Source organism: Streptococcus timonensis, from assembly GCF_047463455.1.
GTDB classification, from domain to species: domain Bacteria; phylum Bacillota; class Bacilli; order Lactobacillales; family Streptococcaceae; genus Streptococcus; species Streptococcus timonensis_B.
The window spans coordinates 1-115,343 of record NZ_JASHDV010000001.1 but is presented as its reverse complement, the minus strand read 5'-3'; the positions used below and the strand labels follow the sequence as shown (position 1 = coordinate 115,343).

Here is a 115,343-nt window from a genome sequence, read left to right as displayed (position 1 = left end):
ATGTAACATTAAATAGATTACTCTATTGGAAATAAATCGTAAATATAAGACTAAAATAAGAGCAACCCACATTAATGATATAAATATTATCGCCCACATTTTTGTATCATTTTTAGTATTTAAGCATAATGCTAACACTCCTAAAACTAATCCTATAATTGAAGTAAGTTGACTAATAGTCTCTATTTGTAACAGAGTGTTTTCTGTCGTCCTACTAACTATTTTTTCAATCAATTTCATATGTTACTTCCCTAAGTTTTCTCCTTCTAAATATTTCTGCGCTTCCTGAACATAGAAAAGCTCTGGATTTTCATGAGCTATGCTTTCAAACAAACTACGGGCACGATCTTCGTCTCCTTTTAACTGAGCATTGAGGGCTCCGTAATAAGAGAACATGATTCGAGCTAGCTTATTTTCGGCTTCTGTGGTATCGAAATAGTCGTTTGATATTTTATTACAATAGATATCAACAATAGCCTTTAAACTCAAAATATCTTCCTGATATTTTAGAATTTGAGATTGAACATTACTTGTTAGTCCTTCAATTTCTACCATCAATTCTTTTAATTCTAAACAATCATTCAAATTAAGCAAGTTTAGGATGCTATAATACTTGATATTAAATACATAGTACAGATTTTTGGATTTCTTTAGATTACTATTTTTTATGTTATTCAGCAATTCTAAACTATCTTGGAAGTGTCCTCTATAAAAGGATACTCTTGCATTTGCCAAATATTTTGGAAGAACTTGAACATTTCTATTTAAAGAATTTGCATCAGCTCTAGCCACTATATTCTGATACTTTGTTAAATTGATATCTTCAAATAAAATATCAATTAAAGTCTTATCTAGTAATATTTTAGATAGAAGAATAAACAATATAAGAAGGACAAGAAGTATTGTTAATACCTTTGTGTAAATGGTCGATGAATGGTTAAAAATATATATATACACAATTACTGTTGAAAACACTAAGAAATACAGCAAATATTTAAATATAATTTTAATAAAAATTAATTCTATTTTATCAGCTGACCATGTTCTAATAATTTCTATAGCTCTTTTCATATAAATTCCTATTTTCTCCAGGAAATTTTATTCCCCCTTCAACGCCTCAAACTTTGCCTTCATGGTTGGATTCTTCCGAGTCAATTTTTTGACAGAAACATCATCTAGCTTGTTGTTAGCGAGACGAAGTTGATTTTCTGATGTGGTCAAGAATTTCTTGACTTCTTCCATACGTTTGATGGCCTTGTCAATTTCATCGATGGCCTTACCGAAGTTCACAGAAGCTGAATTGTAGTTCTTAGCAAAGGCGATCTTAAAGGCATCCAAGTCTTCTTCAAAATGAGTAATATCAATATTTTGTTCACGAATAAGCGCTAACTCCTGCTTGTATTTTAGAGAGTTAAGAGCCGCATTACGCAAGAGTCCGATCAGTTGGATAAAGAATTGAGGACGCACGACGTACATCTTCTCATACTCATGACTAACATCCACAATCCCTGTGTTAAAGTAGTCATTATCAGCTTCTAACATCGATACTAATACAGCATATTCACAGTTTTTCTCACGGCGGTCCTTGTCCAACTCCTTGTAAAAATCGGCATTCTTGTGCTTCTTCTCAGTTCCGTCTGCTTCATTTTTCATCTCAAACATGATGGAAATGAATTCCAGCCCATTTTCATCAAAATCACGGAAGATGAAGTCTCCTTTAGAACCACTCGCAGAAATCTTATTGTCTTTTTCGAAATAGGCATTAGGAAATGCGAAACTACGAACCTTATTAAACTCGCTTTCTGCATACTGTTCTAGACTTTCACCAATAGCTTTTGTAGATTGTTGTGCCTTGAAATTCTTGTAAAACTCAACTTGCTCACTAGCTGCCTTGAGCTGGGCTTCATAGTTTTGCTTAACTGAAATCAGAGAAAGCTCGTTTTCTTTTTCTTGTATAAGGAGCTGATTTTTGACCTGGTCGCGTTCTTTTTCAAGCTCAGAAAGAGTTTTTTGTAGTTGATTTTCATGCTCCAAGCGCAAGGTAGCCAATTGATTCTCAAGAGCTTGGACCTCTTTTTCTTTTTCTAATAGACTTTGGCTAGCACTTTGCTCTACTTCCTTCTTAGCCAATTCTTTTTCAGTTTCGAAATTTTGGATTTGACTTTGTAGCTGGGCAATTTCTTGGTCTTTTTGAGCGAGTTTTGCCTGTTGTTCATTCAAGGCCTTTTGTTCCACCAACGTCAATTCTTGCTGGATTCGCTCATGTAATTCTTTGTCAAACTCTACAGTTCGAACTTGAGAAATCAATTCTGCATATTGACTTTCATTGACTGTAAATACTTCGCCACAATTGGGACATTTAATCTCGTTCATGTTATTCCTCTATATTTATCTATTCTACATTCATTATAGCATGGAAAAACAAAAAGAAAAAGTTGGAATGAATCCAACTTTTAATCTACATATGTATCTTCGTTTTTGTTTAAGAAGGCGTAAGGTAATCCCATCAGTAGACCACCACCAATAAAGTTACCGATAAAGGTTACACCCCAGTGACGAAGAATATTAACAATACCAAAGTTTGCGATTGAATCAGCAGCAACACTGAACTTCACAATAGCAAATGATGCAAAGTTTGCGGCGATGTGCTCATTTGTTAAGAATACAAACATGTAAATGGCTGATAGAACCAACCAAAGTTTCGCTCCACCATCTTTAACCAAAACGAATGAAAGGATGGCAATGTTTACAAAGATATTCGCTAAAATACCTTCAAGTAATACCAATTCATTCGAACGTGCTAACTTCATTTCTACAACGCCAGAAATAAAGCTATCATGTGTTAAGTTTGCGTAAGCTGCTGAGTGTGCGAATCCCCAACCAGCAATAAGCGCACCGATTAAGTTAAAGAAAGTACAATATAGAAGAATTTCAGCTGTTTTTCTCCAGCTAATTTTTTTTAAAAAACTACCCGCTGTTAAGAACATCATGTTTGACGTTACCAATTCAGCATTCAAGAAGACAATGTAAGCCAATCCCCAAGCAAAAACAAACGGGAAAAGGAAGCGTCCACTACCTGGTGCAATCTTATTGATCAAGTCAGCACCAACAGCTCCTGCTGCTGTACTGAAGGTAAGGAAAGCACCTGCAAACATTGAACGGATAGCATACTTGAATTTGCTATTTGAATAAAGACTTTCTTTCTTTTTACAAGCAAATTCAATTTTTGAAATAAATTCTGATGAGACCATATAAACTCCTAAAACTTTATTTGTGAATATTATAACATAAAACCGATACAATGGGAAGGCTTTCCTAAATCAATTCCTAATATTTTTTAAAAATATCAGAATCGTTTACAACCTTGTAGTATTAAGTTTTTACACTTCAAATATCTCTGAAAACTATTCCTGAACTTCTAGAGCTATTTATTATAATTAATATAATTTTTAACTAAAATAAAAAGAGAGAAACCTAGCATTTCTCCCCACTTCAATTGATAAATTTTAGTCTACATAAGTCTCTTCATTTTTATTTAAAAAGGCATATGGTAATCCAATCAAGAAACCACCACCTATTAAGTTAGCAACAAAGGTAACTCCCCAATGACGTATGATATTAGAAATATCAAAATTGGCAATCTGATCAGCTACAATACTAAATTTAATAATGCTAAAGGATGAAAAGTTAGCTGCAATGTGCTCATTTGACAAGAAAACAAACATAGAAATAGCTGATAAGATAATCCACAGCTTAGCACCGCTATCCTTAACCAAAATAGATGATAGAATGGCAATGTTTACAAACATATTTGCCAGAATCCCCTCCAACAAGACTAAATCACTAGGTCTTGCTAACTTCTTAGCTACAATTTTGGGTAGGTAACTGTCGTGTGTTAGATGTGAAAAAGCAGATGAATTAGCAAAGCACCAACCTGCTAAGATAGCTCCAACTAAGTTGAAAAAAGCACAATAGAGTAGGATAATAAAGGCTTTCTTCCAATCGATCTTCTTCAAGAATGTTCCAGCTGTCAAGTACATCATGTTTGATGTGACCAATTCAGCATTTAAAAATACAATGTAAACCAGTCCCCAAGCAAACACAAAGGGAAAAAGAAAATAGCCAGCACTAGGAATAATGCTATTTAGTAGATCAGCACCGATAGCACCAGCGGCTGTACTAAAGGTTAAGAAAGCACCTGCAAACATGGAACGAATGGCATATTTGAACTTACTATTGTCAAATAGATTTTCTTTCTTATGACAATAATAATCTATCTTTGAAATAAATTCTGAAGAACTCATATAAACTCCTAAAAATTTTTCTGTTACTATTATAACATAAAAAACTTTAAGAGAATAAAGAATTTTCCAGACCTTATTTTCCCATCATCTTTTTTAGAAATTCTTACCCAAGCTACAGCGAAAAATCATTACCATCTAGCTATTAGTTGCCAAAGTTCATAATTTATTCCCTACTCATTCCAATAAGTTCTGAAACCCACAAGCCGATAATATCGGACAAAATAGAATCACAAACATATTCATCCTCAGCATGACCATATTTACAAGTGAAAAAAGGGTTCTTATGGCTGATTGATAAAATTTTAAGGCTAACATTTGCAGTTTTTCTGGATCAAATTCAAGTCCCAACTCTTGTGCAAGTCTAGTTCTCACTTTATCCCAATCTTCACCTTTTGACTGATAGTTTTCTCGTGTTTTGTCGATAAATCCTTTACAGAATTGTGACAGCAAATGCTTGTTTTGATAGAGCAAACAACAGGAAAAATCTGAGATAAATTCAGCATGAAGTAAGAAGGCAAGCAGGTCCCTAAGGCTTTCTGCCACCCTCCCAACTTGGCGTTCACTCCCTATAAATCCGATACTCTCATCCTCAGTGAATAACATATTCTCCCCCACTTCCATCTTTAGCAAAGGCTATGGGCGAAAGAGAATAAACTTCATTGTTCTGAGAAAATTCGACCTCTCGAAACTCCTCATAAAATAAAATATCACTTTGCTTTGACAACCTTCACAAGTGACAACAATCCAATTTTAGCAACTGACTCTTAATAATGATGGATTTTAATATGGCACTTCTTGGCCACATTGGCAAGATTTTTCACTAACTCCTCGTTTCTTTTGCTTTTCCCAAAATGAAAAGTAAAAGATTTTCCATTTTTCCTTGTAAAATACAGATGATACCTGTCCCCATTCATTCTTCTCCCTCGAAGGTAATCAATATCTATCTGTCTAATTTCAGCTAAAGGAACAATCCTTTTTCTAAAAAGAATAGTAGCATGAATGTATAACCTTCCCTTTGCGATATGAAAAGGATCAAACATACTCCCACCACTTTTTAAGGCTGTTGAAACTCTTTGGAAAAAAAGATAGAAATAAAATAGTGCTAAGAAAATTAACAAAAATCTAATAATCTGGTGTTCCCAAATGGTTTCAAAAACTGAAAAACTACAACTATACATACTAGAAAATCCCTTATATTTTTCTTTATTATACCACTTTATCTACTAAAGAACCTCAAATATAAAGAAAAACAGTTGAACCAGGTTCAACTGCTTAATTGTTTAAAAATTATCTAGTCAAATCAATTCGTTGACCAATTTTTCCAATGATAATAGATCCGATGATTAAGGAAGCAAATTCTCCGATACCTGTAGTGAACCATGTCAAGAAAAATGGAGCTTCAGCAACAAGATACAATTCAGCCGCAATTGTTACCATAGATATTGAGAATAGAATTGAAAAGAAGAAATGATCTTTTCGAATCAATCCATTAAATAGATAGTCTTTGCTGTATTTGCTAAACAACAATACTCCTAGACTTAGGAAAACAAGTGTCGAGCCTCCACCAACAGCAACATCGATAACTCCAAAACTAAAGAAATTAGCAATCATACATCCAATCGTAACACCAATGATATACTTAGGATTGTAAAAAGCTAGGAAATTCATCATTTCAGAGATACGGAACTGGTAGGCACCGTAACTGATAGCATTAAGCGGTGGCGTGATTGTTAAGACCACATAGATAGCAGCGACAATGGCAATATCTGCCATATCACGAACGGTAAGTTTTTTCATGTTTTCTCCTTTAGCGGCTATGCCGCGTGTAATATGCTTGGTGAAAGAAGCTAAGCACCAAGGGTTGAATAAGTCAACTTTACAAGTATAGCACATTTATCAGCTTTATGCTATACTAATCTTATGAAAACATATATAAAAAAATTCTTTGATAACGAGATTTTATCCTATCTATTTTTCGGAGTTGCGACTACCGTAGTATCGATATTTGTCCGCATCGTCATCTTTTATCTAACACAGCAAGAGCTAGTTGCGACTGCTCTAGGGAATATTGCTGGAATTCTATTTGCCTTTTTTACAAATGACACATTTGTATTTAAGCAAGAAAGAAAAAACTGGTTTAATAGATTAATTAAATTCACCTCTGCAAGACTTATCACCTTTTTATTAGATCTTCTACTAACTTTTATTTTTGTGACAAGCTTCCCACAAATTATTGGTTACTTTGTTGGAAATGATATTAATACAATTAATACAGTTGAAATCTTCATTGCACAAGTTACGATGGTTGTTCTCAACTACGTTTTTAGTAAGCTTTTTGTATTTAAGAAGAAATAATCACTTTTCTTGCAATTAATATAAATTTACGATATAATGTAGTCTGTAAAAATTTGATAAAATTTCGAAAGGAAAAAGAAAATGTTAAAAGATCTTAAAGCATTTTTGCTCCGCGGTAATGTCGTAGACCTTGCTGTCGGTGTGATCATCGCTACTGCATTTGGTGCTATCGTAACTTCATTCGTTAACGATATCATCACTCCACTTCTATTAAACCCAGCTTTGAAAGCTGCGAACGTTGATCGTATCGCTGAACTTTCATGGAATGGTGTTGCTTACGGAAGTTTCTTGAGTGCTGTTATTAACTTCGTAGTTATTGGTACTGTTCTTTTCTTTGTTGTTAAAGGAATTGAAAAAGCTCAAAGCCTTGGTAAGAAAGAAGAAGCTGAAGAAGCTCCAGCAGGTCCAACTGAATTGGAAGTTCTTCAAGAAATCAAAGCACTTCTTGAAAAAAAATAAACATTTAAAAGGATTTAGATCTTGTCTAAATCCTTTTTTATTGTTATATTTCATCTTTTAGATGACTCTTGAGTTACACCATATTTTTTGATATAATGAGGGAAGTTTCCACTCTTAGTGTAATGGATATCACGTAAGATTCCGGTTCTTGAGATGGGGGTTCGATTCCCTCAGGGTGGATTATAGATAGAATATTATTAATAATTGAAAAAGCAGTGAATGATGACTGCTTTTTTATTTATATCTACACCTGCTCCGATAATTCTTCCCACTCTAGCATGGCTTCTTCCTGACGCTGGCTAATTTTATCAAGTTCTGCTTGTAATTGTATGAGCTCGTCTGCATCATTGGTAGTGTGCATTTGTTCAGCAATAACCTGGGCTTGAGTTTCAAGCTCTTCGATTTCTGTCTCCAAGTTCTCAATTTGTCGCATCAATTTCCGAAGTTCTTTTTGACTCTCTTTTTGAGCTTGATAATCATTAAGAGAAGAACTTTCCTTCTCTTGATTGATAGCCCCTAATTGCACCTCTTGAGTAGCTGCTAGCTCTGCTTTCTTTTGGATATAGTAATCATAATCTCCAAGATATAGGGTTGAGCCATTTTCGGACAATTCTAGAACATGAGTAGCTACTCGATTGATAAAGTAACGGTCATGGCTGACAAATAGAAGAGTCCCATCAAAGTCAATCAGTGCATTTTCTAAAACTTCCTTACTATCTATATCCAAGTGGTTTGTCGGCTCGTCCAATATCAAAAAGTTATTATTTTCCATAGAGAGTTTAGCCAGCAATAAGCGAGCTTTCTCTCCACCTGAAAGCATACCGACTGATTTCTTAACATCATCACCTGAGAAAAGGAAGGCGCCTAAACGGTTTCGAATTTCCACTTCTGGCGTCAATTTAAAATCATTCCAGAGTTCGTCTAGTACACTATTACTTGGTGTTAGTTCGCTTTGAGTTTGATCATAGTAACCAACCTCAACATTGGCACCAAAACGCTTCTCTCCTTTGATAAATGGAATCTGATCCACAATAGACTTAATAAAGGTTGTCTTCCCAATACCATTCGGACCTACAATTGCCATGGCATTCAACTTACGAAGATCGAGATTGATTGGCTCAGATAGTATTTCCCCATCATAACCTATAGCAGCATTTTCAACCGTCAAAACTACATTTCCTGAAACTTTATCAGAGCGAAATGTCATATTAGCTGATTTCTTAGCAGTTTCAGGCTTGTCCAAACGCTCCATTTTCTCAAGTTGTTTACGTCTTGATTGTGCACGCTTAGTTGTCGATGCTCGAACGAGATTGCGATTGACAAAGTCTTCTAGGGCAGCTATTTCTTTTTGCTGCTTTTCGTAATTTTTAGCTTCTGTTGCTAATTTTTGTTCTTTCTGCTCAACAAAAGAGGAGTAATTTCCCACATACTTATCTAGAGAATGCTTAGTTAAGTCCAAAGTGATGGTAGCCACTTTATCAAGGAAATAACGGTCATGGCTGACGATAATTAAAGCACCACTGTAATTTACCAAATAGTTTTCTAACCAAGCAATGGTTTCAATATCAAGGTGGTTAGTTGGCTCATCTAAAACTAAGAGATTGGGTTTTTCTAGGAGCATTTTTGCTAGTGCCAGACGTGTATTTTGACCACCTGATAATTCCTCAATTTTCATCTGCCACATAGATTCATCGAACTTGAAACCATTTAAAATAGCACGAATGTCCGCTTCATAAGTAAAGCCCCCAGCCTGACGGAAACTCTCAGACAAGCGGTCATAATTAGACATCAAATTTTCTAAATCTGCACCTGTCTTTTCACCCATCTCTAGTTCCATTTGTCGAAGCTGTTTTTCGGTACTACGTAAATCATCAAAGACATGTAACATTTCGTCATAGATAGTATTTTCTGATTCAAAGCGACTATCTTGTGCTAAGTAGGATAGAGAAATGTCTTTTTTCTTATTTATTTCTCCACTAGTCGGTTCTTCTTCTCCAACCAATATTTTTAATAATGTAGACTTTCCTGATCCATTTTTTCCAACGAGAGCGATACGATCTCTTTCATCTACTTGAAGATTGATATTATCAAATAAAACTTCTCCTGCAAATGAGCGTTCAATTTTATTAGCTTGTAAAATAATCATACAGTTAGTATAGCATGTTTCTCCTAGCCGTTCAAGACTTGAAATTAAGCTATATTTCATAACTTTTCAGAAACTCATGCTATCGTTTTACTATCACTTTAAATCATGATATAATGAGAACGATTAATACATTAGAAATAAGGAGTTGTACTATGACTTATCAAGAAAACTTCCAAAAATGGGCTGATTTCGCTGACCTACCAGATTACCTTCGTCGTGATTTGGAAAACATGGATGAAAAAACCAAAGAAGATGCCTTCTACACAAACCTTGAATTTGGTACTGCAGGTATGCGCGGACTAATTGGTGCGGGTACAAACCGTATTAATATCTATGTAGTCCGTCAAGCAACTGAAGGTTTGGCTCGTTTGATTGAGTCAAAAGGGGGGAATGAAAAAGAACGTGGTGTAGCCATCGCCTACGATAGCCGTCACTTCTCTCCAGAATTTGCCTTTGAATCTGCAGCTGTTCTTGCTAAACACGGTATTAAGTCGTATGTTTTTGAAAGTCTCCGTCCAACTCCAGAGCTTTCATTTGCCGTTCGTCACCTCAACTGCTTTGCGGGTATCATGATTACTGCTAGCCACAACCCAGCTCCGTTTAACGGATACAAGGTTTATGGTGAAGATGGTGGACAAATGCCTCCACACGACGCAGACGCTTTGACAACTTACATCCGTGCCATCGAAAATCCATTTGCAGTTGAAGTTGCTGATGTTGAAGCTGAAAAAGCTTCTGGTTTGATTGAAGTCATCGGTAAAGCTATTGATGCTGAATACCTTAAAGAGGTAAAAGACGTTAACATCAACCCTGCCTTGATTGAAGAATTTGGTAAAGACATGAAGATTGTCTACACTCCTCTTCACGGTACTGGTGAAATGTTGGCTCGTCGTGCTCTTGCTCAAGCAGGATTTGATTCTGTACAAGTCGTAGAAGCACAAGCAACTCCAGATCCAGACTTCTCAACGGTTAAATCTCCAAACCCAGAAAGTCAAGCAGCCTTTGCACTTGCTGAAGAACTTGGTCGTCAAGTTGGTGCTGATGTTCTTGTTGCAACAGACCCTGACGCTGACCGTGTCGGTGTTGAAGTCCTTCAAAAAGATGGTAGCTACCTTAACCTTTCAGGTAACCAAATCGGTGCTATCATGGCTAAGTACATCTTGGAAGCCCATAAAAACGCTGGAACTCTTCCTGAAAATGCGGCCCTCTGCAAATCGATTGTTTCAACTGACTTGGTAACTAAGATTGCTGAAAGCTACGGCGCAACTATGTTCAACGTCTTGACTGGTTTCAAATTTATCGCGGAAAAAATTCAAGAATTTGAAGAAAAACACAATCACACTTACATGATGGGATTTGAAGAGAGTTTTGGTTACTTGATCAAACCATTCGTACGTGATAAAGATGCTATCCAAGCTGTTCTTGTCGTTGCTGAACTTGCTGCCTACTACCGTTCACGCGGTTTGACACTTGCTGACGGTATCGAAGAAATCTACAAAGAATACGGCTACTACGCGGAAAAGACAATCTCTGTTACCCTTTCAGGTGTCGATGGTGCTGAACAAATCAAAGCGATTATGGCTAAATTCCGCAACAATGCTCCAAAAAAATTTAATGAAACTGCAGTTTCAATTACTGAAGACTTCAAAGCACAAACTTCTACTGCTGCTGATGGCACTGTAACAGCCTTAACTACTCCTCCAAGTGATGTCTTGAAATACACACTTGCTGATGGTTCATGGATTGCAGTTCGTCCTTCCGGTACTGAACCAAAAATCAAGTTCTACATCGCAGTTGTTGGTGAAAGTAATGAAGATGCGCAAGCAAAAATTGCTAATATCGAAGCTGAAATTAATGCCTTTGTAAAATAAGCAAGATAAAAGATGAGATAAAGCTATCTCATCTTTTTTTCGTATCAAATCTAAGCATTTTTAAAGACTTTATGGCATACTAGTTTTATCAAATTAAATGAGGTATTCTTATGGAACAATTCTTAGAAAATATTAAAGATCTTGAAGTGACAACAGTTGCGCGTGCTCAAGAAGCCATCGACAAAAAAGAAACAGCGACTTTCTTTATTGGACGCAAGACTTGTCCATACTGCCGGAAGTTCGCTGCTAAATTAGCAGCTGTCGTAGCTGAAACAAAAGCTCATATCTACTTCATTAATAGTGAAGAACCAAGTCAACTTGATGCTTTGCAAGCCTTCCGTTCTACCTATGTTATTCCAACAGTACCTGGATTTGTTCATGTTGCAAATGGTCAAATCAAGGTTCGTTGTGATTCATCTATGACAGAAGAAGAAATTAAAGAATTTGCTGGATTATAATAATCAAAATTATAAAAGGAAGGTTTGAACCTTCCTTTTTATATATCCGTTAAAGGTGTTGCAGTATCTGGTGAAGTGTCATAAACTTGAAAGTCTACTCCTACTCCTAAATCTGCCTGAGCCAACTGATTGACCATGGTCATGTGTGCTAGCTCTTTAATGTTATTCTCTTTTGACAAATGTCCGAGATAGATCTTTTTGGTACGATTACCAAGTGTACGAATCATGGCATCTGCTCCATCTTCATTTGAGAGGTGGCCAAGGTCAGACAGAATCCGTTGCTTGAGTCGCCAAGCATAAGATCCAGCTCGCAGGATTTCAACATCATGATTTGACTCGATTAGATAGCCATCTGCATTCTCGACTATGCCAGCCATACGGTCACTAACATAGCCTGTATCCGTCAGCATGACAAAACTCTTATCATCCTTCATAAAGCGGTAAAACTGTGGAGCAACAGCATCATGGCTAACACCAAAACTTTCAATGTCAATATCACCAAAGGTCTTAGTTTTTCCCATCTCAAAAATATGTTTTTGTGATGAATTCACTTTTCCTAGGTACTTACTATTTTCCATTGCTTGCCAGGTCTTTTCATTGGCGTAAAGATCCATTCCATACTTACGAGCCAGAACACCAATGCCGTGGATATGATCCGCGTGTTCATGTGTTATCAGAATGGCATCTAAATCTTCCGGTTTACGATTAATTTCACCCAATAAGCTTGTAATTTTTTTACCAGATAAACCTGCATCTACTAAAATTTTTTTCTTGGGGGTTTCTAGATAAAAGGAATTTCCACTAGAACCCGATGCTAAAATACTATATTTAAATCCTTTTTCATTCATTCTAGTCTTCTAGTTCATCCTCCCAAATCTCGTCTTTTACAGCATCCTTATCATATGGAAGCACGATAGTAAAGGTTGAACCCTTACCATACTCACTTTTGGCCCAGATAAATCCGTTATGTTGCTTAATGATTTCCTTAGCAATGGCTAATCCTAAACCAGTTCCACCTTGTGCGCGACTTCTAGCTCGATCCACACGATAGAAACGGTCAAAGATTTTTGGTAAATCTTGTTTTGGAATTCCCAATCCTTGATCGGAAATAGATAGAATCATTTGATCGTCAGTTGTTTTCATAGAAACAGTGATTTTCCCACCGTCTGGGGAATACTTGATAGCATTGTTTAAAATATTATCTATCACCTGGGTCATCTTATCTGTATCTATCTCAATCCATACGGAGGTAATTGGATAATCTCTGATTAATTCATACTTCAGATTCTCATCCTGGCTTTTGATTTTATCAAAACGATTGAGGATAAAGGTAATGAAAGCAGTAAAATTAATTAATTCTACATCTAAGTTGCTAGTAGCATTATCAATACGTGATAGATGCAGGAGATCTGTTACCATTCGCATCATTCGATTGGTTTCGTCCAATGATACTTTTATGAAATCAGGCGCAACTGGTTCTGACAAAGCACCTTCATCCAAGGCCTCTAGATAAGATTTTACACTGGTCAAAGGAGTTCGCAGTTCATGGCTAACATTCGATACAAAAAGTCTTCTCTCTCGTTCTTCCTTCTCTTGTTCAGTTGTATCGTGTAATACAGCAACAAGACCTGAAATAAAGCCAGATTCTCTACGAACAAGAGCAAAACGTACACGAATACTTATGTATTCTCCATTCACATCCTGAGAATCTATCATCAATTCCGGACTTTGAGTAATTAGGTCTCTCAACTCATACTCGTCATCAATCCTAAGCAATTCTAAAATATTCTGATTCAGAGCCTCGTCTTTATCAACACCAAGTTGTTTTTTAGCCATATCATTAATCATAATGATCTGACCACGACGATTGGTTGCAAGGACTCCATCCGTCATGTAGGAGAGAATACTATTCAATCTTTTAGTCTCTTGCTCAAGATTTTCTTGTGTTAGGCGGATAACTTCAGATAAGTCATTGAGATTATTTGTAATATTAGTTATCTCTGAACTTCCTTGCATATCCAAAACTTGAGAATAATCTCCCGCAATCAAATCTTTGACCTTTTGATTCAGTTGTTTGAGACGGATATTATCTCTGCGGTTTTCTAATAAAAGAAAGGTAACAAGCATGATAAATCCGATTAAAATGAGTCCAAAGACGAAATCTCTGGTTAAAATTGTTTGTCTAATTATTTCAATCATTATTTCTCATGTAATATCCAACACCACGACGAGTTAGAATGTAATCTGGTCTACTTGGTGTATCTTCGATTTTTTCACGCAAACGTCTAATGGTCACATCAACAGTACGAACATCGCCAAAATAGTCATAGCCCCAAACAGTCTCAAGCAGATGTTCACGAGTGATGACCTGTCCAATATGCGTCGCCAAGTGATATAAAAGTTCAAATTCACGGTGTGTCAATTCCAATTCTTCTCCATATTTTTTCGCAACATAAGCGTCTGGAAGAATTTCTAAATCACCAATTTGAATACTCTGTAGTTTTGCTTCTAGTTCTTGGTTGTCAACTGCTACTAAATCCGTACGACGAAGAAGAGCCTTAACACGCGCTTGTAGCTCACGGTTTGAAAATGGCTTGGTCACATAGTCATCAGCTCCAAGCTCTAGTCCAATAACCTTATCAAACTCGCTGTCTTTTGCTGAAAGCATGATTATTGGCACACTACTTGTTTTACGAATTGTTTTGGCAACTTCAAGTCCATCAATCTCAGGTAACATTAAGTCTAAAATAATAATATCTGGTTTTTCAGCTTCAAATAATTCAATAGCTTCACGACCATTAAAGGCAGTTACTACCTCGTAGCCTTCTTTAGTCATATTAAACTTAATAATGTCCGAGATTGGTTTTTCATCATCTACAATCAATATTTTTTTCATTTTGTTCACCTTTTCCTTATCTCATTATACCAAAAAATCAAAAAGAAGACACGATACACTAATGTTAATGGTCTCTTTTTAAATACTCTTGCCAAATCTTTTGTTGGGGTTTAGCAATGGGATAATGTACAAACTCTTCTGGACTTAGCCAAAGAACTTCTCTATCGGAATAATCTTCAGACTTTTCTACCTTACCTGTTATAATCTGAATATGCCATTTACGATGACTGAAGACATGCTTAACCTCTTCAAATTTGTAGTCATCCCAATTAACAACAAGATTATAATCTTGTTCAAAACTTGCTTTAGGAGATGGTCCAAACTGTGTGGTTGGTTCCGATACCTGACTAAAAAGGTTAAGTTCATCTTCCTCTTTTGAAAATTCATCAACTTCTATCAATGGAAAATGCCAAAAACCTGCGAGCAATTTTTCACTTTCATTCTTTTCTAGCAAAAACTGGCCTTTATCATTTTGCACAACTAATGCATTTAGATATATTGGAATTGGTTTTTTCTTTGGCGCTTTAATAGGATAGCGGTCCATAGTCCCGTGCTGATAAGCTGCGCTAAATTCCTTAATTGGACTAGCTTGAGGCCTAGGATTGACAGGCGCTTCAATATCAGAACCTAAATCCATCAAAGCCTGGTTAAAATCACCTGGACGATCTGGATCAATTAAAATTTCCATCATAGCTTGAAAAATTTTACGATTGCTGGGATTTCCTATATCGTGATTTACTTCAAAGAGTCGGGCCAAGACTCGCATGACATTTCCATCAACCGCAGGTTGGGGAAGATTAAAAGCAATACTAGAAATAGCCCCTGCTGTATAGGGACCAATCCCCTTCAAACTTGAAATACTCTCATAAGTTGAAGGAAAATCTCCACCAAATTCATTCATAATCTGTTGAGCGGCTGCTTGCATATTACGAACACGCGAATAATATCCAAGACCTTCCCATGCCTTTAATAAGCGTTCTTCAGGTGCATTTGCCAAACTCTCTACAGTCGGAAACCATTCTAAAAAACGTTCGTAATATGGAATAACAGTATCAACTCTTGTCTGTTGTAACATAATTTCAGATACCCAAATATGGTATGGATTTTTACTTCTTCTCCAAGGTAAATCACGCTTATTTTCATCATACCAGGCTAAAAGTTTTTGACGGAAAGAGAGAATTTTCTCCTCTTCCCACATGGACACGCCGTATTTCTCCAAATCTAACATATATCTAGTATAGCATAACCTTAAGGGATACTCAAAAGCTAGTTAACCAAGCTATCTATTCATTGGGTTTTTTGATATAATATTTTTAACCTCATTCTCAAAGGAGATTATTATGCGTTATAACCAATTTAGCTACTTTCCTGTTTCAAAGGAAGATGCTTTAAAAGAATTATCTGAACTTGGTTTTAGTCTTGACCCTGCTAGTTCTGAAAAAGACCAGTTTGAGTCATTTGTCAGAACTTGTTTTTTTAATTACAAAAATACGGATTATCCACTTTCAACTTTGGCAGTAGATAAGAAAACAGACCTACTTACTTTCTTTAACTCTGAGCTAGAGTTAACTGCTGAAATCTTCTACACTGTAGTTTTTCAATTACTTGGATTTAGCTATCTAACAGACTTCGAAGACGCTCTTGCTTTCCATAAAGAAACAGCTTTTCCTATCGTCTATGGTGATTTGATTGATAATCTTTATCAACTTCTTAATACACGTACTAAAAAAGGAAACACCCTTATTGATCAATTGGTTAGTGATGGTCTTATTCCTGAGGACAATAACTACCACTACTTCAATGGAAAGAGTTTAGCTACTTTTTCAACTTGCAATGTCATTCGTGAGGTTGTTTATGTAGAAAGCCGTATTGATTCAGATAAGGATGGCTTACCTGACCTGGTCAAGGTTAATATTATCCGTCCAACTTTCTCAGGAAGAATCCCTGCAGTCATGACAGCTAGTCCTTATCATCAAGGAACTAATGACAAGGCAAGTGATAAAGCCCTCTACAAAATGGAGGAGGAATTAGCAGTTAAAGAACCTCACAAGATTAGCTTGGAGGAGCCTACATTGGATTTAGTTGATCCTGTCGGCCAAGCTCAACTTGTCACTGAAGCGGAAGAAAAACTTACTCATATCAATAGCAGTTATACTTTAAATGACTACCTCCTTCCTAGAGGATTTGCTAATATTTATGTATCAGGACTTGGCACCAAGGATTCTCAGGGAATCATGCCTAATGGTGATTACCGACAAATCGAAGCCTATAAAAATGTCATTGATTGGCTCAATGGGCGCTGTCGTGCTTTTACTGACCATAGTCGTGAGCGCCAAGTAAAGGCTGATTGGTCAAATGGTAAAGTTGCTACTACAGGTCTATCATACCTCGGTACAATGTCCAACGGTCTTGCGACTACTGCAGTTGATGGCTTAGAAGTCATTATTGCTGAAGCAGGAATTTCTTCTTGGTACAACTACTATCGTGAAAATGGTCTTGTCACAAGTCCTGGAGGTTATCCAGGTGAGGACTTGGACTCACTCGATGAATTGACCTATTCACGTAATCTCTTAGCTGGTGACTATATTCGTGGAAACGATGCTCATAAAGCTTCCATAGAAGAACTTAAGAAAAATTTAGACCGCAAAACTGGTGATTACAATCAATTCTGGCATGAACGTAACTATCTGCTCAACGCCCACAAGGTCAAAGCTGAGGTAGTTTTTACACACGGTTCACAAGATTGGAATGTGAAACCACTCCATGTCTATCAAATGTTTAATGCACTTCCAAGTAGCATTAAGAAACATCTCTTCTATCATAATGGTGCCCATGTATACATCAATAACTGGCAGTCTGTAGACTTCCGTGAATCCATGAATGCCCTTTTGACACAAAGATTATTAGGACAAAAAACAGAATATCAACTACCTACAGTAATCTGGCAAGACAATACTGCCGAGCAAACCTGGTTGGCTCTTAAAGATTTTGGAAATCAAAATGAGCATAAAACTTTCTCTTTAGGTACTGAAGAAGCTGTCATTCAAAACCGTTATCAAGATTCTGATTTTGAACGTTTTGGTAAAAGCTATCCAACCTTTAATAATGAACTCTATCAAGGTAAGGTCAATCAAATTACTATCGACCTACCTATAACTGAAAATATCCATCTTAATGGACGTGTTAAACTTAATCTACGACTTAAGTCAAGTATCAATAAAGGTCTTCTCTCTGCTCAACTCCTTGAACTGGGGGAAAAGAAATACCTCCAGCCTTATCCAGGAATCCTATCAGTGCGTACTCTTGATAATGGTCGATACCACATGTTAGATAATCTCTTTGAGTTACCACATAGTCAAAGTGCTCAACGAGTTATCACAAAAGGATATCTCAATCTTCAAAACCGTGATGACTTATTGGAAATCAAAGAAGTTACACCTAATGAATGGATGGAATTCCAGTTTGAACTTCAACCAACAATCTACAAACTTCAAGAAGGTGATACTCTACGGCTAGTTCTATATACAACAGACTTTGAAATTACGGTTCGTGATAATTCTGACTATCAACTCACTGTCGATTTATCACAATCTTCAATGGAAGTACCAGTACAGTAAAACTCTAGTATTGGTCTATAAGCTGACTACCTAATGAATATATGAAAACCCGTGATTTTTATATCACGGGTTTCTTTATTATTTTGATTTATTACTTTCGATTTGTTTCTTCATTCTCGCAATTCTCAATGCACGATTTGGATTAAGGCGATTAAATAGTTCTTCTAATTTTTTTTCATTCCAGACGTCTGCTGCAGAAACAAAATTTCCGTCAGCATCACGGAAAGATATAGGTTTATCTCCCATAATTTTCTCCTAGTCCACAAATTCAAACTCAAACTTACCGATTCTTACTAGATCACCATCTTTAGCACCACGAGTACGGAGAGCCTCATCAACTCCCATTCCACGTAACTGACGTGCAAACTTCATAACAGATTCATCGCGGTCAAAATTGGTCATATTAAAGAGTTTCATCAGTTTGTCACCAGAAAGTATCCAAGTAGCATCGTCATCACGACTGATTTCAAAGGCTTTTTCTTTCTCATCAAATCCATAGTATACTTCTTCTTCCATCTCTGACTCATCATAAAGAAGGAATTCTGGAGTCTTATCAAGAAGTTCTGCTGTTGCATCCAATAAAGGTGCTAAACCTTGCTTAGTTAGACCTGAAATTGGGAAGATTGCAGGTAAATCTTCAAACTCATCATAATTTTCAGCCAATTTTTTCTTGAATTCTTCTAGATTTTCTTGACTATCTGGTATATCCATCTTGTTAGCAACAATAATCTGTGGACGCTCCATCAAACCAAGATTATATGATTCTAACTCTTTATTGATAGCTAAATAATCTTCATAAGGATCACGTCCTTCACTAGCGGACATATCAATGATATGCAGAATCACGCGTGTACGCTCAATATGACGTAAGAACTGTGTTCCCAAGCCGACGCCTTGACTTGCTCCCTCAATCAAACCAGGAAGGTCAGCTACTGCGAATGAATCCCCTGATTGAGTACGAACCATTCCAAGGTTTGGTACGATTGTTGTAAAGTGGTAGGCACCGATTTTAGGTTTTGCAGATGTGATGACACTTAGTAAAGTTGATTTTCCAACAGAAGGGAAGCCAACTAAACCAACGTCAGCTAGTATTTTTAGTTCTAGCTGTAATTCACGTTCCTGACCTGGTTCCCCGTTTTCAGAGATTTCAGGAGCAGGATTTTTAGGTGTTGCAAAACGAATATTTCCTCGACCGCCACGACCACCGTGGGCAACGATAAACTCTTGACCATTCTCAATCAAATCTGTGATAACTTTTCCAGTTTCTGCATCACGAACAGTTGTTCCTTGAGGAACACGGACAATCAAATCTTCAGCTCCTCTACCATGCATTCCTTTAGTCATCCCTTTTTCTCCAGAATGGGCTTTAAAGTGACGATTATAACGGAAATCCATAAGGGTACGTAAGCCTTCATCTACGACAAAAACAACGTTACCACCACGGCCACCGTCTCCTCCCCATGGTCCTCCATTAGGGACGTATTTTTCACGACGAAAGGCAACCATTCCATCGCCACCATTACCAGCCTTGACCTTTATCTTAGCTGTATCTAAAAACATACTCATATTCTTCTCTCGCTTCAAAAAGGGCTGGGATAACCCAGGCACTAACTATAGTTTATAAATCCTAATTTAGCTTTTAGAATCTGCTCAAGACACCTAATGCTGTCGCAAAGATTCCTGCTAAGGTAACAAACAACATGATCATAACAATAAAAAGTGTCAATTTTTCAAAAAAAGTTTTTTTACGTTGACCGTTATCTCCGAATGCCATCTTATTCTCCTTCTTTAAATAAATTTAAATTTTTTAAAAATCATCTGAAACTGGAGCTACTGCCCATAAAATTAAGTAGGCTAAAACCCCTGCTCCATAACAGAAAGCTAATACTCCCCAAATAACACGTACAAGTGTTGGATCGATATTAAAGTATTGGGCCGCACCAGCACAAACTCCACCAATTTTTTGGTCTCTACTACTTCTCATAAATTGTTTCTTCATTTTGTATCATCCTTTATTTTTCTATTCTTTCAAAAAGTCCCTAAAATTGTTCAATTGTTTTTTAGAAGCTTTTAACATACGCTTCGAACCTTTAACTGGCATCGTTACAGCCTGTTGCGGAATATAGAAGACTGTCTTTAAAATACGTTTTGTAACAGGTTCGTCAGCTCCTGTTTCTTTGGCAAAATTATTTGAAATAATGACGTCTAGATAAAATTCATGGACTCTTCTACCAAAATTCTCAGCAGAAATTTCATATAATTTTTCAGCCAAGTGTTTTTCATCCATTGACGGTGTAGCAAGTAAGGCTTCGAGAATCGCTCCTGCCAAGTCCCTTTCCTCATAATAAAGAGTTCCGAACATTTTATCATTGATGAGATTATCCAAATAAGGATTACCATGGGCAATAACAGGTGTCTTACTAGCTAAACTTTCCAGATAAGTCAATCCCTGAGTTTCACTTGTAGAAGCCGATATGAAGAAATCAGCTGCCTTATAATAGAGTGCCGTCTCATTTGGCGGTATCATACCTGTAAAGATAACAGAATCTTGAATTTTTAAATCTTCTGCTTGCTCCTTAAGGTTGTCTAAATAAGGTCCATCTCCAGCTACAACCAGTTTAACATTTGGTTCTTCTTTTAAAACATCTGGTAAAGCTGCAAGAACTGCTTGAATATTCTTCTCGTAAGAGACTCGAGAAAGACTTAGAAGCATCTTTTCGTCTTTCTTGATACCTAGTTTATCCCTTAAGTCACTAATGTGTTCAGGACCAATCTCAGGGCGTTCAAATTTTGCAAGTTCAATTCCAGTAGGAATGACACGCTTTTCAACTTTTACCTTATAGTCAGATAGAAGGTTGCGCACAATTTCACTCGGACAAATAACTCCATCAACGTCATGAAGAAATCCTCTCACAAGATACTTGACCATACCTGGACGAATCAACATCCCCTTAGCAATATAGTGAACATAGTCCTCGTACTGGGTATGATATGTATGAATGACTGGGATTTTCAGTTCACGAGCAATCCAAATTCCCAATAAACCAAGAGAAAACTCAGTCTGGGTATGAATAATATCGAGTTTGTATTGCTTAGCAATTTCAAGAGCTTTGGTAAATCCACGGTAAGCGAAACGACGGTCTTTAAAGGCAAAGAAAGGAACACTAGGAATACGGATAATTTGCCAGTCTTCATAACGATTAACGTCCTTATCAGTTGTCGTGAAGATAAAGACTGCATGCCCTTGCTTTTCAAGTTCTGTTTTTAAGGTTCGAATACTAGTCGCAACACCTGAAACCTGTGGGAAATAAGTATCTGTAAATAATCCAATTCGCATATACTACCTCATTTTTTTCCTAAAGCTGCTTGCTCCCGATAGAATTTAAGCCAGATTTCTAAGAGATGCTCTTCTGAATATTCTCTAGAAATAGCCTTAGCTTTCTCTTTTAATTCTTTTAGTGATTCTGGATGCGCTCGATATTCCAAAATGGCTTCTTTCATTTCTTCTACATCGGTGGTTGGTCTGTAATTTCCTTCTAGAATCACCTTATAAAGATCTAAGTCCCGAAGCATAATCGGAGCTTCACAACTGGCTGCTTCCAAAATTGTCATCGGAAATAGTTCATTATAACTAGGAAGCAAGAACAGATCTGCCAAAGCATAAAGTTCTCTCATACGCTCAGGTGAAACAATTCCTGGGAAGATCAAGTTCTTTGGAGGATTGTCCATAATCTTTTTATAGCGTTCGTAGCCATCAGTAATTCCACCAAATGAGAAACCACCGGCCCAAATAAAAGTAACTTGAGGTAATTCTTCAGCTAAGGTGATAAAATCATCAATGCCTTTTCGTTTCTGAACTTGACCGGCACCTACGACTACAAACTCTTCCTTATCTATTCCCATATCTTGACGAAGCTGAAAAATTTGATCAACTGGCAATGGGTGCCATTTTTCTTTGTTAACAAAGTTAGGAATATAGGTCACTTTTTCACGTGGAATTCCAGCCGCAACCAAATCTTCGATGAAAGTAGGATTGACTACAACCAGATGTTCCATACGGTCATAAAAAGAAAATACATAGCGTTTGACAATTCCCTTTAAGAAAAATGGAATCTTCAAACTACCTTCTAAGGTGTCAGGCAAGAAGTGGACATAACCAATCCTACGACCTGAACGCTTCTTTTGAAAAGTTGACAGATAATAAGGAAGGTCGATTGTATGAAAATGAGTAACATCAGCTTCTACAGGAAGATTCTCCGTTACAATTAGTTGGTCTTTCGCATCACGTTTCAAAAGTTGCACAAGTTCACGGTAAGCTCCAGAAACTCCTTGTCCTGCTACCTTTTCACTCGAACTTAGCATATTGATGCGTAATTTCTCTTTTTCCATACTTTCCATTATACCATTTTCTTCAAATAAAATCAGCAAATTAAAAGAGAGATAGTATAAAAGCAAAGAATTTCAACAATTATACTACTTCTCTTTTTATTATAATTACTTAATACCTAAAGCGATACGTGCATAACGACTCATTTTTTCAACCGTCCAAGCTGGATACCAAACTAATTTTACTTCAGTATTGGTAACCTCTGGTACATCTGTCATAGCATCATAAATCTGATCAGTTAAAAGATCAGCCAAAGGACAACCCATTGTTGTCAAGGTCATATCAATCTCAGTATCACCGGTATCACCATCAAATCGAATCTCATAAATCAGACCTAGGTTGACGATATCAATACCCAACTCAGGGTCTATTACTTCTTCTAATGCAGATAAGATTTTCGTTTTGATAGTTTCAATTTGCTCTTCTGTATAAGCCATGTGTAATCCTCCAATTTTAATCTTCGATAAAGTCACGAAGTGGTTTACTACGACTAGGCTGGCGAAGTTTTCTCAAGGCCTTAGCCTCAATTTGACGGATACGCTCACGAGTGACATTAAAGACTTTCCCAACATCCTCAAGAGTACGCATTTTACCATCATCTAGACCAAAACGAAGACGCAAAACATTTTCTTCACGGTCAGTCAAAGTATCCAGAACTTCATCCAACTGCTCACGCAAGACGATGCGAGTGGTGTAGTCCACTGGATTTTCAATCACTTCGTCCTCGATAAAGTCACCAAGATGACTATCGTCCTCTTCACCAATAGGTGTTTCAAGAGAAACAGGTTCCTGAGCAATTTTCAAAATTTCACGAACCTTGTCAGGAGTCATATCCATACGTTCAGCGATTTGCTCAGGTGTAGGATCTTGTCCCAACTCTTGAAGAAGGTTACGCTGCTCACGAACAAGCTTGTTGATTGTTTCTACCATGTGAACTGGAATGCGGATGGTACGAGCTTGATCAGCAATAGCACGTGTAATAGCCTGACGAATCCACCAAGTTGCATAAGTTGAGAACTTGAATCCTTTTGAATAATCAAACTTATCAACGGCCTTCATCAAGCCCATGTTACCTTCTTGGATTAGATCAAGGAATTGCATACCTCGTCCAACATAGCGTTTAGCAATAGATACTACCAAACGAAGGTTGGCTTCTGCTAGACGTTGTTTAGCTTCAACATCTCCTGCTTCAACAGCAAGGGCCAACTCTTTTTCTTCTTCGTTTGTAAGCAGAGGTACAACCCCAATTTCTTTCAAATACATGCGGACAGGATCGTTAACCTTTGCAGATGTAGAACCAATTAAATCCTCATCACTAAGCTCTGGTTCTTCCTCTGTACTTAAGACACGTTCACTTGGATTTCCTTCGTTATCCGTGATTGCAATCCCAGCATCTTGAATACGTTGCAACAGATTTTCAATTCCTTCAACATCAAGAGCAAAAGGGATTACAAGGACATTGTTAATTTCATCATCCGTCGCAGTACCAGTTTTCTTATGGTTACGAATAAATTCTGCAACTTGGACATCAAAAGTTGTTACTTCTTTTTGTTTTTTTGCCATTCTTACTCCATTCTTCTTTTTTGGGCAATTAAGCGTTCAAGCTCTTCTAAAGCAGTATCAGTATCACCTACATGACTAGCTTCCTGAACCTTCTTTTTGATTTGCAAGTTTTGTTGATTCAACAGAGCACGATTACGAGACTCTTCCACTTCTTTTAGTTCTTCTGGAGACATTTCAGAAGGTAGATCCAAGGCTAACACTTGGTACCAAGCATTTTCCACTTCTCTAGTCTGATTTGCTAAATCTTCAGAAGATATCGAACCATTATCAATCAAGAGTCCATACAAGGTCTGAAACTCTGGAGTTTCAAATACAAAATCATCTCTCAAACGATAATCATTGAGCACCAAAGGATGTTCCATCATACGATAAAGAATATGTGCTTCAGCTCTCATGACTGCCGTCAACTGTTTAGAAACCGACATAGTAATTGGTGTCGGATTAACGACCTGTTTCACTTTTTCTTGTCTTTGTCTGACACGACTTTCGTTGATAATGTGCTCAACTTGTTGATAATCAAAAGATGGTAAATGATCCGTCAACAAATGAATATAGGTGTTCTGAGCTGTGATAGAAGGTTCTTTAACGATAAGAGGTGCAATTTTCTCGATAAAATCAATCTGTGCTTGGAGATTTTCACTATTAGTTGGTTTGTAATGATGAATATAAAACTCAATCGGACTGATTCGAGTATTGGATAAAAGATATGCCAGATCCTCTGGGGAATTCTTTTGCAAGTATTCATCAGGGTCCATAGCATCAGGAATCTGAACGATCTGAACAGGTAAATCACCAAGCTCTTCGAGGGCTTTTGCTGTCGCAGCTTGACCTGCCCTATCTCCATCATAAGTAATGATAACCTTTTTGGTAAATCGTTTTAGATGATTGACATGCTCACTTGTTAGAGCAGTTCCCATGGAAGCTACTGCATTTTCAATACCAGCACGGTATGCAGCAATAACGTCCATAAATCCTTCCATCAGGTAGATTTCAGGAGCTTTTCCAGAACCTTTTTTTACACTATCCAAATGATATAATTCATAACTCTTATTAAAAATTGCTGTTGCACGACTATTTTTATACTTTCCTGTTTGAGAATCTACTTCTTGCCAAACACGACCAGAAAAAGCAATAACCTTACCTTGGTCATTTGACAGTGGAAACATAATACGATTATGGAAAGTATCAAAGAATTGATTAGTCTCAGACAGGTAAAATAGACCTGAATCCAGTATATCTTTTTCACTATAATCATCAGACAAACGCTGATAAAGATAAGACCGTTCTGCTGGAGCTAGACCAATCATAAAGTGTTTAATGACATCATCAGTCAAGCCACGTTTATAGAGATAATTCCTAGCTTCCTCACCCATCTTAGTTGTCATGAGAATAGCATGATAGAATCTAGCTGCTTTTTCATGCATCTCATAGAGATTTTGATGAGGCGAAGTATGCTGTACTTGATTTTGGATAGGTCTAACAATCTCAATTCCGAGACGTTCACCTAGAATTCTTACTGCATCAGAAAAATTAACTTGTTGGTATTCCTCGATGAACTTGAAAACATCTCCAGAACGACCACATCCAAAACAATGATAAAATTGCTTATCTTCAACTACGTTAAAGGAAGGGGTCTTTTCACCATGAAAAGGACAGAGCCCCAAAAAGTTCCGTCCAGATTTTTGTAAAGAAATCACTTCTCCTATGATTTCGACAATATTGGTATTGTTCTTGATCTCTTCGATGACTCTCTTGTCAACCATAGACAATACCTCCATTTTATCACAGTTTACTTTATATAGTATAGCCTATTTCAGAAAAAAAGTAAACCATTTCATACTCCTTACATGCTTCTATTTCATTGATAAATGTTACTTTCTTAATAAAATTTTCAGAAAAACACAAAAATCTATAAAAATAATCAAATATAGAGGATTCTTTGCTACCTAAAACTATTAAAAAACTTAGAAGCAGAGAACTTACTTCTAAGTTTGTAATAATCAATCTTTTACTCAAATAGTTGATAGTAATCAGAAATTTTCATCTTAGCTTTTTCATCCTTGTTTAAATCTTGGATGATTCGTCCTTCTTTCATGACAATGAGACGATTTCCATACTTGAGAGCATCCTCCATATGATGTGTAATCATCAATGCTGTTAGATGGTCCTTGATGACAAAGTCATCTGTCAATTCCATCAAGGCCACACTTGTTTTAGGGTCAAGGGCTGCCGTATGTTCATCCAACAAAAGGAGTTCTGGACGTTTTAAGGTTGCCATTAAGAGACTCAAAGCCTGTCTTTGTCCACCAGATAAGAACTCAATCGGTGTATCCAGGTGTTTTTCTAGACCATTTCCAACCTTCTCAATGGTTGCTTGAAATTCTTCCTTGTAAGCTGAGAGCCTTCTCGGAAAAAGTCCACGTTTTTCACCACGAAACTTAGCAATCAAGAGGTTTTCTGCAACCGTCATACGAGGGGCTGTTCCCATCTTGGGATCCTGGAAGACACGTGAAAGGTACTTGGCACGTTTTTCAGGACTAAAATTTGTGACATCCTCTCCCATAATACGGATAGTCCCACTAGTCAAGGGCAAAGTTCCTGCAATGCTGTTAAAGAGAGTTGATTTCCCCGCTCCATTTCCACCCAGGATTGTGATGAAGTCATGTTCGTAAATATCAAGAGAAACATCGTTTAGGATAATTTTCTCCTCGTCAAAGCCATTTTTAACAATTTTTGTGGCATTTTTTAATTCTACAATTGCTGTCATTTGCTTAACTTGACTCCTTTCAAGTATTTATCCTTAAGTGTTGGAATGACTAGACAAGTTGCTAGGATAAGAGCACTATATAGTCGAAGGTAGCTTGTGTTAAAGCCTAGAGCAATGACTCCCCATACTAGGAATTGGTAGCTAATAGAACCAACGACAATAGTAACCAAACGTTCTGCTAGGGTCAAACTCTTAAAGAGTACTTCTCCGATAATCAAGCTAGCAAGCCCAACTACGATAACTCCGATACCACGAGAAACATCCGCATAGCCTTCTTGTTGCGCAATTAAGGCACCTGCGAGAGCAATAACCCCATTTGATAAAATCAGACCCATAAGCTCCATACGTCCTGTATTGATACCAAAACTACGAGCCATATCTGGATTATCTCCTGTTGCGATATAAGCTTGTCCCAATTTAGTGTCTAGGAAGAAAAGCATAAGAAGGATAACCAAAGTCACAAAAATCAAACCTGTAAATAATTGATTAACCTCAGATGAGAAAGGAAGAACGTCCTGGATTTGTTTGGTTCCCAAGAGCCCAAGGTTAGCCCTTCCCATAATCATGAGCATGATAGAATGGCAAGAAGTCATCACCAAAATACCAGACAAGAGTGTTGGAATCTTTCCTTTCGTGTAAAGAAGACCAGTCGCTAAACCTGCAAGACATCCTGCTCCAACAGCTACTAAGGTAGCAAGAAAAGGATTAAACCCTTGTGTAATTAGTGTTACTGCTACAGCTCCACCTAGAGGGAAGGAACCCTCTGTTGTCATATCTGGAAAGTTGAGGATTCTAAAAGTCATAAAGATTCCCAAACCTAGAATAGCCCAGACAAATCCTTGTGAAATAATCGATACTATCATGTTACATTCATTTCCTTCTTTTAAAAATTGGAGGAGATGTCTCCAACTCCTCCCGTTTTCTTATTCAATCACTTGACCAGCTTCTTTTAAGACTGATTCAGGAATTGTAATTCCAAGTTCTTGAGCCAATTTCTTATTGATAACTGATTTACCAGTTGAGAAGACATTGACTGGAGTATCAGCAGGTTTTTCACCCTTCAAGACTTTAGCGATCATCTTTCCAGTAGCCACACCAAGATCGTGTTGATCCACAACGACTGATGCCAAACCACCCGCTTCTACCATTGCAGTTGCACTTGGATAGATTGGTTTTTTAGCTGTTTGGTTACTTGATACTACAGTTGAGAATGCTGACGCAATAGTGTTATCGATTGGAACCCAAATTGCATCAACTTTACCAGTCATAACGTTTACTGTTGAAGCAATTTCGTTTGTTGAAGGAACTGCAAATGTTTCTACTTTCAACCCTGCTTTTTCAGCGTAAGCTTTGAACTCTTCGACTTGTGATTTTGAGTTATCTTCGCTACTTGAATAAAGAGCTCCAACAGTCTTAACATCAGGAGTCAAAGCCTTAATTAATTCAACTTGTTGTTCAGCTGGGTTATGGTCTGACACCCCTGTAATATTACCACCTGGTTTTTCCAAGTTTTGTACAAGGTTAGCTCCAACTGGGTCTGTAATAGCTGCCATGATAACAGGCAGGTCTTTTGTTGCACTTGCTAGACCTTGAGCTGCAGGTGTCGCAATTCCGACAACAACATCATTTCCATTTGACACCAATTGTTTACTCATTGTCGCAACCTTACTTTGGTCACCTTCTGAATTCATAAAGTCGATTTTAACTTGGTCGCCTTTATAGCCTTCTTCAGCAAGTCCATCTTGAATTCCTTGGTAAATCAGGTCAAGCGACGGATGGCTGACGAATTGTAGGACACCAACTTTAGCTGTATTATTAGCCGTTTCAGTTTTAGTTTCTTGTTTCGTTAAGTTAGAGTAGATCAAGCTTCCTCCAACTACAAGTGCTAGTGCTGCAATAATACCAATTAAACGTTTATTCATATTTATTTCTCCTTATTTCACTTAAACTTCGTAATGTTCATTTCACTTTCAATATAACTTTACCAAGCGTCGCCATCGTTTAGATTCCATCATATACCTCCAAAACAAAAGAAAAAGTCCTCACACAAAAAACTAGTGTGAGGACGTCGATGCGCGGTGCCACCTCAATTATAGGGAATCCTCCCTATCTCTCAATCTCGCTTCACGAGTTGCACTGTAAGGTGTGCACACCGAATTCTTATGATTTCAAATTCTTTATAACATTCAGCCCAATTTTCATCATCTCTATCTATCTGTTTCCACCAACCACAGACTCTCTAAAAAATTTTAATGATTACTTTCTGAATGATTCGATTATATCATTTTAAGAATGCTTGTCAAGTGATTTTATGAATTATTTTTTTTAAAAAGTAAAATTCTTACGGATTTTATAAAAAAATATCTTTAAATTAACCTGAATTACGTAGTCCTGTAGCGATTCCGTTAATAGTCGTATGAATTAATCTTTCTTCATGCGAAGATAACTGTCCATGACGTTGACGTTTGATCAGCTCTAACTGAATATAGTTTAAAATATTGAAGTAAGGCATACGATAGTTTAAACTGGCTTTCAAATATGGGTTTTCAGCCAAGAGCTCATCATGTCCTTCGATTGCTAAAATCACATTCTTAGTTAATTGCCATTCGTCTAAAATAGTATAATAGATTGCTTGTACTTCTTCGCTTTCACATAGCTTAGCGTACTCAAAGGCAATATTCATATTTGATTTTGACAAGACCATATCTACGTTAGATAGGAGTGACTGGAAGAATGGCCAGTTTTGATACATATCTCGAAGGTATTCGATATTTTGTGGATCTTGGTCGATAAATTCTTTAAAGCTAGAACCTACACCATACCAACCTGGGAACATAACACGACTTTGTGACCAGGAGAATACCCATGGAATAGCACGCAATCCACCAATTTCAGTGATGGTTTTACGAGCAGCTGGACGAGAACCAATATTAAAGCTTGAAATATTTTTGATTGGACTTGACTCAAAGAAGTAGTCATAGAAATATTCATTTCCAAATACCAAATCACGATAGATATCATAAGAACGGTTAACTACCTGGTCCATAATGGCTTCATAGCGATTTGAAGTATTAGTGTCGCTCTTCTTCTGCGTAATCATACGGTTGATGGCCGCAGATACTAACATTTCTAAATTATAATATGCTGCATCTTTATTACCATATTTATTGCCAATTACTTCACCTTGTTCAGTCAATCGAATACGATCTTTGATTGATTTGAGTGGTTGAGAAGCAATGGCATCATAAGTTGGTCCACCACCACGGCCAACGGTACCACCACGACCATGGAAGAAGGTTACTTTGACTCCGTATTCATCACCAATAGCGGTCAATTGTTTTTGAGCCTTATAGAGTGTCCAACAAGATGAGAGATATCCACCATCTTTGTTACTATCAGAGTAGCCAAGCATGATTTCCTGGTAATTATCTCTAGAAGCAATCCATTTCTTAGCAAGTGGTAAAGAGAAATACTTTCTCATTGTTTCTTCAGAATGATCTAAGTCCTCAATTGTTTCAAACAGAGGAACAATTTGAACACGCGCTTTTTCAGCATCTACAAGACCTACTTCTTTAAGCATGATAGCTAATTCGAGCATATCAGACACGCTTGTAGCATGAGAAATAATGGTTTGTCGAATGACATCTTCTCCCAAACGATCTTTCAACTCACGTGCAGTTTGGAAGATAGCCAATTCTTTTTCAAGTAATTCTGATTTTTGCGCATGTGTAGCAGATAAAATTCGAGGGTCCTCTATCAACTCATGTAAGAGCACGTCACATTTCTCTTCTTCAGATAAATCACTGTAGTGGTCATTAATTCCTGCAGATGCAAGTAATTCAGCCACACAAGCTTCATGTACACTAGAATCTTGACGCATATCAATAGAAGCCAAGTAGAAACCAAAGACTTCTACCGCTTCTAAAAGCTCTGCAAATTCTCCCGTAATTAAGGCTTCTGCCTTATTTTCAATCAATGAATCATGAATGATATATAGGTCATTTTTAAACTCTTCGACTGTTTGGTAATAAGGAGGTCGATCCTCGGCCAATTCCTGAATAGCCCCAGTAATTCGATTTCCAATATAATCAGAAACCACACCTTGTTGGTGAGTATTAGCTCTAAGAAGAGCTTCAACAGGATGGTGTTCATCAACCGATGAACCAACAAGTGCCCACTCTTTTAAATTCAATAAAGTTTGAATTAATTTTGATTGAATCAAATGGAAAGCTCTACGATAAGGCTCTTTTTCACGAAAAACTGATGTATCACCTGATTGTGCCGCCATTTCTTCAACAGCTTTACTAGTTTTAGATAAATTAGTTGATAGTGAGAAATTCAAATAGAGAGTAGAAATTTTACTGATATAGTAGTTAAGGATTACTTCACTTTGAATTGTAGCTGAACGTTTGAGAGTCTCAGCTGTTACAAATGGATTCCCATCTCGGTCTCCACCAATCCACATACCCATAGTAATAGGCTTGGCCTGTTTCAAATCAATTCCTTGCTCTTTTGCAAGACGTTTATACTCTAGCATTAGATTAGGAACAGCTTGTAAGAAGGAGCTATTGTAGTATTCCATGACATTGGTAATCTCATTAGTTACCTTTAATTTCTTCTCACGTATCATGTCAGTCTGCATGATGATTTCAATGTAGCGACGGAGATCGTTATGCCATTTGTCCTTGTTAATTAATCCCCTTCTTACATCACGGTATTTACGTAATAGTGTATGGATATGATTCGTTAAGTCCAACATACTTTTACGTTGTACTTGAGTTGGATGAGCAGTTAGAACTGGCACAACATTTAATTGCTCAAGAATCTCTGATGCATTATCTTTTTCAGCGACCATTTTAATGGTTGTAGAAAGTTTACCTAGATAATCTTGATCAACATTATTTAAGTGGTTAATCTCATACGCCAAGTCAACATCTTCTGAGATATTGATTAGTAGGGGTAAAATTGAAAAATAACGAGAAATGTAGACCATCTCCTCATTTGAGAGTGTGGTGACAATTTTATTGAGTCCTTGATAATCTTCTGAAGATGATAATTCTTTCAACTGCATAATTTTATCAAAAGTCTCAGATGAAAGCATATTCCTTGTGATATCTTCAAGTAAGTTAGTCAAAATTTGTACTTCTTCTTGAACAACAGTTTTATTACTATAATTTTCTAATTTTTGAAGAGACATTTATTTTCTCCTTGTTACCTATGTCTTCTTAGAATTGAGATTCTAATTCGTTATAAAGGCCCGCACGTTTCTCACTGGCATCAATATTCAGAACAAAAGCAATTGCTACTGACAGAACTAAGAGACTATTTCCTCCCTGTGATAGGAATGGGAAGGTCACTCCTGTAGAAGGAATCAAACCTGAAATTCCACCAATATTGACAAATACCTGTATCAGAATCATGCCGCCAATACCAATGGCCATCATAGAGTTAAACGGATTCTTAGCACGAATACCTACTAAGATAATGCGCAAGATTAAAAAGAATACTAATGCTAGGATAAGACTAGCTCCAACAAATCCAAATTCTTCGATTACAATCGAAAAGACGAAATCCGTATGGGCTTCTGGTAGATAACCTCGTTTCTCAATAGAATTTCCTAAACCTAAACCAAACCATCCACCATTAACCATGGCATAATAGGAATTGGCCAATTGGTGCCCAGCTCCAGCAACATCATCAAAGGGATTGAAAAAGGCACTAAAACGTTTTGCTACATAACCAAATACAGGGATTTTAGAAAATTTCTCTACACCAATAACCTTAATAGCCGTCAATGATAGGGTAGACGCTCCTATTAGTAAACCTATGATAGTTCCAAACCAGCGATGGGCAATACCACTAATTGTATACATTAGTATAGATACCAATAGTAAAATGGTTGCATTTCCCAGGTCTGGGAAAATAGCCAAACTACCAATCATTACCAAAAGAACAAAACGCCAATCGTTAAAAGCTCTGGGAAACCACTGATTTTGTGTCAAAACTTGGAAATCATATACGCCAATTTCATCTTGTTGTTTGGAGAAACGTTGAGCAAGATACCAAATAATAATAATCTTTAGATACTCAGCAGGTTGAATCGTGACTGGTCCAACCTTAATCCAACCATAAGCTCCATTGACAGGAACACCGACTAAGCGAGCTAAAGCCAATAAGACCAACTCAACAAACATAACAATGAAGAGCAAGCGTTCATTTTTTAAGAATCCTAATTTTAATTTATAAATTAGAGCAATTAAGAATAAACTAACAATCCAGAACAGACCTTGATTTCGAACTAATTGAAAGGCACTCTTCCCTTCTTCGATTAAAGATGCACTAGTTGTTGAATAAACTACTATCAAGCCCAATACAGATAAAAGAAGATAAGGGACTAAGATGGAATAATTCAACAGGTGCCGTTTACTAATTTTCATACTTCACCATCTATCAGAAAATTCATTTTTCTATTATTTATAGTTTTACTTGCTATTATACCATTTTTTAGACCAGAAAAAAACTCTTACCCATTAAACTACCTTTTTGACCAAAATATATAAAATCAGATAGTCTATTTCAATTTGTAGTCAACAATACTTTAAACAAAAAACTATCTTTCATAAATTGAAAGATAGTTTTATTTAAATTAGTTAGATGATGTAGTTGTGTTATTTTCGCCTTTAGATTCACCTTGAATATATTGTGTAAAGATATTTTGGAAGGCTTGATCTTTAACTTTAATATTTGCCGCTTGGAGTTCTTTTCCAATCACTCCTTGAACAAAAGTAGCATCATTTTGTTTTTGAGTTAAAATGATTGTTTGAAGTTTGTCTTTATAGTCTTCCCAGTTAGCTGATTTTTCGGATTTCTTCGTTAATTTAACAATATAGAAGTTGCTTGTGTATGCTTGGGTTCCTGGAGCAGTAATAACATCTGATACTCCATCAACATCTAGTGCAAAAGCAGCTTTCTTAACAGCTGCTGGCAATTCTGTAGACGCAGAGTCAAATGTGATTTCGCCCCCGTTTTCTTTTGCCTTCTCGTCTGTTGTATTGTCTTTTACAAGTTGAGTAAAGTCAGCTCCTGATTCTTTTGCTTTTGCAAGTACTTCCTTAGCCTTTTCTTCACTATCAAGACGGATGATTTGAGCAGTTACTTCTGGAGTATACTCTTCATATGCTTTTTTGTAGTTTTCATCAGTTAATTCTGCTTCAGCAGCCTTTTTCACAGCATATTCTACCAACTTACTTGTACGAATTTGTTGTTTACGGCTTTCAGCAGTCATACCTGCACGAGCAAGAACAGTTTGATAACTGTCTCCATATTTTTTTTGTTCTTCAGCTACTGCATCATCAACGTCTTTATCACTAACTTCTGAACCATATTGTTTTTCAAAAACCTTTTGAATCGTCATGTTAAGCAAGACTTGTTGAGCAGTTGGATTATTCTTAACTTCTTCAAAGAATTGATGTTCAGTGATAACATCACCTTTCATACTGATTAAGTCAGCTCCTTGAGAACTAGTTGAACATGCAGCTAAAGTAGCTACTGACAATAATGTAATGGCACCAGCCAAAAATTTTTTCTTCATGTTTACTCCTTTATGTTAGAAAAACGATTACCTTATCTATTTTACTAAATTGTCTTAAAAATATCTAAAAATTACTCAAAATCTGGTAATTCAACATCAGCCTTATTTTTTCTCAGCATCAATATCCCATCACCTAGAGGAACTAGGCTTGCTGTCAAACCCGGATTGTCCAAAGTTGCTTCAAAAAGCCTTTGTAATCCTCGATAGATGGTTCGTTGACCACGTCTAACTTCCATAATATCTTTTGCCACATCTCCACCTTGAAAGATATCATCCAAAACTACTACTCCACCAACTTCTAAATGTTTTAGAATTTCAGGAAGGAAGACGATGTACTTAGATTTTGCAGAATCCATAAATACAAAATCATAAGATTCTGTCAGAGTAGATAAAACGTCTACTGCGTCACCTTCAAGCAATGTGATTTGCTGGCGACTATCAAACTTGGCAAAATTAGCCTTAGCAAAGCCAATCATCTCAGAATTACGATCAATCGTGGTAATCTTTGACTCTGGCGAATGGTGAGCCATCAAGAGAGCAGAAAAGCCGATCGCAGTCCCAATTTCTAAGATATTCTTAGGCTGCATAGTCTCCATCAAAAAACGAAAATATGCAACTGTTTCATGAGGAATAATTGGAATATTTTCTTTGCGAGCAAAGTCCTCAAGTTCTTTCAGTGGTCCCGTCACCTGCATTTGACGATTTCTCATAAAATCGACGATTTCTTGTTTGACAACAGGTCTACGCATGTTGTGATTGGCGTTTTTACTGTAAGATTCTACCATGGATCTTATGCCAATCCTAATTTTTCTACAAGTGCTTCAAACTCATTTAAGCGACGTTCAAAGACTGCAAAAGCATCATTGAGGTAATCTTCCTTCTCCATATCAACGCCTGCTTTTCTCATAACATTGAGTGGGTAATCAGACTTACCTGCCTTGAGGTAGTCAATATAGCGATCTCGATCTTCTTGACTACCATGAACAATCTTTTCAGCTAAGGCTGAAGCTGCTGCAAAACCTGTTGAATATTGATAAACATAATAGTTATAGTAGAAATGAGGAATACGAGCCCATTCATATTGAATTTCAGGATTATCTTCTTTTTTCAAACCATAATATGTTTCATTCAAGTCAGCATAAAGTTCATTTAAGAACTCACTAGTCAAGACTTCTCCATTTTGGTCAGCTTGGTGAATGGCGTGCTCAAATTCCGCAAATTGAGTTTGACGAAAGACCGTTCCTCGGAAGCCGTCCAAGAAGTTATTGAGAATTGCAAAGCGAGTTGCATCATCTTCAACTTCCTCTAACAGTTTTTCCGTTAGGATATTCTCATTAGTTGTTGAAGCAATCTCAGCTAAGAAAATTGAATAGTCTCCATAAACGTATGGTTGAGTTTCACGAGTATAGCTAGAGTGCATACTGTGTCCAGTCTCATGTACAAGAGTAAAGAGATTGTCTAAGTTATCCTGCCAGTTAAGAAGCATAAAGGCGTTAGTATCGTATGATCCACCAGAGTATGCACCTGAACGCTTGCCTTGGTTTTCATAAACATCAATCCAACGTTCGCTAAAGGCACATTTTACACGAGTCAAATAATCATCACCAAGAACAGCCAAAGCTTCTTCGGCTTTCTTCAAGGCTTCTGGATAAGTAAAACTATATTCAACTGATGAAAGTGGTGTGTAAACATCGTACATCTTGAGATCTGGTATACCCAAGATTTTTGAACGAAGGTCAAGATAACGTTGCAAAAGTGGCAAATGCTTACGAACAGCTGACACCAAATTATCATATACACTTTCAGGGACAAAGTTAGATGCAAGAGCTGCCTGACGTGCACTTTTGTAATTGCGCACTTTAGCACGATAGTTTTGTACCTTTACATTTGTTTGAAGTGTTTTAGCATATGTATGTTGGAACTGCTTATAAGTTGAATAAAGGGCTTCATAAGCTCCACGACGTACATCACGATTTTTTGATTCCATTAAACGTGAGTAGGTACCGTGTGATAGTTGCACTTCATTTCCTTCATCATCTAGAACATAAGGGAAGGTAATATCAGCATTGTCCAAGATTGCAAAAGTTTCACTAGCCGAACCAAAAATTTCTCCAGCTCCAGCAAGTAGTTCTTCTTCACGTTGAGAAAGAACATGATCCTTATTTTGCAATAATGTATTAAAAAAGTGTTTATATATCTGAAGCTTTGGCTCTGCCTCTAAGAAAGCATGATACTGTTCTTCAGTAATCTTCATAAACTCAGGCTCATAGAAAGAAAAGACTTGATCTAGTTGACTGTATAGAGTCATTGCCTTTGCATAGTATTCTTGATATTTAGCAACTCGTGTATCCTGGTCGTTTTTCATATGAGCGTAGACATAGAGTTTTTCAAGACGACGACTCAAATCCAAATAACGATCTGTAATATTAAGAAGACTTTCTGCGCTATCCAAAAGATGTCCCTCAAGACTAGCTGCTTGTTTTGTATCCTCGGTTAATAGGGCTAATTCTTCTTCCCATTTTTGGTCTGTTTCAAAGATCGTTGATAGATCCCAAGTATATTTTTCATTGATTTCATTTCTTTGTAATACCATAAATTTCCTCCATCCTTTCTATTTTACCACATTTTTCAGAAAATACTGTTGATAAAAGGCTGGCGGATAAAGCTTTTGATGTTTCAATTGAGGATTTTTTTCATAGTAAGATTTAAAATGTAGATAATAATCACTGATGTCTTTGTCAACTTGATAAAAATTCCCATTTTCAATAGGACTTACTTGAGGGCACCAATCTTGAAACTTTAGATTAAGTAAATTTTTCCCCACTAGATATGCTTGTGATTGCTTTTTCATCCAGTAAGAATTTTGATAGTAGAGTTGCTGTCGAATGTAAGAACAGATATATCTATCTTGCTCAACAGTAAAGCACTGTAGTCTTTGTTTCTGATAAGGGATACGCAATATTTCTAAGAGATTACCTTTCCCATAGGGAAACTCTTTGGTCTGATAATGTAATTTCCCCCGTAAGTCTTGATGAAGCAAGTATTTAAGTCGCAGCAATTCGTTCTTCAGATCCAATTCCCATACATAGAACCCCATATTATTACTAAAGTAAAGGAATCCTCTTTGTAGTTGCGTCAAACGTTCTTTTAACCACAGTTTTTCTCCTAATAGCCAAAGAACTTTAAAACCATGACTACGGTAGCCCCTACTTCTTTCAGCCAAAATACTTTGTCTTATGGGACTGCATTGAATTTCAAGAGCCAAGTTTCCTCTTACTAAAATGTCTGCGATTTGTTGACATTGAGATATAGGAAATTCCAAAGACACCTCATCATCCTTTTTAGCCCAATAAAAAAGAGCCTGCTTGTTTCCTAAATGTTCAGGGCTTTCGTTTTCATGAAACTGCTGACAGTTCTTTAGAGATTGATGGGCAAAATGTGCTCTCTTATTCTGTCCTCTTCTTAGTTGTACTATGAATCCACATGCTGGACAAGTGTAATCTTGTTTAACTAAATCATCTTCTAAAGAATTCACTAAATTCCCTTTTTCATCTCTTGCTAAAAACATTTAGTCCTCCTATATTTTTCTATTCGAAAAAAATTAAAAAAGACTGGACACACCAGCCTTTATACAACTATAAACTGTTTTGGGATTTACTTCCTCTTATCTTATTTTTCTTTTTATTCTCTTTTCTAACATTGGAATGAGATTAGAAATCTGATTATTCTTTATAACTATGACACCATACTCATGACAGCGATTCGCATAGACAGGATTAATTTTTCCCGAACACACGATTAATTTCAGGCAAGTTTCTCCAGCAAAATGGTTGGCATAAACTTCCAGTTCATTGATGGCTTCAACTGATAAGTCTGTCATTTTACATGATATAAAAATAATAGATCTTCCTTTGCGAAGCACGACATCAATCTCATTTTGAACATTATCAGCTTCTGGAAAAATTCCATTCCAATCTATTTCAGCTCCTATCATACATTCATCGAAAAAACCTGATTCTCTTGCTAAAAGGTAAAGATATAATTCTAAGATATGGCCCTTGTTTCGGCAAATTTGTTGAGCTTCTGGGCTAGGAAAAGAATAGATAACTTTATCAGTCTTTTCTTCATCAATATGAATCATACCAGCTTCGGTTAATAGGGAAATCAATGCTGCTGGATAGGGATAACGCTTCCCGTTATTCATTAAAACCTTACCTGTTTCAGCATGAAAATCTCCAGTTTTTGCTAAAGCGAAAAATTGAGTAACTTGATACCATTGTTCTGGGTTTGAAATCGCATAGTTTGCTAGTTTTTTGATGGCAGCAATTTGTTTCTGACTACATCTATGTTGTTTCGATTTAATGAGTTTACCACCACGCAATTCTATCAATTGCTGGATCGATAAAGAAGGAATATTTAAATTACTTTCGACTAATCTCCCAGCATCCCAGGAATATTGTTTCTCTCCCTCAACATCTATGGCATGAATAGAAAGTTTTCTTTCCATTCCGTACTCATATAGCTTGATAGCAAGTAAAGAATCGTTACCGAAAACATCTAAGGCAACCCCTTTATAATTTGTTAAGACAGGATCCAATTCTTCGGAAAATTTTTCAAGGCTTATTTGACGAAAAGTCACTTGTTTAATGTGAGGCACCTGCTCCATCAAAAAATGTTTTAAGGATATTTTCTCTTCCTCCTTGATTTTACTTAAGGATAAAAAAAGAATCGCATCACTTTCAGTTAAGAAGGCTGGATAAACATTTTTCTCAATGGTGTGATGGTTAAAAATTTTAACTAAAAGACGGGACATTTTTTCCTCCTGAACGAGAACATATTACTAATTGTAGTAAATTTAAAATAAAAGAGCTGAAATTCCATTAGCTATTTATATCTAATTTAATTGAAAGCGTTATCTACACCCTAGTATAGCATAAATAGGATTATAAAAGCTCAAACTTTACAAAAAATGAGTAGATAATGGAAATTATCTACTCACTTAATGTTTATTTTACCTTTTTAGCCAACATAGTCGCAAAGCGTAGTTGGATACGATTGCCATTCTCATCACGACGGTGGAGATACCCAGGATTTTCATTGTACTTGATTAATTCCCAATCCTTGTAGTAATTTGCCAACTCACCCTCTTTGAAGGTAAATGGGAAATTAACTGAACATGGATAATCTTCTGTATCCATAGCACACACAATCAAATTGTAACCCCCAATTGAGGTTTGCTCCTGCATGTTTTGGATAATAGCCGGAATACGATCTGCTTGTAAAAACATGAGCACAACTGTCGATACGATAAAATCGTAAGTTTGTTCGATGCTTGCTGAATTGATATCGTATAGACCAACAGGCATTTCCAAATCTTCTTGCTCCACGATACTTTGCAAGATTTCAAGGGAAAGTTCATTTTGGTCAACCGCTGTAACATCAAAGCCATGTTGAGCGAGAAAGAGTGCATTTCTTCCTTGACCACATCCTAGGTCTAGTGCTTTACATGGTTTCACGGTCTGTATAGCTTCTAAAACCTCCGAATGAACTGGATTGCTATTGTATTTCTTTGGGAAATAATCCTCTGGTTTACAATAAAATTCCAAATACCACTCCACATCATCTGTGGCAGCTTCTACTCTGTGCCAAGCTTGAGGTTGTGCCATAGGATTATCAGCACCTGCTTCAAAGAGGTGCTCAGCTATAACTTCTCCCTCTTCAGTCAATTCAATAAACTTAAGAGTTCCTTTTAATACGGTAATCTTGCCCCAGGTTCCGACCTTAGTATTGTGTTTTCTTTGAACAGCCTCTGGCATAGTGTCTTTATTCCAGACAGGCATGCGTTTGTAGGCAACTAGTTTATCCATTCTCTTTTCTCTTTCTATCGGTGGTTAACAGCTTTCATAACACGCGCAATATCACGATCTTGCTCACGACGTTTGATAGACTCACGTTTATCGTAATCGTGTTTCCCTTTTGCAAGTCCTAAAAGGAGCTTGGCATAGCCATCTTTGATATAAACTTTAAGAGGAACCAAGGTCATCCCTGTCCCTTTAGTTTCTTGCTCCAATTTCTGGATTTGTTTTTTATGAAGAAGAAGTTTACGACGACGCTCTGGCTCCTGGTTCCAGATATTGCCCTCTTCATAAGGAGCGATATGGACATTACTCAGCCAAACTTCCCCATTCTTAACCTGGGCAAACCCATCTTTCAGATTGATGCGGGCTGCTCGAACACTCTTGATCTCAGTTCCTGTCAGGACCATTCCTGCTTCTAGCGTATCTACGATTGTATAGTCGTGGTGCGCCTTTTTATTTTGCGCGACGACCTTTCCCTCGCCCTTTGCCATGCTTGGCTCCTTTCTTTGCTACTTCCTTATAAAAAGATTTCTTGCTTTTTTTCTTCTTGTCTTTTGGAGAATGCTTGCGCTTATCACCTAAGCGACCAGATTTTCTCTTGTCTTCTTTCTTATCCAAACGACGACCTCTATCCTCACGACCAGAGCCTTTCAAACCTTTTTCAATGACATCAAATTCACTTGGAATAAAAGAGAAATCAATCTCACCAGTCATCTTATCGGCTCTTTCGACACGAATACGTATCTGTTGTCCTACACGGAAGGTTATTCCTGATTTCTCCCCACGGAGGGTTAAATCACGTTCGTTAAAATGGTAAAATTCAGGTAGATTGGTAATGTGAATCAATCCCTCAACTGTATTTGGTAATTCAACAAAAAGACCAAATTTAACAATACTTGAAACGACTGCATCATACTCTTCACCAACGTACTCTTCCATGTATTCTGCTTTTTTCATAGCTTCGACTTCACGCTCTGCCTCGATGGCGCGACGCTCACGATTAGAAGACTGGGTAGCAATCTCAGGAATAACCTGTTCAAAATGCTCGGCTACGTCCTTGGAACGTCCATAGTCACGAATCATCCGATGAACAAGAAGGTCAGGATAACGACGAATTGGGCTGGTAAAGTGAGTGTAATAGTCCGCAGCTAGTCCATAGTGACCATGATTATGCTCAGAATAACGAGCCTGCTGCATAGAACGCAAAAGCATCATGGACAATACATCTGCATAAGGCTCACCTTCAACAGCACTCATGATCTCTTGAAGGGCTCCCTGGCTTATCTCACTGGCAGTCCCATAGATTCGTAATCCAAAACTTGAAGCATAATCAATAAACTTTTGAACTTTCTCAGCTTTAGGTTCCTCATGAATACGATAGATAAAAGGTAAGTCCAACTTGCTAAAGTGCTCGGCAACCGTTTCGTTAGCAATCAACATAAAGGACTCAATCATACGTTCAGCAACACCACGATGTCGAAGAACAATGTCAACTGGCTTGCCTTTTTTATCTACCAAAATCTTAGCTTCATTGGTATCAAAATTGAGAGCACCACGCTTGATTCGCATACTTTCCAAAGTTTCATGGAGCTTAGCCATTAACTCGATACTAGGAACGATTTTCTTATAGTCTTGTCTCTTCTCCTCATCGCCTGCTAGGATGTCATTTACATCACTATAGGTCATACGGTAACTTGTCTTGATAACAGTTTGAGTAATAGTGTAATTACGAACACGACCATGCTTATCAATCTCCATAATAGCAGACTGAGTCAAGCGGTCCACTTGAGGGTTAAGAGAACAGATTCCGTTTGAGAGGCGCTCTGGCAGCATTGGAACTACACGGTCTGTCACATAGACAGAGGTCGCACGATTGAGAGCTTCCTTGTCAAGAGCAGAACCCTCTGTCACATAGTAGGAGACATCGGCAATGTGAACACCGAGTTCAATATTGCCATTCTTTAAAGCCTTAATATGTACAGCATCATCCAAGTCTTTTGCGTCAGCTCCATCAATGGTAAAGGTAATTTCATCTCTTAAGTCTAGACGGCCTTCCATATCCGCTTCAGATGGTGCATTTGGAACGCTATCTGCTTCCTTAAGAACAGCCTCTGGAAACTCAGATACAATGTCCATTGATTCCAAGACCTCGAGGACGTCAATCCCTGCATCTGTAGAATGTCCAACCACATCTAAGACACTAGCAACAAAGAAATCGTGTTTCTTACTTGGGTACTTATCGATAAAGACCTTGAGAACTTCTGTACCGTCTAACTGAATAGCTGGCTTCTTAACGTAGATTGGTTGACTAATCTTTTGATTTTTTGAACGGATATAGCCCGCATACTTGGGTTTTTCTTCATCAAGAACGATTTGCCCAACGGCAGTCGTTAGACTGTGTTCTAAAATATCGATAATCTTAGCTTCAGCTGCAGTTCCTTTTTGACGATCTGCAACCTTCTTGATCACAATTTCAACAGTATCGCCATCAATGGCATAGTTAACATCATTTTTTCCTACAAAAAGATCGTCTTCCTCCCCTTCAAGACTAACAAAACCGAAGCCATTTTTATGGGCATGAAAAGTTCCTTTAAGGGTAATTTCCTGTTTCTTCTTTTGATTGATGGTCAAACTTCCATCTTCTTCAAAACGGATCTGGTGTTTTCTTTCCATGAGGGACAAGTTTTTTATCAACTCACGAAAATCCTTGGATCCATCCTTTCCAAGAGCTTGGGCTAGGTCATTAACTGTGACTCGTCCCTTCTCTTTTAAATATTCTTTTATTTTATCTTTCATGTTTTCTTTCTAGATTTATAAATTTTTCCTTTGGTGTAAAACCTTATGTCTTTAAAAACAAAAATAGGCTAAGACCTAGTCTCGCCCATTATTTTCTTATCTACTTGATAATACCGTCAATGCTAAGGCAATGGCTAACCAGAAAAAGACTAAGATTCCTGTCAAACGCTGCATCACGGCTTCAAAACCACGAGCCTTGCTACGTTCGAATAAGTCACCTGCACTGGCATCAAATACATTACTAGATTGATTCTTAGTTGGTTGCATGAAGATTGCAATCACAATCACAACGGATAATACTAATAAAATGGTTAATAATAGGTTATACATATCAAACTCCTTAAAATCCTTATTATTTTATCATAATTTCTACTTAGATTCAAGATGTAAAGTAACTTTTCTTTCCTTTGGACAATATTTTAGAACTTCAATCTTATCTGGATGAGTTTTTGAGTTCTTACTGGTTAGATAATTCATGCTTCCACAAGAGGAACATTTCAGATTAATTTTGACACGCACTAGATTTCCTTCACTTTTAATAATGTTCTAAATTGGATTAGGTTAAAAATACAACTCAGAGCAACACAGGCTGCTGTTGCATAAAATACAGACTTATAACCAAATTGATTTGCGACTAAAGAACCTGCTAGAGGACCAATCACCCCTCCTAGGTAAAAAAATACTTGGTTGAAAGCAAACACCCTCGAAATAGCTGATTTTGGAGCCATTTTACTAAGAATAGCATTGATACCGGGAACTAAGGCCCCTGTTCCTAGACCGAATAGAAAGCGATAAACTCCTAATTCAAATGGACTTGTAGCATTGGCACAAAGTACGTATATTACAGCTGAATAGACTTGAGCTAAGATCAGAAGTCGATGATTGCCAACTTTATCTCCCAATCGTCCCATAATACCTGCACTCATCATACTCGATAAACCCATGCTAGAAACTATTACACCAGAGACAAAGAGAAGATTCTCCTTCTGCCCTAGTTCTCGAACATAGAGAGCGAGAATTGGCCCGATAGATTGAGCTGCAAATTGAATGACAAAACTTGTTGCAAATAAGTTAAATAAAAGGTATGGATACTTCAGACTAGCATATAAATATTTTGTTGGAATTGCAGTTTCTTTGGTTACAGGCTGAAAATCTTCCTTGATAAAGAATATAGTCAAGATAGCAGCTAAAGATACTAGAGCCCCAACCATTAAAAAGGCATTTCGAATCCCAAATAATTCTGCGATCAAACCTCCAACAAAAGGGCCTGAAAGTGTTCCTGCTAAAACTCCAGATGTTATTGTTCCCAGAGCATAACCCGACTTATCCTTTGGAACTTGACTGGCTATTAAGGCAGTTGCATTTGGTACGTATCCAGTAAATACTCCATTCAAAAAACGTAAGACTAAAAGCCAAAAGATATTTGGTACAAAGGCCAAGCCTCCCATTGTAATAGTCATAGCAATCCCTGCTCTAATCATCATAGGTTTACGGCCATATTTGTCTGCTAAAATCCCCCAAATAGGCGATATAAAAGCAGCCGAAACAGCAGAGATTGAAATAGCTATCCCTGAATAGAATGTGACCTGACTTGGTTCAACTCCTAATTCTTCAACAAAAATTGGCATAAAAGGGAGAACCAAGGATACACAAGCTCCTGTCAAGAAACAACCAATCCAAGCTATACAAAGATTATTTTTCCAATTAATCTCTTTCATAGAACTCACCTCTCTCTAGTAGAGAAATGATTTGACTCAATAGTTGATCAAGACTTCCACTGTTATCAATAATGTGAGTCGCAAGTTTTTTCTTTTTGTCTAAAGGCCACTGTGAAGCAAGTCGAGATTCAGCAGCTTCTAGAGATAGTTTGTCTCTATTCATCAATCTTTCTATCTGAGTTTCTCTGTCGAGATAGATTAACCATACTTCATCAAACCAAGATTCATAACCTTGTTCAAACAAGAGAGGAATATCCATAAAAAAGAGAGCTTCAGTCTGAGCCAACTGATTTTTTAAAGCAGCTAACTCTTCTAAAATGACTTGACCTTGAGTTTCTTTAGACCATTCTTGTTCTTCAGGATTAGAAAAAATCAAACTAGCTAGTAGAGGGCGGTTTAGTTCTCCATTCTTTAAAACAACCTGTTTACCAAAATGCTCAACTAAAATATTATAGAGTCGACCTCCTGGAGCTTGAAGCTGATGTACAAGTGAATCAGCATCAACTACTTGAAAACCTCTCTGACGTAAAAAATTTGTTACTGTTGATTTACCAGAAGAAATGCCTCCCGTGATACCAATAATTTTTCCCATCAACTTCTCCTTTGACACCTAGGACAAAAATGAGTTCCACGTCCACCTAGTTGAATTTTTTCTATAATAGAACCACAGCGTGAACAAGTTAATCCCGCTTTATCATATACTTGGTGTAGTTCTTGCATAGTCCCATCCTCACCAAAGGCATTGGTGTAGCTTCTAATAGTAGAACCACCCTTGTTAACAGCTTGCTCTAAAACGCTTATAGTTTGTTCGTGAATAGCTTTTGCTTCCTTTTTTGTTACTTTTTGTGAAGATTTAACGGGGTGAACCTTAGCCCTCCAGAGAACTTCATCCACATAAATATTTCCCAAGCCAGCAACCAAAGTCTGATCTAACAAGTGAGTTTTAATTGGTTTTTCCGATTTCTTCAATGCCTTTTGAAAGGTTAGGAGATCAAAATCCTGTTCTGTAGGTTCTGGACCTAATTTTTTTGAAAGAAAGTAGGATTCCAGAAGCTCAGGTACTAACAGTTCCATGGTTCCAAACTTTCTGACATCCTCGTACACCAAAGTACCACCATCTTCAAAGCGAATCAAAACATGGGCGTGTTTGCGTTCTGGAACTTGGTCTTGGTAGTAAAAATACTTGCCTTCCATTCGCAAATGTGAAATCAAAATCTTGTCTGACAGATGAAATAGCAAGTACTTTCCACGACGTCCCATCGACTCGATAATCTGACCAGGTAATTCCTTTTGAAATTCTTCCAAGTCGGTCTTGATCATTTTGGGATAAAGGACCTCTATACTAGAAATCTTTTTTCCAAGAATCAATTTTTCTAGACCACGGCGAACTGTTTCAACCTCAGGTAATTCAGGCATACATCCTCCTTCTGTAAAAACAAGAAGCAGGCATGAGCCCACCTCTACTTAATATTCTTTCTCATTATAGCCAAAGTCAGCAAGATCTAGCTTTTTATCACGCCAGTTTTTCTTGACCTTTACCCAAGTTTCTAAGAAGACTTTATCCCCTAGCATGAGCTCGATATCCTTACGCGCAAGGGTTCCGATCTTCTTGAGCATGGCGCCACCTTTTCCGATGACGATACCCTTTTGACTGTCACGTTCAACCATGATGGTTGCTCGAATATGAACCTTGTCCGTCTCCTCATCACGCTTCATAGAGTCCACCACAACTGCAACAGAATGAGGGATTTCCTCACGAGTTAAGTGAAGAACTTTCTCACGAATCATTTCTGAAACCAAGAAGCGCTCTGGGTGGTCTGTAATTTGATCAGCTGGGAAATATTGAAAACCTTCTTCTAAATTCTCACTTAAGATATCTACTAAATGTGATACATTATTTCCCTGAAGAGCCGAGATGGGTACAATCTCTTTGAAGTCCATTTGATTACGGAAATCATCGATTTGTGCCAAAAGTTGATCCGGATGAACCTTATCAATTTTATTAACTACTAAAATTACGGGAACTTTTGCAGCTTTAAGACGTTCGATAATCATATCGTCACCCATACCACGTGGCTCATCTGCAGGAACCATAAAAAGCACGGTATCCACTTCACGAAGGGTGCTATATGCTGACTCTACCATAAAATCTCCGAGCGCAGTTTTAGGTTTGTGAATCCCTGGAGTATCGATAAAGACAATTTGTTCTTTATCAGTGGTATAAATTCCCATGATTTTATTACGCGTTGTTTGCGCCTTATCACTCATGATGGCAATTTTTTGCCCCATTACGTGATTCAAAAATGTTGACTTCCCAACGTTAGGACGTCCTAAAATAGCTACAAAGCCTGATTTAAATGTCATTATTTCCTCATTATCATAAATAGTGTATCCCAAATTCTAGGGATAAAGATTAGTAAACCGATCAAAGCTGCTAAAACAGAAACAACAAGGACTGCACCTGCAGCCATATCTTTAGCCTTCTTTGCAAGCATATCGAAGTGATAATGGCTTGCTAAATCCACAACATTTTCAATAGCTGAGTTAAGAATCTCAAATGCTATTACCAAGAAAATGCTTAAAAGAAGAAAAAGCCATTCGATTCGTGATACCCGAAAAACAAAACCTGCAAGAATAACAATTATGGCTGTCACCACATGTTTTCTCATATTTCGTTCTTCCTTAATCGCAGTCAAAATTCCTGTAAAAGCAAATTCCAAACTTGTGATTAGGTCACGATTTTTCCATTTTCTTTTATTGTCTTGTGAGTCCATAGGCAGTCAAAATTTCTTCCTGTAAACCGAACATCTCCGCTTCTTCTTCGGGAGTGTAGTGATCATAACCGTTAATATGTAAAAAGCCGTGCACTGCCAAGAAGCCCATCTCACGTTCAAAACTATGACCGTACTCTTGAGCTTGCTCATGCGCTTTATCAATAGAGATGAATAGTTCGCCAATATAGGCATCAAATTCTGACAACATATCTGCCAAGTCAGGATCATTTGCTAAATCTTCTTCATCAAAAGAAATCTCTATCTCTGGCTTGTATTCAAGACTGATGACATCAGTTGGACGATCTGTATCTCGATACTCTAAATTGAGTTCATGACTCCGCTCATTCGTCACAAAAGTAACTGCCATCTCCTTGTCTTCTTTTCCTAACTTTTTGGCAGCAAACTCTAAAATTTCTTGAGTTTGTTGTAGAATTTCGTTTGAAACTTTTCCAGTTTCATCTACTATTTCAATAAACATGTGTTTCTCGATTCTCTTTACTTGGCTTTATTATACCATATTTCTATGATTTTATTCTACCTTTTTGATATAATACTATGTAATACAATCACGAGGAGAGAACCATGTCATTTGACGGATTTTTTTTACACCACATGGTTGAGGAATTACGAACAGAATTAGTAAATGGTCGTATCCAGAAAATTAATCAACCTTTTGAGCAAGAATTAGTCTTGCAAATTCGAAGCAATCGTAAAAGTCATCGTTTGCTACTTTCTGCCCATCCAGTTTTTGGTCGTATTCAATTAACTGAATCAACTTTTGAAAACCCTGCACAGCCATCAACCTTTATTATGGTTTTAAGAAAGTATCTTCAAGGTGCTGTCATTGAATCTATCCAACAAATTGATAATGATCGTATCGTGGAAATCACAGTTTCTAACAAAAATGAAATTGGAGATCATATCCAGGCGACTCTTATCATTGAGATCATGGGAAAACATAGTAATATTCTCTTGGTAGACAAAACTGAACAAAAAATCCTCGAAGTGATCAAACATATTGGTTTTTCTCAAAATAGCTATCGGACCTTATTACCGGGAGCTACTTTCATCGCTCCTCCAAGCTCAGATGACTTTAATCCTTTTACTATTAAGAATGAAAAACTATTTGAAATTCTCCAAACTCAAGAATTAACTACAAAGAATCTTCAACATCTTTTCCAAGGATTGGGACGTGATACAGCTATGGAATTGGAGAAAATTCTCCTTGATGATAAACTAAATACCTTCCGTAATTTTTTCTCTCAAGGAACCAAACCATACCTAACGGAATCCTCATTTAGTCCTGTACCTTTCTCAAATCGTGTAGGTGAACCTTTTTCTAGCCTTTCCGAATTGCTGGATACCTACTATAAAGACAAGGCCGAGCGCGACCGTGTCAAACAACAGGCTAGCGAACTCATTCGCCGTGTGGAAAATGAACTACAAAAAAATCGTCAAAAGCTTAAGAAGCAAGAAAAAGAACTCCTTGCTACCGAAAATGCTGAGGAATTCCGACAAAAAGGTGAGTTATTAACGACTTTTCTTCATCAAGTTCCAAATGATCAAGACCAGGTGGTTTTGGATAATTATTACACTAATCAACCGGTTACCATCGCACTTGATAAAGCTTTAAGCCCAAACCAAAATGCACAACGCTACTTCAAGCGATATCAAAAATTAAAAGAATCAGTCAAGTATTTAACAGACTTGATAGAGGAAACTAAGTCAACCATTCTCTATCTTGAAAGTGTTGAAACAGTCCTCAATCAGGCTGGACTGGATGAGATTGCTGAGATTCGCGAAGAATTAATTCAGACAGGATTCATCAGAAGACGTCAACGTGAGAAACTTCAGAAACGAAAAAAACCTGAAAAATATCTTGCTACTGATGGTAAAACCATTATCCTAGTCGGTCGTAACAATCTTCAAAACGACGAATTAACCTTCAAAATGGCTCGTAAAGAAGATCTTTGGTTCCACGCCAAAGACATACCTGGTAGTCATGTCGTCATTACTGGAAATCTCGACCCTTCTGACGAGGTTAAGACAGATGCTGCTGAGCTTGCTGCCTACTACTCAAAAGGACGCTTATCAAATCTAGTACAAGTTGATATGATACAGGTTAAAAAACTCAACAAACCTACTGGTGGGAAGCCTGGATTTGTTACCTATACCGGTCAAAAAACTCTTCGTGTTACTCCAGATCCGGATAAAATCCAATCCATGAAATTAAATTAAGCTCCCATGTCACAATTTTCAGTGCAATAGAAAGGAGGTCTTTCTCTGAATGTATAACCATATAAAGTCTATCATGACTATCATACTAGGTGCTGCTATCTTTGCCTTCGGACTTACATATTTTGTAGTCCCCCATCATCTATTTGAAGGTGGAGTCACTGGTATCACCCTAATTACCTATTATCTCTTTAATATCCCTATCTCATTGATGAACATCATCATCAATATCCCTCTCTTTATCCTTGCCTGGAGAATTTTTGGAGCAAAAACCCTATATTCGAGTCTCCTTGGAACTATATCCGTATCCGTCTGGTTGGCTATCTTTGAAAAAATCCCTCTTCAGTTTAATCTTGAAGGTGACTTAGTCATCGTAGCCCTTGTCTCAGGAGTACTCTTAGGAGTTGGCTTAGGAATCATTTTTAACTCTGGTGGAACTACAGGTGGAACTGATATTGTCGCTCGAATCCTTAATAAATATACTAATATTTCAGTCGGAAAATTACTTTTTGGATTAGACTTCCTAATCCTGATGCTGATTTTAATCATCTTCCAAGATCTTCGTCTAGTAACCTATACCCTTCTATTTGACTTTATCGTATCTCGAGTTATCGATTTGATTGGAGAGGGTGGTTATGCTGGTAAAGGCTTCATGATCATCACTCAAAAGCCAATCGAACTAGCTGATAAAATTAATGACGAGCTTGGACGTGGTGTTACTTTTATTTCAGGTCAAGGCTACTACAGTAAAAACGATTTAAAAATTGTCTATTGTATCGTAGCAAGAAATGAAATGGTTAAGATGAAAGAAATGATCCATTCTGTAGATCCTATGGCCTTTATCACTATTACTGAAGCCCATGAAATCCTAGGAGAAGGATTTACATTTGACCCAAGGTAAACTAGCAATTTAAAACAGAAAAGCAACCTAATCATAGGATTGCTTTTTTATTTCAATATACAAAAAAACAGAAGAGCATGCTCTTCTGTTTTAATAGATATTATTTTTCAGCTGACAATGCTGCCATTGTGATGTAGTTGTATGGTTTGTTGAAGTGTGGCAAGAAGAATAGGTCAGTCAATGCCAATTTATCAATTGTAACATGTTCTTGGATAGCAAGTGAGAACATGTGGATAGCCATACCGATAGCTGAATCGCGAGATACCATTTGAGCACCAAGGATTTCACGGCTGTCTTTATCAAAGACAATCTTGATAGCTACTTCATGGTTGTCATGTTTCATAAATTCTGGTTTTTGAAGGTCGTTAAATCCAGTTTCAGTAGCATTGTAACCAGCAGCTTTAGCTTTTTCAAGTGTCAAACCAGTTGAAACCATGTGGAGACCATAGATCGAGATACCATTTGATCCTTGAACACCAATTCCTTCAAGTTCATGTCCACAAGCGTTGTAAGCACCAACGATACCAGTACGAACAGCGTTTGAAGCAAGCGCGATGTAGCTAGTGTCTTTACGAGCGTTGTCATAAACAGTCGCACAGTCACCAACAGCGTATACACCTGGGATAGATGTTTCTTGTTTCTTGTCTACAAGGAAAGCACCGTTACGGAAGAGTTCGATCTTACCGTCAGCAAGAGCAGTGTTTGGACGGAAACCAACTGCAAGAACAACCATATCAACGTCAAATGTTTCTTTGTCAGTTACCAAGCGTTCAACTTTACCGTCACCTTCGATAGCTTTAACAGTTTGACCAAGTGCCAAACGGATGTTGTTGTCTTCCAAGTTCTTAGCCATCATTTGAGTGAAGTCTTTGTCGTAGTATCCGTTCAATACTGTGTCAACGATATCAACAAGGACAACTTCTTTTCCAAGACGTTCGAAAGCTTCAGCAAGTTCAACACCGATGTATCCACCACCTACAACAGCGATGCGCTCAAGGTGTTGGCTCTTGTCAGCAAGTTTGTTGATAACTTCTTCAGCATTTTGGTACAACTTAACAAATTGTACGTTTTCAAGAGTAGTCTTGAATTCACGGTTTCCTTTAACAATTTCAACACCTTCAATTGGAGGCAAAATTGGTGTAGAACCAGTAGCGAAGATCAACTTATCGTATGATTCTTTGTGTTCTTTTCCTTCAACTTCTGCAGTAACAACTTTGTTATCGTAGTCGATTGAAAGTACAGGTGAGTTCATGTAAACTTTCGCACCTTTAGCTTCAAGCTTTTCTTTATCAGAGTAGAACAAGCCTTCAGCACCGTCGATTTGCTCACCAATCCAAAGTGCCATTCCACATCCAAGGAATGAGATATTTGAGTTTTGGTCAAATACAACGATTTCGTTTTCGTTTCCAAAGTTGTCCAACATAGTGTTGATACATGCAGTTCCAGCGTGGTTAGCACCCACAACTACGATTTTACTCATAAGATAAATCCTACCTTTAATTATTTTTTCCTTAATATTATAACACTTTCTGTTAGCGTTTACAAGTTTTTTTGTTTGAAATTACTTAATTTTGACTATAAATAAAAAAATTAATCTATTATAATTAAAACTTATTTAATATCTAATTTTTAATAATTATTATTTTGAGCATTTTTCTTGACTTTTTGTAAAAAATAATTTGTGAAAACGCTGACTTTATGATATTCTATTTACATGGAAATAAATTATAAATTTTAAATTTCTTATTAATTCAAGATTTGTAGCTATTTCCGAGTGATTTGAAGGGAGTTGATTCTTTGTCTCTCAGTTCATCATCTGAGCGATTAATGGGAACTACGATTACTATTTCCTTAGTGCATGAACAAGCGGATAATCTTCTCCGTCAAGCTTTTGATTTGCTCAAGGAACTTGAATTCCGCTTCAATGCTAACAGTACTGAATCTGAATTAATGGAAATTAACTACAAGGCAGGTATTGCCCCAGTTAAAGTCCACCCAGATTTGTTTGAACTGATTTCATTAGGTCTAGAACACAGTCTAGCACCTAAAAGTCATCTCAATATTAGTATAGGGCCTTTGGTTCAAACCTGGCGTATTGGTTTTTCCGATGCAAAGCTTGCAAGCCCTGAAGAAATTGCTTCAGTCTTACCACTAATAGATCCTCATTTTATTAAACTCGATTCAGTCAATTCTACAGTTTTCCTAGAAAAAAAGGGAATGAAAATTGACTTAGGCTGTTTAGCAAAGGGGTACAGTGCAGATAAGGTTGCAGCTTTCTTAAAAGAAAACGGCGTCACTTCTGCTCTTATCAATCTTGGAGGAAACATCCTCACAATTGGGAACAACCAATCAAAAGATGGACGTCCGTGGCAAATCGGCATTCAAGATCCAACTCATACACGTGGTAATCACCTGATGACCTTGTCTGTTACTGGAAAATCAGTTGTTACTTCGGGTATTTATGAACGGCACCTTGAAATTAATGGAAAGGATTATCATCACATTTTTGATAGTGAAACCGGCTATCCGATCGAAACGGATTTAGCGAGTTTAACCATAATATCTGACCGTTCAGTTGATGGGGAGATATGGACCACACGATTATTTGGCGAACGTAGCGCTTCTATTATGTGGCAAGTCGAAAATATTGAAGGTATAGAAGCCATCCTCATTGACAAAGATGGACGCTTAGCTTGTTCATCTGGTATCCAACGATAAATCATTAATAATGCAAAAAGAGAAAGGAAAGCCCATGCTTAAACTTATTGCTATTGTAGGAACTAACTCAAAACGTTCCACAAACCGTCAACTGCTTCAATACATGCAGAAACACTTTGCTGATAAAGCAGAAATCGAATTGGTAGAAATTAAAGATCTACCTGTATTTAACAAACCAGCCGACAAACAAATTCCAGCTGAAGCTATGGAAATCGTAGCTAAAATCGAAGCAGCTGATGGTGTTATCATCGGTACACCAGAATACGACCACTCAATTCCAGCTGTTCTTATGAGCGCCTTAGCTTGGATTTCTTACGGAGTATTCCCACTTTTGAACAAACCAATTATGATTACTGGTGCTTCATATGGCACACTTGGTTCTTCACGTGCTCAATTGCAACTTCGTCAAATTTTGAATGCACCCGAGATTAAAGCAACAGTTCTTCCTGATGAATTCTTACTTTCTCACTCTCTTCAAGCATTCGATAAGAATGGTGACTTGGTAGACCTTGATGTCATCAATAAATTGGATGCCATCTTTGATGACTTCCGTATCTTTGTCAAGATTACTGAAAAATTGCGTAGCGCACAAGAATTGCTTCGTAAAGATGCAGAAGAATTTGACTGGGAAAATTTGTAAGATAGGAGACAAAATAGAATGAAATTTGTTGGACTTGTTGGATCAAACTACGATCAATCATATAACCGCAAACTCTTGGAATTTATCCGTCGCAATTTTAAATTCAAATTTGAATTAGAAGTTCTTGAAATCGACCAAGTTCCAATGTTTAACCAAGACGAAAAATGGGACGAAAGTTTCCAATTGCGTTTCTTGTATAACAAGATTACACGTGCTGATGGTGTCATCATCGCCACTCCTGAGCACAACCACACTATCTCAGCTTCTCTCAAATCTGTACTTGAATGGCTTTCATACGAAGTTCATCCATTTGAAAACAAACCTGTTATGATTGTGGGAGCGTCATACTACGACCAAGGAACTTCACGTGCCCAAGTTCATCTACGAAAGATTCTAGATGCACCAGGAGTAAATGCCTACACTTTGCCAGGTAATGAATTCCTTCTTGGAAAAGCCAAAGAAGCTTTCGATAACGATGGAAACATCACCAACGAAGGAACTGTTAAATTCCTTGAAACTTGCTTAGATAACTTTGTTAAATACGTAGGAGTCGTTTCGAAATTGAAAAAACCAAAACCAATCGAACCAGAAGACTTGGATTGTGGAAGACCAATTGCCACAACTATTACAGAAGTTGATCCAGATGATCCAGAATGGGTAGAGAAAGTTGCAGAGATTACAGGTGCTGTATCTGGTGATACATACGTTAAACTTGACCACGGAATCCTTACAGTAAACCAAATTGATATGTTCTTGAAAGCTATGCCTTTTGAATTGACATACGCTGACGATAACAACCAATTCCTTTACTACAACAATGCTCATCAAGACCCTAATACTATGTTTGCGAAGCGAGTTCCTTCCCAATCAGGTGGCCGAATGTCAACAATCCATGGTTCACTACCACCCGCACGTATGAAAAATGTAGAGTGGGTTATCGGTACACTTCGCAACGGGAACCAAGAATACGTACGTACCATTGTTCCAGGTTCTCCAGCTGGTGTCATTAATACTCACAACTACCAAGCTATGTACTATCCTGACGGATCATATGCAGGAATTAACGAAATCGTATTTAATTTCCAACCATGGCTTGACTGGTACCTACAAGAAACTGGGCAACGACTAGTCGCTGGTAATGGATCTGTTCCCCCATCAACAAACCATGGTAGCGGAGCTGAATCTTCTAATAATAGTGCAGACGCAACTTCTGGAGCAAGCAAATAGTTATATTGTCAATTACATTTAGCTTCATCTTTACATAAAAACTCGGTTAGATAAATCTAACCGAGTTTTTCAATTTATGAATTTGGATCATCCAAACTTCTTCCGTGCAAACCTTTTTCACGTTGGACCTGACGAAGTTTTTCAGGAGTCACATCATTACCATCTTCATCGACGATTTTGATTCCTTCAACGTGATGACGAACTGAACGACGATAGCCTTCGATGTATTCTTCACGAAGTTTGGCTTGTTCTACTTTTTCTTCCGCAGTCAAGCCTTCTGTTTTTTTCTTTTTAGCAAGTTCGTTAATACGAGCGATTTTTTCTGGTGTCATATTTGGATCTCCAATCTACTTTTCAATTACTATTTTGTATTAAGAAGGTTAAAAGCAGCCACTGTTTTTGCTTTATTGACAAGTTCAGCTAGAATAGCCAAACGATTATTCTTAACCTTCTGATCTTCAGCCATAACCATAGTGTTATCAAAGAAAGCATCAATAACCGGGCTAAGACCAAATAGTTGATCTAATTTATCACTTGCTGAACCTTTCAATTCAAGTTTTTCTACTGCTTGAGCTAATTCTTTTTCCTGGTCATTTTCAAAGAGACTACCATCAACTTTGACCGAAGCTTCTGCTTTCTCTACTAGGTTAAAGGCACGAGATAATGATTCAACTGATGATTTGTAATCTTCAGTTTTCGCAGCTTCTGAAAGAGCTTCTGCTACTTCAATCATATCAGAAACAACAAAGTTTGAACTTGCCAGAACAGCCTCTTTAATATCTTTTGCAATAGAACCCATCATCTTATCAACACGAGCTTTAATGAAGTTAAGTACCTCTTCTTGGTTATCGTAGGTTAAACTATCAAACGATAAAGCATAAAGGCTCGCAATCAACTCGTCCATTGGAATATGCCAACCGAAGTCTTCTAAAATTCGAACAATTCCTTGTGTTGCACGACGGAGGGCATAAGGGTCGTTTGAACCAGATGGAATCAAGCCAACCGAGAAGAAAGATAAGAGAGTATCTAATTTATCAGCTAGTGCAAGGATAGCACCAACTTTAGACTCAGGAAGGGCTCCGTCAGCTGAATCTGGAAGATAGTGCTCACGAATAGCTTGTGCTACTGCCGCATTTTCACCTGCAAGAAGAGCATACTTCTCACCCATGATCCCTTGAAGTTCATCAAATTCACCAACCATACCGGTTAAGAGGTCAAATTTATAAATGGCTGCAGCACGAGCAAGATCAATAGATTCATCAACTGATAGACCAGCTTTTTCAGCTAGCTGGATAGCAATTTGCCCTGTACGAATCATGTGTTCACGAAGAGAACCAATCTTTTCATGGAAGGTAACGTGTGAAAGTTTAGCAACTAAATCTTCAATCTTGAGTTTTTGGTCTTCACGCCAGAAGAATTCTCCATCTTCCAAACGAGCAACCAAAACTTTCTCATTTCCTCGAATGACATTTTCCAAGTGTTCAGCATTTCCGTTACGAACTGAAATGAAGTTTGGTTTTAGATTTCCTTCAAGATCACGGACAACAAAATAGCGTTGATGAGTTTCCATTGAAGTAACCAAAACTTCTTCTGGAACTTCTAAGTACTTAGGATCAAAATTACCTATAAAAGCAGTTGGATATTCGACCAAGTTTAAGACTTCGTTTAAAAGTCCTTCCTCAATTTGAACTTGAACTCCTTCTTCTGCTTCAATAGTCTTGATCTGCTCACGAATCATATTTTCACGCTCAGTGCTATCTGCAATCACAAAAACTTTTCGTAAGTCACTCTCATAAGTATCTGCATGTTGGATTTCTATCTCGTGACCCAAGAAACGATGTCCACGACTGATTCGACCAGAATGAATATCCAAGAAATCCAAATCAAGAGCTTCTTCATCCAATAGGACTATCAATGTATGCACTGGACGGATATATTCAAAACTGTTATTTGCCCAATGCATGCTGACAGGGAAAGTCAATGAAGCAAGCACTTCTGGAACGCCAGCCAAAACTTCTTTAGCTGGCTTTCCTGCTTCATGGTTCGTTACATAAACATATTCTTCGCCTTTAATTTCACGGAATTCGATATCTTCTACAGTCAATCCTTTTCCACGAACAAACCCTTCTGCTGCTTTAGAAAAGTTTCCTTCTGCATCCAAAGCAATTTTCTTAGAAGGTCCTTTAAAATCTTCAGTCAAATCAGTCTGTTGGTCAGCTAAACCAAGTACACGAACAGCTAAACGTCGAGGAGTTGAAAATGTTTGAATCCCTTCATATGAAAGGCGGTTGTCATCCAAGAAGGCTGCCATTTTTTCGCCGAGTTGTTTTTCACTTGGTGTGACAACGTAGGCTGGTAACTCTTCGAGTCCTAGTTCTACTAATAAGTTTTTTGTCATGTTTCTTCCTTTACAAAATTCTTTTTCTGATAGGCACCTTAGGTACTGGGGACGTCGCTAACTAACTTTGTGAGTCTGTAGGGAAATCTTATGTTTTCTTGACATAGATTTCCAACAGTCTCATCAAAGTGGATTTAGCCAACTGATTTTTGAACCTTACGTTTCAAAAATCCCCATATATCAGTACGGCGGTGCCTATCCCTTTAGCAAGTTTCCGACTTGCCTCTGGGTTGCATATGGGCTCACTTTGTTCGCCCCTTGTCCATTCTCATAACTCTATTTATTCTTCCTCTTCTGCTAGGAGTTTTGCGCGTGTGGCTTCGTCTAGAAGTGGATAACCAAGTTTCTTACGTTCTGCTACGAAGGTCTTAGCTACTACACGAGCCAAATTACGGATACGGGCAATGTAGCCGGCACGTTCTGTAACAGATACAGCACCACGAGCGTCGAGTAGGTTGAAGGTATGTGAACATTTCAAAACGTAATCATAGGCTGGATGAACAAGGCCTAACTCTAACGCACGTCCTGCTTCTTTTTCAAATTTCTCGAAGTTAGAAAGAAGCATATCTTGGTCTGAAACTTCAAAACTGTATTTTGAGTGCTCGTATTCTGGCTGAAGGAAGATTTCTCCATATTTAACTCCTGGAGCCCATTCGATATCATAAACAGAATCTACTTCCTGGATGTAGGAAGCCAAACGTTCTAGCCCATAGGTTACCTCAGCAGTAACAGGACCAGTTGCCAAACCACCGACTTGTTGGAAGTATGTGAACTGCGTGATCTCCATACCGTCAAGCCAAACTTCCCATCCAAGACCAGCTGAACCAGTTGATGGATTTTCCCAGTTATCTTCAACGAAACGAATATCGTGTTCCAAAGGATTGATCCCCAATTTTTCCAATGACTCCAGGTAGAGTTCTTGGATATTTGATGGTGATGGTTTCATGACCACTTGGAATTGGTGGTGTTGGTAAAGACGGTTTGGGTTTTCACCGTAACGCCCATCTGCTGGACGACGAGAAGGCTCTACATAAGCCGCGTTCCATGGCTCAGGACCGATGGCACGGAGGAAAGTATAAGGACTCATGGTTCCCGCACCCTTTTCATTATCATACGCCTGCATGAGCATACAACCCTGGTCATTCCAGTATTGTTGCAAAGTAAGGATGATTTCCTGGAAAGTCAATTTTTTAGACATGTTTTACTCCTTTTTTCTATAATTTCTTGCGACACGAATCTGCCTCGTCGATTATACGAAGCAAGACGAGTTAGTACTGCGTCTAGCTCAGGCGCCCTAGTGCTGAGCGTGGGGCAGTCCGACTGTAAGGAGGTCTCTGCCACTAACGCAGTAGAAGGTTAGTTTTTTAGACATCTTCTTCTCCTTTTTATAAATTCTTGCGACTTTGGATACAAAAAGAACCGTGTCTTTGCTCCTAAGTCAAGCGACCTAGGGGCGTTAGAAACGCGGTTCCACCCTAATTTATTACTTCATTTATTTAAAAAATTTACCAAAAGCGCCACACTTATCTCTCAACCACCTGACTCCCACTACCACAGGCTCGCTTAGGATTTACTGATAAGATATTCTTTCTTGACACCTATTATAACAAAAAGTAATTAAGAAGTAAAATTTTTTTATATTAAACATAAACAAAGAGAAACCGCTACTCATAAGAATAGCGGTTTAATCATGTTTTTAAGCTATAAGTGTAGTTGCTCTATTATTTAAGAGTAACTGAAGCTCCAGCTTCTTCCAATTTAGCTTTGATTTCTTCAGCTTCAGCTGTAGCAACACCTTCTTTAACAAGTGCAGGTGCTCCATCAACAAGTTCTTTAGCTTCTTTAAGACCAAGACCAGTGATTTCACGTACAACTTTGATAACGCCAACTTTTTTGTCACCAGCAGCTGTCAATTCAACGTCAAATGAGTCTTTAGCAGCACCAGCGTCAGCAGCACCAGCTGCAGCAACAGCTACAGGAGCAGCTGCAGTTACACCAAATTCTTCTTCGATAGCTTTTACAAGGTCGTTCAATTCAAGGATTGAAGCTTCTTTAATTTCAGCAATAATGTTTTCAATGTTCAATGCCATTGTTATTTCCTCCAAAATAAGTTTAAATTTTAATTTTTATAATTTTTTGTAGCTAGGCTACGATGCGTAGCTTATGATTAAGCTGCGTCTTCTTTGTTGTCTGCAACCGCTTTGACTGCAAGAGCAACGTTGCGCACTGGCGCTTGAAGTACAGAAAGGAGCATAGAAAGAAGTCCTTCGCGGTTTGGAAGAGTTGCAAGAGCAATAATCTCTTCTTTAGATGCGACAGCGCCTTCGATTGCACCACCTTTGATTTCAAGTGCTTCAGCGTTTTTAGCAAAGTCGTTCAAGATTTTCGCTGGTGCGATAACATCTTCGTTAGAAAATGCTACTGCAGATGGTCCAACAAAAACAGATGCAAGATCTTCAAGACCAGCTTTTTCAGCTGCACGACGTAAGATTGAGTTTTTAATAACTTTATACTCAACTTCGCTTCCACGAAGCTCACGACGAAGAACTGTATCTTGTTCAACTGTCAAACCACGAGCGTCTACAACGACGATTGATGCAGCAGCTTTCATTTTCTCAGCTACTACGTCAACTAGTTCCGCTTTCTTAGCAATAATTGCTTCACTCATTAGTGTGTTCACCTCCGTAATTATTTTGCTTGGGGAATTTTTCCAAAAGAAAAACGCGCCCAAACCTAGACACGAAAGTACAATACGCTTCTTTTTACATGATACGTTTTGTCCTCGGTAGGATATTTATGAGTCTAGCTCCCCTACTGTCTTAGGCAGTTTTTTCAAACCGTTTATTAGTTTAACATACTTGAGAATATAAAGCAAGAGTTTTCTACTGTTTTTTTTAAAATTTTAAACTTTTTATATTTAGAATAAGACGTGCATGTGATATGAGTTTTTATACTTGACATGTCTGAGTATTTATTGTACTATACAACTGTATATACAGATAAAAAGGAGTTTATATGAATACACATAAGAAAACACAATTTATGACTTTGACAGCTCTGCTGACTGCTATCGCTATCCTCATCCCCTTAATAATGCCCTTCAAAATTGTTATTCCACCCGCTTCTTACACTTTAGGGAGCCACATTGCAATCTTTATTGCTATGTTCCTTTCTCCTTGGATGGCTATCTTTGTTATTATAGCTTCTAGCTTAGGATTCCTCATGGCAGGTTATCCAATGGTCATTGTACTTCGTGCTTTTTCTCATATCTTTTTTGGGACCTTAGGAGCCTTCTATCTACAAAAACATCCTCAAACCCTAGATAAACCAAAATCATCACTAATTTTTAATTTTATTTTGGGATTGGTTCATGCTATCGCAGAAGTTTTTGCATGTATTATCTTTTATGCAGGAACTGGAACGAATGTAGAAAACATGTTCTATGTCTTATTTGTCTTGGTCGGTATTGGTACAATTATTCATAGTATGGTAGACTATTACTTAGCATTAGCTGTTTATAAAGCATTAAAAAAACGCCATTAAGAAAGAAACTATGACAAAAAATCGTAAAGATGCCCTCTTACAACTTTTGAAAGAGGCCCAAAAACCTCTAAACGGACAAAGTTTAGCAGAACATTTTCATGTCACACGCCAGATTATTGTCCAGGACATTGCTGTTCTAAGGGCAGACGGTGCTCCAATCTTATCAACCAATCGTGGATATATCTATAAGGAAAGTAAATCAAATCCTTATGTACACAAACTTTTTAAAGTTAAACACGGAGAAGAAGATATGGAACAAGAACTCCTTGCTATTGTTGATAATGGTGGACGAGTTCAAAATATCCAGATTGATCATCCTGTCTACGGAGAAATCGAAACCCTTCTCAAATTAAGTTGTAGACGAGATGTCGAGCACTTCTTGAACCAAGTTAAGACTTCAGACTTTCGCCCTTTATCTGAGTTAACAGATGGGATTCACTATCACTTAATTGAAGCAGAAAATAAGCAAGACCTCCTCTATATTGAGAAGGCCTTAGACCAGCTAGGCTATTTAGTAAAAGATTAGAAGATTTTCTTTTCCCACCCGTCTTCTGTACGGCGACGGTAGAAAAATTCAGACTTGTCTGGAGCTTCCATCATCTCCATCAAAGGTAACATATCATAGGCCAGATCCAAATTTGGAATCTGGTCTTTTTGTACCCAAGACACTTCTCCTTCTTCAGATGATTGGAGAGTGCCCGTAAATTCAGTCGCCTTGTAACAAAAGACAATATAACGCTCACCTGTATCCAGTGGCCAATTTTTAATGCCGACCAGTTGTGGATTTTGGATTGTCAGACCTGTTTCCTCGTATATTTCACGAATAACAGATTCTGCAAAAGCCTCTCCATTTTCAACATGACCTCCTGGAAAGGCATAGCCAGACCAGTAGTTGGTTTCGGGTGATCGATACTGCATGACCACGCGCTGCTTTTCTAGATCTTCAATCATACAAATATTGGTAAGAATTGTTAATTGTGCTCGGGACATAGGACTCACTTTCTAATCTTTAATTCTCTATCATATATTTAATTTTAGACTTCATAATTAAGGGATTAATCCAGTCGTGATATTCTCGGATATCATCAAGAAAAGATCCTCTATTAATCCTTATCTCCTTGTCTTTAGTATTAACTTGATAGTCTATACTGACAGGAATCGATGAGTCTGGAATGAAAGATAGGAAAAAGAAGATCATTAACCAGATTAAAAGTGCAAAGAATCCACTGAGAATCTGAAAAATTAGATGATGCCATTGAAAGATTCTAGTTTTATAGAAGATAGTCCATGGATGAATAAATAAAGTAAGGCAAAGACTAAATAACCAGATGTTCCACACAATAGGTGTAAAAGCAAAACCAAACAAGCCTAAGATAAAATGAATCAAGACAAATACAAGAAACATAAGGTAAAGAATCCTAAATATAGTTAGATATTTTAGCATGATTAACTCCTTTTCTTTTTAACATATTTGGAAATTAAAATGATCAAAGCAGCCACTAGAAAGAAGGTTATATAAGTAAGAATCGGGAACCAAATATAGCGATGATCTAAGGTTAGCAAGGAAGGAATACTCTTTCTGTTTCGACTCGATATTCCAAAAAACAAGTGAAACAACAGACCTACTCCATTTAGGTACAAGAATGGTTCTACAAAATCATGTACTGTCAGCATTCCATCAAAAGTATCTCTAAAAACACCGTGATAAAGCATGTTCACTAAGAATACAAGATTCATAAAGATTGGAAAAAGATAATTAAAGTTTTCATAGGGTTTTGGAATAACAGTTGTTCCAAACAACAAATAGAATACCCCAAAAGCTGAAAGAAAAAATATACTACTATCTAATAGAAAAGCTATTTTTGAATGCTGTAGCAACCACAATTTTACTTTATATAACCAGCTCATTTTTCGATTTGGCATATAGTGTTTTTTTGATTTTTTCTGTGCCGTGACTTTCTTTTTCATTCGTTTCTTAATCTTTCGTTTCAATAACTGTTCAAAGAGATTTACATTATGATTTCATTTTTGAGATATAATCTAATAAGTTTAATTTTATCATCTAAAACCGACCAGTTCAGTTTTTTTCGTAACTTATCAGTTTATGATTCTGAATTTTTAAAGAGACACTGCTTCCTGAACGATATCCTTTAGCACCATAGTAGTAAGAAACCTCATAAAAGGCATCTGGCAACTCAGCATTTTCGATCCCATTTGAAATAAATCCTGTCAGTCCGCCTTCACTATCGAAATAATCTTTCTCACCCTCTTCTAAAACAGTGTCTTTATATCTAACACTTCCTTTAATAATTCCTTTTTCTAGAAATTCATCAATAGGGAGGTCATATAAACCTTGAAAAGCTTTTCCTTCTTTATGGTTCTTTTCGATAAGGGCATAATAGTCTTGGATATTGTCAGATTCAGTATCGACACTCCAGTAACTACTTACGAATTCCAAATTGGGATTTTCATATTGCTTGAAAAAATTCTCCACTTTTTCTTTATTGGAAACACTGTCTGGATGTTGATTGAGTAATTGATCAGCTATCCCAGAGAATTTTCGTAACATCGTTTTAGTAGTTCCATCGTAGGCTAGTTCTTCACTCGTCCGTTTAGAGTTTCCTGGAGATTTAGGAAAATAAATTAAACTGTCACTTACAGTGATTTTCCTACCATTAACTTCTTCAGTGTAATCGTATTCAATTTCATAATCTTCAGAAGGCCATCTATATCTAGAAAACTTCGTAACCTTCACATCACCTTTAAAACCATATAAATTCAGTGTTCTGCTTGCTGCCGTCTCAATATCTTTTTGATTTGGCCCAGAAAAAGTATTATGAAAGTTAACTACTAAAATGACTACAAAACTTATAAAACAGGCTGAGAGGATAATCGCGATAAAACCGAAATTCAACACTAATGCTTTTTTCATTACTACATTCTCCTAGTTAAACATATTTAAAATTCATTTCCCCTAATCCAACGCCTTGACTTCCAGCATCATATCACGAATCTGAGCTGCCAATTCAAAGTCAAGTACTTCAACGGCTTCTTGCATTTGTTTTTCCAGTTTCTTGACCAATTCTTTGCGTTCTTGTTTGTTGAGACTATTGATATCGACTTCTTTATCCTCTTCCTTAGCCACAGCTTTTGTGACAGAAATCAGGTCACGGATTTCTTTCTTGATTGTCTGAGGTACAATACCATGTTCTTCATTATAGGCCATCTGGATTTTACGACGACGGGCTGTTTCATCAATGGCTTTTTGCATAGACTGAGTTATGGTGTCCGCATACATAATCACATGTCCTTCACTATTACGGGCTGCACGACCGATGGTTTGGATCAGACCACGTTCATTTCGGAGGAAGCCTTCCTTATCAGCATCAAGAATGGCAACTAGACTGACTTCAGGCACGTCAATCCCTTCACGAAGGAGGTTAATACCAACCAAGACATCAAAGACACCCAAGCGCAAATCGCGAATAATCTCTGTCCGCTCTAAAGTCTTGATATCCGAGTGCATGTATTTGACCTTGATACCCATTTCCTTAAAGTAATCTGTCAAATCTTCTGCCATTTTCTTAGTCAAGGTTGTAATAAAGGTACGCTCATTCTTTTCAACACGGGCATTGATTTCACCTAAGAGGTCATCAATCTGTCCCATAGTTGGGCGCACTTCCACTTCTGGATCCAAAAGACCAGTCGGACGAATGATTTGCTCAATAACAGTGTCCGTTTGTTCCATCTCATAGTCGCCTGGTGTCGCAGACACATAAACGATCTGGTGAACATGGCTTTCAAACTCTTCACGACGTAGAGGACGGTTATCCAAGGCAGACGGTAAACGGAAACCGTAGTTAACCAACATTTCCTTACGAGAACGGTCTCCGTTATACATGCCCTTAATCTGTCCCATGGTCATATGACTCTCGTCAATCATAATCAGAAAATCATCTGGGAAGAAATCAAGAAGTGTATAAGGAGGTTCTCCCTCACTTCGTCCATCCATGTGACGCGAGTAGTTTTCAACCCCGTTTGTATAACCCATCTCACGCAACATCTCGATATCGTACTCTGTCCGCTGTTTCAAACGCTGGGCTTCAAGGAGTTTACCTTCCTTTTCAAAGATAGCTAACTGCTCCTCCAACTCGGCCTGGATTTTAGCAATAGCTACTTCCATGTGGTCATCATTGGTCACAAAGTGAGTGGCTGGGAAAATTGCTAAATGGTCCACTTCGCCCAGAACTTGACCAGTTAGAGCTTCGACTTCACGAATACGATCAATTTCATCTCCGAAGAACTCAACACGGAAGGCATGCTCATCACGAGAGGCTGGGAAAATCTCCACCACATCCCCACGTACACGGAATCTTCCACGCTGAAAATCAATGTCGTTGCGCTCAAACTGAATGTCAACCAAGTCGTTTAAGAGCTTATCTCGAGAAATCTCAAGACCCGGACGCAAACTTACGACGCTATCTGCGTATTCCTTAGGAGAACCCAATCCATAGATACAAGAAACAGATGCTACAATGATAACATCATTACGCTCCAACAAAGCTGATGTTGCTGAGTGACGGAGCTTATCAATCTCGTCATTGACTGAGCTATCCTTCTCAATGTAGGTATCGCTAGATGGTACATAAGCTTCTGGTTGGTAATAATCATAATAAGAAACGAAATACTCAACCGCATTTTCAGGGAAAAATTCCTTGAACTCCCCGTAGAGCTGGCCCGCTAGAGTTTTATTGTGAGCGATGACCAGGGTCGGCTTATTAACTTGCGCAATCACTTGACTCATGGTATAGGTTTTCCCTGTACCAGTCGCACCCATTAAGATTTGGGCCTTCTCGCCCCCCTCGATGTTTTCCACCAACTGCTCGATAGCCTGCGGTTGGTCCCCAGAGGGTTGGTATTTGGATACAAGTTTAAATTTGTTGTCTGTAATTCGATTTATCATAATAGCCTCATACACATTTTCTATCCTTCTATTTTACCATAAAAAGAAGATACTTTCTGCATCGCAAATTTCTACACAAATATACTCATGTTATATCTTCTTACATAGTTATACAAAATATTTGCCGTACTTCAACTTTTTTGATATAATTTGAAAATATCTTGAAAGGAGACATCACATGAAGAAAAAAATTCTAGCTTGTTTGCTAATTTTATTTCCTATTTTTTCACTAGGAATAGCAAAAGCGGATACAGAAAAAAACAAGTATGTCATTGCAAGTGACTCATCTTTTGCGCCATTTGTTTTCCAGGACTCGAGCAATCAATACACTGGTATCGATATGGATCTAATCAAGGCAATCGCTGAAGACCAAGGCTTTGAAATAGAGATTACCAACCCTGGTTTTGATGCTGCTATTAACGCAGTCCAATCTGGACAAGCAGATGGTATTATTGCGGGTATGTCCGTTACGGAGGCTCGTAAGGAAACGTTTGATTTCTCTGACTCTTACTATACAGCAAATACTATTCTTGGTGTTAAAGAATCAAGTACCATTTCTTCTTATGAAGATTTGAACGGTAAGACTGTAGGGGTAAAAAACGGTACTGCTTCACAAACCTTCCTAACAGAGAATCAAATCAAATACGGTTACAAAATCAAGACCTTTTCAGATGCTGCTTCTATGTATGATAGCTTAAACACTGGTTCAATTGATGCCGTTATGGATGACGAACCTGTTATTAAATATTCTATCAGTCAAGGACAAAAGTTAAAAACACCAATCGCAGGTACACCAATTGGTGAAACTGCTTTTGCAGTAAAAAAAGGAAGCAATCCAGAATTGCTAGAGAAGTTTAACAAGGGACTCGCAAATCTTAAGGCAAATGGAGAATTCCAAAAGATTCTTGATAAGTATTTAGCTAGCGATTCCACTACCACAACTTCAACTGCTGATGAAACAACTATTTGGGGCTTGTTGAAAAACAACTACAAACAACTCCTCAGTGGTCTCGGAATTACTCTCTCATTAGCCCTTATTTCATTTGTAATTGCGATTTTCATCGGAATTATCTTCGGTATGTTTAGCGTTAGCCCATATAAATCACTCCGTTTGATTTCAGAAATCTTTGTTGACGTGATCCGTGGTATTCCATTGATGATTCTTGCAGCCTTTATTTTCTGGGGCATTCCTAACTTTATCGAATCTCTTACAGGTCAACAAAGTCCAATCAATGACTTTGTCGCTGGTACAATTGCCCTCTCCCTAAACTCAGCAGCCTACATCGCTGAAATTGTTCGTGGTGGTATCAAAGCCGTTCCTGTTGGACAAATGGAAGCCAGTCGAAGCCTTGGTATTTCATATGGAAAAACCATGCGTAAGATTGTCTTGCCACAAGCAACCAAGCTCATGCTTCCAAACTTCGTCAACCAATTTGTGATCGCTCTTAAAGATACAACGATCGTGTCAGCTATTGGTCTGGTAGAACTCTTCCAAACTGGTAAGATCATCATTGCTCGTAACTACCAAAGTTTCAAAATGTATGCAATTCTCGCAGTCTTCTACCTTGTGATTATCACTCTTCTAACTAGATTAGCAAAACGCTTAGAAAAGAGGATTCAATAATGGCAAAATTAAAAATTGATGTCCATAATTTACATAAACAATATGGTAAAAACAAAGTCCTTAAAGGAATTTCAGCGAAATTCTATGAAGGAGATGTTGTTTGTATCATTGGACCTTCTGGTTCAGGTAAGTCAACATTCTTGCGTAGCTTGAATCTCCTCGAGGAAGGTACAAAAGGGACTATTACAGTTAATGGCTATGATTTAACAGATAAAGCAACCAATGTAGACCATGTTCGTGAAAATATCGGAATGGTGTTCCAGCACTTCAATCTCTTTCCACATATGACAGTATTGGAAAATATTACTTTCGCTCCTGTAGAACATAAGTTAATGACTAAGGCTGAAGCTGAAAAATTGGGTATGGAACTCCTTGAAAAAGTTGGGCTTGCAGACAAGGCCAATGCCAATCCTGAAAGCCTATCCGGCGGTCAAAAACAACGTGTGGCTATTGCCCGCGGTTTAGCCATGAACCCTGATATTATGCTCTTTGACGAGCCAACTTCTGCCCTTGACCCTGAGATGGTCGGCGATGTTCTAAACGTTATGAAAGAGTTGGCTGAACAAGGCATGACCATGATTATCGTAACCCACGAAATGGGATTTGCTCGTAAAGTTGCCAATCGAGTTATCTTTACTGCAGACGGTGAATTCCTAGAAGATGGTACACCTGATCAAATCTTTGATAACCCACAACACCCTCGTCTAAAAGAATTTTTAGACAAGGTCCTCAACGCTTAAAAAAACTGCAAGGGAAACCTTGCAGTTTTTTTCTTACTTATATTGGATTTTTGGATTTTTTAGAAAATTATGATAAAATAAAGGGTATGAAAATGGGGATTCCTCATGCCTAGCTAGACTAGGAAAGTAAATAGAAATTAGGTATCTGGATGTCATCAAAAGTTATTGTTACAATTTTCGGTGCTAGTGGAGACTTGGCCCATCGCAAACTCTACCCTTCACTTTTTAGACTCTATAAATCAGGCAATCTTTCAGAGCATTTTGCTGTTATTGGAACTGCTCGTAGACCTTGGAGTAAAGAGTACTTCGAATCTGTTGTTGTCGAATCTATTTTGGACTTGGCGGATAACGCAGAGGAAGCTCAAGCATTTGCTAGTCATTTTTACTATCAAAGTCACGATGTTAATGACACTGAGCATTATATCGAATTACGCAAGCTTCAGGCTGAATTAAACGAAAAATATCAGACTGAGCACAACAAGCTCTTCTTCCTCTCAATGGCACCTCAGTTCTTTGGAACTATTGCTAAACATCTCAAGTCAGAGCAAATCGTTGATGGTAAGGGCTTTGAACGTTTGATTGTTGAGAAACCTTTTGGAACAGACTATGAGACTGCAAGCAAACTAAACGAAGAACTCCTTGCTACTTTTAACGAAGAGCAAATCTATCGTATTGACCACTATCTCGGTAAGGAAATGATTCAGAGCATTTTTGCCATTCGCTTTGCCAATATGATTTTTGAAAATGTTTGGAATCGTGAGCACATCGATAATGTTCAGATTACCTTTGCAGAACGTCTAGGTGTTGAAGAGCGTGGCGGCTACTATGATGAGTCTGGTGCCCTTCGAGATATGGTCCAAAACCATACCCTCCAACTTCTGTCACTCCTTGCTATGGACAAGCCTGCAAGCTTTACAAAGGGTGACATTCGCGCAGAGAAAATCAAGGTCTTCAAGAACCTTTACCACCCTACAGATGAGGAACTCAAAGAACAATTCATCCGTGGTCAATATCGTTCTGGTAAAGTTGATGGCATGAAATATATTTCATACCGTAGCGAACCAAATGTCAACCCAGAATCAATGACAGAAACCTTCGCTTCAGGTGCCTTCTTTGTAGATACCGACCGCTTCCGTGATGTACCTTTCTTCTTCCGTACAGGTAAACGAATGACTGAAAAAGGAACACACGTGAACATTGTCTTCAAACAAATGGATTCTATTTTCGGAGAACCACTAGCACCGAATGTGCTTACAATCTACATCCAACCAACTGAAGGATTCTCTCTTAGCCTTAACGGTAAAGAAGTTGGAGAAGAGTTCAAACTTGCACCTAATTCGCTTGACTATAGAACCGATGCTACTGCAACAGGAGCTTCACCAGACCCATATGAAAAACTAATCTACGATGTTTTGAATAACGATTCAACTAACTTTAGCCATTGGGAAGAAGTTAGCGCTTCTTGGGAATTGATTGACCGTATAGAGAAGCTGTGGGCTGAAAACGGTGCTCCACTTCATGACTACAAGGCTGGTAGCATGGGACCTCAAGCTAGCTTTGATTTACTTAAAAAATACGGGGCCAAATGGACATGGCAACCTGATATCGCCTATCGTGAAGATGGTCGACTAGAATAAAAAAAATCCTGCAAGCATTCTTGCAGGATTTTTTTATATTAGACCTTCTAAAAGTCCCTTCATAAAGTTTTCTGAGTTGAACTCACCAATATCGTCAATCTTTTCACCAAAACCAATTAACTTAACAGGAATATTGAGTTCTTCACGGATAGCAAGGACAACCCCACCTCGAGCAGTCCCGTCTATTTTTGTTAAGACAATCCCTGTAAGAGGAGTAATTTTTGAAAACTCTTTTGCTTGTACAAGAGCATTTTGACCAGTTGAAGCATCCAGAGCTAGGAAGGTTTCATGAGGTGCTTCTGGTAAAACACGTTTAATGATACGGCCAATTTTTTCCAACTCTGCCATCAAGTTTTCTTTGTTTTGCAAACGTCCAGCTGTATCAATCATCAAAATATCAATACCTTCTGCTACCGCACGTTCCATCCCATCAAAGACAACACTGGCTGGATCAGCTTTCTCAGGTCCAGTAACCACTGGAACATCGACACGGCGCCCCCATTCAGCTAATTGGGCAACCGCACCTGCACGGAAGGTATCCGCAGCAACTAGCATAACTTTCTTCCCAGCTTGTTTGTAACGGTGAGCAAGCTTACCAATAGATGTTGTTTTCCCGACACCATTAACACCTACAAAGAGCATGACAGTCAACCCATCTTGGAAATTAATGCTTTCGTTGTAGTTGCCATCCTTTTCATAGAGCTCCACCAATTTTTCGATGATAACACGACGAAGGGCTTCAGGTTTCTTGGCATTTTCAAGCTTGGCTTCATAACGTAATTCTTCGGTAAGATTTGAAGCTACCTGTACGCCAACGTCACTCATGATCAAGAGTTCTTCTAGCTCTTCAAAGAAATCTTCATCGACTGAGCGGAAATTTGCAAAGAAGGCATTCAAACGGGCACCGAATCCAGAACGAGTCTTCTTAAGACTGCGGTCATACTTTTCCTGTACAGTCTCTTGAACTTGAGGAATTCCTTCGATTACTTGATTTTCTTCCACTTCCTCAGTGATTTCCGGCTCTGTTACGTTTGATTGAGGTTGAACAATTTCTTCCTCATCACTATCATTTGAAGGGATTTCTTCGACAGGATCCGATTCCACTTGAGGACTTTCTACCTCTTCAATTTGATTTGGTTCTTCTTGAGGAATTTCAACTTCATCAAGAGGTTCAATAATAGTTTCTTCTACAAACTCTACTTCAGATGAGTCTTCATTTGTTTCTTCCTGAGGTTCTGCAGGTAAGATAACTTCTTCTGCTTCTATCACTACAGCATTTTCAGATTCCAATGCCTCGTTTTGCTCGTTATCGTCTGATAAGTCAATGTTTTCTAATGCTTCTTTGACGACATCTTCAATTTTTGGTTCTTCTATTTTCCCAAATAAACGGTCAAATAATCCCATACTTTAATTCTCCTTCAGTACATATTTTTCAATTGCCCAGGCAACAGCTTCCTCGTCATTGGTCATAGGGGTCACCACATTTGCCACTGCCTTAACTGCCGGCACAGCATTTTGCATAGCGACACCGAGACCTGCCCACTCAATCATCGAAAGGTCATTGGCTTCATCTCCACAGGCCATGACTTGACTTCGGTCAATTCCCAGGTGTTCAATCAGTTTAGATAATCCTGTCGCCTTATGAACGTTCTTTGGTGACCATTCTAGCAAGAGTTCACGTGATTTAAAAATCTCATACTGGTCGTATAATTCTGGTGAAATCTTTTGAATAGCCGCATCCAAAGGCTCCTGAGGAAAGGCTGTTACACATTTATTATAAGTCAACTGACTAGACAAATCTTCAAAAGCAGTTGGAATGAAGGTTAAAGCTGGATTAAACTGAGCGTATAAACTTTCTTGGTCTGACTGAATCTGATAAACTGTTCCTTCTGAAATAGCATCTAATGGAATATTTAGTTTTTCAGTTTCTTCATAAATACGGCTCACATCATCGATGGAAAAGACTGTCTTATCAAGGATTTCACCTGTATTTTTCTGAACCAATCCACCGTTGAATGTGATAGTATATTCGTCATCATGGCCGTCTGTTCCAAGCTCTTTAAGGAAGAAATCCATAGCCTTGAGGGGACGTCCAGTTGTCAGTACCACTTTGACTCCCTGTTCACGCGCAGCCTTTAAAGTTGCCTTGGTACGATCAGTCAATTTCTTGTCTGTCGTCAGCAAGGTTCCATCTAAATCTAGGGCAATTAATTTAATATCTGCCATTATAATCTCTCCATATAAGCGATAACTGACTGGTCCTTATGGTGACCGATAACCGTTTCGGCAAGTTCCAAAATCTCTGGACGAGCATTTTCAGGTGTGACTGGGTGCCCTACAACCTGCATCATGTGAAGGTCATTGAGATTGTCACCGAAGGCCATCACTTGGTCCATATCCAGATTTAACTTCTTAGCTAATTCGACAATCGCAACTCCCTTGTCCACATAATCAAGGACAATGTCGATAGATTCAAACCCTGTCGTCATAGCCTTAACACCAAGAACATGTTCATTAACCCAAGCTTCACCAGCTTCTACTGTCTCTTCTGTAAAGTTGGTTGTGAATTTGAAAATCTCATCGGTGATATTTTCTAGACTAGCTACCTTTTGGATGTTTTCATTGTAATGACGACTAAACATGAGATAGGTTTCATCAACCGTATCTAGAACATAGCATGCTTTTTTACCAGTTAAGAGCATTTTTCTTTCATCAAAATAGGGTGAAGTCTTTAGCTTTTCAAATGTTGACAAGTAAAAATCGCGTGGCATGGTTGCTTCATAGAGGTCTTGTCCATGAAAACGAACGAGACTCCCATTTTCGGCGATAAAAATAATCTCATCTTTGACATCCGAAAAATTCTTTTCAAGCGACAAGAGACCACGGCCAGAAGCTACAGCAAAGTAAATCCCTTTTTCTTTATAAGAGTGGAGGAGCTTTTTTAAACGCTCCATATCAAATTGGCCAGCTTCATCCAGAAAAGTCCCGTCCATATCAGTTGCGACTAGTTTAATCATAAATACTTCTATTCTCCAGTTATAAATCTATCTTCTATTATACCATAGAAAAATCAAATAGCGCCTAATCCATATGAGATTAGACGCCTGATAAAACTAGTTATTTACAAAATATGTGTCAATCGAACGATTGAAGTTTTCTACCATCAATCAATTCCAAGTCTTTTTATCCATATTTGGCAAGGACAGTCCGAATCGAATAATACACATGCGAATTACAAATCCAATAATCAAAAGAAGAATGAATACAGTAATTCTTGGGAAATGGAGAACAAAGGTTAACCAGTAATAAACTGCACCAATCACAAAGGATAAGAGGGCATAGATGTCTTCCTTTAGAACACTTGGGACTTCATTAGTCAAGAGGTCTCGGATAATTCCACCACCAGCACCTGTTAAACAGGCTAAAATCCCAGCAGACATCAAATTCAGTTTACTATCAGCTAAGGCTGTCACCCCAATAAGAGAGAAGATAATTAAACCGATAGAATCAAAGATGAGATAAGCTTCCCTCAACCACTTGTAGAATTTTTTATCTTGACTAGCATTGGCTTGTTTGGATGTCACAAAGACATACATAATAACAGCTACAAGAATTGCTACATAAATCGGGCTAGGCTCTGCTAAAGAGGCAGGAAAGCGACTGATAATAGAATCTCTTAGGATTCCACCGCCTACTGCCGTTACAATTGCCAATAAACTAATCCCAAAAATGTCTAAACGTTTACCAAATCCTTTGATGGCTCCTGAAGCCGCAAAGGCTATCGTACCGATATAGTTACAAACCATTAGAAATAAGTCAAAATCCATAGAATCTCCTCGTTGATGTATGTTAGCCTTCTCCTATATTGAAGGCACTTAGAAATCTTATTCTCAGATATGATTACATGAATTTTGACTAGGCATCCATATTATCAATATCTTTTAATTTGACTGAAACTATCTTAGAAATACCAGATTCCTGCATGGTAACTCCATAGATTGAGTCAGCTGCCGCCATAGTTCCCTTACGGTGGGTAACGACGATAAACTGGCTATCCTTGTCAAATCGATTGAGATAATCTCCAAAGCGTTTAACGTTGGCCTCGTCAAGTGCGGCCTCAACCTCATCAAGGATTACAAATGGAATGGTCTTAACACGGATGATTGAGAAAAGAAGAGCTAGAGCTGACAAAGCTTTCTCTCCACCACTCATAAGATTGAGAGATTGGATTTTCTTACCTGGTGGTTGCACAGAGATTTCAACACCTGCAGTCAATAAATCTCCTTCTGTCAGGATTAGGTCTGCTTGACCACCACCAAACATCTGCTTGAAGGTCACTTTAAAGGACTCACGAATAGCTTCGAATGTTGACTTAAAGCGCTCTTTCACTTCATCATTCATCTCTGTAATAGTCTCAAGAAGTAAGTTTTTAGCAGAAAGAATGTCATCTCGCTGACTATTCAAGAATTCCAAACGTTCGTGCACTTCATCAAACTGTTCAATAGCATCCAAGTTAACCGGACCAAGTGAACGAATGGATTTTTCCAAATCCTTAACCTTTTGTTCAGCGATTGCTAAATCTTCCAACTGATTCGCTTGTTCTAAAGCTTCTGTATAGCTAATCTGATATTCTTCAGTCAATTGACTTTGAAGATAGCGAAGGCGGTCGGTAATCTTCTCTTTGGTCGCTTCTGCACGTGTTTGCTTACGAATCCATTCTTCATTTTGCTGACGAGCTTGTTCTAAATGACTTGCAATATCATCCAGTTGTCCCTCAATGTCGTCGAGTTCAAACTGCTTACGAATCAATCCTTGTTGAATTTCTTCCTTCTGACTCTTAGCTTCTCTTTCCTGCTTGGCCAAAAGTTCTGTATCAACTTTTTCAAGATTGTCTACTTTTTCTTGCAAAAGACGTTCAATCTCTTCTTGCTCCATATCAAGGTATTCAAGCTCTTTGTTGATACGCTCAATATCCGCAACTTCATAGCGTTTTTGTCCAAGCATTTCAGTCTTACGAAGACGCTCTTGGGAAAGACTGTCCTGCAAACTTTGGTATCGTTCTTGAATCGCATTTTTATTGGACTTGATTTCTTCAATCTCAGACTCCAGCTTTTGCTTTTCAGTTGCAATAACTGCAAGACGTTCTTGGCATTTTTCCTTTTCAGCTTGCCAATCTCCACCTCTAAGATTAGTTAATTCTTGCTCCTGAAGTTTCAAGAGTGTCTCAAGTTCTTCGACCTGCTGGCTAGTTTGTTGATAGGCCAGATATAAACCTTGCTCTTCTATACGAGCTTGCTCCCCTTGGAACTTAATAGTCTCCAAAGTTTGACTGAGAGTATTCAAGGCTTCTTGAACTGACTTCAGATTTTCTTCTTCTTGACGAAGAAGTTTTTCTTCTTGAGCAATCTCTTTTTGCAACTTCTCCAATTCAGGTTTGATGAATATGCTGTTATTTTGACGATTGGCACCACCAGCATAAGAACCACCTGTTCGTAGTTCTGTACCATCTAGTGTTACCATACGAACTTGATAGCGCACCTTGCGAGCTGCATCACGTGCATGCTCAACTGTATCAAAGATAGCTGTTGTAGCTAGCAAGTTTTTAAAGATTGCTTCAAGCTTGGAATCAAAGGTAACCAGTTCATCTGCCATGCCAAGAAAACCTAGACTTGAGGCAATCACATCTTGATTCTGACCAGAAATACTACGAGCCTTAATAGTTGTCAAAGGTAGAAAAGTCGCACGACCAGCTCGATTTCGCTTAAGGAAATCGATAGCTTTAGTCGCTGCCTGTTCATTTTCAACGATGATGTGTTGGTTACTTGCACCAAGTGCAATTTCAAGAGCTGTCTGATAACGAACATCAAAGGTTAAATGTTCACTAACTGCTCCAATAATACCACCCAAGCGATTTTTTTCTTGGAGAACACTCTTGACACCCGCATAAAAATTACTATGGTTTTTAATAATGTTTTCTAGACTTTGCGCCTTGGCCTGCTTGTTCTTCAGACTATCTAGGCGGTCAAAAAGTTGATTTTGCTGACTTTGATAAGACTGCTTTTGTTCTTCTTCTTGCTTGGCATTGGTCTGATAGTCAGCAAGCAAGGTCTGTACTTTTTCTTTAGCTGATTTAAGGGCAAGCTCTTGCTCGCTAGCCTTAGACTTGGCAGAAGCCAATTGTTCCTTCAAGGATTCTAATTGTTCTTCTTGATTTTGAGTCTGTTGGCGACTATTTTCAAGGTCGTTCTCAATCCGTGTCAGTTGGTTAGAGACATCTGCTTCTTCCTGCAAGAAAGCTACGAAACGTTCACGCAGTTGCTCAATCATTTGGTCTGGATCATCAGAAAAAGCTAATAACTCTGCTTCTAAACGATTGAGTTCCTTAGTATTGACCGCTAAATTTTCTTCTAACTGACTAAGATTTGCTTCTTTTTCTTCCTTCTCCTGAATGAGAGCATTTCTCTTTTCGTCCAAACTAGCCAAACGTGCTTGAGCTTCTTGTTGATTGAGAGCAACCTGCTCTGTCTCCAGTTTAGACAAGGCCAATTTCCGTTCTAAATCACTGATTAGAGCAGTCAAATCCATCAGTGTGGACTGGTCTTTTGACATTTCAGCTTGCAAATCATGACGTTTCTTTTTGAGAGTTTGATTTTCTTCTTCTAACTCTTCACGTTTCTGATAGTAGCTCGTCAAAAGTTCTTGAACTTGGTTTAATTCTTCTTCTGTTAGATCCAATTCAGCTTTACTTGCTTGAATTTGTGCAACCAAAACATCCAAGTAAATCGCCTTACGCTGACCATCTAATTCTATAAATTTACGAGCTGTTGCCGCTTGCTTTTCTAAGGGCTTGATTTGATTATCTAGCTCATAAATGATATCTTCCAAGCGGTCTAGATTGTCTTGTGTTTGTTGGAGTTTGCTTTCCGTCTCTTTGCGACGAGTCTTATACTTCAAGACTCCGGCAGCTTCTTCAAAGATAGCCCGACGTTCTTCAGGTTTAGAATTAAAAATTTCTTCGACCTTCCCTTGGGAAATAATAGAGAAGGAATCGCGCCCAAGCCCAGTATCTAAGAAGAGATCATGTATATCACGAAGACGGACTTTTTTGCCGTCAATCTTGTACTCGCTATCTCCTGTACGATAGATATGACGCTCTACCTTAATTTCCTGACCTGCATCTTTGATGAAGCCATCCTGGTTATCTAGGGTAACAACCACAGAAGCATAGTTTAAAGGTTTTCTACTTTCTGTTCCTGCAAAGATAACATCAGGCATCTTCCCACCACGTAAACTTTTTACACTAGATTCACCTAGTGCCCAACGCAGACTTTCCGTGATGTTTGATTTTCCAGAACCATTGGGTCCTACAACTGCTGTTACTCCTTGGTCAAAAACAACCTTGGTTTTGTCAGCAAAGGACTTAAATCCCTGAATCTCAATTTCCTTTAAATACATGAATCCAGCCCTTCCTCAACTGCATTTTTAGCGGCTTCTTGTTCGGCCAATTTTTTTGAACGTCCTTGACCAGTACCTAGACTCTTCCCTTCGACAAGAACTTCCACCTCAAACATCTTATCATGCGCAGGTCCATTTTCCGAAATCACCTGATAACGGATATCAACGTCCCCATTTACTTGAAGCAATTCCTGGAGGTGAGTCTTGTAGTCTTTAATCATTTCAAAATCACCAGCCTCAACCTTCGGTATCATGACCTGGTAGATAAACTCTTTTACTTTAAGTAGATCCTTATCTAAAAGGAGGGCACCCAAAAAGGCTTCAAAGGCATCTCCCAAGATGGTATCACGATTGCGGCCACCTGATTTTTCTTCTCCTTTACCCAGCTTTATAAACTGATCAAACTGGCAATCACGGGCAAAACCAGCCAAACTCTCCTCACGTACAATCATAGCACGGAGTTTAGATAGATCACCTTCTGGTTTTTTAGGATATTTCTTGTACAGATATTCTGAAATCAATAATTGCAGAACAGCGTCTCCTAAAAATTCCAAGCGTTCATTGTGTGAAATTTTTAAGAGGCGGTGCTCATTAGCATAACTAGTGTGAGTAAAAGCAGTTTCAAGTAACTGTTTATCTGAAAAAACAAGCCCAAAACGTTGCTCTAACACTGATTCTAATGCTTTCATGTTAACCTCTTTCTAAATTATTATAATCCTATCCATTATACCAAAAAAAGACCTTATCGTCAGAAAATAACAGTTAAAACGACTTTTTCTCACTTGTGTTTAAAATCAATCCATTACTAGCAGTTCAAGCTATTTTTTGGTATAATAAATCTTATGGAAATTGAAAAAACCAATCGAATGAATGCTCTGTTTGAATTTTATGCAGCCCTCTTGACTGATAAACAAATGAACTATATCGAACTCTATTATGCAGATGACTATAGTTTAGCTGAAATTGCTGAAGAGTTCGGTGTCAGTCGTCAGGCTGTTTATGATAATATCAAACGAACAGAAAAGATACTGGAAGACTATGAGATGAAGCTTCATATGTACTCTGACTACATTGTCCGCAGTCAGATTTTTGATCAGATTATTGAGCGCTATCCAGAAGATGCTTTTCTCCAAGAGCAAATTGAGATTTTAACAAGTATTGACAATCGGGAGTAATCATGGGCAGTCTAGTTATTTATCAAGGAATACCTTGCAAACTATTAGCCGCAGAGGAAACATTTCCTAGTCGACTACAGATTATCTCGCCCAATGATATCTCCAAAGCTATGCAAATAGGTTTTAGCTGTTGGGGATATCCAAATGAAATCATGAAAGAAGTCACACCTAAAGAACTAGAGTGTTTGCAACATTTCGGACGATTTCCACTGAATTGAATAAATAGGAGAAAAATATGGCATTTGAAAATTTGACAGAACGTTTGCAGAACGTCTTTAAAAATCTACGTAAAAAAGGAAAAATCACCGAGAGCGATATCCAAGAAGCAACCAAGGAAATTCGTCTAGCTCTTTTAGAAGCCGACGTTGCTTTGCCTGTAGTTAAGGATTTTATCAAAAAAATTCGTGAACGCGCGGTCGGGCATGAAGTCATTGATACCCTTAATCCAGCTCAACAAATCATCAAGATTGTCAATGAGGAGTTAACAGAAATTCTTGGTTCTGACACAGCTGAGATTATTAAGTCTCCAAAAATCCCAACCATTATCATGATGGTTGGTTTGCAGGGGGCTGGTAAAACAACCTTCGCTGGAAAACTTGCACACAAACTTAAAAAGGAAGAGGATGCTCGTCCTCTGATGATTGCGGCCGACATTTATCGTCCTGCGGCAATTGACCAGCTTAAAACACTGGGACAACAAATTGATGTTCCCGTCTTTGCTCTTGGCACTGAAGTTCCTGCGGTTGAGATTGTTCGCCAAGGTTTGGAGCAAGCCAAAGCCAACCATAACGACTATGTCTTGATTGATACAGCCGGTCGTTTACAAATCGACGAACTTCTCATGAACGAGCTCCGTGATGTTAAAGCTCTTGCTCAACCAAATGAAATCCTTCTTGTCATCGATGCTATGATAGGTCAAGAAGCTGCTAACGTTGCGCGAGAATTTAACGCTCAATTAGAAGTTACCGGTGTCATCCTTACCAAGATTGACGGGGACACTCGTGGTGGTGCTGCCCTTTCTGTTCGTCATATCACAGGAAAACCAATCAAATTCACTGGTACTGGTGAAAAGATTACCGATATTGAAACTTTCCACCCTGACCGCATGGCCAGCCGTATTCTCGGTATGGGAGATATGCTGACTCTGATCGAGAAAGCTTCCCAAGAATACGATGAACAAAAAGCCCTTGAAATGGCTGAAAAAATGAGGGAAAACACCTTTGATTTCAACGATTTCATCGATCAGTTGGATCAGGTACAAAATATGGGGCCGATGGAAGATTTGCTCAAGATGATTCCTGGTATGGCCAACAATCCTGCCCTTCAAAATATGAAGGTGGATGAAAAACAGATTGCTCGCAAACGTGCCATCGTCTCATCTATGACTCCTGAAGAACGTGAAAATCCTGATTTACTAACTCCAAGCCGTCGTCGTCGTATCGCAGCTGGTTCTGGTAATACCTTTATCGATGTCAACAAGTTCATCAAAGACTTTAACCAAGCCAAACAACTCATGCAAGGTGTCATGTCTGGTGATATGAACAAGATGATGAAACAAATGGGTATCAACCCTAATAACCTTCCTAAGAATATGCCTGGCGGCATGGATATGTCAGCCCTTGAAGGAATGATGGGACAAGGTGGTATGCCGGATATGTCTGCTTTTGGAGGAGCTGGAATGCCTGATATGAGCCAGATGCTTGGTGGAGGTCTCAAGGGTAAAATCGGTGAATTTGCAATGAAGCAATCCATGAAACGCATGGCCAACAAAATGAAAAAAGCTAAGAAAAAACGCAAATAAAAAGGACTCAATTGAGTCCTTTTTTGTTTAGTTATTTCGAAGTTTTTCCAAAGTCTCTTTAAAGATAGTTGGAATATCAGCAGTAAATTCCAGAGTTTCCCCAGTTCTTGGATGAGTAAATCCAAGCGTCTTGGCATGGAGAAATTGCCCATGCCCCTTTAGAGTTTTACGAGGTCCGTATACCTCATCACCTGCTACAGGATGACCGATGTAAGCCATATGGACACGAATTTGGTGGGTACGTCCTGTTTCCAGTTGCAATTCCAGCAAAGTATAATCACCAAAGCGTTCTAAGACTTGGAAACGTGTCACTGCTGGTTTTCCTTTGGCGCTAACAGCTTGTTTTTTACGATCTTTTTCGCTACGGCCGATTGGTGCTTCAATAACACCTCGGTCATTTGGAAGATTTCCATGAACGATGGCCCAATACTTACGAAGAGATTTCTTGTCCTTGAGTTCTTGGGCAAGTGCGATGTGCGCTTCATCATTTTTGGCAATCATCAAAAGACCTGAAGTATCCTTATCGATACGATGGACAATCCCTGGTCGAAGCACACCATTGATGCCTGATAGGTCCTTGATATGGTACATGAGGGCGTTAACCAAGGTACCACTGGTATGACCAGCACTTGGATGAACAACCATCCCTTGAGGCTTGTTAACTACTGCTACATCCTCATCTTGATAAATGATTTCTAATGGAATATCTTCAGCAACATACTCTAAAACTTCTGGTTCTGGAACTTGATAAGTGATCATATCCCCTTCTTGAACCGAGTACTTAGCTTTTTTTACCTGTCCATTGACCAAGACCTGACCAGACTTGATTTGTTCATTAGCGAGGCTACGAGACAATTCTGTCAAATCGGACAAAGCCTTATCTAAACGTACCCCGCCGGTTTCAATTTTAATTTCCATTCATTTCCTCTTTTAGCATTGCAAGCAATAACACAACTACTCCTACTGTTAGATAACTATCAGCCACATTGAAAATCGCGAAATTGATAAAATCTAAATGAAACATATCCACAACGAATCCTTGACTGATGCGATCGATAAAGTTCCCAAGGCCACCTGCAATAATCAAAACCAATCCAAAGACAGTCCAGAAGGAATCCTCTATATGCTTGTGCAAATACCAGATAGCCCCAGCCATAACTAGCAGAGTTATCACTGCAAAAAACCACTGCTGATCTTGTAGCATAGAAAAAGCTGCCCCCCTATTTTGCAGATAGGTTAAACTAACAAAATTAGGTATCCACGTTTTAACTTCACCTAGAGCAATATTCTGAACGACATAAGCTTTTACCAATTGATCCAACACTATTAAGGCAACTATGAATCCTGCAATTACTCCTCTTTTTTTCATGCTTTCCTCTTCTGATCAAAATACTCTTGCATGACCTCTACAAATAAAGTCCCTGCTTGACTCAAGTCTACTTCTTCACGTTTCACATAAACCATGCGATTATTGAGATTATCATTTAGTGGAATAACGGTGATCCCGTTAACGCTATCGCTATCTAAGAATCCAGAACCAGTCGCATAAGCATTTGTTCTTTCAAGAATTCCATTTAAAGTAGCGCGGTCTGTTACGTTAAACATCTGAGAGCTGGCACTTGTATCCACAAAGTTTTCTGAGTAATAGAGATATTCATCCTTTTCTTGTGTGAAACGAACTGTTGGTAGATCAACTAAATCATCCATGACCAGTTCTTTTTTCTTAGCCAAGGGATGACCCTCACGTAGATAAATATGCGTTTGAAAAGGAATCAACTCAATCACTTCAAGACCTAATTTTTCAATCCGTTGCATAATACCCTTTTGGTTTTGATTGTTGAGGTAAATAATCCCAATCTCACTATGACCTTGGGCTACTTCATCCAAAATCTGAACAGTTGTAGATTCAAAAATACGGAAATTCTTATACTCTGGGTACCGTTGAGAAAAAGTTGTGATAGTCGGTGGCAAGAAATCATAGTGCTGGCTGGCTATTGAAAACTCATCCTTTTCCTCTTCAGGATTGGCATACTGGTTCTGGAAAATATCAAATCCTTTAACCAACTCTTGGGCCTTTTCATAAAATTCCATTCCACGACGAGTAAGAAAGGTACCTGAACTAGTTCTACGGAAAATCTTGAACCCTAGCTCTTTCTCCAGATCTCTTACAGAAATAGATAGACTGGGTTGGCTAACGTACATTTTCTCAGCCGCTTCACGAAAAGTACCACTATTTGCAATAGCAACAACATAACGTAATTGTTGAATATTCATGATTTCTCCTTCGATTTCTATCTTATCATTATACCATAAATCAAGCCTATCCAACAAAGGAAAATTATGTGTCCTTGACTTCTTAGCAAAGTAAACAAAAAACACCTTTAAAGCTAGACCCAAAATCCAACTAAAAAGGGGTGTTATCAAATGCGATTATTTAGCTGCTGCGTAAAGCTCGTCTACTTTATTCCAGTTAATAACTGAGAAGAAAGCTTTGATGTAGTCAGGTCGAACGTTACGATATTTTACGTAGTAGGCATGTTCCCAAACGTCCAATCCCAAGATTGGTTTCTTACCTTCTGAGATTGGTGTGTCTTGGTTTGCTGTTGAAGTCACTTCAAGCTTACCTTCTTTGTTAACAACCAACCATGCCCATCCAGAACCGAAACGAGTAGTTGCTGCTGCAGTGAAGGCTGCTTGGAATTCTTCGAATGAACCAAATGTTGCATCGATTGCTGCTGCAAGTTCAGTTGATGGAGCTGTTTTTTCTGGAGTCATCAATTCCCAGAAAAGAGCATGGTTCAAGTGGCCACCACCATTATTGATAAGAGCTTGACGAATATCCGCAGGGATAGATTCTACGTCAGCAAGCAAAGCTTCAAGGTCTTCACCGATTTCAGGGTGTTTTTCAAGAGCTGCATTAGCGTTATTTACATATGCTTGGTGATGTTTGTCATGGTGCAAATGCATCGTTTCAGCATCAATATATGGTTCCAAGGCGTCGTAAGCGTATGGAAGATCTGGTAAGATAATAGCCATCTGTAATACCTCTTTTTCTTTTTATATAAAAATGATAACGCAAACAACCTTTTTTTTCAAGTTATTTGCTCAATTTAACTGGCTGGCAATCTGTAATAGAGCCCTTTCAAATAGGTAGTTTTTCTCATAGACGCCAGTCTTGATTTGGTAATCAGCCTGGATTAAATAACGAATTGCATTTTGTATGAAACCAAGTGAAATTCCTCTGGAATCACGAAGAGCAAATTTTATTTGATAGGGATTCGGATTGCGACCAAGATAGTGACCCAAACTGCTGACCATCTGTGATTCTGTCTGACCAGACTCTTGCAATATTTTTACCTGGGTATAGAGTCTAAACTGCCCCAGCATAATAGCAATCAGTTTAATCTCATCTTCACCCTGTAAGGTCAAATCTTTCACTAAGTCCCTTGCTTGATCTATCTTCTTCGCTAGGATGAGCTGGGTTAAGTCAAAGATATTATCCTGCAGGGTTTTGGGGATAGCTTGAACGATGTCCTCCTCAGTGATGTGGCCATCAGTCTTGTAGGATTCTAAAAATAAAAGATTCTTTTGAATTTCACTAAATTGAAAACCAGACTTGATGAGTAGATGGTCGAAAGCTTTGTTATCAAATACCAAGCCTTGTTTTTGAGACAATTTTTGAAAATAAGCTCGAATCTCCTGCTCTTTTGGCTCAAGAGCTTCAAATATCTTAGCATCTCTCTTGAGAATTTTAACTAGACGTCGCTTGCTGTCTAGTTTACCTTCTGCAAAAATAACTAATTTACTAGTAGGAGAGGGATTTTCTAGATATTCTTCAAAAGACTTGAGTTCATCATCTGAGAGATAACGTTTTTTAGCAGTTGTAATATCCAAAAAATGATCTAGAATCACAATCTTTTCATCCGCAAAGAAAGGGAGGCTAACCAATTCTAATTCTACATCCTTGTAGGAAACTTCCTTCATGTCAAAATGTGAAAAATTTAAATCAGCTGAATCATACCCGATTTGCTCTAGCACTTGCGCCTTCATGACTTCAAACTGGCCCTGATCATTCCCAGTAAACAGAGTTAGAGCAGGCAAGTTTTCTAAGGTCAACTGCTGACTTTCTTCAATGGCGAGCATCTCTTCTCCTTTCTTCTTATTTTTAAATAGATCTAGTCAATATAGTGCAATTTCCCACGGAAGTCTTCCAAGGATGCATAGCCTTTATCTTCCATGATTGCTTTTAGTTCAGCTGTGATACGTTCAAATGCGCTAACGCCTTCTTTATGCAAGGTTGTACCAATCTGAACCATGCTGGCTCCACAAAGGATATGTTCAAAGGCATCCCGTCCTGTCAAGACACCACCAGTACCGATAATCTGAATTTCTGGTTTCAAGCGTTGATAAAAGGCATGAACATTAGCAAGGGCAGTTGGTTTGATGTATTCTCCACCAATACCGCCAAAGCCATTTTTAGGGCGAATAACTACTGTTTCATCCTCAATATAAAGACCATTTCCAACAGAGTTTACACAGTTAACAAACTTAAGTGGATACTTGTTAAAAATCTCTGCTGCTTGGTCAAAGTGAACAATATCAAAGTAAGGTGGAAGCTTAATTCCTAGAGGTTTTGTAAAGTAGGCAAAGACTTCTGATAAGATACGATCAGTTGTTTCAAAGTCATAGGCAATTTGAGGTTTACCTGGTACATTTGGACAAGATAGATTGAGTTCTGTCAAACCTTTATAGTCACTTGCTTGTACTTTTTTCAAGATGGTATGTGTTTCTTCAGGAGACATGCCCACTAAAGAAAGGAAGAAAGTTCTATTTGGTTCTTTTTCCTGCAAATCTAAGAGATAGTCTAAATAGTATTCGAGCCCATTATTAGGTAAGCCCATGGAGTTAATGGAACCGAGCGGAACATCTTGATAGCGTGGTTCTGGATTTCCCTGACGGAACTCCAGGGTAGCTGTCTTGGTTACAAAAGTTCCAGCCGCAGAGTTTTTAACTCCTTCTAACTCTTCAATCGTCATACAAGCCACACCCGCTGCATTCATTAAGCAATTTCCAAACTCAAAGCCCGCAATTTGTGTTTTAGTTGATACCATCTATCCAATTCCTCCAGATACCTTTTATTTTTAATATTATACCATAATTTAATTTCTTCTATTTAAAAAAGCTTGTTCTAGTGGAATCGTTCGTCTTTTACCTTAACACTTCTCAGTCCAATTCCTTAATTGAAAGAATTTTTAGAAAATTCACCTTTTTTTCTTTACACTAAAAAAAAATTCTGTTATAATGGCTCACGTAATAAACTAGAACAATAAAGGAGAACTATATGACATCTGCTAAAGAATACATCCAAAGCGTGTTTGAAACTGTAAAAGCTCGTAACGGGCATGAGGCTGAATTTCTCCAGGCGGTTGAAGAGTTCTTCAGCACTTTGGAGCCTGTCTTTGAAAAACACCCTGAGTATATTGAAGAAAATATCTTGGCACGTATCACTGAGCCTGAGCGCGTAATTTCTTTCCGTGTTCCTTGGGTTGACCGTGATGGCAAAGTACAAGTCAACCGTGGTTATCGTGTTCAATTTAACTCAGCTGTTGGACCATATAAAGGCGGACTTCGTTTCCACCCAACTGTAAACCAAGGGATTTTGAAATTCCTCGGATTTGAACAAATCTTTAAAAATGTTTTGACCGGACTTCCAATCGGTGGAGGTAAAGGGGGATCAGACTTTGATCCTAAAGGCAAAACTGATGCTGAAGTGATGAATTTCTGCCAAAGCTTTATGACAGAATTGCAAAAATACATCGGTCCTTCACTTGACGTTCCTGCTGGAGATATTGGTGTTGGTGCTCGTGAGATTGGTTACCTCTACGGCCAATACAAACGCCTCAACCAGTTTGATGCAGGTGTCTTGACTGGTAAACCTCTTGGATTTGGTGGTAGCCTGATTCGTCCAGAAGCGACTGGCTACGGTTTGGTTTACTACACTGAAGAAATGCTCAAAGCAAACGGAAACAGTTTTGCAGGTAAGAAAGTGGTTATTTCTGGTTCTGGAAACGTTGCTCAGTTTGCCCTTCAAAAAGCAACTGAACTTGGAGCAACTGTTATCTCTGTATCTGACTCAAATGGTTATGTCATCGACGAGAATGGTATCGACTTCGACCTTTTGTCAGATGTTAAAAACAACCGTCGTGCTCGTTTAACTGAGTATGCTGCAGAAAAACCTACTGCTACTTACCACGAAGGTTCTGTATGGACATATGCTGGTAACTATGATATTGCCCTTCCATGTGCAACTCAAAACGAGATTAACGGTGAAGCCGCAAAACGTTTGGTTGCTCAAGGCGTTATCTGTGTCTCTGAAGGAGCTAACATGCCTAGCGACCTTGAAGCTATCAAAGCCTACAAGGAAAACGGAATCCTTTACGGACCTGCCAAAGCTGCCAATGCTGGTGGTGTAGCTGTATCTGCTCTTGAAATGAGCCAAAACAGCCTTCGTCTTTCATGGACACGTGAAGAGGTTGATGGTCGTTTGAAAGGTATTATGACCAACATCTTCAACACTGCAAAAACAACTGCAGAAACTTACGGACTAGATAAAGACTACCTAGCAGGTGCAAATATTGCTGCCTTTGAAAATGTAGCAAATGCAATGATTGCCCAAGGGATTGTTTAATTCTAAAAATGAGCTCCTCACTATTCGTGGGGAGTTTTTCTGATGCAAAAAATACCTATCCAAATGGATAGGTATTTGCTTGATTACAATTTAGCTGCAACTGCATCCAATAATTCTTGGATTTTCGCTTGGTTGCTTCCTCCTGCCATGGCCATGTCTGGTTTACCACCACCACGTCCATCGACGATTGGAGCCAATTCTTTAACCAAGTTACCTGCGTGCACATCTTTTGTCTTGCTGGCTACAAGGACATTCACCTTGTCACCGATGGCTGCGACAAGAACAAGCACATCAGAGTAGTCTTTCTGTTTCCAGTTATCCGCAAATGTACGAAGAGCACCTGCATCTGATACAGACACTTGGCTAGCAATGTAACGGTGTCCGTTTGCTTCTTGAACATTCTTGAAGACATCACCTGCGGCTGCAGCTGCAGCTTTTTCCTTCAATTCTGCATTTTCTTTTTGCAATTGACGGAGTTGTTCTTGAAGTCCTTCAACTTTGTGAGGTACTTCTTTGAGTTGAGGAGCTTTCAAGGTTGCTGCAACAGCTTTCAGAGCATCTTCTTGGTCACGATAAGCTTCAAAGGCTTCCTTACCAGTCACTGCCAAGATACGACGAGTTCCTGAGCCAATTCCTTCTTCTTTGACAATCTTGAAGAGACCAATCTCAGAAGTATTGCCTACGTGAGTACCACCACAGAGCTCAACAGAGTAATCACCAATCGTTACAACACGGACTTCCTTACCATATTTCTCACCAAAGAGGGCCATAGCTCCCATTTCTTTAGCTGTATCAATATCTGTCTCAACAGTTTCAACTGCGATGGCTTCCCAGATCTTCTCATTGACTTGTTGTTCAATGGCACGAAGCTCTTCTGGAGTCACCGCTTGGAAGTGAGTGAAGTCAAAGCGAAGGAATTCTACTTCGTTAAGAGATCCTGCTTGAGTTGCGTGGCTTCCAAGAATATTGTGAAGGGCTGCATGGAGCAAGTGAGTCGCCGTGTGGTTCTTCATGACACGGTGACGACGATTGCTATCGATTGCCAAAGTGTATTCTTGGTTCAAAGCAAGTGGCGCAAGAACTTCAACAGTGTGTAATGCTTGTCCATTTGGTGCCTTTTGAACGTCTGTCACAGTCGCTACGACGTTTCCTGCAGCATCCAAGATTTGACCATGGTCCGCAACCTGTCCACCCATTTCAGCGTAGAATGGAGTTTCTGCAAAGATCAGTGATGCAGTTCCTTCTGAAACAGCTTCTACTTCGGCATTATCAGCTACGATAGCTACCAACTTAGAAGGCAATTGGCTAGCATTGTAGTTGAAGACACTCTCAACTGTAATGTTTTGAAGGGTTTCATTTTGCATACCCATAGATCCGCCTTTAACAGCTGACGCACGCGCACGCTCTTGTTGTTCCTTCATAGCTGCTTCAAAACCTTCACGGTCTACAGTCATTCCTGCTTCTTCAGCGATTTCTTCTGTCAACTCTACTGGGAATCCATAAGTATCGTAGAGTTTGAAGACATCTTGACCAGCGATAACCGTTTGACCTTTTTCTTTCAAGTCTGCTACGATGGTTTCTGCAAAGTGTTGACCTGAGTGAAGTGTACGAGCAAATGACTCTTCTTCGCTCTTGACAATTTTTTCGATAAAGTCGCGTTTTTCAAGCACTTCTGGGTAGTAGCTTTCCATGATTTTACCAACAGTTGGAACAAGTTTGTAAAGGAAAGGCTCGTTGATACCCAATTTTTGACCATGCATAGAGGCACGACGGAGCAAACGACGAAGGACATAACCACGACCTTCATTTCCAGGAAGGGCACCATCCCCAATCGCAAATGAAAGCGAACGGATATGGTCTGCAATAACCTTGAAACTCATGTTGTCACCATCTTGGTCATAAACCTTACCAGACAACTTCTCAACTTCTCGAATGATTGGAAGGAAAAGGTCTGTTTCAAAGTTTGTCTTAGCACCTTGGATAACGGCTACCAAACGCTCCAAACCTGCGCCCGTATCAATGTTCTTGTGTGGCAATTCCTTGTATTCGCTACGAGGTACAGCTGGATCAGCGTTAAATTGTGACAAAACGATGTTCCAGATCTCGATATAACGGTCGTTCTCAATATCTTCCGCAAGCAAGCGAAGACCAATGTTTTCTGGGTCAAAGGCTTCACCACGGTCAAAGAAAATTTCTGTATCTGGTCCAGAAGGTCCAGCACCGATTTCCCAGAAGTTATCCTCAATTGGGATCAAGTGACTTGGGTCTACTCCGATTTCAATCCAACGATTGTAAGAATCCGTATCAGCTGGATAGTAAGTCATGTAAAGTTTTTCAGCTGGGAAGTCAAACCATTCAGGACTTGTCAAAAGCTCGTAAGCCCATGTAATAGCTTCGTCACGGAAGTAATCACCAATTGAGAAGTTCCCTAACATTTCAAACATAGTATGGTGACGAGCCGTTTTCCCTACGTTTTCGATATCGTTAGTACGGATGGCTTTTTGCGCATTGGTAATACGTGGGTTTTCAGGGATGATAGTTCCGTCAAAGTATTTCTTAAGAGTGGCAACCCCTGAGTTGATCCACAATAGGGTTGGGTCGTTTACTGGAACCAAACTAGCTGATGGTTCTACTGAGTGGCCTTTGCTTTCCCAAAAGTCGAGCCACATTTGGCGGACTTGTGCACTAGATAATTGTTTCATATGTATCTCCTTTTTACTAATTTGATTGGCTTTCTAGCATTTCCACATAGTCAATAGCGACACAGAGAGAAATGACTAGGTCTGCATAAGATTCGTCATAGACGGTTACGGTATAGGTAGAGGTTAAATGGAAGAGTTCCTTGGCGATTTCCGCAATCACTTGATCACGGTCATCCAGAAGTTTAAAATTCAAATCCCAGATATTTCCTTCGATACGAAGACCAAGATTATCAAATTCATACTTATCTCTAAAGAAAGTCAACTTCTTGCGGATATAAAAGCTATCTCCGTTAGTCATTTGAACTTCAAAACGAGGCAAGAAGGTTAAGATTTCTTTTCGAATCTCACTGACCTTTTGGTTATCAGCATCATAGATAGTAAATGTTTTAGGAATCTTAAAAAAAGAGCCCTCAACTTGATAAGAGATATTTCCTCTATCGTCCTTAATATCAAAACGTTCACCATCTAGGCGAAATTTTTGTTTGACAAGAAATGTTCTCATAAACACCTCCAAAAATAAAAGACAAATCCATATCACGAAGGGCGAAAAACCGCGGTACCACCTTCATTCAATGAACTTGTCATTCTCTTGTTCTTATGCAATTATGTGATTGAGTAGCATGATTTTCTATCTTAGATGGCTCGCAGCACCGCCAATTCTCTGAACTAAGATGGAGAGAAAATCAATTCTCAACTCTAGTATTATACCGTTTTTGAAGAGGTTCGTCAAGCTTAATAACCATGAAGTAAAACTCATTTTTTTAACAGTTTACCAAATATTATATAGGCGATAGACCACAAAAAACATCCAACCAATAAGAATTGACCTAAAACAATGAGATAATCCAAAATTGAAATCAACTTATACCATCCACTAAATAGAAAACAGGGAAGAACAGTAAAAAGCATAATGATAAAATGTATAATAGATTGTTTAAATAGCGACCATTTTTCAATTTCATAAATTACCGAAGCTGATGCTATCGAGGTAGCAATAATGCCAACTAAAAATGTACTTTTAACCTGAAAAATATCAATCTCTTGAAGTCTCATAAAAATTGCTAAACTAGTCATAATGACAAAAGGAATCATTCCTCTAAAAATAGCTTTTTTAATCATAGCTACTGCCTCAATCATAAGCTAAAATGCCTTTAACTCTATCGAAATTATAGCATAATTAAGTATATTTTTCTACTAATTCATGATCTATTTTAATAAATAACCTAGCCATAAAATGGTTAATTTTCTATGGCTAGGTTTTATTTTTTGGCTGATTGAAATTATTTCCGATAGCAGATAATCTCCTACTTCCGATACATCTTAAATTGTAGGAAGAGGTCACTGTAGATTCCTGTCCATTTATGATCAAATTTTTCATAAACTTCTAGGTGTTTCATAGTGTCTGCATCTGGATAAAATGACTTATCTTCTTTTGTCTCCTCAGGGAGCATTTCCTTAGCAACTGTATTAGGTGTTGAGTATCCAACATACTCTGCATTTTTTAGAGCATTTTCAGGCTTCAACATGAAGTTGATAAAGGCATAAGCTGCATCTTGGTTCTTGACAGTTTTAGGAATAACCATGTTGTCAAACCAGAGGTTACTTGCTTCTGTCGGTACAACATATTTGAGGTTAGGATTCTTTTCCAACATCTGGCTAGCTTCTCCCGAGAAGGTAATACCGATAGCAGCATTGTTCTGAATCATGTAACCCTTCATCTCATCGGCTACAATAGCTTTGATATTAGGTGTCAGTTCATAAAGTTTATCAACCGTTTGTGATAGTTGCTCTGGATCTTTTGAGTTGAGACTATAACCTAGAGAGTTAAGACCTAACCCAAGTACCTCACGCGCCCCATCAAAGAGCATGATAGAGTTTTTATACTCTGGCTTCCAAAGGTCGTCCCAATGTTCAGGTGCTTCTTCCACCATGGTTTCATTATAGACAATTCCCAATGTTCCCCAGAAGTATGGGATAGAGTACTGATTGTTTGGGTCAAAGGACTGGTTGAGAAATTCTGGACCAATATTCTCAATTCCCTCAATCTTACTATAATCAAGTGGAACTAAGAGGTCTTCGTCCTTCATTTTGTTAATCATGTACTCACTTGGGATGGCAATATCATAGGTTGTTCCACCCTGCTTGATTTTGGTGTACATGGCCTCGTTAGAGTCAAAGGTTTCGTACTGGACTTGAATCCCAGTTTCTTCTGTAAATTTCTCTAGAAGTTCAGGATCGATATAGTCTCCCCAGTTGTAGATGACCAATTTTTGACTATCACGGCTATTGATCTTGCTGTCAAGATGATAGGAGATTCCCCATAAAACAAGGATAATCGCTAAAATTCCTGCTAAAAATGAATAGAGTCGTTTCATGCTTGCTCCTCCTTCTCTCGTGAAATGAAGTAATATCCGACAACCAGAATAATACTAAAGAGAAAGACCAAGGCTGAAAGAGCATTGATTTCTAGAGAAATTCCCTTACGAGCTCGAGAGTAAATCTCGACTGAGAGGGTTGAAAAACCATTCCCCGTTACAAAGAAGGTCACGGCAAAGTCATCTAAGGAATAGGTGAAAGCCATAAAATATCCTGCAATGATAGACGGCGTCAAGTAAGGAAGCATGATTTCCTTAAACATCTGGAACTGACTAGCTCCAAGGTCATAGGCCGCATGAATCATATCCCCATTCATCTCTTTCAATCGAGGCAAAACCATGAGCACTACGATAGGAATGGAGAAAGCCACGTGACTGGATAGAACCGTTAGAAAACCAAGTGAAAACTTGAGCTGAGTAAAGAGAATCAAGAAGCTGGCACCAATCATAACGTCGGGTGCAACCATCAAAATGTTATTAAGAGATAGAAAGGCTTCTTGGTATTTTTTACGTGATTGGTAGATGTAAATGGCACCGAAAGTCCCAATGACAGTCGCAATCAAGGCTGATAGGAAGGCTAGTAAAAAGGTCTGAACCAAGATGAGCATGAGTCTTCCATCGCCAAACATGGTTTCAAAGTGAGACAAACTAAAGCCTGTAAAGCTATTCATATCATCCCCGGCATTAAAGGCATATCCGATCAGGTAAAAGATTGGCAAATAGAGGACGATAAAGACAAAGGCTAGGTAAAGATTCGATAATTTTTTCATCGTTCTCTCCTTTCCTTCGTCACCCACATGGTGATAAACATGGTCAGGATAAGAACAACACCGATAGTTGAACCCATACCATAGTTGTCATTTGTCAGGAAGTTCTGCTCGATGGCAGTCCCCAAGGTAATCACTCGGTTCCCTCCAATCAAGCGTGTCAGCATGAAGAGACTCAAACTTGGAATAAAGACGGATTGGACTCCGCTTCGCACTCCATTCATAGAAAGAGGGAAGATGACATGACGGAAAGTTTCCCACTTGGTTGCACCAAGGTCATAGCTAGCATTGATGAGATTGTTATCCATATCATCCAAAACATTGAAGATGGGTAAAATCATAAATGGAAGCTCAATGTAACTCGCTACAAAAATAAATGAGAAATCTGTAAATAGCAACTGCTGAGAACCAATTCCGATAAATTCTAGGAATTGATTAATAGAACCATTTTGACCAAAAATCCCGATAAAGGCATAAGCCTTAAGGAGTAGGTTGATCCAGGTTGGCAGGATAATCAGCATGAGCCAGAGTTGACGGTGTTTAAGACGAGTCAAAAAGAGGGCTGTTGGATAACTGATAAGAAGCGTCACTAAAGTCACAATCCCTGCATAGAGAACAGAGTTGAAGCTCATTTTGAGATAGGTTAAGTTTTGTGACGCAAAATAGGATTTATAGTTTTCTAAACTGAACTGGCCTTCAATGTTGAAAAAGGATTGTCCAAATATCAAGACCAAGGGTGCCAATACAAAGAGTGCGATCCAAAGCATATAGGGCACTACAAAGAGTTTAGAGGTTGTTTTCTTCATCTCTTTCCTCCTCGATAGCGTTAATTAAACCTGCTTCATGCTCTTCGATTTCTACGTATTCTTCGATACGAGCATCGAACTCTTCTTCTGTTTCATTGAGACGCATGATGTGGATGTCTTCTGGTTCAAAGTCCAGACCGATTTCCTCACCAACGATGGCCTTACGAGTCGAGTGAATCATCCATTCGTTACCGAGTTCATCATAGGCGATAATCTCATAGTGAACCCCACGGAAGAGCTGCGTATCGACTTTCACTTGAAGTTTTCCTTCTTCTGGAAGAGTAATGCGCAAGTCCTCTGGACGAATGACGACTTCGACTGGTTCATTCGGCTTCATCCCACCGTCGACCGCTTCAAATCGTTTGCCATTGAACTCGACCAAGTAGTCCTCAATCATGGTTCCTGGCAGGATATTTGATTCACCTATGAAGGTTGCAACAAAGTGGTTGATAGGCTCATCATAGATATCAACTGGTGTCCCAGACTGAACGATTTCACCGTCATTCATAACAAAAATCCAGTCGCTCATAGCCAGGGCTTCTTCTTGATCATGGGTAACAAAGACAAAGGTAATGCCCAAGCGTTGTTGCAATTCACGGAGTTCGTATTGCATATCTGTTCGCAACTTCAAGTCAAGTGCTGACAAAGGCTCATCCAAGAGCACCACACGAGGCTGGTTGATAATGGCACGCGCAATAGCTACACGCTGACGTTGTCCTCCAGATAGCTTACGAATCGAACGTTTTTCGAAACCTTCTAACTGAACCATCTTGAGAACTTCTAAGACACGTTGTTCGATTTCTTTTTTATCGACCTTTCGCAATCGCAATGGAAAGGCAACATTTTCAAAGACATTCATATGTGGGAACAAGGCGTAAGATTGGAAGACCGTGTGAACATCGCGCTTATTGGTAGGGATATCATTGATTCTTACGCCATCCAGTAAAATATCACCCGTCGTTGCATCTAACAAGCCCGCGATAATATTGAGAATGGTTGATTTTCCTGAACCAGAAGCTCCTAGCAGTGTATAAAATTTTCCTTCTTCCAACTCAAAGTTAATATCCTTGAGAACCTTAGTGTCACTATCTTCAAAAACTTTAGAAACGTTTCTGAATTCGATAATTGGTTTTTTCAATTCCTCTAAATTCCTTTTTCTTCGTAAATTAACAGATTGGGACCTTGTAAAATGCTAGCAATAACTGTAAGGAATTGACCCAAACCATATCTAGCGATAAAATCCCAATCTTTGTATAATGTTTAATAATAATGTTATTCGTGTTCCCCCAAGATACGAACTTCTCGCTCTAAGGTAACACCTGAATGTTCTTTAACTTTGTCAATAACAGACTCAATTAAGTCTTCATAGTCTCTTGCTGTCCCATCGGCTACATTAATCATAAAGCCTGCATGTTTTTCTGAGACTTCGACACCACCGATACGGTAGCCCTTCAAACCAGCTTCTGAAATCAATTGACCTGCAAAATGCCCAACTGGACGCTTGAAGACAGAACCACATGATGGATATTCCAAAGGTTGTTTGAGTTCACGCAGGTGGGTCAAACGTTCCATTTCTTGATTAATCGTCTCATAATTCCCTGGAGATAGTGCGAATTTAGCCGATAAGACTACTGCTCCAGATTCTTGAATGGCTGAATGACGGTAACCAAAGGCTAAGTCCTTGGCTGATAAAGTCTCGATTTCTCCATCCTTGGTCAATACTTTGCAAGACTGCAAAATATTAGAAATCTCTCCACCGTAGGCACCAGCGTTCATAAAGACAGCTCCACCGACGCTTCCTGGAATTCCACAGGCAAACTCAAATCCTGTCAAACTATGGCGTAGAGCAATACGAGTGGTCTCAATCAAGTTAGCTCCCGCTTCTGCTTCAATGGTGTAACCATCGACCGAAACATTGTTGAGCTTATCACACAAGATAACAAATCCACGGATACCACCATCCCGAACGATGATGTTGCTGGCATTTCCCAGTACCATCCAAGGAATATTTTCTTGATTGGCAAACTTAACCACTCGAGCCATCTCATAGCGATTTCGTGGAAAAACCAAATAGTCTGCCTTCCCACCTACTCTTGTATAAGCATAAGATTTTAAGGGTTCATCGAAACGAATATCGATTCCTTCTAAGGTTTCTTTTAATTTATCTAGTACTGTCATATCTCTCATCCTTTTATAAAATCCATTCTATTATACCATTTTTAGCATGATTTTTCGATGATTATGTCGCCTTTTTCAAAAGACCATAAAAAAAGAGGCTGGGCCTCTTTGACACTATTGTTTTTTGCAAAAGATTGATTTTGTTAGGAAGATAAATCCCACAACTTCTACTGCCAGTAATCCTTCTACAATAAGCGGATTAGAAATCCAGCCAACTTGCGATAGGGCAGGAGCCAAATCAAATAAAGCATGTAAAGAATAGGCTGCTAGTAGATAAATCCATTTCTTTTGACGAACTGCTTGATAAACCCAAACAGTCAAACCAACTTGGATCATCATAGCAAGGATTCTCTCAAGTCCCAAGAGGTAAACTTGCCAGGGAGCTAGGGTCCGAATGGTTTCCAGCATATTCTCTGTCAAGAGTTCTAAAACCTTAGGGTTTTGAGATTGGACAGCTGAAAATAGGATAAAGAGATTTATTAGGCTAGCAATCCCAACAAAAAGTAATTCTAATCCACCATGACCAAGACCATAGGCAAGGGCATCTGAAACTTCTAATTTTCTTTTCTTCTCCAACCATTTGAAGAAGATAAAGCGAGCTGTTTCTTCAAATAGAGCAGCCATTGCAATTCCATAAATTACATAGAGAAATGGATGCTCTGTCATTAGAGCAATTGTCCCATCCCTTTGCGGGCGAAGAACAAGAAGATGAACAATCTTCTCCAAGACCTGTGCCGATACGAAAAAGGCAATCGCTCCTAATCCTAAAACTGATAGATTAATCTTATATTTCTTTCTTGCAAACCAAATAGTTGTAATCAGAAAAATGATTAAAGTAATCATCGTTGCTATAATATGTCCATTCATATTTCTCTTCCTTTACTCCGACTGTTCAATATCTTTTTTCATTTCGTCTACATTGAACTTTGCAAACAGATACTTACGATCTTGAACCGGAAAACGTTGATCTAATTGATCAACAGCTCCTAATTCTACAATCCCTTCCTCGATAACAAAGTCCATCACATGACCACCAAATGTCAGGTCATCGGAAATGAAGTGCAAATGGTAACCTGCGACACTAACCCCATGGAAAATTTCTGGGGTCCAGAAGCCAACGATAGTTCCAGACACGTTTTCACGACGATACTCTGGTTGATGAGTCGCAACCTCTGCAAACTTTCTTTCAGAAGTTGACTTGGGAATCATACGTACATGCATCTGCTTGAAATCCCCATGAATCTTGATGGAACGAAATAGATTTTCCCCATCATAGTAGGACTCAATTCTTTCTTCTAATTCCTGGTCAGTCATTTCAAAGCGCTGGCGGAAAATGACTTCAGCCTGATGGGGAACAACTGCCGCATAAGGAATCAAGGCATCAGGAGAGACTTCAACAATCTCTGGTTTTTCACCTGACCCCTTGGCTTGATATGCCTTTCCATCCAAGACAATTAGCTCGCCATCTATAGAGTCAAGAGTACCTAATCCTAAATCACCATGTTGAAGTAATTCACCTACTGTCAGACTTCCTCCATAAAGTCCAGCCATCAGTGCTCCTAAAGTATTGTATTGAAATAATTTTACTGGTTCACGCACCTTAGTATCCCATTCTTTCCAATGTTTTTACTTTCTAAGTATATCATAAATCTTCTTAGATTTGAATGGGTGACTGTTTCTCAACATTGCCAAACGTTCGAAAAAAAGGTACAATGTAACAAAATCAAGAGAGGTCATGGATGAAGAAACTAAGTAAGTATGAACAAGTTGTTGACTATCTAAAAGAAGGGATTGAATCAGGAAAGTTTCCCACAGGTAGTCGCCTGCCCTCTATCCGTTCAATCAGTCAAGACTTCCATTGTAGTAAAGACACTGTCCAAAGAGCTCTTTTGGAACTAAGATACGAAAAGTACATCTACTCAAAACCACAAAGTGGCTATTATGTCTTGGAACAACAAAGCAGGCACGAAGATTTGGAAATACTAGTCAATGATGAGCACTTGGGTGCTTATGACGACTTTCGTCTTTGTGTCAATGAAACTTTAATCGGTCGTGAAAACTACCTCTACAACTATTATGAACATCAAGAAGGGTTAGAAGAGTTACGCCAGTCTGTTCAAAAACTACTCTTTGAGCAAGCTATATACAGTAAACCAGACCAATTGGTTCTTACATCAGGAACACAACAGGCTCTCTTTATCCTTTCCCAAATAGATTTCCCAAGTCAGGCACAGGAAATTCTGGTTGAGCAACCAACCTACCATCGAATGAATCAGCTTTTGCTAGCTCAAAACCTCCCCTATCAAACCATTGAACGACAGATTGACGGGATTGATTTAAATGAACTAGAGCAGCATTTTAAAACAGGTAATATTAAATTTTTCTACACTATTCCACGGTTTCACTATCCTTTAGGGCATTCCTATTCTGAACAAGAAAAACGAGCTATTCTTGACTTAGCAGCCAAGTATCAGATTTATATCGTCGAAGATGACTACCTGGGAGACCTGGATCCTAAAATGGGGCAAACCTTTCATTATCTTGACCAAAATGATTTAGTCATCTATATCAAATCCTTTTCTACCAGCCTTTTTCCTGCTCTTCGCATAACTGCCCTCATTCTTCCAAATGCTATCAAAAAAAATTTTGTGTCCTATAAAAATATCCTTGACTATGATAATAATCTCATTATGCAAAAGGCTTTATCTCTCTATATTGATAGTCAATTATTCGAAAAAAATAGACTAGCTAGACTAGTCCTTCAAGAAAAGAATCAAACTCAGATTCAAAAACTTGTAAATAGCTATCCTATCAGCCTTCCAAGCTATCCTCTCCACGATGGACTCTTACTTGATTTGAGACAGTATTCTAAAATTGCTAGCCTCAAACATAGTCCTCTAGATCTTGACTTCTTTGAGTCCTCCTATTTAGATAGCTGTCCTTATGAATTTGCTAAAATACCTCTTGAAAATATTCAAGCAACTCTTCATTACCTAAAAACAGAGCTGGACTAGTGTCCAACTCTGTTATTTTATTGTTCTACTTCTGTTAACTTAGCAGCTTTTTCGAGATAAGTTTGATAGGTCCCCTCGTCTTTTAGCCTTTGGATTACCTTATCGACGACTTCTTTCAAATCTTCATTCCCTTTCCTTATCGCTACAGCATTGGCTTCCCCTTCATTCATGGTTAAGCTTACTGTTGCGACAGCCAAGTCAGCATCTTTTGTTGCATAGCTGAGGGCTACTGGTTCATCCATATGAACAGTATCGACTTTTCCAGATTGCAGTTCGTTAACTGCTTCCCCCATATTACTTAAAGATACCAATTTGGCCTCTGGAAGTTGCTCTTTGACCATAGATTCAGGAACAGTTCCTTTTTGCGCAGCAATATTAGCACTTGTCAAAGAATTCAAATCCTTGTATTTATCTAAATCTGTTTTTCTGATAAGAAAACTTGCCTTATTTTCATAGTAAGGAATTGAAAAGTCAAAGACTTCTTTTCTTTCATCGGTAGCGCTAATACCTGCAATAGCCAAATCAGCCTTTCCAGTATGAAGACTGGTCAAGACATTATCAAAACTCATGGTCGAGATTACTAGTTTTACTCCAAGTTCATCTGCAATTGCTTGAGCCATATCAATATCTGCCCCAACAACTTGGTTTCTTCCGTCTAACAAGGCTTGAAACTCAAAGGGAGCATAGTCTGGGCTAGTTGCGACAACTAATTTACCTTTTTGTTTGATTGCCTCTACTGCAGACTGTGAACTTGAGCTAGATGATTGGCAAGCTACTAAGAAGAAGCTTGCTATCAAAGTCCAAATTAGTAAAAACCACTTTTTATTCATAAATAAACACCTTTTACCTTTAATCTGTATAATTATACTTTATGTGCTAAGTTTTGTCAAGTTTTATCGTATTTTTCAATAATAAACAACATTACAAAAAGCTGATAGTATATATCAGCTCTTTCTTTAAATCTATAATTCTACAATCTTACCTGTTTCAAAGTAAACGACCCATTCACAGATATTTTTAGCATAGTCTCCGATACGCTCCAAGTAAGAAATTACTTGGAAGTATTCACGACCTGTAATGATAGCTTCTGGGTTTTTCTTGATTTCTAAAGTAGCAAGATCCCGAATGTGCTCAAAGTATTGGTTAATTTTTTCATCTAATGAAGCAACTTCATAGGCCTTATCAACTGATCCGTTAAGGTAGAGTTCAAGTGTTGTTTCTACAAAATCTTTCACATCACGTCCCATGTTTTTAATTTCTTCTTCAACTTCTGGGATACGTTCTTCACCCTTCATACGAATAGTTGCTTCAGCGATAGATACAGCGTGGTCTCCCATACGCTCCAAGTCAGAAACAGCTTTTAGAACGGTTAAAACTGTACGCAGGTCTTGTGAAACTGGCTGTTGAAGGGCAATAATTTCAAATGATTTCTTTTCAAGTTTCAATTCATATTCATTGACATCTGCGTCTTTTTCGATAACTTCCTTTGCTAAGTCACGGTCATGGGTGACAAAGGCACGTACTGTACGATTGATTTGGGAAAGAACTTCTTGTCCCATAGCGTAGAATTGGTTGTGCAATTTCTCTAAATCTTCTTCAAATTGAGATCGTAACATCTTTTCTCTCCTTATCCAAATTTACCTGAAATATAGTCCTCAGTTTCCTTATGTTGAGGGTAGAGGAACATTTCCTTGGTATCGTTAAATTCAATCAAATCTCCGTTTAGGAAGAATCCTGTCTTGTCAGAGATACGTGAAGCCTGTTGCATTGAACGAGTGACTAAAAGCATAGTGTACTTGTCCTTGAGACTATATAGGGTTTCTTCGATTTTCCCAGCGGAGATAGGATCTAAAGCTGAGGTTGGCTCATCCAAGAGAATAATCTTTGGACTAGTTGCCAAAACACGGGCGACACAGACACGTTGCTGCTGTCCACCAGACAGACCAATTGCAGAATCATGCAAGCGGTCCTTGACCTCATCCCAAATAGAAGCCCCCTGTAGAGATTTCTCTACAGCTTCATCCAAAACGTTCTTATCTTTCTCCCCATTAATGCGGAGACCATAAACAACATTTTCGTAGATTGACATTGGGAATGGATTAGGTTGTTGGAAGACCATTCCGATTTCCTTACGTAATTCAACTGTATCGGTGCGTGGACTATAGATATTGTGCCCATTATAAACCACTGATCCAGTAGTGGTCACTTCAGGATTAAGGTCACCCATACGGTTAATAGCCTTGAGTAGGGTTGACTTCCCTGATCCTGATGGTCCAATAAGAGCTGTGATTTCCTTGGGTTGGAAGGATAAGGAAACACTATTCAAAGCCTTCTTTTTATTGTAATAAACAGACAGGTCTTTAACCTGCAAAATCGGTTCTGTCATACTGTTTCCTTTCTAACCAAAGTGTCCAGTTACATAGTCATTGGTTGACTGTAGCTTAGCATTTTGGAAAATATTAGCAGTTTTATCATACTCGATTAAATCACCCAAGTAGAAAAATCCAGTATAGTCACTTGCACGCGCAGCCTGTTGCATACTGTGGGTCACGATAATAATGGTAAAATCCTTCTTCAACTCAAGCATAGTTTCCTCAAGCTGAGCTGTCGCAATCGGATCCAAGGCTGACGCCGGCTCGTCCATCAAGAGAATATCTGGTTTTACAGAAATAGCACGAGCAATGCAGAGACGTTGCTGCTGACCACCTGAAAGCATCAAGGCTGACTTATGGAGGTCGTCTTTGACCTGATCCCAGAGGGCGGCCTGACGAAGAGAGGTTTCTACAATTTCATCAAGGACTTTTTTATCCTTAACACCTGCACGTTCGTGTGCAAAGGTGATGTTACGGTAGATTGATTTAGCAAATGGGTTTGGACGTTGAAAAACCATTCCAATATGTTTACGCATTTCATAAACATTGATCTCAGGACGGTTAACGTCAATTCCTTGATAGAGAATTTGGCCTGTAACTTTAGCAATATCAATGGTATCATTCATACGGTTGAGACTGCGTAGGTAGGTTGATTTACCTGATCCTGATGGACCGATTAAAGCTGTAATTTTATTTTTTTCGAATTGCATATCCACGCCCTTGATGGATTCATTTTTACCGTAGTAAACATGTAAATCCTTCGTAGAGAGGGCCACTTTTTCTTCTGGAAAAGTAATGATATGCCTTTCATCCCAATTATATTTTGACATGGCTTCTCCTTTAGGCTGCGGTTAATTTCTTATGTAGATAGCTTCCGAGTTTACGTGCTCCAAAGTTAAAGATCAAGATAAAGATTAGGAGCACCGCTGCAGAACCTGCTGAAACCAAAGTTCCATCAGGAATGGTTCCTTCACTGTTGACTTTCCAGATATGGACAGCCAAGGTTTCTGCTTGACGGAAGATTGAGATTGGACTGGTTACGCTGAGAACATTCCAGTTAGACCAATCAAGAGCTGGTGCAGATTGACCTGCTGTATAGATAAGGGCTGCAGCTTCTCCAAAGATACGACCTGATGCAAGCACGATCCCCGTTACAATACCGGGAAGAGCTTCAGGAATAACGACATGCAGGACTGTTTCCCAACGAGAGAGTCCTAGAGCCAAACCAGCTTCACGTTGCGTATGGTGAACGTGCTTCAAACTGTCTTCAACATTACGAGTCATCTGTGGAAGGTTAAAGACCGTTAAAGCCAAGGCACCAGAAATAATTGAAAATCCATACTCAAACTGAACTACAAAGATGAGGTATCCAAAGAGGCCGACTACAACTGATGGTAGAGATGACAAGATTTCAATACAGGTACGTACGAAGTTGGTAACACGACCTTTTTTGGCATACTCAGCCAAGTAAATTCCAGCCCCCATGGATAATGGTACAGAAATGAATAAGGTGATGACCAAAAGGAAGAAGGAATTATAAAGCTGAATCCCAATACCACCTCCTGCTTGATAGGAAGATGATTTTCCAGTCAAGAAGGACCAAGAAACATGAGGTAAGCCTCGAACTAAGATATAAAGAATCAAGGAAGCAAGGATGGTCACAATGATTCCTGCGATGGTATAGAGGACAGCTGTTGCAAGTTTATCTAATTTCTTAGCGTGCATAGTTTTTCTTTCCTCTTTCTTTCGTAATCAATTTAATCACACTGTTGAAGGCCAAGCTCATCAAGAGCAATACTAAGGCCAGTGACCAAAGAACATTATTATCAACAGTTCCCATAACGGTATTTCCGATTCCCATGGTCAAAACAGATGTCAGAGTCGCTGCTGGTGTCGTTAATGAAGTTGGAACAACTGCTGAGTTACCAACTACCATCTGAATCGCAAGGGCTTCACCAAAGGCACGCGCCATTCCGAAGACTACTGCTGTAAAAATACCTGAACGAGCAGCCTTCAAGGTTACACGCCAAATGGTTTGCCAACGAGTCGCTCCCATGGCTAAACTAGCTTCACGGTAGTGTCGAGGAACAGCACGTAGGCTATCTGTTGTCATGAAGGTTACAGTCGGCAAAATCATAACAAAGAGAACGAAAATTCCTGATAAAATACCAAAACCTGTTCCACCAAAGACAGTACGTACAAAAGGTACCACGACCTGCAAACCGATAAACCCATAAACTACTGAAGGAATCCCAACTAGGAGCTCAATAGCTGGTTGCAAAATCTTAGCTCCTTTTGGTGATACTTCTGTCATAAAGACTGCTGCACCAATGGCAAATGGTGTAGCAATCAAAGCTGATAGGATGGTAACAATAAAGGAACCTAAAATCATTGGAAGGGCACCAAATTGCTTACCTGATGGATTCCAAGTTGCACCAAAGAGAAAATCAAAGATATTCACACCATTGACAAAGAAGGTCGACAAACCTTTTTGGGCTACAAAGATCAAAATCATTGCCACAATGATAACAATCAAAGAGAGGCAGGCAAAAGTTAGACCTTTCCCCAATTTCTCAAGACGAGAGTTCTTTGAAGGAGAGAGCAATTTTTTAGATAATTCTTCTTGATTCATTATTGACTCCCTTCTATTGCTGTCACAGTACCTACAGCATCTTTTTCAACCTTCATTTCCTTGACAGAAATATAGCCCATTCCTTTAACGATTCCGTTCTGAACTTCGTCTGAAAGAACAAAGTTTAAGAATTCAGCAACCAATTCATTTGGCTCACCAAGTGTATACATGTGTTCATAAGACCACAAAGGCCAATTATTAGTGGTTACATTTTCAGAGATTGGTTCATAACCATTGAGCTTAATAGTCCCAACCGAATCATCAACATAGGCGAAAGCTAAGTAAGAAATAGCACCCGGTGTTTGAGAAACAATTGATTTAACCATACCGTTAGAATCCTGTTCCTGACTTTGAACTGCTGACTGACCATTCATAATCACACTGTCAAAAGTCGCACGAGAACCTGAGCTAGCAGCTCGGTTGATAATAGAGATCGCTAAATCTTTACCACCAACTTCTTTCCAGTTGGTAATTTCACCTGTAAAAATTTTGCGAAGTTGTTCTGTCGTAAGATTATCAACATCTACTTCTTTGTTGATGATAACAGCTATACCCGCAACAGCAACCTTGTGGTCAACTAAAGCAGAAGCATCGATTCCATCTTTTTCCTCGGCAAATACATCCGAGTTACCGACATCTACCGCTCCAGACTGAACTTGCGATAGCCCAGTACCAGAACCACCACCTTGAACGTTGACTGTTTTTCCGATATTTCTTGAGCCAAACTCATCTGCGGCAGCTTCAACTAGAGGTTGGAGAGCTGTTGATCCAACAGCAGTCATAGACTCCCCACGATCAATCCAACTAGCGCATCCCGCTAGCGACCCAGCAAGCAAAAGAGTTGCAAGAGATAGGGCAAGCTTTTTTCTTTTTTTCACTATTTGTCTCCTTGAAAATAATGGTGAATAGCTTGGAAGATTTGAATATATTCATGTATTTTACAAAATCATCCTTACTTCCACTATAACATAGAATAGATGCTTTGACTAGTTTTTTATCTGAATCTCAAGCCCTTAGGGAAATAGTTTTTTAGGGTATTCCCAGTTACTTTAGCAAATCCTAAACCATTTCCTTGAACTAGGACTTGATACCAGCCATTGGTTAAAGTTTCAGATAATTGAATAATTTCACCAGCTACGTATTTTAGAAAGTCTTCTTGACTAATAACAACGGACTGCTTAACTTGACTTGGTTTTAAAGCTAAACCAAGAGCAAAGCTAGGTTCAAAGCGTTTTTTCTTAAAAGTCCCAAGATGAAGTCCATTACGAGCGATTTTAAGCATACTCAAGTCTGGTAATTCGCTTGGCAAAATATAAAGTTGGTCACCAAAAACTTGTAGGAGACCGGTCAGTTTTTCTTTTAAATGCTTCTTCTCAAAATCCTGCCATAAACTCAACTGTTCACGACTGAGACTCGTCTTAGAAGGTTTGAACTTCCCAGCCTTGTTTTGACCTTTAAACTGAAGATGAGCCACGAACTGACCTTCTCCCTTAAAGAGATGAGGATACATACGAGCTGTTTGAGGTTGATTGATTCCTTGTGACATACCATTGATATGTTGGATTGGAATCAATTCAAAATCGTAGGTATCTAAGAGCCAGTTAATGATTTCTTCATTTTCTTCTGGAGCCCAAGTACAAGTGGAATAGACAAGTCGACCGCCATCAGCCAACATGGTAACAGCATCTTCTAAAATCTCACGTTGTAGATTAGCACATTGACTTGGATAATCCTCAGTCCAATAATCCATAGCATCAGGTTGTTTACGAAACATCCCCTCACCTGAGCAAGGTGCATCTAGAACAATCAAGTCAAAATAGCCTTTAAAAACCTTGGCTAAACGGTCTGCAGATTCATTGGTCACAACTACATTAGTCGCACCAAACCGTTCCATATTTTCAACTAAGACTTTCGATCGTTTGTTTGAAATTTCGTTAGAAACTAAAATACCCTCACCAGCTAGATAAGCAGCCAGTTGAGTTGATTTACCGCCCGGCGCTGCTGCTAGGTCTAAAACCTTCATTCCAGGACTTGGCTGGGCTACCTGAGCCACCATTTGAGCAGCTGGTTCTTGAGAATAAATCAAGCCTGTCACATGCTCAGGTGATTTTCCAGAAACCTTTCCATAATAGCCCCACAGTGTATTTGGAATTTCATCTGAGTATTTCATCTGACTTTCTTTTAGAGGATTGACGCGAAAGGCAGAAATGGCTTCATCATCAAAAGAGGCAAGAAAAGCTCTTGCCTCATCTCCAAGTATTTCTTCATATTTTTTTACAAATCCTTCCGGAAAGTTCATTTATGGTTTCCTTTCGTAAATATAGGATTGAATGTCTGATAACATTTCTATTGGAGCCATCATGACTGGTTGACATGTCTGAAAATCAGGTTTTTCTCCAGAGAGAGTTATAACTTGATATCCGAGATTTTCCCCCAAGATACTTGCAGCTGCATAATCCCAAGGTTGAAGATAGGTAATGTAGGTCAAGAGCTGACCAGATAAGATTTTCGAGAAACTGATAGCTGCACTTCCATAAACTCGTACTCCGAGTGAAGCATTCCCTAAATCAGCAACACCCCAAGTATTTTTTTCTAACATTCCTGCATTAATGGCCACAAGAAAATCACTTAAAGGTTTAGCTTTAAAAGGAGGCAAAAGTTCATGATTACAATAAGCAGGAAAGACACCTCCACCATAATAACAAACATCTTTCATCACATCATAAATAATGCCAAATTGTCCTTGACCATTTTCGAAATAAGCTACCATGATAGCGAAATCTTCAGCTTGAGCAACAAAATTATTGGTTCCATCAATAGGATCAATGACCCAAACACAACCTTGATCAACAGGAGCTTTTAATTCTCCTTCTTCAGCACAAAACAAATCATCTGGATAGCGCGAGCGGATCTTTTCAATCAGCAATGCTTGCACTTCCTTGTCTAACTTAGTCACCAAATCAGTCGGAGAAGATTTTCTCTCGATATGAAGGTCGTCTTTCATATGTTTGAGAATATAGCTCGCTGCTTCTCTAACAATCTCTTTGGCAAAGGTAAATTTATTTTCCAAGTGAAATCATCCCTTCCCCTTTTTCTTTAGCTAATTGAACTGCTCGATAGAAAGAATAGCCACTGGCTGTTTCAAATTCCCGTCCCAAACGTTTTTCTTCACTCTTACTTGGAACTACTATCTTAAATTCTTTATAAGAATCTAATAATTTTTTTGCCTCTATCTTTCCTTCATAAGCAACTTCAACATCATTAAAAAAAGAAAGCACTGAAGCAAGTTCTTCAGTGCTCCACGAAAAATCTAGTGGGTAACTATATTGTTTATTCATCTAATTTATACCAGCTCTCAAGGTAGCTTCCTTCAGTTCTTGTTTTCGATAACTTCTTGAAAGAAAAGCTCGAATTTCGTCCTCATTAAAACCGATTTGCATCCGTTTGTCATCTATGATAATTGGACGACGCAAAAGACTCGGGTACTGCTCGATTAAACGAAGCAACTCCGATACTGAGATACTATCCACATCAATATTCAATTTTTGAAAAATCTTTGAACGAGTTGAAATAATATCATCAGTACCGTTTTCGGTCAAGGAAAGAATATGTTGTAATTCTTTTCTTGTTAAAGGACTAGTCATAATATTGTGCTCTTGGAAAGGCACCTTATGATTATGAAGCCAAGCCTTTGCCTTACGGCATGATGTACAACTCGGTGATAAAAATAGTGTAATCATGCTTTTCTCTTCTTTGCATACTTTTCTGATTTTATTATACAACAAATTTAAGCGCTTGACTAGTTATTTCCATAAAAAAGACTATTTTTATTTTAAAATAGCCTTTGTTAAAAAATCCAAGCTATTAATAGTAAATAGTTGATTTTTTCATATAGATTTTGAAATCAATTTTTAATTTATAATAAACTATTATATTAAACTCTTTCACTTCTTCTACTCTTAAAGTAAAAATATCCAAATAAGATTTCATAAATAACAAAAAAGAGGATAAAACAATGCAAGAAAAAGTTCTCTGGTAAGATTAAAATCACTGGATCCTTAGCAGGATCAAATAGCCAGGTATCATCTCCGACAAAAAGAAACTGATGAAATAGGGTAAAGAAGCGTTCAAAACCTATGAAGATACCGAATAATCCAAGTCCTATAGGAAGTCCAACCATAAATACTAAGGGTTTTCGATAAAGAGGTAAAAATCCTTTTCTGACAACCCTGTTCCAGAAAATGCAGAAGAAAGGTAATGTAACAAGAGCAACCCCTTGTGCTACATGAAAGAGACCTTTTACAACCGCAAAATGATGTAAGCCAGATGTAGATGAAGGGAAATCAGGCATTTTCAATACTTGATTGAAAGGATTGGTTAAATAATCCATTAGGATATGAAAATTATACTGAATAATGTCTGATTTCAGATGAACTCGATTTGTTAGATTTAACCAAGAAATCTCAAAAGGGTATAAAATCCAAGCAAGATAAATGGTTACTAAAATAGCAAGTGACAATAGAAATAGCAGACTTGCTCCAAAAGTTAGTTTAGTTTTCATCGAGATTCCACTCCGCTAAGCTTGATAGAACATGAGTCGGTGCAATAGGAAGATTTGGCACTTCTTCAGCTTTTGTAAAACCAGTAGTTACTAACAAAGTTGGAATTCCATTATCAATACCAGCTCGAATATCTGTCAGATAATTATCCCCTACCATGAGTAAATCTTCACGTGCAAGTCCTAAATGCTCAACTGCTTTTTCCATAATAATAGCATTTGGTTTACCAATATAAACAGGCTTAACTCGAGTCGCGGCTTCTAACAAAGTAATGATTGAACCAGCGCCTGGTAATAGTCCTCGCTCAGTTGGTATGTTTAAATCAGGATTTGTCCCAATAAAGTGTGCACCTTTTTGAATAGCTAGTGTTGCAGTAGCTAGCTTTTCGTAGTCTACCTGCCAGTCCAAACCTACAACCACATAGGCGGGATTGTCTTTGTCTTCGAGATAGCCTGCTGCTCGAATAGCTTCTTTTAAACCCTCTTCACCAATTACATAAACACTCTTTTCAAGTCCTAGGTCATTTATATAATCAATTGTTGCAAGTGTTGCAGTATAAATGGTTGAGACAGGAGTATCAATATTAAACTGCTTGGCCAACATTTCCTGAACACTTTCAGGTGTGCGAGTTGTATTGTTAGTTACAAAAAGATAGGGAATCCCACGCTTTTGCAAGTCATGAACAAAAGCTTCTCCTTCAGGGATGCGGTCTTTACCCTTGTAAATCGTTCCATCTAAATCGATTAAATAACCTTTATAAGTCATACGTTTCTTTCTAATCTTTGTTAATTTTTTGCCAAGTTATCTTTGCCTGAGCATTGATATCGCCATCACTTATGACTCGGTGATTGCTTTCTAGTTGATTCAATTCGTAACTAGAAGTAATCATACCACCTGGTCGAACTTCCTTGACATACTTTAGATTGATTTTTTTAGGGATATGATTGGTTAGGAACTCTGCTCCCATGACCTCAAAAATCCAGTCTAGGTATTTGCTATTATTGACATGGCCATTCATATCTAAGTCGTAAAAACGGACATGATAGTCCTTGCTAATCGCTTCTTCCAACTCAGCGTATTTTGGTCCACGGATCAGTTTCTTAGAAAACTCAGATTGATAAGGTGCGACTATTTCAGGTTCTACAGGATGAACCTTCCGACTATCACGATCCATAAGGACAAATGTAGCTACCATTCGAATGATTTCTTGACCATCTTCATCATAAATAGTAAATCGGCGGTAGCAAAATAGACGATTGTAGCTCAAGGCCTCTGTTTCGATGGTAATTTCCTCAGCAAAACGAGGAAGTCTAATCACATCGATATCATAATCAGTGATAATCCAAACTAGATTATACTGTTCTAAAACATCCTTGTCACTCACTCCTAGATTAATTGATTGCATTCCTGATACTTGTAAGGATAACAAGATAACATCTGGTAACTTGATATGACCGTTCATGTCAGCCATATCAAAAGGGATTTTAGTTTTCATTTGATAAGTTAAGCCCATAATATTACTCCAATATAAATCTTTCTGCTACTGTATCTCCTAAAAAGAGACCTTTTTTTGTCATTCGTATTTGTTTTCCTTCTACTTGTAAAAGACCTTGATGACATAAATCTCTTACAACTTGACCATATATATTTTCAAAAGATGTACCAAATTTTTCTTCGAATCTTGCTTTTGAAACTCCTGTCTTCTTGCGAAGTCCAAGAAACATCTCTTCTTCCATTTGTTCCCTTAGACTCAGGTGTTCCTCATTGATGCGAGCATTGCCTTCTTCTACTGCCTTTAGATAATGGCGGATAGGCCCATGGTTTTTATAGCGAACACCGTTTACATAGCCAGACGCACCTGCACCTATACCATAATACTCAGCATTGTCCCAGTACATAAGATTATGACGACTTTCAAAGCCAGGTTTTGAAAAATTTGAAATTTCATAATGCTCAAAACCAGCACTCTCTAATTCAGCAATGATATATTCAAACATTTCAGCTTCTACTTCTTCTTTAGGAAGTGCTAACTTCCCACGACGCATACGATTCATAAAGACCGTATGATTTTCTAGAATCAAACTATAGAGGCTCATATGAGGAATATCAAGAGCGATAGCCTTGGCAACATTGTCCTTGACCTGGTCCATAGTCTGACCAGGAAGAGCGTAGATCAAATCAATGGAAATATTATCAAATCCTGCTAACTTGAGACGATCAATATTTTCATAGATATCTTTCTCCAAATGACTACGACCAATTTTTTTCAGCATTTTGTCATCAAATGTTTGCACACCCAGTGAGACACGATTGACAGCTGAATTCTTTAAAACTGCAATCTTATCCTCATCCAAATCACCTGGATTAGCCTCAATGGTCAGCTCCTCTAAAACTGATAAGTCTAATTCTCTAGTTAGACCATCCAATAAAGTCTCCAATTGCTGGGCTGATAAGGCTGTAGGGGTTCCTCCTCCAATATAAAGAGTTCGCAACTTATGAATATCATAGGAACGATACTCCCCCAATAAATGCTCTAGATAACTGTCTACTGGTTGATTTTTAATAAAGACCTTAGAAAAGTCACAATAATAACAGATTTGTGTGCAAAATGGAATGTGCACATAAGCTGATGTCGGTTTCTTCTGCATAGTATTTATTATACCACAAAGACTTCCCTCAAGAAAAAAATCACCATTCCTGATTCTTTAGAAAATCAAGAATAGTGATTCTATTTTAGTCTTCTTGAATATCGATGACAATTTCTTGACCATCTTCTTGGTCTTCAACAACTACTTTTTCTTCTAGTTGTTCCTTGAGACTATTCAAGGTCTCTTTTGAAGCTTCTGTCGCTTGTTGAGCTAAAGATTTAGATTTTTCAAGAACTGAATCCAAGGTAATTTCGCCTGATTCTACTTGTTCTTTTGTCTTTAGAACAAAATCTCTGGTTTGATCTTTGACTTCTGTTAATTTTACAAGAGCTTGTTCCTTAGCATATTCAGGATCTTCTCTCAAATCTTCAATAAAGTCTTGTGCCTGACTAGTAACACGTTTTCCTTTTTCACTAGTTAGAAACAAAGCAACAGCCACACCTGAAACAGTTCCTAAAAGGATTGATGATAATTTACCCATGAGCTTACTCCTTTATTATTTTTTGAAAAACTTACTTGCGACACGAATAGCTGATAGGCCAGCGCTAGTCTTTAAAGTTTTTGAACCTGCAGATGATGCTTTTTTACTCAAGACACGAGCCTGCTCATTTAAGTCAGAGACAGAAACAGAAAGGTCTGCAACTGCTGTAAAGAGTGGATCAATGGTTGCAACTTTAATATTGATATCATCAGCAAGAACATTGACCTTGGCAAGAAGTTCGTTTGTGTGATGTAGAGTAACATTTACATCTGAAGTTAGCGTTTTAACAGTATTTTCTGTTTCATCAATTACACGTCCAACTTTTTGAAGGGTAATAATCAAATAAACAATAAATACAATCAAGGCAATAGCCACAATAATATAAGCAACTTCCAACATTTTAATTCTCCTTTTTTACATTATAAAATGGTGCTTTTTTCCGATTTTGATAAACGATAATATAAATACCAAGTCCAATTAATAGAACAGACAACCACTGAGATACTCGAAGTCCAAAGAACATGAGACTATCTGTACGCATGCCCTCAATAATCATACGTCCAAAACCATACCAAATTAAGTAAAAGGCTGTGATATGACCACGACGAATACCATTTAATCGGCGTCTAAAAATAACAATTAAAGCAAATCCAATCAGGTTCCAAATAGATTCGTACAGGAAGGTTGGTTGTCGATATGAGCCATCAATATACATTTGATTTTTAATGAAACTAGGCAAGTAGTCAAGACTCTCTACAACTGCGCCATAAGCTTCTTGGTTAAAGAAATTTCCCCAACGTCCAAGACTCTGGGCAATCAAGACACTTGGTGCTGCAATATCTAGGAAGTCCCAGGTATTAATCAGCTTGCGATCCGCAAAGATGTATAGAACAATAGCACCTGTAATTAAACCACCATAAATAGCAAGACCACCATTCCATATAGCAAAGATTTCTCCAATATGTTGACTATAATAGTCAAACTTAAAGACGACATAGTAGAGTCTTGCACCAATAATGGACAGAGGAAAGGCTACTAGTATAAAGTCAATAATATCATCAGATAAAATTTTCTTTTTGGGTGCTTCTCTCATTGCAAGAAGAACTGCTAGCATTAATCCAGATACAATGCAGATAGCATACCAGCGAACAGCAAAGGGGCCAATTTGAAAAGCTATTGGATCAATCATTTCGCACCTCATTTTGAGCAATTAGATTTGTTAAACGTTCTTCAAAAAGACGAGTTGCATCAAAGCCCATTTCCTTAGCACGATAATTCATTGCAGCCGCTTCTATTACTACCGAAATATTACGTCCTGTTTTAACAGGAATGCGAATACGTGGTACAGTTACACCAGAAATCTCTAGTTCTTCAGGATTATTTCCCAATCTGTCAAATTCCTTATCTATACCATAATTTTCAAGATAAACTGCAAGTTGAACTTGTGAAGAATCTTTAACAGCACTAGCACCGTAAAGGCTCATAACATCGATAATACCAACTCCTCGGATTTCCAACAAGTGTTTTAAGACTTCAGCCGGCTCACCCCATAGTGTCATTTCATCTTTAGCATAGATATCAACACGGTCATCAGCAACTAGTCGATGGCCTCTCTTAACCAATTCAAGACCAGTTTCACTTTTACCGATACCACTATCTCCTTGGATGAGTACTCCCATACCATAGATATCCATTAAGACTCCATGTACACTAGTTCTCTCAGCCAATCTAGAATCCAGATAACTAGATAGTTGTCCTGACAGACGGCTGGTTGAAGTACGACTTGTCAAAATTGCCACTCCACATTCTCTAGCAGCCTTTAACATTTCTTCAGGGACTACCAAACCACGAGCAACGATGACAGCAGGTGTTTCTGATAGAAACATCTTCTTCAAAACTTGATAACGGTTTTTGGAGGGCATTGTGACCAGATAGGACCACTCCTTCATCCCCAAAAGTTGAATTCGTTCTGGAGTATAGTAATCAAAATAGCCTGTCATTTCAAGACCAGGTCTCGTAATGTCCGCAGTGATGATTTCTTTTTCAAGCACTTCACCTTCACCGTAGACAATGTCTAGTCTGAGCTTTTCAATTACTTCTCTTACTAAAACCGACATAATATCCTCCTTAAATCGAGTTCTCCCTACTATTATATCAGATTGTAGTCAGATGTTTCTAATTTTAACTGATTTTCCACCATTTATTTAAAATTGAAAAAAGGCTAGATAAATCTAGCCTTTCACTTCAATTAGAATTTTTTACGTTTACGAGCTGCTTCTGATTTACGTTTACGTTTTACAGAAGGTTTTTCATAGAATTCACGTTTGCGTGTTTCTTGAAGAGTACCAGCTTTAGTAACCGCACGTTTGAAACGACGAAGTGCATCGTCAAGAGATTCATTCTTACGTACCACTGTTTTAGACATTTTTTTCACTCCCTTCAAGTTCAAGATCTATTCTATTTTACATGGATAAGAGATATTTGTCAAGACTAAAATGCTTTATTCCATTAATTTTCACTATTAATTTCAAACTTGCTTTTATTACTATTTTATAAAAAGTAATTTATTGGATAGGAGGATTAATAAACTCATTAAATTGAAAAGAGAGCCTTTCGGCTCTCTTTAAGATTGTGTAGTTTTTCTAAAAATTATTATTTAGTAAATTTACGTTTCATAACTACAGTACCTGACAAGATTACCACACCTGCCAATACAAGTACTAGGCTTGTAGCCTCACCAGTAAATGGAAGACTTGGTCCTTCTTCTGTTGTAGTTGAACGACCTGGTTCTGGAGTCGTAGTTGAACGACCTGGTTCTGGTGTTGTAGTAGGACGACCTGGTTCTTCAGTAGTAGTGGTTGTTGTAGTTGTTGTTGTAGTTGTTGTTGTAGTGCTACCGTCACCTCTACCATGTGGGTTATGATATTCTGTCGTTGTAGTAGTTTCTGTCGTTGTTGGAGCTTCAGTTGTTGGAGCCTCAGTTGTTGGAGCTTCAGTTGTTGGAGCCTCAGTTGTTGGAGCTTCAGTTGTTGGAGCTTCAGTTGTTGGAGCCTCAGTTGTTGGAGCCTCAGTTGTTGGAGCTTCAGTTGTTGGAGCTTCAGTTGTTGGAGCCTCAGTTGTTGGAGCCTCAGTTGTTGGAGCCTCAGTTGTTGGAGCTTCAGTTGTTGGAGCCTCAGTTGTTGGAGCCTCAGTTGTTGGAGCTTCAGTTGTTGGAGCCTCAGTTGTTGGAGCCTCAGTTGTTGGAGCCTCAGTTGTTGGAGCTTCAGTTGTTGGAGCCTCAGTTGTTGGAGCCTCAGTTGTTGGAGATTCAGTTGTTGGAGACTCAGTTGTTGGAGCTTCAGTTGTTGGAGCCTCAGTTGTTTGAGCTTCAGTTGTTTGAGTGTAAGTATTTGTAAACTTACGAGCTTCATCTGCTTCTGTAACAGTAGCTACGAGTTTACCTTCACCGTTATCTACAACTTTAACATGAACTGTATAGCTTTCTTTAGAGTATGTAACTCCTTC

At 38.3% G+C, this 115,343-nt stretch carries 115 protein-coding genes, 1 tRNA gene, 1 pseudogene, 1 riboswitch and 2 other annotated features (1 of these 120 running past the window's edge); of the genes and pseudogenes, 21 read left to right on the top strand and 96 right to left on the bottom strand.

Going from position 1 to position 115,343, the window contains the following annotated elements; genetic code table 11:
* The 7 genes and pseudogenes from QM847_RS00585 to QM847_RS00555 all read right to left on the bottom strand — a co-directional run.
* Positions 1 to 240, bottom strand: the 5' end (the start) of a protein-coding gene (locus QM847_RS00585) for a hypothetical protein (protein WP_414353236.1). It extends 567 nt beyond the left edge of the window; the window shows 240 of its 807 coding nt (coding positions 1-240); its start codon is at positions 238 to 240; its stop codon lies beyond the left edge, outside the window.
* 3 nt (positions 241 to 243) lie between these two features.
* On the bottom strand, positions 244 to 1,071 hold the full coding sequence (locus QM847_RS00580; protein ID WP_414353235.1) for a hypothetical protein: 828 nt from the start codon (positions 1,069 to 1,071) through the stop codon (positions 244 to 246).
* Positions 1,072 to 1,098: 27 nt separating this feature from the next.
* Positions 1,099 to 2,373, bottom strand: coding sequence for a DUF2130 domain-containing protein (locus tag QM847_RS00575; RefSeq protein WP_414353234.1), 1,275 nt, complete (start codon positions 2,371 to 2,373; stop codon positions 1,099 to 1,101).
* An 80-nt stretch (positions 2,374 to 2,453) separates the two neighbouring features.
* Complete coding sequence (locus QM847_RS00570; protein ID WP_414353233.1) at positions 2,454 to 3,251, bottom strand: formate/nitrite transporter family protein; 798 nt, start codon at positions 3,249 to 3,251, stop codon at positions 2,454 to 2,456.
* 255 nt (positions 3,252 to 3,506) lie between these two features.
* Positions 3,507 to 4,304, bottom strand: coding sequence for a formate/nitrite transporter family protein (locus tag QM847_RS00565; protein WP_414353232.1), 798 nt, complete (start codon positions 4,302 to 4,304; stop codon positions 3,507 to 3,509).
* Between the two features lie 163 nt (positions 4,305 to 4,467).
* A pseudogene (locus tag QM847_RS00560) lies at positions 4,468 to 5,028 on the bottom strand (hypothetical protein).
* A gap of 563 nt (positions 5,029 to 5,591) precedes the next feature.
* Positions 5,592 to 6,101 (bottom strand): QueT transporter family protein, encoded by a 510-nt coding sequence (locus tag QM847_RS00555; RefSeq protein WP_414353231.1) that lies wholly within the window; start codon positions 6,099 to 6,101, stop codon positions 5,592 to 5,594.
* Positions 6,099 to 6,196, bottom strand: a riboswitch (PreQ1 riboswitch). Its footprint overlaps the gene before it by 3 nt.
* Before the next feature lie 28 nt (positions 6,197 to 6,224).
* Here QM847_RS00555 and QM847_RS00550 point away from each other — a divergent pair.
* The 3 genes from QM847_RS00550 (at position 6,225) to QM847_RS00540 (ending at position 7,298) form a co-directional block, all read left to right on the top strand.
* Positions 6,225 to 6,659, top strand: a complete 435-nt coding sequence (locus tag QM847_RS00550) for a GtrA family protein (protein WP_006148438.1) — start codon at positions 6,225 to 6,227, stop codon at positions 6,657 to 6,659.
* 81 nt (positions 6,660 to 6,740) lie between these two features.
* Positions 6,741 to 7,118 carry a large conductance mechanosensitive channel protein MscL gene (gene mscL / locus QM847_RS00545; protein ID WP_269796824.1) on the top strand — a complete coding sequence of 126 codons (378 nt, stop codon included), beginning with the start codon at positions 6,741 to 6,743 and terminating at the stop codon, positions 7,116 to 7,118.
* A 108-nt stretch (positions 7,119 to 7,226) separates the two neighbouring features.
* Positions 7,227 to 7,298, top strand: a tRNA-Arg gene (locus QM847_RS00540).
* 64 nt (positions 7,299 to 7,362) lie between these two features.
* On the opposite strand, the gene abc-f is transcribed toward QM847_RS00540, so the two are convergent.
* A complete protein-coding gene (abc-f, locus tag QM847_RS00535; protein ID WP_414353749.1) occupies positions 7,363 to 9,264 on the bottom strand; it encodes a ribosomal protection-like ABC-F family protein in 1,902 nt (633 codons plus the stop codon).
* A gap of 152 nt (positions 9,265 to 9,416) precedes the next feature.
* Here abc-f and QM847_RS00530 point away from each other — a divergent pair, with 152 nt between their 5' ends.
* Together QM847_RS00530 and QM847_RS00525 are read left to right on the top strand one after the other, a co-directional pair.
* Positions 9,417 to 11,135: a phospho-sugar mutase gene (locus QM847_RS00530; RefSeq protein WP_414353230.1), complete on the top strand. Its 1,719-nt coding sequence runs from the start codon at positions 9,417 to 9,419 to the stop codon at positions 11,133 to 11,135.
* Positions 11,136 to 11,245: 110 nt separating this feature from the next.
* On the top strand, positions 11,246 to 11,593 hold the full coding sequence (locus QM847_RS00525) for a thioredoxin (protein WP_269796821.1): 348 nt from the start codon (positions 11,246 to 11,248) through the stop codon (positions 11,591 to 11,593).
* Between the two features lie 38 nt (positions 11,594 to 11,631).
* Here the strand turns inward: QM847_RS00525 and QM847_RS00520 are convergent, their stop codons facing one another.
* From QM847_RS00520 to mutY, 4 genes are all read right to left on the bottom strand, one after another.
* Entirely contained in the window at positions 11,632 to 12,441 is an 810-nt protein-coding gene (locus QM847_RS00520; protein WP_414353229.1) for an MBL fold metallo-hydrolase, read from the bottom strand.
* Position 12,442: 1 nt separating this feature from the next.
* Positions 12,443 to 13,792, bottom strand: coding sequence for a cell wall metabolism sensor histidine kinase VicK (gene vicK, locus QM847_RS00515; RefSeq protein ID WP_414353228.1), 1,350 nt, complete (start codon positions 13,790 to 13,792; stop codon positions 12,443 to 12,445).
* Positions 13,785 to 14,489, bottom strand: a complete 705-nt coding sequence (gene yycF, locus QM847_RS00510) for a response regulator YycF (RefSeq protein ID WP_414353227.1) — start codon at positions 14,487 to 14,489, stop codon at positions 13,785 to 13,787. The genes vicK and yycF overlap by 8 nt, the downstream gene beginning before the upstream one ends.
* 64 nt (positions 14,490 to 14,553) lie before the next feature.
* On the bottom strand, positions 14,554 to 15,717 hold the full coding sequence (gene mutY / locus QM847_RS00505) for an A/G-specific adenine glycosylase (RefSeq protein WP_414353226.1): 1,164 nt from the start codon (positions 15,715 to 15,717) through the stop codon (positions 14,554 to 14,556).
* A gap of 112 nt (positions 15,718 to 15,829) precedes the next feature.
* On the opposite strand from mutY, the gene QM847_RS00500 reads away from it, so the two are divergent.
* Positions 15,830 to 18,106 carry a Xaa-Pro dipeptidyl-peptidase gene (locus tag QM847_RS00500; protein ID WP_414353225.1) on the top strand — a complete coding sequence of 759 codons (2,277 nt, stop codon included), beginning with the start codon at positions 15,830 to 15,832 and terminating at the stop codon, positions 18,104 to 18,106.
* Between the two features lie 78 nt (positions 18,107 to 18,184).
* Here QM847_RS00500 and QM847_RS00495 read toward each other — a convergent pair whose 3' ends face one another.
* The 30 genes from QM847_RS00495 to ybeY form a co-directional block, all read right to left on the bottom strand.
* Positions 18,185 to 18,352 carry a hypothetical protein gene (locus tag QM847_RS00495; protein ID WP_414353224.1) on the bottom strand — a complete coding sequence of 56 codons (168 nt, stop codon included), beginning with the start codon at positions 18,350 to 18,352 and terminating at the stop codon, positions 18,185 to 18,187.
* 9 nt (positions 18,353 to 18,361) lie between these two features.
* Positions 18,362 to 19,672, bottom strand: coding sequence for a GTPase ObgE (obgE, locus tag QM847_RS00490; protein WP_414353223.1), 1,311 nt, complete (start codon positions 19,670 to 19,672; stop codon positions 18,362 to 18,364).
* Positions 19,673 to 19,745: 73 nt separating this feature from the next.
* On the bottom strand, positions 19,746 to 19,880 hold the full coding sequence (locus tag QM847_RS00485) for a DUF4044 domain-containing protein (protein WP_075567478.1): 135 nt from the start codon (positions 19,878 to 19,880) through the stop codon (positions 19,746 to 19,748).
* Positions 19,881 to 19,913: 33 nt separating this feature from the next.
* Positions 19,914 to 20,105 (bottom strand): PspC domain-containing protein, encoded by a 192-nt coding sequence (locus QM847_RS00480; protein WP_414353222.1) that lies wholly within the window; start codon positions 20,103 to 20,105, stop codon positions 19,914 to 19,916.
* 21 nt (positions 20,106 to 20,126) lie between these two features.
* The gene (locus QM847_RS00475; protein ID WP_414353221.1) at positions 20,127 to 21,443 is read right to left on the bottom strand and encodes a glycosyltransferase family 4 protein; all 1,317 of its coding nucleotides are present in this window, start codon (positions 21,441 to 21,443) and stop codon (positions 20,127 to 20,129) included.
* Positions 21,444 to 21,451: 8 nt separating this feature from the next.
* Positions 21,452 to 22,495 (bottom strand): glycosyltransferase family 4 protein, encoded by a 1,044-nt coding sequence (locus QM847_RS00470; protein WP_414353747.1) that lies wholly within the window; start codon positions 22,493 to 22,495, stop codon positions 21,452 to 21,454.
* 105 nt (positions 22,496 to 22,600) lie between these two features.
* Positions 22,601 to 22,930, bottom strand: coding sequence for a metal-sulfur cluster assembly factor (locus tag QM847_RS00465; protein WP_075567474.1), 330 nt, complete (start codon positions 22,928 to 22,930; stop codon positions 22,601 to 22,603).
* 16 nt (positions 22,931 to 22,946) lie between these two features.
* The gene (gene rpoD, locus QM847_RS00460) at positions 22,947 to 24,056 is read right to left on the bottom strand and encodes an RNA polymerase sigma factor RpoD (RefSeq protein WP_004252673.1); all 1,110 of its coding nucleotides are present in this window, start codon (positions 24,054 to 24,056) and stop codon (positions 22,947 to 22,949) included.
* 2 nt (positions 24,057 to 24,058) lie between these two features.
* Positions 24,059 to 25,819: a DNA primase gene (dnaG, locus tag QM847_RS00455; protein WP_414353220.1), complete on the bottom strand. Its 1,761-nt coding sequence runs from the start codon at positions 25,817 to 25,819 to the stop codon at positions 24,059 to 24,061.
* Between the two features lie 245 nt (positions 25,820 to 26,064).
* Complete coding sequence (locus QM847_RS00450) at positions 26,065 to 26,823, bottom strand: ABC transporter ATP-binding protein (RefSeq protein ID WP_414353219.1); 759 nt, start codon at positions 26,821 to 26,823, stop codon at positions 26,065 to 26,067.
* Entirely contained in the window at positions 26,820 to 27,686 is an 867-nt protein-coding gene (locus tag QM847_RS00445) for an ABC transporter permease (protein ID WP_006153787.1), read from the bottom strand. Before QM847_RS00445 ends, QM847_RS00450 begins: the two co-directional genes overlap by 4 nt.
* A gap of 60 nt (positions 27,687 to 27,746) precedes the next feature.
* Positions 27,747 to 28,745, bottom strand: coding sequence for a tryptophan ABC transporter substrate-binding protein (gene trpX, locus QM847_RS00440; protein ID WP_414353218.1), 999 nt, complete (start codon positions 28,743 to 28,745; stop codon positions 27,747 to 27,749).
* A 136-nt stretch (positions 28,746 to 28,881) separates the two neighbouring features.
* Positions 28,882 to 29,104: a binding site (T-box leader), on the bottom strand.
* Positions 29,105 to 29,194: 90 nt separating this feature from the next.
* Positions 29,195 to 32,020, bottom strand: a complete 2,826-nt coding sequence (gene ppc / locus QM847_RS00435) for a phosphoenolpyruvate carboxylase (RefSeq protein WP_414353217.1) — start codon at positions 32,018 to 32,020, stop codon at positions 29,195 to 29,197.
* 28 nt (positions 32,021 to 32,048) lie between these two features.
* Complete coding sequence (gene ftsW, locus QM847_RS00430) at positions 32,049 to 33,260, bottom strand: cell division peptidoglycan polymerase FtsW (RefSeq protein WP_414353216.1); 1,212 nt, start codon at positions 33,258 to 33,260, stop codon at positions 32,049 to 32,051.
* Positions 33,261 to 33,469: 209 nt separating this feature from the next.
* Positions 33,470 to 34,414 (bottom strand): peptidylprolyl isomerase PrsA, encoded by a 945-nt coding sequence (gene prsA, locus QM847_RS00425; protein WP_414353215.1) that lies wholly within the window; start codon positions 34,412 to 34,414, stop codon positions 33,470 to 33,472.
* Between the two features lie 71 nt (positions 34,415 to 34,485).
* The gene (locus QM847_RS00420; protein WP_414353214.1) at positions 34,486 to 35,199 is read right to left on the bottom strand and encodes an O-methyltransferase; all 714 of its coding nucleotides are present in this window, start codon (positions 35,197 to 35,199) and stop codon (positions 34,486 to 34,488) included.
* Positions 35,200 to 35,204: 5 nt separating this feature from the next.
* The gene (gene pepF / locus QM847_RS00415; protein ID WP_414353213.1) at positions 35,205 to 37,007 is read right to left on the bottom strand and encodes an oligoendopeptidase F; all 1,803 of its coding nucleotides are present in this window, start codon (positions 37,005 to 37,007) and stop codon (positions 35,205 to 35,207) included.
* 18 nt (positions 37,008 to 37,025) lie between these two features.
* The gene (locus QM847_RS00410; RefSeq protein WP_414353212.1) at positions 37,026 to 37,982 is read right to left on the bottom strand and encodes a competence protein CoiA; all 957 of its coding nucleotides are present in this window, start codon (positions 37,980 to 37,982) and stop codon (positions 37,026 to 37,028) included.
* Positions 37,983 to 38,078: 96 nt separating this feature from the next.
* Entirely contained in the window at positions 38,079 to 39,227 is a 1,149-nt protein-coding gene (locus QM847_RS00405) for a hypothetical protein (protein WP_414353211.1), read from the bottom strand.
* Positions 39,228 to 39,420: 193 nt separating this feature from the next.
* A complete protein-coding gene (gene tehB, locus QM847_RS00400) occupies positions 39,421 to 40,281 on the bottom strand; it encodes an SAM-dependent methyltransferase TehB (RefSeq protein WP_414353210.1) in 861 nt (286 codons plus the stop codon).
* Between the two features lie 14 nt (positions 40,282 to 40,295).
* Positions 40,296 to 40,763: an SsrA-binding protein SmpB gene (gene smpB / locus QM847_RS00395; RefSeq protein ID WP_001051741.1), complete on the bottom strand. Its 468-nt coding sequence runs from the start codon at positions 40,761 to 40,763 to the stop codon at positions 40,296 to 40,298.
* Positions 40,726 to 43,068 carry a ribonuclease R gene (gene rnr / locus QM847_RS00390; protein WP_414353209.1) on the bottom strand — a complete coding sequence of 781 codons (2,343 nt, stop codon included), beginning with the start codon at positions 43,066 to 43,068 and terminating at the stop codon, positions 40,726 to 40,728. Before rnr ends, smpB begins: the two co-directional genes overlap by 38 nt.
* A gap of 96 nt (positions 43,069 to 43,164) precedes the next feature.
* On the bottom strand, positions 43,165 to 43,398 hold the full coding sequence (secG, locus tag QM847_RS00385) for a preprotein translocase subunit SecG (RefSeq protein WP_000282514.1): 234 nt from the start codon (positions 43,396 to 43,398) through the stop codon (positions 43,165 to 43,167).
* 39 nt (positions 43,399 to 43,437) lie between these two features.
* Positions 43,438 to 43,587, bottom strand: a complete 150-nt coding sequence (rpmG, locus tag QM847_RS00380; RefSeq protein ID WP_007519517.1) for a 50S ribosomal protein L33 — start codon at positions 43,585 to 43,587, stop codon at positions 43,438 to 43,440.
* Positions 43,587 to 44,786, bottom strand: a complete 1,200-nt coding sequence (locus QM847_RS00375) for a multidrug efflux MFS transporter (RefSeq protein ID WP_414353208.1) — start codon at positions 44,784 to 44,786, stop codon at positions 43,587 to 43,589. The genes rpmG and QM847_RS00375 overlap by 1 nt, the downstream gene beginning before the upstream one ends.
* A complete protein-coding gene (coaE, locus tag QM847_RS00370) occupies positions 44,773 to 45,378 on the bottom strand; it encodes a dephospho-CoA kinase (protein ID WP_269796796.1) in 606 nt (201 codons plus the stop codon). The genes QM847_RS00375 and coaE overlap by 14 nt, the downstream gene beginning before the upstream one ends.
* A complete protein-coding gene (gene mutM, locus QM847_RS00365) occupies positions 45,378 to 46,202 on the bottom strand; it encodes a DNA-formamidopyrimidine glycosylase (RefSeq protein ID WP_414353207.1) in 825 nt (274 codons plus the stop codon). The genes coaE and mutM overlap by 1 nt, the downstream gene beginning before the upstream one ends.
* 48 nt (positions 46,203 to 46,250) lie before the next feature.
* Positions 46,251 to 47,150 carry a GTPase Era gene (era, locus tag QM847_RS00360; protein ID WP_414353205.1) on the bottom strand — a complete coding sequence of 300 codons (900 nt, stop codon included), beginning with the start codon at positions 47,148 to 47,150 and terminating at the stop codon, positions 46,251 to 46,253.
* Positions 47,150 to 47,560 (bottom strand): diacylglycerol kinase family protein, encoded by a 411-nt coding sequence (locus tag QM847_RS00355; protein ID WP_269796793.1) that lies wholly within the window; start codon positions 47,558 to 47,560, stop codon positions 47,150 to 47,152. Before QM847_RS00355 ends, era begins: the two co-directional genes overlap by 1 nt.
* Positions 47,541 to 48,038: an rRNA maturation RNase YbeY gene (gene ybeY, locus QM847_RS00350; protein WP_414353203.1), complete on the bottom strand. Its 498-nt coding sequence runs from the start codon at positions 48,036 to 48,038 to the stop codon at positions 47,541 to 47,543. Before ybeY ends, QM847_RS00355 begins: the two co-directional genes overlap by 20 nt.
* A gap of 104 nt (positions 48,039 to 48,142) precedes the next feature.
* On the opposite strand from ybeY, the gene QM847_RS00345 reads away from it, so the two are divergent.
* Together QM847_RS00345 and QM847_RS00340 are read left to right on the top strand one after the other, a co-directional pair.
* Positions 48,143 to 49,798, top strand: a complete 1,656-nt coding sequence (locus QM847_RS00345) for an NFACT family protein (RefSeq protein ID WP_414353202.1) — start codon at positions 48,143 to 48,145, stop codon at positions 49,796 to 49,798.
* Positions 49,799 to 49,847: 49 nt separating this feature from the next.
* On the top strand, positions 49,848 to 50,696 hold the full coding sequence (locus QM847_RS00340) for a YitT family protein (protein WP_269796790.1): 849 nt from the start codon (positions 49,848 to 49,850) through the stop codon (positions 50,694 to 50,696).
* A 100-nt stretch (positions 50,697 to 50,796) separates the two neighbouring features.
* Here the strand turns inward: QM847_RS00340 and nox are convergent, their stop codons facing one another.
* Positions 50,797 to 52,176 (bottom strand): H2O-forming NADH oxidase, encoded by a 1,380-nt coding sequence (gene nox / locus QM847_RS00335; protein ID WP_269796789.1) that lies wholly within the window; start codon positions 52,174 to 52,176, stop codon positions 50,797 to 50,799.
* A 317-nt stretch (positions 52,177 to 52,493) separates the two neighbouring features.
* On the opposite strand from nox, the gene QM847_RS00330 reads away from it, so the two are divergent.
* Genes QM847_RS00330 through QM847_RS00320 form a run of 3 tightly spaced genes read left to right on the top strand, consistent with a single transcriptional unit; the run spans position 52,494 to position 55,281 of the window.
* Positions 52,494 to 53,414, top strand: a complete 921-nt coding sequence (locus tag QM847_RS00330) for an FAD:protein FMN transferase (protein ID WP_269796788.1) — start codon at positions 52,494 to 52,496, stop codon at positions 53,412 to 53,414.
* 34 nt (positions 53,415 to 53,448) lie between these two features.
* Entirely contained in the window at positions 53,449 to 54,054 is a 606-nt protein-coding gene (locus tag QM847_RS00325) for an NADPH-dependent FMN reductase (RefSeq protein WP_006153967.1), read from the top strand.
* Between the two features lie 18 nt (positions 54,055 to 54,072).
* Positions 54,073 to 55,281, top strand: a complete 1,209-nt coding sequence (locus tag QM847_RS00320) for an NAD(P)H-dependent oxidoreductase (protein WP_414353200.1) — start codon at positions 54,073 to 54,075, stop codon at positions 55,279 to 55,281.
* Positions 55,282 to 55,355: 74 nt separating this feature from the next.
* On the opposite strand, the gene QM847_RS00315 is transcribed toward QM847_RS00320, so the two are convergent.
* From QM847_RS00315 to rplJ, 5 genes are all read right to left on the bottom strand, one after another.
* On the bottom strand, positions 55,356 to 55,613 hold the full coding sequence (locus QM847_RS00315) for a DUF896 family protein (protein ID WP_070678121.1): 258 nt from the start codon (positions 55,611 to 55,613) through the stop codon (positions 55,356 to 55,358).
* A gap of 29 nt (positions 55,614 to 55,642) precedes the next feature.
* Positions 55,643 to 57,679, bottom strand: a complete 2,037-nt coding sequence (glyS, locus tag QM847_RS00310; RefSeq protein WP_414353199.1) for a glycine--tRNA ligase subunit beta — start codon at positions 57,677 to 57,679, stop codon at positions 55,643 to 55,645.
* A gap of 280 nt (positions 57,680 to 57,959) precedes the next feature.
* Entirely contained in the window at positions 57,960 to 58,877 is a 918-nt protein-coding gene (gene glyQ / locus QM847_RS00305; RefSeq protein WP_006148390.1) for a glycine--tRNA ligase subunit alpha, read from the bottom strand.
* A gap of 523 nt (positions 58,878 to 59,400) precedes the next feature.
* Entirely contained in the window at positions 59,401 to 59,769 is a 369-nt protein-coding gene (gene rplL / locus QM847_RS00300; protein WP_001196963.1) for a 50S ribosomal protein L7/L12, read from the bottom strand.
* A gap of 77 nt (positions 59,770 to 59,846) precedes the next feature.
* Positions 59,847 to 60,347 carry a 50S ribosomal protein L10 gene (gene rplJ, locus QM847_RS00295; RefSeq protein WP_001287271.1) on the bottom strand — a complete coding sequence of 167 codons (501 nt, stop codon included), beginning with the start codon at positions 60,345 to 60,347 and terminating at the stop codon, positions 59,847 to 59,849.
* 38 nt (positions 60,348 to 60,385) lie between these two features.
* Positions 60,386 to 60,521, bottom strand: a sequence feature (ribosomal protein L10 leader region).
* Positions 60,522 to 60,694: 173 nt separating this feature from the next.
* On the opposite strand from rplJ, the gene QM847_RS00290 reads away from it, so the two are divergent.
* Both QM847_RS00290 and QM847_RS00285 read left to right on the top strand, forming a co-directional pair.
* The gene (locus tag QM847_RS00290) at positions 60,695 to 61,222 is read left to right on the top strand and encodes a hypothetical protein (protein WP_414353198.1); all 528 of its coding nucleotides are present in this window, start codon (positions 60,695 to 60,697) and stop codon (positions 61,220 to 61,222) included.
* A 10-nt stretch (positions 61,223 to 61,232) separates the two neighbouring features.
* The gene (locus tag QM847_RS00285; RefSeq protein ID WP_414353197.1) at positions 61,233 to 61,748 is read left to right on the top strand and encodes a transcription repressor NadR; all 516 of its coding nucleotides are present in this window, start codon (positions 61,233 to 61,235) and stop codon (positions 61,746 to 61,748) included.
* Here QM847_RS00285 and QM847_RS00280 read toward each other — a convergent pair.
* The 5 genes from QM847_RS00280 to uvrB form a co-directional block, all read right to left on the bottom strand.
* The gene (locus QM847_RS00280; RefSeq protein WP_414353196.1) at positions 61,745 to 62,212 is read right to left on the bottom strand and encodes an 8-oxo-dGTP diphosphatase; all 468 of its coding nucleotides are present in this window, start codon (positions 62,210 to 62,212) and stop codon (positions 61,745 to 61,747) included. The genes QM847_RS00285 and QM847_RS00280 overlap by 4 nt on opposite strands.
* Before the next feature lie 19 nt (positions 62,213 to 62,231).
* Positions 62,232 to 62,666, bottom strand: coding sequence for a hypothetical protein (locus QM847_RS00275; RefSeq protein WP_414353195.1), 435 nt, complete (start codon positions 62,664 to 62,666; stop codon positions 62,232 to 62,234).
* Positions 62,667 to 62,668: 2 nt separating this feature from the next.
* Positions 62,669 to 63,190 (bottom strand): hypothetical protein, encoded by a 522-nt coding sequence (locus tag QM847_RS00270; protein ID WP_414353194.1) that lies wholly within the window; start codon positions 63,188 to 63,190, stop codon positions 62,669 to 62,671.
* A 109-nt stretch (positions 63,191 to 63,299) separates the two neighbouring features.
* Positions 63,300 to 64,154: a hypothetical protein gene (locus QM847_RS00265; protein ID WP_414353193.1), complete on the bottom strand. Its 855-nt coding sequence runs from the start codon at positions 64,152 to 64,154 to the stop codon at positions 63,300 to 63,302.
* 42 nt (positions 64,155 to 64,196) lie between these two features.
* Positions 64,197 to 66,185, bottom strand: a complete 1,989-nt coding sequence (gene uvrB, locus QM847_RS00260; RefSeq protein WP_414353192.1) for an excinuclease ABC subunit UvrB — start codon at positions 66,183 to 66,185, stop codon at positions 64,197 to 64,199.
* Positions 66,186 to 66,363: 178 nt separating this feature from the next.
* Here uvrB and QM847_RS00255 point away from each other — a divergent pair, with 178 nt between their 5' ends.
* The 3 genes from QM847_RS00255 to zwf all read left to right on the top strand — a co-directional run bounded on the left by QM847_RS00255 (position 66,364) and on the right by zwf (position 70,186).
* Positions 66,364 to 67,809 carry an amino acid ABC transporter substrate-binding protein/permease gene (locus QM847_RS00255; protein ID WP_414353191.1) on the top strand — a complete coding sequence of 482 codons (1,446 nt, stop codon included), beginning with the start codon at positions 66,364 to 66,366 and terminating at the stop codon, positions 67,807 to 67,809.
* Positions 67,809 to 68,549 carry an amino acid ABC transporter ATP-binding protein gene (locus tag QM847_RS00250; protein WP_250307079.1) on the top strand — a complete coding sequence of 247 codons (741 nt, stop codon included), beginning with the start codon at positions 67,809 to 67,811 and terminating at the stop codon, positions 68,547 to 68,549. Before QM847_RS00255 ends, QM847_RS00250 begins: the two co-directional genes overlap by 1 nt.
* 149 nt (positions 68,550 to 68,698) lie before the next feature.
* Positions 68,699 to 70,186 (top strand): glucose-6-phosphate dehydrogenase, encoded by a 1,488-nt coding sequence (zwf, locus tag QM847_RS00245; RefSeq protein WP_414353190.1) that lies wholly within the window; start codon positions 68,699 to 68,701, stop codon positions 70,184 to 70,186.
* Positions 70,187 to 70,219: 33 nt separating this feature from the next.
* Here zwf and ftsY read toward each other — a convergent pair whose 3' ends face one another.
* The 6 genes from ftsY to rnc form a co-directional block, all read right to left on the bottom strand.
* Positions 70,220 to 71,590, bottom strand: a complete 1,371-nt coding sequence (gene ftsY / locus QM847_RS00240; RefSeq protein WP_414353189.1) for a signal recognition particle-docking protein FtsY — start codon at positions 71,588 to 71,590, stop codon at positions 70,220 to 70,222.
* 3 nt (positions 71,591 to 71,593) lie between these two features.
* Positions 71,594 to 72,412 (bottom strand): Cof-type HAD-IIB family hydrolase, encoded by an 819-nt coding sequence (locus QM847_RS00235; protein ID WP_414353188.1) that lies wholly within the window; start codon positions 72,410 to 72,412, stop codon positions 71,594 to 71,596.
* Positions 72,412 to 73,203, bottom strand: coding sequence for a Cof-type HAD-IIB family hydrolase (locus QM847_RS00230; RefSeq protein WP_414353187.1), 792 nt, complete (start codon positions 73,201 to 73,203; stop codon positions 72,412 to 72,414). Before QM847_RS00230 ends, QM847_RS00235 begins: the two co-directional genes overlap by 1 nt.
* Before the next feature lie 150 nt (positions 73,204 to 73,353).
* The gene (locus tag QM847_RS00225) at positions 73,354 to 74,013 is read right to left on the bottom strand and encodes a trimeric intracellular cation channel family protein (RefSeq protein WP_414353186.1); all 660 of its coding nucleotides are present in this window, start codon (positions 74,011 to 74,013) and stop codon (positions 73,354 to 73,356) included.
* Positions 74,014 to 74,101: 88 nt separating this feature from the next.
* Positions 74,102 to 77,641 carry a chromosome segregation protein SMC gene (gene smc / locus QM847_RS00220; RefSeq protein WP_414353185.1) on the bottom strand — a complete coding sequence of 1,180 codons (3,540 nt, stop codon included), beginning with the start codon at positions 77,639 to 77,641 and terminating at the stop codon, positions 74,102 to 74,104.
* Positions 77,632 to 78,330 (bottom strand): ribonuclease III, encoded by a 699-nt coding sequence (gene rnc, locus QM847_RS00215; protein ID WP_414353184.1) that lies wholly within the window; start codon positions 78,328 to 78,330, stop codon positions 77,632 to 77,634. The genes smc and rnc overlap by 10 nt, the downstream gene beginning before the upstream one ends.
* A gap of 153 nt (positions 78,331 to 78,483) precedes the next feature.
* On the opposite strand from rnc, the gene QM847_RS00210 reads away from it, so the two are divergent.
* From QM847_RS00210 to ffh, 3 genes are read left to right on the top strand one after another with little or no spacing between them, the layout of a single operon-like run.
* On the top strand, positions 78,484 to 78,816 hold the full coding sequence (locus QM847_RS00210; RefSeq protein WP_045615678.1) for a putative DNA-binding protein: 333 nt from the start codon (positions 78,484 to 78,486) through the stop codon (positions 78,814 to 78,816).
* Positions 78,817 to 78,818: 2 nt separating this feature from the next.
* Entirely contained in the window at positions 78,819 to 79,034 is a 216-nt protein-coding gene (locus tag QM847_RS00205; RefSeq protein ID WP_414353183.1) for a 2-oxoglutarate:acceptor oxidoreductase, read from the top strand.
* A 17-nt stretch (positions 79,035 to 79,051) separates the two neighbouring features.
* The gene (ffh, locus tag QM847_RS00200) at positions 79,052 to 80,617 is read left to right on the top strand and encodes a signal recognition particle protein (protein ID WP_414353182.1); all 1,566 of its coding nucleotides are present in this window, start codon (positions 79,052 to 79,054) and stop codon (positions 80,615 to 80,617) included.
* Between the two features lie 27 nt (positions 80,618 to 80,644).
* Here ffh and QM847_RS00195 read toward each other — a convergent pair whose 3' ends face one another.
* The 6 genes from QM847_RS00195 to QM847_RS00170 all read right to left on the bottom strand — a co-directional run bounded on the left by QM847_RS00195 (position 80,645) and on the right by QM847_RS00170 (position 85,728).
* On the bottom strand, positions 80,645 to 81,535 hold the full coding sequence (locus QM847_RS00195) for an RluA family pseudouridine synthase (protein WP_414353181.1): 891 nt from the start codon (positions 81,533 to 81,535) through the stop codon (positions 80,645 to 80,647).
* A complete protein-coding gene (lspA, locus tag QM847_RS00190) occupies positions 81,525 to 81,986 on the bottom strand; it encodes a signal peptidase II (RefSeq protein ID WP_414353180.1) in 462 nt (153 codons plus the stop codon). The genes QM847_RS00195 and lspA overlap by 11 nt, the downstream gene beginning before the upstream one ends.
* On the bottom strand, positions 81,983 to 82,891 hold the full coding sequence (locus QM847_RS00185) for a LysR family transcriptional regulator (RefSeq protein ID WP_414353179.1): 909 nt from the start codon (positions 82,889 to 82,891) through the stop codon (positions 81,983 to 81,985). The genes lspA and QM847_RS00185 overlap by 4 nt, the downstream gene beginning before the upstream one ends.
* Positions 82,892 to 83,047: 156 nt before the next feature.
* Positions 83,048 to 83,653: a superoxide dismutase gene (sodA, locus tag QM847_RS00180; RefSeq protein WP_247921645.1), complete on the bottom strand. Its 606-nt coding sequence runs from the start codon at positions 83,651 to 83,653 to the stop codon at positions 83,048 to 83,050.
* Between the two features lie 69 nt (positions 83,654 to 83,722).
* Entirely contained in the window at positions 83,723 to 84,760 is a 1,038-nt protein-coding gene (gene holA / locus QM847_RS00175; protein WP_414353177.1) for a DNA polymerase III subunit delta, read from the bottom strand.
* 32 nt (positions 84,761 to 84,792) lie between these two features.
* Positions 84,793 to 85,728: a dihydroorotate oxidase gene (locus tag QM847_RS00170; protein WP_250307065.1), complete on the bottom strand. Its 936-nt coding sequence runs from the start codon at positions 85,726 to 85,728 to the stop codon at positions 84,793 to 84,795.
* A gap of 230 nt (positions 85,729 to 85,958) precedes the next feature.
* Between QM847_RS00170 and gdhA the strand changes: the two genes are divergently transcribed.
* Complete coding sequence (gene gdhA, locus QM847_RS00165; protein WP_414353176.1) at positions 85,959 to 87,305, top strand: NADP-specific glutamate dehydrogenase; 1,347 nt, start codon at positions 85,959 to 85,961, stop codon at positions 87,303 to 87,305.
* 83 nt (positions 87,306 to 87,388) lie between these two features.
* Here gdhA and alaS read toward each other — a convergent pair whose 3' ends face one another.
* The 10 genes from alaS to budA form a co-directional block, all read right to left on the bottom strand.
* Positions 87,389 to 90,007, bottom strand: coding sequence for an alanine--tRNA ligase (gene alaS, locus QM847_RS00160; protein WP_414353175.1), 2,619 nt, complete (start codon positions 90,005 to 90,007; stop codon positions 87,389 to 87,391).
* Between the two features lie 16 nt (positions 90,008 to 90,023).
* Positions 90,024 to 90,509: an LURP-one-related/scramblase family protein gene (locus tag QM847_RS00155; RefSeq protein WP_414353174.1), complete on the bottom strand. Its 486-nt coding sequence runs from the start codon at positions 90,507 to 90,509 to the stop codon at positions 90,024 to 90,026.
* Between the two features lie 251 nt (positions 90,510 to 90,760).
* The gene (locus tag QM847_RS00150; RefSeq protein WP_414353173.1) at positions 90,761 to 91,126 is read right to left on the bottom strand and encodes a DUF3021 family protein; all 366 of its coding nucleotides are present in this window, start codon (positions 91,124 to 91,126) and stop codon (positions 90,761 to 90,763) included.
* A 185-nt stretch (positions 91,127 to 91,311) separates the two neighbouring features.
* The gene (locus QM847_RS00145; RefSeq protein ID WP_414353172.1) at positions 91,312 to 92,382 is read right to left on the bottom strand and encodes an ABC transporter substrate-binding protein; all 1,071 of its coding nucleotides are present in this window, start codon (positions 92,380 to 92,382) and stop codon (positions 91,312 to 91,314) included.
* Positions 92,379 to 93,152: an ABC transporter permease gene (locus QM847_RS00140; protein ID WP_045763347.1), complete on the bottom strand. Its 774-nt coding sequence runs from the start codon at positions 93,150 to 93,152 to the stop codon at positions 92,379 to 92,381. Before QM847_RS00140 ends, QM847_RS00145 begins: the two co-directional genes overlap by 4 nt.
* The gene (locus tag QM847_RS00135; RefSeq protein WP_000754116.1) at positions 93,149 to 93,955 is read right to left on the bottom strand and encodes an ABC transporter permease; all 807 of its coding nucleotides are present in this window, start codon (positions 93,953 to 93,955) and stop codon (positions 93,149 to 93,151) included. Before QM847_RS00135 ends, QM847_RS00140 begins: the two co-directional genes overlap by 4 nt.
* On the bottom strand, positions 93,936 to 95,093 hold the full coding sequence (locus tag QM847_RS00130; RefSeq protein WP_049530887.1) for an ABC transporter ATP-binding protein: 1,158 nt from the start codon (positions 95,091 to 95,093) through the stop codon (positions 93,936 to 93,938). The genes QM847_RS00135 and QM847_RS00130 overlap by 20 nt, the downstream gene beginning before the upstream one ends.
* A gap of 134 nt (positions 95,094 to 95,227) precedes the next feature.
* Positions 95,228 to 96,133, bottom strand: a complete 906-nt coding sequence (gene murB, locus QM847_RS00125) for a UDP-N-acetylmuramate dehydrogenase (RefSeq protein ID WP_414353171.1) — start codon at positions 96,131 to 96,133, stop codon at positions 95,228 to 95,230.
* A 114-nt stretch (positions 96,134 to 96,247) separates the two neighbouring features.
* On the bottom strand, positions 96,248 to 97,000 hold the full coding sequence (locus QM847_RS00120; protein ID WP_414353170.1) for a YhfC family intramembrane metalloprotease: 753 nt from the start codon (positions 96,998 to 97,000) through the stop codon (positions 96,248 to 96,250).
* A 12-nt stretch (positions 97,001 to 97,012) separates the two neighbouring features.
* Entirely contained in the window at positions 97,013 to 97,732 is a 720-nt protein-coding gene (gene budA, locus QM847_RS00115) for an acetolactate decarboxylase (RefSeq protein WP_414353169.1), read from the bottom strand.
* A 140-nt stretch (positions 97,733 to 97,872) separates the two neighbouring features.
* Here budA and QM847_RS00110 point away from each other — a divergent pair, with 140 nt between their 5' ends.
* Positions 97,873 to 99,147 (top strand): PLP-dependent aminotransferase family protein, encoded by a 1,275-nt coding sequence (locus QM847_RS00110; RefSeq protein WP_414353168.1) that lies wholly within the window; start codon positions 97,873 to 97,875, stop codon positions 99,145 to 99,147.
* A 17-nt stretch (positions 99,148 to 99,164) separates the two neighbouring features.
* Here the strand turns inward: QM847_RS00110 and QM847_RS00105 are convergent, their stop codons facing one another.
* From QM847_RS00105 to QM847_RS00005, 21 genes are all read right to left on the bottom strand, one after another.
* Positions 99,165 to 99,977, bottom strand: a complete 813-nt coding sequence (locus QM847_RS00105) for an ABC transporter substrate-binding protein (protein WP_414353167.1) — start codon at positions 99,975 to 99,977, stop codon at positions 99,165 to 99,167.
* Positions 99,978 to 100,109: 132 nt separating this feature from the next.
* On the bottom strand, positions 100,110 to 100,763 hold the full coding sequence (phoU, locus tag QM847_RS00100) for a phosphate signaling complex protein PhoU (protein WP_075567099.1): 654 nt from the start codon (positions 100,761 to 100,763) through the stop codon (positions 100,110 to 100,112).
* Positions 100,764 to 100,774: 11 nt separating this feature from the next.
* Positions 100,775 to 101,533, bottom strand: a complete 759-nt coding sequence (gene pstB / locus QM847_RS00095) for a phosphate ABC transporter ATP-binding protein PstB (RefSeq protein ID WP_247912127.1) — start codon at positions 101,531 to 101,533, stop codon at positions 100,775 to 100,777.
* Positions 101,534 to 101,545: 12 nt separating this feature from the next.
* Positions 101,546 to 102,349, bottom strand: a complete 804-nt coding sequence (gene pstB, locus QM847_RS00090) for a phosphate ABC transporter ATP-binding protein PstB (protein ID WP_214262089.1) — start codon at positions 102,347 to 102,349, stop codon at positions 101,546 to 101,548.
* A 10-nt stretch (positions 102,350 to 102,359) separates the two neighbouring features.
* A complete protein-coding gene (pstA, locus tag QM847_RS00085; RefSeq protein ID WP_000543058.1) occupies positions 102,360 to 103,244 on the bottom strand; it encodes a phosphate ABC transporter permease PstA in 885 nt (294 codons plus the stop codon).
* Positions 103,234 to 104,151 carry a phosphate ABC transporter permease subunit PstC gene (gene pstC, locus QM847_RS00080; protein ID WP_006148223.1) on the bottom strand — a complete coding sequence of 306 codons (918 nt, stop codon included), beginning with the start codon at positions 104,149 to 104,151 and terminating at the stop codon, positions 103,234 to 103,236. Before pstC ends, pstA begins: the two co-directional genes overlap by 11 nt.
* A complete protein-coding gene (locus tag QM847_RS00075) occupies positions 104,151 to 105,029 on the bottom strand; it encodes a phosphate ABC transporter substrate-binding protein PstS (protein WP_414353166.1) in 879 nt (292 codons plus the stop codon). Before QM847_RS00075 ends, pstC begins: the two co-directional genes overlap by 1 nt.
* 116 nt (positions 105,030 to 105,145) lie before the next feature.
* Positions 105,146 to 106,450, bottom strand: coding sequence for an RsmF rRNA methyltransferase first C-terminal domain-containing protein (locus QM847_RS00070; RefSeq protein ID WP_414353165.1), 1,305 nt, complete (start codon positions 106,448 to 106,450; stop codon positions 105,146 to 105,148).
* Positions 106,451 to 107,221, bottom strand: coding sequence for an inositol monophosphatase family protein (locus tag QM847_RS00065; RefSeq protein WP_414353164.1), 771 nt, complete (start codon positions 107,219 to 107,221; stop codon positions 106,451 to 106,453).
* Complete coding sequence (locus QM847_RS00060; RefSeq protein ID WP_414353162.1) at positions 107,211 to 107,489, bottom strand: UPF0223 family protein; 279 nt, start codon at positions 107,487 to 107,489, stop codon at positions 107,211 to 107,213. The genes QM847_RS00065 and QM847_RS00060 overlap by 11 nt, the downstream gene beginning before the upstream one ends.
* Complete coding sequence (locus QM847_RS00055) at positions 107,490 to 107,891, bottom strand: Spx/MgsR family RNA polymerase-binding regulatory protein (protein ID WP_075567073.1); 402 nt, start codon at positions 107,889 to 107,891, stop codon at positions 107,490 to 107,492.
* Positions 107,892 to 108,085: 194 nt separating this feature from the next.
* On the bottom strand, positions 108,086 to 108,712 hold the full coding sequence (locus tag QM847_RS00050) for a TIGR01906 family membrane protein (protein ID WP_414353161.1): 627 nt from the start codon (positions 108,710 to 108,712) through the stop codon (positions 108,086 to 108,088).
* Positions 108,702 to 109,475: a TIGR01457 family HAD-type hydrolase gene (locus QM847_RS00045; protein WP_414353160.1), complete on the bottom strand. Its 774-nt coding sequence runs from the start codon at positions 109,473 to 109,475 to the stop codon at positions 108,702 to 108,704. Before QM847_RS00045 ends, QM847_RS00050 begins: the two co-directional genes overlap by 11 nt.
* Before the next feature lie 10 nt (positions 109,476 to 109,485).
* Positions 109,486 to 110,223: an acyl-ACP thioesterase domain-containing protein gene (locus QM847_RS00040; RefSeq protein WP_414353158.1), complete on the bottom strand. Its 738-nt coding sequence runs from the start codon at positions 110,221 to 110,223 to the stop codon at positions 109,486 to 109,488.
* 4 nt (positions 110,224 to 110,227) lie between these two features.
* Positions 110,228 to 111,358: a radical SAM family heme chaperone HemW gene (hemW, locus tag QM847_RS00035; RefSeq protein WP_414353157.1), complete on the bottom strand. Its 1,131-nt coding sequence runs from the start codon at positions 111,356 to 111,358 to the stop codon at positions 110,228 to 110,230.
* An 85-nt stretch (positions 111,359 to 111,443) separates the two neighbouring features.
* Positions 111,444 to 111,839: a YtxH domain-containing protein gene (locus tag QM847_RS00030; protein WP_414353155.1), complete on the bottom strand. Its 396-nt coding sequence runs from the start codon at positions 111,837 to 111,839 to the stop codon at positions 111,444 to 111,446.
* Positions 111,840 to 111,854: 15 nt separating this feature from the next.
* Positions 111,855 to 112,238, bottom strand: a complete 384-nt coding sequence (locus QM847_RS00025; protein ID WP_414353154.1) for a DUF948 domain-containing protein — start codon at positions 112,236 to 112,238, stop codon at positions 111,855 to 111,857.
* Between the two features lies 1 nt (position 112,239).
* Positions 112,240 to 113,028 carry a prolipoprotein diacylglyceryl transferase gene (gene lgt / locus QM847_RS00020; RefSeq protein ID WP_414353153.1) on the bottom strand — a complete coding sequence of 263 codons (789 nt, stop codon included), beginning with the start codon at positions 113,026 to 113,028 and terminating at the stop codon, positions 112,240 to 112,242.
* Positions 113,021 to 113,956 carry an HPr(Ser) kinase/phosphatase gene (hprK, locus tag QM847_RS00015; RefSeq protein ID WP_075567059.1) on the bottom strand — a complete coding sequence of 312 codons (936 nt, stop codon included), beginning with the start codon at positions 113,954 to 113,956 and terminating at the stop codon, positions 113,021 to 113,023. The genes lgt and hprK overlap by 8 nt, the downstream gene beginning before the upstream one ends.
* A gap of 131 nt (positions 113,957 to 114,087) precedes the next feature.
* Positions 114,088 to 114,264 (bottom strand): 30S ribosomal protein S21, encoded by a 177-nt coding sequence (gene rpsU / locus QM847_RS00010; RefSeq protein WP_000048054.1) that lies wholly within the window; start codon positions 114,262 to 114,264, stop codon positions 114,088 to 114,090.
* Between the two features lie 227 nt (positions 114,265 to 114,491).
* The coding region (locus QM847_RS00005; RefSeq protein WP_414353152.1) for a Spy0128 family protein at positions 114,492 to 115,343 on the bottom strand (852 nt) is incomplete at its 5' end.

Excerpts from the sequence above, each read along its gene's own strand:
- nox (WP_269796789.1), bottom strand. The coding sequence starts at position 52,176 with ATGAGTAAAATCGTAGTTGTGGGTGCTAACCACGCTGGAACTGCATGT.
- QM847_RS00255 (WP_414353191.1), top strand. The coding sequence starts at position 66,364 with ATGAAGAAAAAAATTCTAGCTTGTTTGCTAATTTTATTTCCTATTTTT.
- QM847_RS00345 (WP_414353202.1), top strand. The coding sequence starts at position 48,143 with ATGTCATTTGACGGATTTTTTTTACACCACATGGTTGAGGAATTACGA.
- QM847_RS00145 (WP_414353172.1), bottom strand. The coding sequence starts at position 92,382 with ATGAAACGACTCTATTCATTTTTAGCAGGAATTTTAGCGATTATCCTT.
- QM847_RS00520 (WP_414353229.1), bottom strand. The coding sequence starts at position 12,441 with ATGAATGAAAAAGGATTTAAATATAGTATTTTAGCATCGGGTTCTAGT.
- pstA (WP_000543058.1), bottom strand. The coding sequence starts at position 103,244 with ATGCACGCTAAGAAATTAGATAAACTTGCAACAGCTGTCCTCTATACC.
- QM847_RS00485 (WP_075567478.1), bottom strand. The coding sequence starts at position 19,880 with ATGGCATTCGGAGATAACGGTCAACGTAAAAAAACTTTTTTTGAAAAA.
- QM847_RS00500 (WP_414353225.1), top strand. The coding sequence starts at position 15,830 with ATGCGTTATAACCAATTTAGCTACTTTCCTGTTTCAAAGGAAGATGCT.
- QM847_RS00420 (WP_414353214.1), bottom strand. The coding sequence starts at position 35,199 with ATGGTAGAATCTTACAGTAAAAACGCCAATCACAACATGCGTAGACCT.
- vicK (WP_414353228.1), bottom strand. The coding sequence starts at position 13,792 with ATGATTGAAATAATTAGACAAACAATTTTAACCAGAGATTTCGTCTTT.
- QM847_RS00225 (WP_414353186.1), bottom strand. The coding sequence starts at position 74,013 with ATGGATTTTGACTTATTTCTAATGGTTTGTAACTATATCGGTACGATA.
- abc-f (WP_414353749.1), bottom strand. The coding sequence starts at position 9,264 with ATGATTATTTTACAAGCTAATAAAATTGAACGCTCATTTGCAGGAGAA.
- pepF (WP_414353213.1), bottom strand. The coding sequence starts at position 37,007 with ATGGTATTACAAAGAAATGAAATCAATGAAAAATATACTTGGGATCTA.
- QM847_RS00565 (WP_414353232.1), bottom strand. The coding sequence starts at position 4,304 with ATGAGTTCTTCAGAATTTATTTCAAAGATAGATTATTATTGTCATAAG.
- QM847_RS00185 (WP_414353179.1), bottom strand. The coding sequence starts at position 82,891 with ATGAATATTCAACAATTACGTTATGTTGTTGCTATTGCAAATAGTGGT.
- hprK (WP_075567059.1), bottom strand. The coding sequence starts at position 113,956 with ATGTCGGTTTTAGTAAGAGAAGTAATTGAAAAGCTCAGACTAGACATT.
- QM847_RS00290 (WP_414353198.1), top strand. The coding sequence starts at position 60,695 with ATGAATACACATAAGAAAACACAATTTATGACTTTGACAGCTCTGCTG.
- dnaG (WP_414353220.1), bottom strand. The coding sequence starts at position 25,819 with ATGGTTGACAAGAGAGTCATCGAAGAGATCAAGAACAATACCAATATT.
- era (WP_414353205.1), bottom strand. The coding sequence starts at position 47,150 with ATGACATTTAAATCAGGCTTTGTAGCTATTTTAGGACGTCCTAACGTT.
- secG (WP_000282514.1), bottom strand. The coding sequence starts at position 43,398 with ATGTATAACCTATTATTAACCATTTTATTAGTATTATCCGTTGTGATT.
- QM847_RS00475 (WP_414353221.1), bottom strand. The coding sequence starts at position 21,443 with ATGCGAATTGGATTATTTACAGATACTTATTTCCCACAGGTTTCAGGT.
- pstB (WP_214262089.1), bottom strand. The coding sequence starts at position 102,349 with ATGTCAAAATATAATTGGGATGAAAGGCATATCATTACTTTTCCAGAA.
- QM847_RS00030 (WP_414353155.1), bottom strand. The coding sequence starts at position 111,839 with ATGGGTAAATTATCATCAATCCTTTTAGGAACTGTTTCAGGTGTGGCT.
- murB (WP_414353171.1), bottom strand. The coding sequence starts at position 96,133 with ATGACAGTACTAGATAAATTAAAAGAAACCTTAGAAGGAATCGATATT.
- pstC (WP_006148223.1), bottom strand. The coding sequence starts at position 104,151 with ATGAATCAAGAAGAATTATCTAAAAAATTGCTCTCTCCTTCAAAGAAC.
- QM847_RS00410 (WP_414353212.1), bottom strand. The coding sequence starts at position 37,982 with ATGTTTTTAGCAAGAGATGAAAAAGGGAATTTAGTGAATTCTTTAGAA.
- gdhA (WP_414353176.1), top strand. The coding sequence starts at position 85,959 with ATGACATCTGCTAAAGAATACATCCAAAGCGTGTTTGAAACTGTAAAA.
- QM847_RS00550 (WP_006148438.1), top strand. The coding sequence starts at position 6,225 with ATGAAAACATATATAAAAAAATTCTTTGATAACGAGATTTTATCCTAT.
- mutM (WP_414353207.1), bottom strand. The coding sequence starts at position 46,202 with ATGCCTGAATTACCTGAGGTTGAAACAGTTCGCCGTGGTCTAGAAAAA.
- rpoD (WP_004252673.1), bottom strand. The coding sequence starts at position 24,056 with ATGGCAAAAAAACAAAAAGAAGTAACAACTTTTGATGTCCAAGTTGCA.
- QM847_RS00025 (WP_414353154.1), bottom strand. The coding sequence starts at position 112,238 with ATGTTGGAAGTTGCTTATATTATTGTGGCTATTGCCTTGATTGTATTT.
- hemW (WP_414353157.1), bottom strand. The coding sequence starts at position 111,358 with ATGCAGAAGAAACCGACATCAGCTTATGTGCACATTCCATTTTGCACA.
- rplJ (WP_001287271.1), bottom strand. The coding sequence starts at position 60,347 with ATGAGTGAAGCAATTATTGCTAAGAAAGCGGAACTAGTTGACGTAGTA.
- ftsW (WP_414353216.1), bottom strand. The coding sequence starts at position 33,260 with ATGAAAATTAGTAAACGGCACCTGTTGAATTATTCCATCTTAGTCCCT.
- QM847_RS00495 (WP_414353224.1), bottom strand. The coding sequence starts at position 18,352 with ATGGGAGATAAACCTATATCTTTCCGTGATGCTGACGGAAATTTTGTT.
- QM847_RS00045 (WP_414353160.1), bottom strand. The coding sequence starts at position 109,475 with ATGACTTATAAAGGTTATTTAATCGATTTAGATGGAACGATTTACAAG.
- QM847_RS00280 (WP_414353196.1), bottom strand. The coding sequence starts at position 62,212 with ATGTCCCGAGCACAATTAACAATTCTTACCAATATTTGTATGATTGAA.
- QM847_RS00555 (WP_414353231.1), bottom strand. The coding sequence starts at position 6,101 with ATGAAAAAACTTACCGTTCGTGATATGGCAGATATTGCCATTGTCGCT.
- glyS (WP_414353199.1), bottom strand. The coding sequence starts at position 57,679 with ATGACAAAAAACTTATTAGTAGAACTAGGACTCGAAGAGTTACCAGCC.
- zwf (WP_414353190.1), top strand. The coding sequence starts at position 68,699 with ATGTCATCAAAAGTTATTGTTACAATTTTCGGTGCTAGTGGAGACTTG.
- QM847_RS00575 (WP_414353234.1), bottom strand. The coding sequence starts at position 2,373 with ATGAACGAGATTAAATGTCCCAATTGTGGCGAAGTATTTACAGTCAAT.
- QM847_RS00325 (WP_006153967.1), top strand. The coding sequence starts at position 53,449 with ATGCTTAAACTTATTGCTATTGTAGGAACTAACTCAAAACGTTCCACA.
- QM847_RS00405 (WP_414353211.1), bottom strand. The coding sequence starts at position 39,227 with ATGTCCCGTCTTTTAGTTAAAATTTTTAACCATCACACCATTGAGAAA.
- QM847_RS00265 (WP_414353193.1), bottom strand. The coding sequence starts at position 64,154 with ATGAAAAAAGCATTAGTGTTGAATTTCGGTTTTATCGCGATTATCCTC.
- coaE (WP_269796796.1), bottom strand. The coding sequence starts at position 45,378 with ATGGGAAAAATTATTGGTATCACGGGAGGCATTTCTTCTGGTAAATCA.
- tehB (WP_414353210.1), bottom strand. The coding sequence starts at position 40,281 with ATGGATAAACTAGTTGCCTACAAACGCATGCCTGTCTGGAATAAAGAC.
- rplL (WP_001196963.1), bottom strand. The coding sequence starts at position 59,769 with ATGGCATTGAACATTGAAAACATTATTGCTGAAATTAAAGAAGCTTCA.
- QM847_RS00275 (WP_414353195.1), bottom strand. The coding sequence starts at position 62,666 with ATGCTAAAATATCTAACTATATTTAGGATTCTTTACCTTATGTTTCTT.
- ffh (WP_414353182.1), top strand. The coding sequence starts at position 79,052 with ATGGCATTTGAAAATTTGACAGAACGTTTGCAGAACGTCTTTAAAAAT.
- yycF (WP_414353227.1), bottom strand. The coding sequence starts at position 14,489 with ATGAAAAAAATATTGATTGTAGATGATGAAAAACCAATCTCGGACATT.
- QM847_RS00465 (WP_075567474.1), bottom strand. The coding sequence starts at position 22,930 with ATGGCTTATACAGAAGAGCAAATTGAAACTATCAAAACGAAAATCTTA.
- ftsY (WP_414353189.1), bottom strand. The coding sequence starts at position 71,590 with ATGGGATTATTTGACCGTTTATTTGGGAAAATAGAAGAACCAAAAATT.
- phoU (WP_075567099.1), bottom strand. The coding sequence starts at position 100,763 with ATGTTACGATCTCAATTTGAAGAAGATTTAGAGAAATTGCACAACCAA.
- QM847_RS00320 (WP_414353200.1), top strand. The coding sequence starts at position 54,073 with ATGAAATTTGTTGGACTTGTTGGATCAAACTACGATCAATCATATAAC.
- QM847_RS00235 (WP_414353188.1), bottom strand. The coding sequence starts at position 72,412 with ATGGCAGATATTAAATTAATTGCCCTAGATTTAGATGGAACCTTGCTG.
- QM847_RS00120 (WP_414353170.1), bottom strand. The coding sequence starts at position 97,000 with ATGAATGGACATATTATAGCAACGATGATTACTTTAATCATTTTTCTG.
- QM847_RS00580 (WP_414353235.1), bottom strand. The coding sequence starts at position 1,071 with ATGAAAAGAGCTATAGAAATTATTAGAACATGGTCAGCTGATAAAATA.
- rnr (WP_414353209.1), bottom strand. The coding sequence starts at position 43,068 with ATGAAAGATAAAATAAAAGAATATTTAAAAGAGAAGGGACGAGTCACA.
- smpB (WP_001051741.1), bottom strand. The coding sequence starts at position 40,763 with ATGGCAAAGGGCGAGGGAAAGGTCGTCGCGCAAAATAAAAAGGCGCAC.
- QM847_RS00110 (WP_414353168.1), top strand. The coding sequence starts at position 97,873 with ATGAAGAAACTAAGTAAGTATGAACAAGTTGTTGACTATCTAAAAGAA.
- QM847_RS00270 (WP_414353194.1), bottom strand. The coding sequence starts at position 63,190 with ATGAAAAAGAAAGTCACGGCACAGAAAAAATCAAAAAAACACTATATG.
- smc (WP_414353185.1), bottom strand. The coding sequence starts at position 77,641 with ATGTATTTAAAGGAAATTGAGATTCAGGGATTTAAGTCCTTTGCTGAC.
- QM847_RS00470 (WP_414353747.1), bottom strand. The coding sequence starts at position 22,495 with ATGGAAAAAGAGAAATTACGCATCAATATGCTAAGTTCGAGTGAAAAG.
- trpX (WP_414353218.1), bottom strand. The coding sequence starts at position 28,745 with ATGAATAAACGTTTAATTGGTATTATTGCAGCACTAGCACTTGTAGTT.
- prsA (WP_414353215.1), bottom strand. The coding sequence starts at position 34,414 with ATGAAGAAAAAATTTTTGGCTGGTGCCATTACATTATTGTCAGTAGCT.
- QM847_RS00050 (WP_414353161.1), bottom strand. The coding sequence starts at position 108,712 with ATGAAAACTAAACTAACTTTTGGAGCAAGTCTGCTATTTCTATTGTCA.
- QM847_RS00530 (WP_414353230.1), top strand. The coding sequence starts at position 9,417 with ATGACTTATCAAGAAAACTTCCAAAAATGGGCTGATTTCGCTGACCTA.
- mscL (WP_269796824.1), top strand. The coding sequence starts at position 6,741 with ATGTTAAAAGATCTTAAAGCATTTTTGCTCCGCGGTAATGTCGTAGAC.
- mutY (WP_414353226.1), bottom strand. The coding sequence starts at position 15,717 with ATGTTAGATTTGGAGAAATACGGCGTGTCCATGTGGGAAGAGGAGAAA.
- QM847_RS00480 (WP_414353222.1), bottom strand. The coding sequence starts at position 20,105 with ATGAAGAAACAATTTATGAGAAGTAGTAGAGACCAAAAAATTGGTGGA.
- ybeY (WP_414353203.1), bottom strand. The coding sequence starts at position 48,038 with ATGTTTATTGAAATAGTAGATGAAACTGGAAAAGTTTCAAACGAAATT.
- QM847_RS00315 (WP_070678121.1), bottom strand. The coding sequence starts at position 55,613 with ATGACACCAGAAAAAATCGCTCGTATTAACGAACTTGCTAAAAAGAAA.
- QM847_RS00140 (WP_045763347.1), bottom strand. The coding sequence starts at position 93,152 with ATGAAAAAATTATCGAATCTTTACCTAGCCTTTGTCTTTATCGTCCTC.
- QM847_RS00210 (WP_045615678.1), top strand. The coding sequence starts at position 78,484 with ATGGAAATTGAAAAAACCAATCGAATGAATGCTCTGTTTGAATTTTAT.
- QM847_RS00060 (WP_414353162.1), bottom strand. The coding sequence starts at position 107,489 with ATGAATAAACAATATAGTTACCCACTAGATTTTTCGTGGAGCACTGAA.
- ppc (WP_414353217.1), bottom strand. The coding sequence starts at position 32,020 with ATGTCTCTTCAAAAATTAGAAAATTATAGTAATAAAACTGTTGTTCAA.
- QM847_RS00205 (WP_414353183.1), top strand. The coding sequence starts at position 78,819 with ATGGGCAGTCTAGTTATTTATCAAGGAATACCTTGCAAACTATTAGCC.
- QM847_RS00250 (WP_250307079.1), top strand. The coding sequence starts at position 67,809 with ATGGCAAAATTAAAAATTGATGTCCATAATTTACATAAACAATATGGT.
- QM847_RS00445 (WP_006153787.1), bottom strand. The coding sequence starts at position 27,686 with ATGATAGTATCGATTATTTCACAAGGATTTGTCTGGGCTATTCTAGGT.
- uvrB (WP_414353192.1), bottom strand. The coding sequence starts at position 66,185 with ATGATAAATCGAATTACAGACAACAAATTTAAACTTGTATCCAAATAC.
- QM847_RS00285 (WP_414353197.1), top strand. The coding sequence starts at position 61,233 with ATGACAAAAAATCGTAAAGATGCCCTCTTACAACTTTTGAAAGAGGCC.
- sodA (WP_247921645.1), bottom strand. The coding sequence starts at position 83,653 with ATGGCTATTATCTTACCAGATCTTCCATACGCTTACGACGCCTTGGAA.
- QM847_RS00150 (WP_414353173.1), bottom strand. The coding sequence starts at position 91,126 with ATGATTAAAAAAGCTATTTTTAGAGGAATGATTCCTTTTGTCATTATG.
- pstB (WP_247912127.1), bottom strand. The coding sequence starts at position 101,533 with ATGACAGAACCGATTTTGCAGGTTAAAGACCTGTCTGTTTATTACAAT.
- QM847_RS00170 (WP_250307065.1), bottom strand. The coding sequence starts at position 85,728 with ATGGTATCAACTAAAACACAAATTGCGGGCTTTGAGTTTGGAAATTGC.
- alaS (WP_414353175.1), bottom strand. The coding sequence starts at position 90,007 with ATGAAACAATTATCTAGTGCACAAGTCCGCCAAATGTGGCTCGACTTT.
- QM847_RS00340 (WP_269796790.1), top strand. The coding sequence starts at position 49,848 with ATGTATAACCATATAAAGTCTATCATGACTATCATACTAGGTGCTGCT.
- QM847_RS00525 (WP_269796821.1), top strand. The coding sequence starts at position 11,246 with ATGGAACAATTCTTAGAAAATATTAAAGATCTTGAAGTGACAACAGTT.
- QM847_RS00055 (WP_075567073.1), bottom strand. The coding sequence starts at position 107,891 with ATGATTACACTATTTTTATCACCGAGTTGTACATCATGCCGTAAGGCA.
- rpsU (WP_000048054.1), bottom strand. The coding sequence starts at position 114,264 with ATGTCTAAAACAGTGGTACGTAAGAATGAATCTCTTGACGATGCACTT.
- QM847_RS00070 (WP_414353165.1), bottom strand. The coding sequence starts at position 106,450 with ATGAACTTTCCGGAAGGATTTGTAAAAAAATATGAAGAAATACTTGGA.
- QM847_RS00040 (WP_414353158.1), bottom strand. The coding sequence starts at position 110,223 with ATGGGCTTAACTTATCAAATGAAAACTAAAATCCCTTTTGATATGGCT.
- QM847_RS00195 (WP_414353181.1), bottom strand. The coding sequence starts at position 81,535 with ATGGAAATTAAAATTGAAACCGGCGGGGTACGTTTAGATAAGGCTTTG.
- QM847_RS00105 (WP_414353167.1), bottom strand. The coding sequence starts at position 99,977 with ATGAATAAAAAGTGGTTTTTACTAATTTGGACTTTGATAGCAAGCTTC.
- QM847_RS00450 (WP_414353219.1), bottom strand. The coding sequence starts at position 26,823 with ATGACAGCAATTGTAGAATTAAAAAATGCCACAAAAATTGTTAAAAAT.
- QM847_RS00570 (WP_414353233.1), bottom strand. The coding sequence starts at position 3,251 with ATGGTCTCATCAGAATTTATTTCAAAAATTGAATTTGCTTGTAAAAAG.
- QM847_RS00355 (WP_269796793.1), bottom strand. The coding sequence starts at position 47,560 with ATGGACTCACAAGACAATAAAAGAAAATGGAAAAATCGTGACCTAATC.
- holA (WP_414353177.1), bottom strand. The coding sequence starts at position 84,760 with ATGCTCGCCATTGAAGAAAGTCAGCAGTTGACCTTAGAAAACTTGCCT.
- rnc (WP_414353184.1), bottom strand. The coding sequence starts at position 78,330 with ATGAAAGCATTAGAATCAGTGTTAGAGCAACGTTTTGGGCTTGTTTTT.
- QM847_RS00375 (WP_414353208.1), bottom strand. The coding sequence starts at position 44,786 with ATGAAAGAGATTAATTGGAAAAATAATCTTTGTATAGCTTGGATTGGT.
- lgt (WP_414353153.1), bottom strand. The coding sequence starts at position 113,028 with ATGATTGATCCAATAGCTTTTCAAATTGGCCCCTTTGCTGTTCGCTGG.
- glyQ (WP_006148390.1), bottom strand. The coding sequence starts at position 58,877 with ATGTCTAAAAAATTGACTTTCCAGGAAATCATCCTTACTTTGCAACAA.
- lspA (WP_414353180.1), bottom strand. The coding sequence starts at position 81,986 with ATGAAAAAAAGAGGAGTAATTGCAGGATTCATAGTTGCCTTAATAGTG.
- QM847_RS00230 (WP_414353187.1), bottom strand. The coding sequence starts at position 73,203 with ATGATTAAACTAGTCGCAACTGATATGGACGGGACTTTTCTGGATGAA.
- QM847_RS00135 (WP_000754116.1), bottom strand. The coding sequence starts at position 93,955 with ATGAAGAAAACAACCTCTAAACTCTTTGTAGTGCCCTATATGCTTTGG.
- QM847_RS00155 (WP_414353174.1), bottom strand. The coding sequence starts at position 90,509 with ATGAGAACATTTCTTGTCAAACAAAAATTTCGCCTAGATGGTGAACGT.
- obgE (WP_414353223.1), bottom strand. The coding sequence starts at position 19,672 with ATGAGTATGTTTTTAGATACAGCTAAGATAAAGGTCAAGGCTGGTAAT.